Annotated in this window: 78 protein-coding genes, 1 tRNA gene and 2 other RNA genes (2 of these 81 running past the window's edge); 26 read left to right on the plus strand and 55 right to left on the minus strand. The window is 45.6% G+C overall.

What is annotated here, in order from left to right:
* The 13 genes from FO446_RS25535 to FO446_RS25600 form a co-directional block, all read right to left on the minus strand.
* Window positions 1–180 carry the start of an argininosuccinate lyase gene (locus tag FO446_RS25535; RefSeq protein ID WP_237899444.1) on the minus strand. Its footprint begins 1,347 nt before the window's first position, so 180 of the gene's 1,527 nt are visible here — the first part of the coding sequence; it begins with the start codon at window positions 178–180; its stop codon lies beyond the left edge, outside the window.
* Between the two features lie 51 nt (window positions 181–231).
* Entirely contained in the window at window positions 232–1,503 is a 1,272-nt protein-coding gene (locus FO446_RS25540) for an MFS transporter (protein WP_237899446.1), read from the minus strand.
* 91 nt (window positions 1,504–1,594) lie between these two features.
* Complete coding sequence (locus FO446_RS25545; protein ID WP_419466137.1) at window positions 1,595–2,494, minus strand: GHMP family kinase ATP-binding protein; 900 nt, start codon at window positions 2,492–2,494, stop codon at window positions 1,595–1,597.
* 39 nt (window positions 2,495–2,533) lie between these two features.
* Window positions 2,534–11,296: a non-ribosomal peptide synthetase gene (locus FO446_RS25550; protein WP_237899448.1), complete on the minus strand. Its 8,763-nt coding sequence runs from the start codon at window positions 11,294–11,296 to the stop codon at window positions 2,534–2,536.
* 18 nt (window positions 11,297–11,314) lie between these two features.
* Window positions 11,315–13,306, minus strand: a complete 1,992-nt coding sequence (locus FO446_RS25555) for a condensation domain-containing protein (protein ID WP_232774014.1) — start codon at window positions 13,304–13,306, stop codon at window positions 11,315–11,317.
* Between the two features lie 79 nt (window positions 13,307–13,385).
* The gene (locus FO446_RS25560) at window positions 13,386–22,928 is read right to left on the minus strand and encodes a non-ribosomal peptide synthetase (RefSeq protein ID WP_237899449.1); all 9,543 of its coding nucleotides are present in this window, start codon (window positions 22,926–22,928) and stop codon (window positions 13,386–13,388) included.
* A 10-nt stretch (window positions 22,929–22,938) separates the two neighbouring features.
* Entirely contained in the window at window positions 22,939–30,054 is a 7,116-nt protein-coding gene (locus FO446_RS25565; RefSeq protein WP_237899450.1) for an amino acid adenylation domain-containing protein, read from the minus strand.
* A gap of 903 nt (window positions 30,055–30,957) precedes the next feature.
* Window positions 30,958–35,922 carry an Ig-like domain-containing protein gene (locus FO446_RS25570; RefSeq protein ID WP_237899451.1) on the minus strand — a complete coding sequence of 1,655 codons (4,965 nt, stop codon included), beginning with the start codon at window positions 35,920–35,922 and terminating at the stop codon, window positions 30,958–30,960.
* A gap of 225 nt (window positions 35,923–36,147) precedes the next feature.
* A complete protein-coding gene (locus FO446_RS25575; protein WP_173611094.1) occupies window positions 36,148–36,675 on the minus strand; it encodes a hypothetical protein in 528 nt (175 codons plus the stop codon).
* Window positions 36,656–38,440: a sensor histidine kinase gene (locus FO446_RS25580; RefSeq protein WP_173611093.1), complete on the minus strand. Its 1,785-nt coding sequence runs from the start codon at window positions 38,438–38,440 to the stop codon at window positions 36,656–36,658. The genes FO446_RS25575 and FO446_RS25580 overlap by 20 nt, the downstream gene beginning before the upstream one ends.
* Window positions 38,437–39,117 carry a response regulator transcription factor gene (locus FO446_RS25585; RefSeq protein WP_172142293.1) on the minus strand — a complete coding sequence of 227 codons (681 nt, stop codon included), beginning with the start codon at window positions 39,115–39,117 and terminating at the stop codon, window positions 38,437–38,439. The genes FO446_RS25580 and FO446_RS25585 overlap by 4 nt, the downstream gene beginning before the upstream one ends.
* Window positions 39,118–39,427: 310 nt before the next feature.
* The gene (locus FO446_RS29050; RefSeq protein WP_173611092.1) at window positions 39,428–41,998 is read right to left on the minus strand and encodes a winged helix-turn-helix domain-containing protein; all 2,571 of its coding nucleotides are present in this window, start codon (window positions 41,996–41,998) and stop codon (window positions 39,428–39,430) included.
* Between the two features lie 242 nt (window positions 41,999–42,240).
* Window positions 42,241–43,359, minus strand: coding sequence for a hypothetical protein (locus FO446_RS25600; RefSeq protein ID WP_237899453.1), 1,119 nt, complete (start codon window positions 43,357–43,359; stop codon window positions 42,241–42,243).
* A 137-nt stretch (window positions 43,360–43,496) separates the two neighbouring features.
* Between FO446_RS25600 and FO446_RS25605 the strand changes: the two genes are divergently transcribed.
* Window positions 43,497–44,570, plus strand: a complete 1,074-nt coding sequence (locus FO446_RS25605) for an RDD family protein (RefSeq protein WP_237899455.1) — start codon at window positions 43,497–43,499, stop codon at window positions 44,568–44,570.
* Window positions 44,571–44,638: 68 nt separating this feature from the next.
* On the opposite strand, the gene FO446_RS25610 is transcribed toward FO446_RS25605, so the two are convergent.
* From FO446_RS25610 to brnQ, 4 genes are all read right to left on the minus strand, one after another.
* Window positions 44,639–46,945 carry a S9 family peptidase gene (locus FO446_RS25610; protein WP_237899456.1) on the minus strand — a complete coding sequence of 769 codons (2,307 nt, stop codon included), beginning with the start codon at window positions 46,943–46,945 and terminating at the stop codon, window positions 44,639–44,641.
* A gap of 202 nt (window positions 46,946–47,147) precedes the next feature.
* On the minus strand, window positions 47,148–48,740 hold the full coding sequence (locus FO446_RS25615; RefSeq protein ID WP_237899457.1) for a sensor domain-containing diguanylate cyclase: 1,593 nt from the start codon (window positions 48,738–48,740) through the stop codon (window positions 47,148–47,150).
* Between the two features lie 167 nt (window positions 48,741–48,907).
* On the minus strand, window positions 48,908–49,570 hold the full coding sequence (locus tag FO446_RS25620; protein WP_419466138.1) for a 2OG-Fe(II) oxygenase: 663 nt from the start codon (window positions 49,568–49,570) through the stop codon (window positions 48,908–48,910).
* A 188-nt stretch (window positions 49,571–49,758) separates the two neighbouring features.
* Window positions 49,759–51,105 (minus strand): branched-chain amino acid transport system II carrier protein, encoded by a 1,347-nt coding sequence (brnQ, locus tag FO446_RS25625; protein ID WP_173611087.1) that lies wholly within the window; start codon window positions 51,103–51,105, stop codon window positions 49,759–49,761.
* Window positions 51,106–51,831: 726 nt separating this feature from the next.
* Between brnQ and FO446_RS25630 the strand changes: the two genes are divergently transcribed.
* The 3 genes from FO446_RS25630 (at window position 51,832) to FO446_RS25640 (ending at window position 54,532) form a co-directional block, all read left to right on the plus strand.
* Complete coding sequence (locus FO446_RS25630) at window positions 51,832–53,310, plus strand: hypothetical protein (protein WP_173611086.1); 1,479 nt, start codon at window positions 51,832–51,834, stop codon at window positions 53,308–53,310.
* A gap of 185 nt (window positions 53,311–53,495) precedes the next feature.
* Window positions 53,496–53,912 (plus strand): DUF6220 domain-containing protein, encoded by a 417-nt coding sequence (locus FO446_RS25635; RefSeq protein WP_237899459.1) that lies wholly within the window; start codon window positions 53,496–53,498, stop codon window positions 53,910–53,912.
* Complete coding sequence (locus FO446_RS25640; RefSeq protein ID WP_237899460.1) at window positions 53,909–54,532, plus strand: DUF2306 domain-containing protein; 624 nt, start codon at window positions 53,909–53,911, stop codon at window positions 54,530–54,532. The genes FO446_RS25635 and FO446_RS25640 overlap by 4 nt, the downstream gene beginning before the upstream one ends.
* A gap of 148 nt (window positions 54,533–54,680) precedes the next feature.
* On the opposite strand, the gene FO446_RS25645 is transcribed toward FO446_RS25640, so the two are convergent.
* The 8 genes from FO446_RS25645 to FO446_RS25680 all read right to left on the minus strand — a co-directional run bounded on the left by FO446_RS25645 (window position 54,681) and on the right by FO446_RS25680 (window position 65,343).
* On the minus strand, window positions 54,681–55,325 hold the full coding sequence (locus FO446_RS25645; protein WP_237899461.1) for a hypothetical protein: 645 nt from the start codon (window positions 55,323–55,325) through the stop codon (window positions 54,681–54,683).
* Window positions 55,326–55,518: 193 nt separating this feature from the next.
* Window positions 55,519–55,843: a transfer-messenger RNA gene (ssrA, locus tag FO446_RS25650) on the minus strand.
* Window positions 55,826–56,872 carry a GmrSD restriction endonuclease domain-containing protein gene (locus FO446_RS25655; protein ID WP_237899462.1) on the minus strand — a complete coding sequence of 349 codons (1,047 nt, stop codon included), beginning with the start codon at window positions 56,870–56,872 and terminating at the stop codon, window positions 55,826–55,828. Before FO446_RS25655 ends, ssrA (FO446_RS25650) begins: the two co-directional genes overlap by 18 nt.
* Window positions 56,872–57,507: a hypothetical protein gene (locus FO446_RS25660; protein ID WP_237899463.1), complete on the minus strand. Its 636-nt coding sequence runs from the start codon at window positions 57,505–57,507 to the stop codon at window positions 56,872–56,874. The genes FO446_RS25655 and FO446_RS25660 overlap by 1 nt, the downstream gene beginning before the upstream one ends.
* A gap of 282 nt (window positions 57,508–57,789) precedes the next feature.
* The gene (locus FO446_RS25665) at window positions 57,790–60,987 is read right to left on the minus strand and encodes a type I restriction endonuclease subunit R (protein ID WP_237901094.1); all 3,198 of its coding nucleotides are present in this window, start codon (window positions 60,985–60,987) and stop codon (window positions 57,790–57,792) included.
* 5 nt (window positions 60,988–60,992) lie between these two features.
* On the minus strand, window positions 60,993–62,201 hold the full coding sequence (locus FO446_RS25670) for a restriction endonuclease subunit S (RefSeq protein ID WP_237899465.1): 1,209 nt from the start codon (window positions 62,199–62,201) through the stop codon (window positions 60,993–60,995).
* Window positions 62,198–64,312 (minus strand): class I SAM-dependent DNA methyltransferase, encoded by a 2,115-nt coding sequence (locus FO446_RS25675; protein WP_237899466.1) that lies wholly within the window; start codon window positions 64,310–64,312, stop codon window positions 62,198–62,200. Before FO446_RS25675 ends, FO446_RS25670 begins: the two co-directional genes overlap by 4 nt.
* 44 nt (window positions 64,313–64,356) lie before the next feature.
* On the minus strand, window positions 64,357–65,343 hold the full coding sequence (locus FO446_RS25680) for a restriction endonuclease (RefSeq protein ID WP_237899467.1): 987 nt from the start codon (window positions 65,341–65,343) through the stop codon (window positions 64,357–64,359).
* A gap of 669 nt (window positions 65,344–66,012) precedes the next feature.
* On the opposite strand from FO446_RS25680, the gene FO446_RS25685 reads away from it, so the two are divergent.
* From FO446_RS25685 to FO446_RS25710, 7 genes are all read left to right on the plus strand, one after another.
* The gene (locus tag FO446_RS25685; RefSeq protein ID WP_237899468.1) at window positions 66,013–66,135 is read left to right on the plus strand and encodes an antirestriction protein ArdA; all 123 of its coding nucleotides are present in this window, start codon (window positions 66,013–66,015) and stop codon (window positions 66,133–66,135) included.
* Between the two features lie 2 nt (window positions 66,136–66,137).
* The gene (locus FO446_RS25690) at window positions 66,138–66,338 is read left to right on the plus strand and encodes a hypothetical protein (RefSeq protein WP_237899469.1); all 201 of its coding nucleotides are present in this window, start codon (window positions 66,138–66,140) and stop codon (window positions 66,336–66,338) included.
* The gene (locus tag FO446_RS25695; RefSeq protein ID WP_237899470.1) at window positions 66,335–66,505 is read left to right on the plus strand and encodes an antirestriction protein ArdA; all 171 of its coding nucleotides are present in this window, start codon (window positions 66,335–66,337) and stop codon (window positions 66,503–66,505) included. The genes FO446_RS25690 and FO446_RS25695 overlap by 4 nt, the downstream gene beginning before the upstream one ends.
* Window positions 66,506–66,648: 143 nt before the next feature.
* A complete protein-coding gene (locus FO446_RS25700; protein WP_237899471.1) occupies window positions 66,649–66,936 on the plus strand; it encodes a hypothetical protein in 288 nt (95 codons plus the stop codon).
* Window positions 66,937–67,150: 214 nt separating this feature from the next.
* Window positions 67,151–67,285 (plus strand): hypothetical protein, encoded by a 135-nt coding sequence (locus tag FO446_RS28980; RefSeq protein WP_269137318.1) that lies wholly within the window; start codon window positions 67,151–67,153, stop codon window positions 67,283–67,285.
* 154 nt (window positions 67,286–67,439) lie between these two features.
* Complete coding sequence (gene radC / locus FO446_RS25705) at window positions 67,440–68,054, plus strand: RadC family protein (RefSeq protein ID WP_237899472.1); 615 nt, start codon at window positions 67,440–67,442, stop codon at window positions 68,052–68,054.
* Window positions 68,055–68,073: 19 nt separating this feature from the next.
* Window positions 68,074–68,232: a hypothetical protein gene (locus FO446_RS25710; protein ID WP_237899474.1), complete on the plus strand. Its 159-nt coding sequence runs from the start codon at window positions 68,074–68,076 to the stop codon at window positions 68,230–68,232.
* Window positions 68,233–68,569: 337 nt separating this feature from the next.
* Here the strand turns inward: FO446_RS25710 and ssrA (FO446_RS25715) are convergent.
* The 4 genes from ssrA (FO446_RS25715) to secG all read right to left on the minus strand — a co-directional run bounded on the left by ssrA (FO446_RS25715) (window position 68,570) and on the right by secG (window position 72,602).
* Window positions 68,570–68,925: a transfer-messenger RNA gene (ssrA, locus tag FO446_RS25715) on the minus strand.
* A gap of 159 nt (window positions 68,926–69,084) precedes the next feature.
* The gene (smpB, locus tag FO446_RS25720) at window positions 69,085–69,558 is read right to left on the minus strand and encodes an SsrA-binding protein SmpB (RefSeq protein ID WP_016740379.1); all 474 of its coding nucleotides are present in this window, start codon (window positions 69,556–69,558) and stop codon (window positions 69,085–69,087) included.
* Window positions 69,559–69,706: 148 nt separating this feature from the next.
* Window positions 69,707–72,217 (minus strand): ribonuclease R, encoded by a 2,511-nt coding sequence (rnr, locus tag FO446_RS25725; protein ID WP_237899477.1) that lies wholly within the window; start codon window positions 72,215–72,217, stop codon window positions 69,707–69,709.
* 142 nt (window positions 72,218–72,359) lie between these two features.
* A complete protein-coding gene (gene secG, locus FO446_RS25730) occupies window positions 72,360–72,602 on the minus strand; it encodes a preprotein translocase subunit SecG (RefSeq protein ID WP_007728789.1) in 243 nt (80 codons plus the stop codon).
* A 281-nt stretch (window positions 72,603–72,883) separates the two neighbouring features.
* Here secG and FO446_RS25735 point away from each other — a divergent pair, with 281 nt between their 5' ends.
* The 5 genes from FO446_RS25735 to FO446_RS25755 all read left to right on the plus strand — a co-directional run bounded on the left by FO446_RS25735 (window position 72,884) and on the right by FO446_RS25755 (window position 76,733).
* Window positions 72,884–73,279 (plus strand): YqzM family protein, encoded by a 396-nt coding sequence (locus FO446_RS25735; protein ID WP_047069673.1) that lies wholly within the window; start codon window positions 72,884–72,886, stop codon window positions 73,277–73,279.
* A gap of 81 nt (window positions 73,280–73,360) precedes the next feature.
* Window positions 73,361–74,113, plus strand: a complete 753-nt coding sequence (locus tag FO446_RS25740) for an ABC transporter ATP-binding protein (RefSeq protein ID WP_237899478.1) — start codon at window positions 73,361–73,363, stop codon at window positions 74,111–74,113.
* The gene (locus FO446_RS25745) at window positions 74,110–74,874 is read left to right on the plus strand and encodes an ABC transporter permease (RefSeq protein WP_237899479.1); all 765 of its coding nucleotides are present in this window, start codon (window positions 74,110–74,112) and stop codon (window positions 74,872–74,874) included. The genes FO446_RS25740 and FO446_RS25745 overlap by 4 nt, the downstream gene beginning before the upstream one ends.
* A 106-nt stretch (window positions 74,875–74,980) precedes the next feature.
* A complete protein-coding gene (locus tag FO446_RS25750; RefSeq protein ID WP_221868257.1) occupies window positions 74,981–75,505 on the plus strand; it encodes an RNA polymerase sigma factor in 525 nt (174 codons plus the stop codon).
* Window positions 75,495–76,733: a YjgB family protein gene (locus tag FO446_RS25755; protein WP_237899480.1), complete on the plus strand. Its 1,239-nt coding sequence runs from the start codon at window positions 75,495–75,497 to the stop codon at window positions 76,731–76,733. The genes FO446_RS25750 and FO446_RS25755 overlap by 11 nt, the downstream gene beginning before the upstream one ends.
* A gap of 43 nt (window positions 76,734–76,776) precedes the next feature.
* Here the strand turns inward: FO446_RS25755 and FO446_RS25760 are convergent, their stop codons facing one another.
* The gene (locus FO446_RS25760) at window positions 76,777–77,787 is read right to left on the minus strand and encodes an ABC transporter substrate-binding protein (protein WP_237899481.1); all 1,011 of its coding nucleotides are present in this window, start codon (window positions 77,785–77,787) and stop codon (window positions 76,777–76,779) included.
* Window positions 77,788–77,970: 183 nt separating this feature from the next.
* On the opposite strand from FO446_RS25760, the gene FO446_RS25765 reads away from it, so the two are divergent.
* The 3 genes from FO446_RS25765 to FO446_RS25775 all read left to right on the plus strand — a co-directional run bounded on the left by FO446_RS25765 (window position 77,971) and on the right by FO446_RS25775 (window position 81,411).
* Complete coding sequence (locus tag FO446_RS25765) at window positions 77,971–78,978, plus strand: FecCD family ABC transporter permease (RefSeq protein ID WP_232774033.1); 1,008 nt, start codon at window positions 77,971–77,973, stop codon at window positions 78,976–78,978.
* Window positions 78,978–80,015, plus strand: coding sequence for a FecCD family ABC transporter permease (locus tag FO446_RS25770; protein WP_221868256.1), 1,038 nt, complete (start codon window positions 78,978–78,980; stop codon window positions 80,013–80,015). The genes FO446_RS25765 and FO446_RS25770 overlap by 1 nt, the downstream gene beginning before the upstream one ends.
* A 568-nt stretch (window positions 80,016–80,583) precedes the next feature.
* Entirely contained in the window at window positions 80,584–81,411 is an 828-nt protein-coding gene (locus FO446_RS25775) for an ABC transporter ATP-binding protein (protein ID WP_173611035.1), read from the plus strand.
* Between the two features lie 78 nt (window positions 81,412–81,489).
* On the opposite strand, the gene FO446_RS25780 is transcribed toward FO446_RS25775, so the two are convergent.
* Window positions 81,490–81,900, minus strand: a complete 411-nt coding sequence (locus FO446_RS25780) for a MerR family transcriptional regulator (protein ID WP_237899482.1) — start codon at window positions 81,898–81,900, stop codon at window positions 81,490–81,492.
* Between the two features lie 112 nt (window positions 81,901–82,012).
* Between FO446_RS25780 and FO446_RS25785 the strand changes: the two genes are divergently transcribed.
* Entirely contained in the window at window positions 82,013–82,777 is a 765-nt protein-coding gene (locus tag FO446_RS25785) for an SDR family NAD(P)-dependent oxidoreductase (protein WP_221868254.1), read from the plus strand.
* Between the two features lie 84 nt (window positions 82,778–82,861).
* On the opposite strand, the gene eno is transcribed toward FO446_RS25785, so the two are convergent.
* The 9 genes from eno to rpoN all read right to left on the minus strand — a co-directional run bounded on the left by eno (window position 82,862) and on the right by rpoN (window position 93,105).
* Entirely contained in the window at window positions 82,862–84,148 is a 1,287-nt protein-coding gene (eno, locus tag FO446_RS25790) for a phosphopyruvate hydratase (protein WP_237899483.1), read from the minus strand.
* A gap of 87 nt (window positions 84,149–84,235) precedes the next feature.
* Complete coding sequence (gpmI, locus tag FO446_RS25795; RefSeq protein WP_237899484.1) at window positions 84,236–85,777, minus strand: 2,3-bisphosphoglycerate-independent phosphoglycerate mutase; 1,542 nt, start codon at window positions 85,775–85,777, stop codon at window positions 84,236–84,238.
* A gap of 12 nt (window positions 85,778–85,789) precedes the next feature.
* The gene (gene tpiA, locus FO446_RS25800; RefSeq protein WP_173611031.1) at window positions 85,790–86,548 is read right to left on the minus strand and encodes a triose-phosphate isomerase; all 759 of its coding nucleotides are present in this window, start codon (window positions 86,546–86,548) and stop codon (window positions 85,790–85,792) included.
* A 21-nt stretch (window positions 86,549–86,569) separates the two neighbouring features.
* Window positions 86,570–87,754 (minus strand): phosphoglycerate kinase, encoded by a 1,185-nt coding sequence (locus tag FO446_RS25805; protein ID WP_173611030.1) that lies wholly within the window; start codon window positions 87,752–87,754, stop codon window positions 86,570–86,572.
* Between the two features lie 98 nt (window positions 87,755–87,852).
* Entirely contained in the window at window positions 87,853–88,857 is a 1,005-nt protein-coding gene (gap, locus tag FO446_RS25810) for a type I glyceraldehyde-3-phosphate dehydrogenase (protein WP_106783570.1), read from the minus strand.
* 19 nt (window positions 88,858–88,876) lie between these two features.
* Complete coding sequence (locus FO446_RS25815; protein ID WP_221868253.1) at window positions 88,877–90,241, minus strand: Na+/H+ antiporter NhaC family protein; 1,365 nt, start codon at window positions 90,239–90,241, stop codon at window positions 88,877–88,879.
* 18 nt (window positions 90,242–90,259) lie between these two features.
* Window positions 90,260–91,285 carry a sugar-binding transcriptional regulator gene (locus FO446_RS25820; protein WP_237899486.1) on the minus strand — a complete coding sequence of 342 codons (1,026 nt, stop codon included), beginning with the start codon at window positions 91,283–91,285 and terminating at the stop codon, window positions 90,260–90,262.
* Window positions 91,286–91,453: 168 nt separating this feature from the next.
* Window positions 91,454–91,732: a glutaredoxin family protein gene (locus tag FO446_RS25825; RefSeq protein ID WP_237899487.1), complete on the minus strand. Its 279-nt coding sequence runs from the start codon at window positions 91,730–91,732 to the stop codon at window positions 91,454–91,456.
* A complete protein-coding gene (rpoN, locus tag FO446_RS25830; protein ID WP_173611026.1) occupies window positions 91,732–93,105 on the minus strand; it encodes an RNA polymerase factor sigma-54 in 1,374 nt (457 codons plus the stop codon). The genes FO446_RS25825 and rpoN overlap by 1 nt, the downstream gene beginning before the upstream one ends.
* Window positions 93,106–93,347: 242 nt before the next feature.
* Here rpoN and FO446_RS25835 point away from each other — a divergent pair.
* Window positions 93,348–93,422: transfer RNA gene (locus FO446_RS25835), tRNA-Arg, on the plus strand.
* A 112-nt stretch (window positions 93,423–93,534) separates the two neighbouring features.
* Here FO446_RS25835 and FO446_RS25840 read toward each other — a convergent pair.
* The 4 genes from FO446_RS25840 to FO446_RS25855 all read right to left on the minus strand — a co-directional run bounded on the left by FO446_RS25840 (window position 93,535) and on the right by FO446_RS25855 (window position 96,993).
* Window positions 93,535–94,017 carry a hypothetical protein gene (locus FO446_RS25840; RefSeq protein WP_173611025.1) on the minus strand — a complete coding sequence of 161 codons (483 nt, stop codon included), beginning with the start codon at window positions 94,015–94,017 and terminating at the stop codon, window positions 93,535–93,537.
* 42 nt (window positions 94,018–94,059) lie between these two features.
* The gene (locus FO446_RS25845) at window positions 94,060–94,551 is read right to left on the minus strand and encodes a hypothetical protein (RefSeq protein ID WP_173611024.1); all 492 of its coding nucleotides are present in this window, start codon (window positions 94,549–94,551) and stop codon (window positions 94,060–94,062) included.
* A 392-nt stretch (window positions 94,552–94,943) separates the two neighbouring features.
* Window positions 94,944–95,984 (minus strand): FecCD family ABC transporter permease, encoded by a 1,041-nt coding sequence (locus FO446_RS25850; RefSeq protein ID WP_237899488.1) that lies wholly within the window; start codon window positions 95,982–95,984, stop codon window positions 94,944–94,946.
* Entirely contained in the window at window positions 95,977–96,993 is a 1,017-nt protein-coding gene (locus tag FO446_RS25855) for a FecCD family ABC transporter permease (protein WP_237899489.1), read from the minus strand. The genes FO446_RS25850 and FO446_RS25855 overlap by 8 nt, the downstream gene beginning before the upstream one ends.
* A gap of 266 nt (window positions 96,994–97,259) precedes the next feature.
* Here FO446_RS25855 and FO446_RS25860 point away from each other — a divergent pair, with 266 nt between their 5' ends.
* Window positions 97,260–98,270 carry an ABC transporter substrate-binding protein gene (locus FO446_RS25860; RefSeq protein ID WP_237899490.1) on the plus strand — a complete coding sequence of 337 codons (1,011 nt, stop codon included), beginning with the start codon at window positions 97,260–97,262 and terminating at the stop codon, window positions 98,268–98,270.
* 75 nt (window positions 98,271–98,345) lie between these two features.
* Here the strand turns inward: FO446_RS25860 and FO446_RS25865 are convergent, their stop codons facing one another.
* Entirely contained in the window at window positions 98,346–98,504 is a 159-nt protein-coding gene (locus FO446_RS25865) for a hypothetical protein (protein WP_173611020.1), read from the minus strand.
* A gap of 194 nt (window positions 98,505–98,698) precedes the next feature.
* Between FO446_RS25865 and FO446_RS25870 the strand changes: the two genes are divergently transcribed.
* Window positions 98,699–100,567 (plus strand): PAS domain-containing sensor histidine kinase, encoded by a 1,869-nt coding sequence (locus tag FO446_RS25870; RefSeq protein ID WP_173611019.1) that lies wholly within the window; start codon window positions 98,699–98,701, stop codon window positions 100,565–100,567.
* Between the two features lie 35 nt (window positions 100,568–100,602).
* Window positions 100,603–100,737 (plus strand): DUF4023 domain-containing protein, encoded by a 135-nt coding sequence (locus FO446_RS25875; protein ID WP_173611018.1) that lies wholly within the window; start codon window positions 100,603–100,605, stop codon window positions 100,735–100,737.
* 252 nt (window positions 100,738–100,989) lie between these two features.
* On the opposite strand, the gene FO446_RS25880 is transcribed toward FO446_RS25875, so the two are convergent.
* Window positions 100,990–102,225, minus strand: coding sequence for a branched-chain amino acid ABC transporter substrate-binding protein (locus FO446_RS25880; RefSeq protein WP_232774036.1), 1,236 nt, complete (start codon window positions 102,223–102,225; stop codon window positions 100,990–100,992).
* Window positions 102,226–102,443: 218 nt separating this feature from the next.
* Window positions 102,444–102,911, minus strand: a complete 468-nt coding sequence (locus tag FO446_RS25885; protein WP_173611016.1) for a copper amine oxidase N-terminal domain-containing protein — start codon at window positions 102,909–102,911, stop codon at window positions 102,444–102,446.
* A gap of 214 nt (window positions 102,912–103,125) precedes the next feature.
* Between FO446_RS25885 and FO446_RS25890 the strand changes: the two genes are divergently transcribed.
* Entirely contained in the window at window positions 103,126–103,347 is a 222-nt protein-coding gene (locus FO446_RS25890; RefSeq protein WP_026043328.1) for a hypothetical protein, read from the plus strand.
* Window positions 103,348–103,478: 131 nt separating this feature from the next.
* The gene (gene clpP / locus FO446_RS25895) at window positions 103,479–104,081 is read left to right on the plus strand and encodes an ATP-dependent Clp endopeptidase proteolytic subunit ClpP (protein ID WP_007720441.1); all 603 of its coding nucleotides are present in this window, start codon (window positions 103,479–103,481) and stop codon (window positions 104,079–104,081) included.
* Between the two features lie 114 nt (window positions 104,082–104,195).
* Here clpP and FO446_RS25900 read toward each other — a convergent pair whose 3' ends face one another.
* From FO446_RS25900 to FO446_RS25935, 8 genes are all read right to left on the minus strand, one after another.
* Window positions 104,196–104,381, minus strand: coding sequence for an H-type small acid-soluble spore protein (locus tag FO446_RS25900; protein ID WP_088909644.1), 186 nt, complete (start codon window positions 104,379–104,381; stop codon window positions 104,196–104,198).
* 16 nt (window positions 104,382–104,397) lie between these two features.
* Complete coding sequence (locus FO446_RS25905) at window positions 104,398–104,580, minus strand: hypothetical protein (RefSeq protein WP_173611015.1); 183 nt, start codon at window positions 104,578–104,580, stop codon at window positions 104,398–104,400.
* Between the two features lie 130 nt (window positions 104,581–104,710).
* The gene (locus tag FO446_RS25910) at window positions 104,711–104,968 is read right to left on the minus strand and encodes an HPr family phosphocarrier protein (protein WP_048034964.1); all 258 of its coding nucleotides are present in this window, start codon (window positions 104,966–104,968) and stop codon (window positions 104,711–104,713) included.
* Between the two features lie 49 nt (window positions 104,969–105,017).
* Window positions 105,018–105,965 carry a DNA-binding protein WhiA gene (gene whiA / locus FO446_RS25915; RefSeq protein ID WP_173611014.1) on the minus strand — a complete coding sequence of 316 codons (948 nt, stop codon included), beginning with the start codon at window positions 105,963–105,965 and terminating at the stop codon, window positions 105,018–105,020.
* An 8-nt stretch (window positions 105,966–105,973) separates the two neighbouring features.
* Window positions 105,974–106,984: a gluconeogenesis factor YvcK family protein gene (locus FO446_RS25920; protein WP_173611013.1), complete on the minus strand. Its 1,011-nt coding sequence runs from the start codon at window positions 106,982–106,984 to the stop codon at window positions 105,974–105,976.
* A 78-nt stretch (window positions 106,985–107,062) separates the two neighbouring features.
* The gene (gene rapZ, locus FO446_RS25925) at window positions 107,063–107,944 is read right to left on the minus strand and encodes an RNase adapter RapZ (RefSeq protein ID WP_173611012.1); all 882 of its coding nucleotides are present in this window, start codon (window positions 107,942–107,944) and stop codon (window positions 107,063–107,065) included.
* Window positions 107,945–108,179: 235 nt separating this feature from the next.
* Window positions 108,180–109,139, minus strand: a complete 960-nt coding sequence (trxB, locus tag FO446_RS25930; protein ID WP_173611011.1) for a thioredoxin-disulfide reductase — start codon at window positions 109,137–109,139, stop codon at window positions 108,180–108,182.
* A 64-nt stretch (window positions 109,140–109,203) separates the two neighbouring features.
* Window positions 109,204–109,486: the final stretch of a tetratricopeptide repeat protein gene (locus FO446_RS25935; protein ID WP_173611010.1), read on the minus strand. 1,361 nt of this gene lie beyond the right edge of the window; 283 of the gene's 1,644 nt are visible here — the last part of the coding sequence; its start codon lies beyond the right edge, outside the window; it ends in the stop codon at window positions 109,204–109,206.

A 109,486-nucleotide genomic window follows, 5' to 3' on the forward strand; every position in this document is an offset into this window, starting at 1 on the left:
CAAAGCGTCTTGTCGTGTAATCAAGCCCATCCTGACGTATTCCAACAGCATAGCGAATTCAATTTGAATATACCCAGGCAGCAAATGATCGACTTCATACTTGAACTGTGGTTCCAATACTTCATCATGCAAGAGGCGGCTTGGTGTCGAAGCTATACGGCCCGTTAATTTTACACTCATGCAAAAATACACCTCGCTTCCGACTGAGTAACGATTCAACCAGGAGTTGCACTAAAGAGAGATTCCTCCTGATTTTTGTTCCACATATTCGTAGCTTTGTTCTTTTTTCATTCTCAAGTGTGGATTCATCAACATGAGAACCACAATAAGAAGTCCCGCTCCGCCAATAATTCCAAATATCGTAAAGATGGAAACAAGACCAGTAGTCAGACCTACCAGAAAGACCGAAACAGGCATAGCGCACTGAACCATTACACTAATCAAGCTCGATGCTCTTCCCAAGACTTCTTTGGGCACCATCAAGGTGATCAACGTGCCCATTTTGATATTCACAAATGCAGAGCCTATTCCATTCACAAATACACAAATAACTTGCCAAACAAGCGGAATGCCAAACGCAAACACTCCGATTCCGATACTAAACAGACTAATGCCGCAGCAAATGTAAATAATCGCATCATATCGATTCAAATAATTAATACATAGCGACCCAAGCATAATCCCGATAAAAAAGCTGATCTCGAGCATGGCCAATTCGGTAACATTGGTTACAACCAGTGGCAGCAAGATCGTTTCTGGAGCCGTCAAAAAATTGAGGATGGTAAAATAAATCATGCAGTTTCGCAAAAAATCATGCTTCGTAATCGCATGGATTCCATCCTTCAAATCCGTCATGATCATCTTGGCTGTAAACTCACTGACAGTAGAAACGACAAGCTCCCTCTCGTTAATCCATAAAATAATCAGTGCACCTAACAAATAGGTGACGACATTCAAAATAAAAGCATATTCCATCCCAACCGCGATCAACCCCGCTGCCAATGCAGGAGCCGCCAAGCTGACAATCGTTTGAATCATCTGCGATAAACTTTGGGCTTGCGTCATATGTTGTTCGGGAACCAGCGTCCGTATTGCTACCGTGAGTGCTGGCCGAAAGAAGGCACTGACTGTGGTCAGCAAAACGGCGATGATGATCAGTGCAGCAGGATGTAGCCTATCAAACAAAAACAACAGGACGATGCATAAAATGAGCGCAGCTCTCAATAAATGCGAGACGACCATGATCCTCTTTTTATTTCCCCGGTCAACAAAAACGCCCGCGAATAATCCGAATAGGATCAATGGAATGGTTTCCGCTGCCAATAAAACTGACATTAACAAAGGACTTTCCGTCAAAACCTTCATTAGCCAAATAAGCGCTAATCGATACACGCCATCTCCCATATTCGAGACAAATTGCGAAAAGATTAAATAGCGATAACTTTTCAAGCTCAGTAACGCCCGAAAAGATACCTTTTCATTAACGCTTACTGGCTGTTCCATCTCGATAATCCACTCCCAGTACGAACGGAATCAATTTTGGGGGGAAGATGACTTCCGTGCATGCCAGAAGCCATCTCTTGAATCTGCTCCTCTACGTGTGATACACGTGCACTTCTTTATTCAATTCACTTAAGCATCTATACCCTAGTTCGAGCTTTTGATAGAAGTCAGGTCCTTCTTTCAACAATAAAATGCCGAGGCTGGTCCCACTATGCGCCACAACCGTACCTAACCCTCCAATTTTCTCGTTGATCTCCATGACTTCCGGCAACAGTTTCTTGGGTAGAATTTTTTGATTCAAGATCGCACTTCTGGACGACACGGCACCTATCGTGTGGACATCTCTTTCTCTGATCGCTTTCGTGATTTTTTGTAACAACACGCTGTACTCTATCTTTTCTTCTTCGGTATATGGCTTCGTTCGTTTATTGAACTCAACCGTATCGATGGTTCCTCCCTCATCAATACTTAGAATGCATAATGCCGGCAGTTCCCCGATGTACTCTCGCAATCTGACTTCTTTATGGTAGTAAGAAACGGAACCCTCATACATTACGCCATCCGTCGGCTCAATACTCAACAAAAACCACTCTAGTAAGGAAGGCTCGATGTTTATATGGAAGCAATTCCCAATAGCTCGGGAGGCAGCCACCAAATCTGCTGATGAGCTTGCCAAGCCTTTTCCAACCGGAAGTTCAGAGTTGATCTCCAAAATTCCACCTGCCGGCAATCCGTAGTGCTGAATGATTTTTTCGACCAACCTTTTAGACTTTTGCTTGGAGCGTGGCACGACGACGATCTCCTGCAAGGTTGGAATCGAATAAAAAGTAGCGTAGGATGCATTTTTGATAGGCAAAGTAACCAGAAAATCCCGATTATTTTCTTCGAGAATCCCCTGCAGAAGTTCTCCAAAAGTACCGACAGATACACCGATTCCTACGTCATTCGTATTAGGAAAACGACTAATGGAACTAGTCTTTATCATGCTCATAGCGGCCCCCCGTTTACACGAATATGATATGGTGCTGATTTACATGATGATCACTTCCGCAGGACGATAGCGTTTCATGAAGTAATCGAAAAATTCAATTTTGTTGAATTGACTTTTATTTGTACTAACAAAGACTCCCATTTGTTTTTCTGGCAGGAACCACATAAATGAGTGAAAGCCTATGACCTCGCCTGCCTTCGCCAAAACATTCTCATGCACGTATTCCGGATGGAATTTTACTGTAAATCCATACCCTGTAGACGTCCCTTTTGGATGAGGGACTGACTTACTGGAGAACATTTTTTCTATCGAAGCTGCCTCTAAAATGTTTTCTTTGCCATCAGCACCTCCACTTAAGAGAGCCAGCATCAATGTAGCGATATCATTCCCCGTGGAGAGCATGCTGCCGTCTGGTGAGATTGCAGGGCTAAAATCGTACTTTTGCACCGCCTGATTTTCCTGATCATAGCCTGTTGCCATTTTCGCCTCTAATTCGGGTTGTAGTAGAAAACTGCTGTTTGTCATTTCGAGAGGCGCAAAGAAATTCTCACTCGCATAGCGATCAAAGGAAACGCCCGTAACTCTTTCCACAAGATAGCCCGCCAGCATAAAGGCAAAATTCTCGTTCCCAAAATGTTCGCCAGGTTTGTCTACCACGGTTGGCATATAACGGTGAATATACTCTCGTAACGTTAGGGAGTCACGCCCGCCAAAATTATAGCTTTGGTCATTTCCCGCATCTGGCGAGTCAAACCCTGTTGTGTAGCTGAGTAAATGTTCTACCGTTAGTGGTCCCTCCACTCTTCTCGGTATTTCAATATCGAGGTATTGCTGAACATCCTCGTTCCAGCCAATCAGCCCTTGCTCCACTAGCTTCATAATGGCAGCGACTGTTACGAGTTTGGAAATCGAACCTACCCTGACTACGGTATCATCTGCACTCATGGGCACTTTCTCTGATAGATTGGCGTAACCGTAAGCTTTCTTTACTTTTACTTGACCGTGTTGGACTACCACCGCAATTACACCAGGAAGATCATTCATCGTAGAAGAGTCGAAAAATCCGTCTACCACTGCTTCGAAATCTACCCATTCTCCAGCAATTTCGTGGTCAGGACTGTTGCGCAATTTCAGCATGCAGTGCTGGATGACTTCCCTTAGACTATCCTGGAGGCATGCAGTAAGTCGTTCGATGGTTTCCGTCTTATACTGTGCCTCACTGTAAGCGACCATAAAGTGAAAGCTTCCATTCAACACTACGCACTCAATGTCAATCTTGCATTCCCGAGACTGCTCCTGACTCATGGAATCTCCGCCTGAGAATGTGGACAATTGAATGTCGTCATCCTTTTCTTTCCGATCCATATCAAATTGTCCCAAATAATTAAAACTGACATCAGGTTTTACATTCAAGGTGGTACTTGGTAATTTTGCAGACAAATATTTCAAAACGCCGTAGTGAATCCCTTTATGCGGTATTCGTCGTATATCTTTTTTGATTTTCGGAATGATAGCTGACGGATTCATTTCGTTCCCGACGTCTACCATTACTGGATATTCACTCGTGAACCATCCCACTGTGCGGTTAATGTTCAGATCTGGCAGAATCGATTCCCTGCCATGCCCTTCCATATTCAAGGTGACGCTATCGATATTTGCCCATTTTTTGAAGGCCATTCCAATAGCAGCCAACAATAGTTCATCGATTTCCGTCTGATAGGCACGATTGGCTTGTTTTAGCAACTCCTCAGTTTGCTGCTGATCCATCGTGACCGTTTTGGTCCTGGTTGTTTTCCGAAGCGGTTTTTGCTCATCGTAATCCGTTGGCAACGTTTGAGCATCCCTCTCCTCGATTCGATTCCAATATTCACGCTCTTGTTCGAGTCTTTCGCTATTGGCATACTCGTTCAATTGTTGCGCCCACAATTGGAAGGAATCACTTTTTAAAGGCAAACGAATCTCTTCGTTACGAAGGAGCTGCCCATAAGCTGTTTTGAAATCATCGATTAAAATGCGCCATGATACCCCGTCTACGACTAAATGGTGAATAGCAATCAGCAAGTGATCGCCATCCGGGCATCGGAATAACCCCAGCCTCATTAATGGGCCATCAAAAATGTGAAGCCTCGATTGAATTTCACTGCATTTCAAGTCCATCGCTTGTTCGATCTCAGACCCGTTCTTGTTTTGATAGTCCCAAATCTCCAGACTATACATGCCGCTAGTGTTGACGCCTCGATTGTAAGCTTCATAGCCGGTATTGGTCTCGCGGAAAATCATTCGCAGTGCATCATGGTGCTGTACGAGCTTATCGATGACTTTGCGAACCATCCCCTCGTCAAACCGCTCTTTGCGGTACAATACAAAAGATTGGTTATAGTGATGGAGATGCTGACTGTGTTCTTGCATCAACCAATGCTGAATCGGTGTCAGTGGTACAACGCCTTCCATATCCTTCTGGTCAATTTTCCGATTCATTGGTTTCAGTTTTGTACTCAGTTCTGCGATCGTTGGATATTTGAAAAGATCCCGAATTTCCATCTTGTATCCCAAAGCTGCTAATTGCGAGGATACTTGAATGGATTTGATAGAGTCGCCACCGAGCTCAAAGAAATGATCCAAGGTCCCAATCTTTTTCTCGTGTAAAACGTCTTGCCACACAGCTACCAATATGTTCTCGGTGTCCGTTTTGGGCTCCACATATTCCATTTCACTCTGCAATACGATGTTGATATCCACTAGCGCTTTTCGATCAATCTTTCCATTCGGCGTTACTGGTATTTCCTCTAGCTGAACAAAATGGGATGGGACCATAAATGCCGGTAACGACTTCCGCAACGATTCTCTCAATACGTTCGATTCCACCGAATCTGCCGCTACATAGAATGCAACCAGTCTTTTTTGACCGGATTCATCCACTCTGGCGATAACGACCGCGTCGCGAATATTGGCCATTTTTCGTAATTCCGCTTCGATTTCTTCCAGTTCGATTCGATTCCCACGTATTTTCACCTGATTATCCAATCGGCTTAAAAATTCAATATCTCCACTGGGGAGCCATCGAGCCATATCCCCTGTCTTATACATGTTTTCACCGATACAAAACGGATTGGGAACGAATCTTTCATTCGTCAACTCTGGCTGCTTGAAATATCCTTTTCCTACTCCCACTCCTCCAATATACAGTTCTCCTGGGACACCCACAGGCTGCACCTGAAGATTGGCGTCCAGAATGTACATCTTCACCCCTGGCAAAGGCTTGCCAATCGGCAATAATTTGTAATCTTGCTGGTCTACTCTTTCATAATAGGAGGAATCAATGGTAGCCTCCGTCACTCCATAGCTGTTCAAGATTCTCATGGTGCTTCCGTATCGATCGACAAGCTTGTGAAAGGCATGTAATGGGCATTGATCCGAACCAAGAATCAATATTTTCATAAAGTCTATGTTGAGCCCATTTTCATTGAGATAGTCCATGAAAGGAAGCACCAGGACAGGGGTCGATTCAAACAGATTAATCTCATGCTTTTCCATCAGGTGGTAAAGGCGCTCCAAATCCACTCTCGCATCCTTTGGACAAATAACCAGCTTCCCACCGTTTAACAGACATCTTATATAATCACCAGTAAACACATCAAAAGAAAAACTTGCCCATTGCAAACTCCTGACGGGGAATTCATCCAGCCTGTATTCTTGTTTCCATGCCTGCGCTAGCGAATGCAGCTGCCGGTGTTCAATCATGACTCCCTTTGGCGTTCCCGTAGTTCCTGATGTATAAATCACATAAGCAAGGTGATCAAGCTGAACAGGTAACCCCAGATTCGTATTCTCCTGATGATAGGACTCTTCATCGTCAAACATGATCATTTTTTTGTCAGCATTCACTTTATGGCGTACCGACTGATGCAGTAACAAAACGTCTGCTCCCGAATGCTCCAGCATGTACCGTATGCGTTCTTCGGGATAATCAGGGTCAATCGGGACGTAGGCTCCACCCGCTTTCACAATCGCCAAAACGCCAACGATCATCTCCATGGACCGTTCTGCGATGATCCCCACCAATTGATTTGCACGGACGCCCTCAGCTACCAATGTCCTCGCGAGCTGATTCACCCGTTTATTCAGTTCTGAATAAGACAGTTCTTGCTCTTCAAAAGCGAGAGCAATTCGATCCGGGTTTTTCTCCACTTGTTCTTCGAATAGCTCGATGATCGTTTTATGCTCATCCCCATTGGTAAAAAGAACTTCCTTATAAGCTGAAATCATTGCCTGTTTTTCTTCCACTGACAATAATTCGATATGTTTGAAATGAATATCTGGTTGATTGGCTACCTGTTCGATGATGTTGCCCAAATATCCGAGCATCCGCTGAACCGTTTCTGGCTTAAATAAATCCGTGCGATATTCGACAGTCAGACCAGCGCCATGTTCCAGATCCATGCATACGAGCGATAAATCAAAATTCGTCATGGAATTATAGGATTCAACGGCTGTCATTTCCAAACCGCTTATTATATTTTCCTCTTCTACCTTCTCTATATATTGGAACATAAAAGAAAAAATAGGATTGCGGCTGACATCTCTTTCCGGGTTAATTTTTTCGACCAATTTATCGAATGGATAGTCATGATGCATGTAAGACTCCAGTGCTTGCTGTCTCCAAACGTGCAACGCCTCGATAAAGGTATGCTCCTGATTGACTTCCAGTCTCAACGGGAGTGTGTTAATAAAAAATCCAATGACCTGCTCAATATCCATGTGATTCCGGCCGGCCTCTGGAGTACCGATGATGATATCCTGTTGATTGGTCAGCTTGGACAACCAAATGCTTATTGTTGATAAAATCACCATAAACATGGAGGCATCATGCTGCTGCGCAATCTCTCGCATCCGGCTAAACGTTTTTTCCGAAATCGGATAAGATTCTATTGCCGAAAAATACGTTTGTACAGGCTGACGCTGAAAATCCGTCGGCAAGTCCAATACGGGAATCTCTTTTTCGAACGTCTTCAGCCAATATGCTTCTGATTCTCCCAGCTCTCCATGATGAATCGAATGATTTTGCCAGACTGCGTAATCTTTATACTGGATGTTCAATTCCGGCAATACGGGCTCTATTCCTTGATGCACGGATTCGTAGATGGTGCCCAAATCCTTCATCAATATCCCCCATGACCATTGATCACTGATCATGTGATGCATGTTCATTAGCAATACGTATTTTTCTTCCGCAGCCTTGCATAACTTCACACGAAACAATGTATCCCTGTCAAAATCAAAGCTGGTTTCCGTCTCTTTTTGGATAATCAAATCAATCGCTTCTTGCTTCGCCGCTTCGGACTCCTTGGAAAGATCGACAAATGCATAGGTGAAGTCATTGCCCGGCAACACCTGTTGTACGGGACGCCCGTCTTTTAAAAGGAACTTTGTTCGCAACACTTCATGTCTTTTCACCAGCAACCCGAAGGCCTGATGCAGAATACGCTCCTTTAACGGTCCCGTAATATAATAGATCGTCGGCATATTATAAGCGGTGTTCTCAGGCTCTAGCTGCTGAATGAAAAACAGTCTCCTCTGCGCATGTGACACCGGGTAATACGCTTGCTCTGTTGCCTTGGGTATCGTTGATCGATCCTGTTGTGTATGGAGCTTACCTGTGGACAGCGTCGCCTCGGTATGAAACAGGCAGGATAATTCGCGAATGGTTCGATGCTCGAATAAGTCCTTGATGGTAACTTCTATGCCCATCTCTCTTTTCATGCGCAAGCGAACCTGAATGGTTTTCATGGAGTGCCCGCCAAGCTGGAAAAAGTCATCGTCGATCCCGATGTCCTCTACGTTTAACACAGTACGCCAGATAGCTGCCAAGCTTCGTTCCAGCTCATTGCGCGGAGCAATGAATGCTCCCGGCTTCTTTTGAACCACGTCTGTCTCTGGCAATGCTTTTTTGTCTACTTTTCCGTTGCGATTTAGTGGCATCGCATCCAGAATGACGATTCGCTCTGGAATCATATACTCCGGCAAGAACGTTCCAAGATAGGCTTGCAGCTCCTGTTCACTCTGCTGTTCATGCATGACGACATAGCAAACAATTCGGTTCTGCCCATGTTCATCTTCTCGTGTTACCGCTACACACTGCCTCACCAGCGTGTGACGTAAAAGGGCGTTTTCTATCTCGCCAAGCTCGATGCGATATCCGCGTACTTTTACCTGAAAATCAGCACGCGTAACAAATACGAGTCTCCCATTTGGCAAATAACGTCCCAAATCGCCTGTCTTATATAACCGTTCTGTTCTGCCCCGCAAAAATGGATTTTCTGAAAAAGCTAGCTCCGTGCGTTCAGCATCATGGAGATACCCCCGCCCTACACCCGTTCCAGAAATGTAGATTTCCCCGACACAACCAACCGGAACGGGGCGCATCCATTTGTCCAGCACATAGTGCTTCATATTGGCGATCGAGCTTCCCAAGGCCACATAAGGATAATCATCATGCGCATACGAACGATCCATGATTTCATGCATCGTATCATCCGAACACTCCGTAGCTCCATACGTATTTACTACGATCACATCGGGATACAGGTCTTGCCACTTTCTGCACAGTGTTACTGGCAATCCCTCACCGGTCGAGATCATGTATTGCAATTGAGGCAAAGCATGCTGTTCCTGTGGAAGAGTCAGGGCAGCATTGTGCAATGCTTCAATCATCGCTGGTACCATCTGAATCACGGTGACACCGTCTCGATTCAAGGCTTGGAGCAATGCATCCGGATCAGCAGCCGTCTCGTTGTCGTAAATCACAAGCTTTCCACCTGCCATCAAGGGAGCGAGGAACTGCCACACCGATATATCAAAGCAATGGGAGGCATTCTGCACTACGATGCTGTCTGAATTCAGTCCAAGGACATCCATTTTGGCGTAAAGATGATTCAACATGCCGCTATGCTCGATCATTGCCCCTTTTGGCATACCCGTGGAGCCTGAGGTAAAAAAGACGTTTGCCAAATCAGCATGCGCATTGATGATGTCTGGATTCGATGTATCCGACGCTTGCAAAGAAGAGATGTCCGCGCTTGACCCGTCCCCTTTATTCAGGCAAAACACGACTGGCTTGTGCTCCACTCTGTCTGCCAAGGTCATGCTGCGCGATTGGAAACGCGACTCGGTCAGTAGGACCTTCGCCTTGCTGTTATCAACAATCGTAAGGAGCCGTTGGTCGGGATGAGCCGTATCAAGCGGGACATAGGCCCCTCCTGCTTTTAGCACAGCTAGAATGCCAATCAGCATGTCGATGCTTCTCTCTGCAAATAGGCAAGCAAGATCATTTCGGTCAAATCCTTGTATTCTGAGCCAATGCGCCAATCGGTTCGAACCCTCATTCAATTCCCGGTAGGTGATGGATTGCTTCCGATCGATAGCAGCAATAGCGTCAGGATTGCGCTTGACCTGCTCTTCTATCACTTGCTGGGCAAATTGCTCCATGCTGCGATTCGACTTCGCAAAATTGCCCATTACCTTTGTCATGAGCTCTTGTTCTTCATCCGTCACGATGTCCAGATCGCTGATGCTCTTGTCTACCTCTCGGCAAATCTGCTCGAGCATATGGATGTAATGGGACTGCAGTCGTTCCAGATCGCTCTTGGAAGACGCATTCTCATGGAACAAATGTATCTTCATCAGCTGCCCGACCGTTACAACTATCTCCACTCTTTGGAGACCACCGCGATAAATCATGGCAGATTCCTGATAATCTTCTGCACTATTCCGTATGGTTAGTGTCGTTCCAAATATAGGATCAGCTTCCCGCACACCTGCATAGTTACGGATCATGTCTAGTGTAGCCATATCATGTTGCTGTAGTTGTTCCCAGCTTTCCTGGACTTCCTTTACGACATCACGCACTTTTTGATTCGCATGCACGGTCAGGAAGACAGGCAAGCTATGAGCCAGTGGCCCAATAATGGTATTCGCCTCTTTCCATGTTTCGGGTCTGCCAGAGACGGTAACGCCTATGACCAGCCTGTCCTCGCCACTGTACATATTCTCCAAGAGGAACCAAGCCGCCTGAAAGATTGCCTCTATGGATACTCGCTGCTCGAATGCCATCCTTTTGATGGACGTGGTTAACGCTTCGGAAAGAACAGCGTCGCAACTGATCGGAAGACTTGCTTCCTTCTGTGCCCCTTGTACCGGAACAAACAGAGGCGCGCTTTCATAGCCCTCGAATTTCTTTGTCCAAAAGCTTTTGACTTTGGAGCCATCTTGGCTTGACTCCCAAGCAATGTACTCTTTGAATGAGGCCCGCTGGTCAACAGATGACTGAGTACCCCGTACCCGTTTCAGCCATTCCGCTACAAGTAGCTCACGACTGGCATCGTCCATACATAATGCATGATGGGTCCAGATAAGGACGGATTGATTGGCGTCCATCTGCAAAATCGATACCCGGATTAATGGCCCCTCCTCATACAAAATGGGCTCCTGATGGGATGCAAGCGTTGAGAGATATACTTGCTCTTGCTTTTCAGGAGATAATTCCCGTACATCCTGCCAATCAATCGGTAGGGGGAGCTCCTTCAATACGACTTGTACCTGTTTGTTTTTGAGCTGGCGGAAAACCGTTCGCATCACCGGCGTCTGGCTGACTAATTCCTTCCACGTTTCTTGAACGCTTTCCAGTTCGAGACGGTGCTCGATGAGATAGCGCATGGTTGTCATCTTGTCAGGGCGTAATAATTGCTTTTGCACCATGGAAAGCTCTATGACTTCTTGTACGTTCTCTTTTGTTAAATGCTTCAAGCCAGTGCACCTCTTTCGCTACAGAAATAATTGTTCAAAATCATCACTGGTCAGGAATTGACTGTTCAGATGACTGACAATCTCGCGGATTCTTTGATGCGGCTCGGCTGTCACATTTTCCAACAAGTATTCATATTGGGTGCAAATCCGTTGCACAGTCTCTCTCTTGAATACATTCGCATGATAGGTAATGGCACCATTTATGTGATCGATAGTTTCATGGATGCGGAATTGAAAATCAATCGTGGAGGGATAGTCGTTGTCACTCATTTCAAATAAGAGTTGGGGCTCATGAGGTATAGGAAAGGACACTTGATGATAATGGGCTTCTTTTAACTTGCTTTGTACTTGCAAAACCAAATCGCCAAATAGTGGATTGCCTGACAGATCCGCTCGTAAAAGCAAGGCGCTTGGGACATCCTCGCACTCGTCCCACCCCGCACGAAATGCCAAAGCCAAATCCTCCTTCTCGGTTTCTGCATACAAAAGTACGAGAAATGCGGTCATGAATATCGCATAGGAAGACGTATCCCAAGCTTCAACCAGTTGAGAGATCCCATTCTTCTGCAAGCATGGCCATTCAAACGTTTCTTGCTCGAACTTTATGGAGGCGGTAGAGAACGGGGTGACGTCCTCCGGCAATATCTTGAGGGAAGGCAAACCATATACAGGGATGGTTTCGCAATCATTTTTCAAAAGAGACAGACTGGTGCGTTCAAAGTCGGCAATCCATTTGGCAATGGTTTCTTCCTCCAAAATATCCGCATTGTATTCGAATCCTGCCAATATGTCATGATGGTTGTCCTTTTCAACGACCAAGCATAAATCATACTGGGATACATCTTTGCCAATCGGATAGGTGCTTACGGTAAGACCATTGCTATCAAACGTATTTTGGGCATTTCCCAGCATAATGGCTGCATTTTGCTTAATCGCTTTTTGATGGACGAAAGCCGTTGAAAAAAAGGACGCATATTTTTTATCGCGCTCATATTGCAACTCAGCTGCAATCAAAGAAATGGGATAGTTTTGATACTGTGAACATATAGACAACTCTTCATGTATTAGCTTGGCCAACTCACGAAGCGAGCTGTTCTTTGGAATTTTGATTCGCAGGGGAAGCATCACCATACACGGTCCCATGATCGTATGAAACTCTCTTTTCGGTCTGCCGTACCTCGGTACGCCAACAATGATGTCGTCTTGCCCAGCTATCCGATAAAGAAAAGCACTAAAAAGAGATAAATAAATGACATCTGTAGGGTATTGATTCTGTTTATGATAAGCAATCAACTCATCCCGGAGTTCGCGGGTAAACGTAAAGAATGATATCCCCCCTTTAAATGAAGGGGTACCAGGACGTTTTTTATCTGCCGGTACTTCTAACCTCTCAAGAGTCCCGCCCAATTTCTTTTTCCAAAAATCTCTCGCAGCTTCGCCTTCTTGGCTGTCTATGTAATTCTGTTCCCACTCCACAAAGTCTGCGTATTGGTGTATTTGTGGTTGCAACTCGTGATCATTGCCCGTTATCAGTAGTTGGTAGATCATCGTAAATTCATCGAGCGTGAGCGAGACACTCCACCCATCAAAGCAGATATGGTGAAACTTGAAGCTTAAAATACTGCCGCTTTCTTTATAATCCAGCAATCTGCAACTGAATAACGGCCCCTCTTCTAGCGTAAAAGGTTTGCTGAATTCCTGATGAAAATACTCTCTAATCCTCGTGTCGTCCCAGGTAGCGGAAGACACATGTTCAAAATCCAATACGGGCTCGCTATATACTTTTTGAATGGGCTCGTCTTCCAAAACAAAAATGGAACGATAGATTTCGTGGCGTTTCACGATCTCATAAAGAGCACGGATTGTAACCGATACATCCAATCGACTTTCGAATTGGAACAGATACTGCTCCTGATAATAAGGACTCATTGGATAGACCAAATCGTGTAGATAGTAATCTTTTTGAGCCTCAGACAGAGGGATGGTTTTGACAAAAGTTTTATCCATCATTCGTAATCTCCCCGATACGCAGTTGCGTAATGGTTGGGCATGCGGCTCTCACCAGCATGCCCCAACAGCCATCATCTAGTTAGCTGAAAAGTTCATTGAAATCATATTCTTCAACCAGGTTTATTTGAGACAAGCGCTGCATTGGATTGTCGATCATTTGGCAGATGACATGCTTTAGCTGATCCAGTAACGTATCCATGGCATTCTCGCTGAATGCTTCCGTGTTGTAATGTGCCGTTAACGTCAGTTGGTCTTGACGCGTGGACAAAAATAACATCATATCCAATTGATCATCTTGAACGAAGTGACTGCCTTCGTACGTTTGGATAATCGCTTCATCCAGAAAACGACGTAACGGACATTCCGTAAAGGTAATTTCAGCTGATTCAGGCGGATTGCTCGATACGTGTTGTCCAATAAAAACAATGGAATACAAATTCTTCTTATCGCCTGTGGCAGTATGTTGATCCTCTACGACCAAATTGTACGGATACTCTTGATTCTCGTACGCACCATATGCGGTTTCTCTTGTTTTGTTCATCATTTCCAGTACGGTCGGGTTGCCAGACAAGTCTGTACGCATGGCGACCGGATTGATTAGCGGACCAATAATTCCTTCAAGGTCCGTCTGCGTACGGCCAGATAAGGTCGATCCGACAGTAATGATTGTTTGATCCGTGAGAAGTGACAGCCAAATGTTGATCGCCGCAAGCAAGCTCGTATAGACGGTACCACCAGCCATTCGGGTCAATTCTAAAAGCGATTGGCCCGTCTCTTGCTCAATGGGAAGCGAGGCTACATTTGAAATTCGGTTGCCGTGTGTAAACGACTGTGTCTCTCGCGGTATGAACGGCGCATCTACATTTTGTTGCAGCTGTTTTAACCAATAGTCCCGTTGTCGGTTCAGTTCTCCATTTTGCAAGCGTGTTTGTTGCCACAAGGTGTAATCCATATAATCCAATGGTTTGGAAAACTCCTTTTGCACGCCGCTCTCTACTTGTTGATACATGTCCGCGAGATCATTGATAAACACATCTAACGACCAGCCATCAAATCCAATATGATGAGCACTCAAGATGAGGAAATGCTTCGACGGTGTCATTCGGTACAAAGTCATCCGGAAGAAAGACTCTCTTGAAAAATCGAATGGCTTGTACAGGGCGGATTGCAAATCGGTTTTGATGCGCTGCTCGCCTTCCGTCACAGATAATGCAGACAAATCTACAAACGCATTCTCCACCTCAAGGTCGTCATGCACTTTTTGATACAATTGCCCTTCGTTTTCTATAATCGTCGTGCGCATGATCCTGTGACGTTCAAACATGAGGGCCATAGCCCTGTGCATAGAATGACTGTCAACGGGACCCGCTACTTCAAAGAGGTAAACACCTCCTACTGCTTCTTGGTCACTGAATTTTGCATGGAACCATTGTCTTCTCTGCCCGTGGGATACTTCGAATAAGGAGACATCTGTCTGATTTTCCACTCGCGACACTTCATGGATGCGTGTATTCGTCTCGCTGCCTTGCTTGATCTCAGATATACGGGCAGCAATCGCTTCAATGGTTGGAAACTCAAATATCGTGCGCAATGGAATGTCCATCCCAAAAACGGTCCGCATGCGGGAAATGACTTGCGTAGCCAATAAGGAATGTCCACCTCTATCAAAGAATGAGTCTTTGATCGAAATCTGATTCACCTGCAATATATCGCACCAGATGCAGTGGATAAGCTCCTCAGGTATCGTGCGTGGCCCGATGATCGAGAAATCGCTTGATTTAACCGATGGTAACTCCAGTCTATTTCGGTCAATTTTCCCACTCGTCGTTTTGGGAATGCTGTCCAACCTCATGAAATAAGTTGGAATCATATAAGCAGGCAAGTGCTCCTTCAGGAATGCCCGCCATTCGTTTACATCCCCGTCCCCCACGATATATGCGGCCAATTCGGTAGCTGACCTGTCGTTTTTAACAGAAATAACGGCTGCTTCACGAATGGACGGATGCCTGCTTAATGTGGATTCAATTTCACCCAATTCCACCCGCATGCCTCTAATCTTGATTTGATTATCTTGTCTGCCTACGAATTTAATGTTGCCCGAAGGCAGGAAGTATCCCTTGTCGCCGGTTCGATATATTCTTTCTCCTGGTACAAACGGATTCTCCATAAATACTTCCTGGGTTTTCTCGCTATTATGCAGATAGCCTCTGGCCAATCCAAGGCCACCAATATAAAGGTCGCCAATGACGCCAATTGGGACAGCCTTCATATTGTGGTCAAGCACATAAACTCTGTTGTTATCAATCGGCTTGCCTACACTCACACAATCCTTTTCCAGCGCGTCCATTGGCGAGCATGTGTAAATGGTGGAGTCAATCGATACTTCTGTGGCCCCCCACGTATTATGGAGTTTGGCATTGAGCTTTTTAAAGAACCTGCCTACTGTTTCGGGTAAGAGCGCCTCACCACTGGAGATGACATTTTTTAATTTGTGCAAGTTGGCTGCATCCTCCGGGGTAAGGGCGTCCACAAACATATTGAGCATGCTCGGTACAAATTGAATGCACGCAACCTGATAGTGAATGGCAGCCTGGATAATCGCCTCAGGGTCCCGATGCAGCCATGGTTCCAAGAGTGATATCCGTCCCCCTACAGACAATGGCCAAAAAAACTCAACAGCTGCATCATCAAATGTTAAGGTTGTTTTTTGCAGAACAGACTCACCCTGCTCCAAGCCATGTTGTCGCTGCATCCATAACATGCGATTTACCCAACCAAAGTGGAGGTTTTCCACGCCTTTCGGGTTACCCGTCGAACCTGACGTGTAATAAATCGAAACCAAATCTGTCGGTTTTACGGTTTGCTCCGGCAATCCCTCTGGCATGCTTGCTATTTTGTCTTTTTCCGCATGAGAATCTATACATCTGACATGAGTGGCTTGTCCAAACAGGTGCATGAACTCCGGCTCAGATAGACATATGTTGGTTTGGGAGCTTTCCAACAGTTTCGCCATCCTCGCTTGCGGCATCTCTGTATCCAGAGGGAGAAATGCTCCGCCAGCCTTTACGATGCCGAGGATCGAGATGACAAGCTCAATAGAGCGATTCATACAGATCCCGACAGGCGTATTGGGTCCAACACCCAGCATCATCAAGTAGTGCGCCAACTGGTTAGAACGTCTATCCAATTCTCGATAGGTTATTGTTTCACTCCCGTATTCTGCTGCGATGAGTTCTGGTGTCTTTTTTGCTTGTTCGATAAACAAATCATGCAGGCATGTATTCTCCGGAATGGCGACTGCTGTATCATTCCACTCCACGAGAATTTTGTGACGTTCCTCCTCGCTCAACAATTCGAGCAAAGCCATCGGCACGTCCGGTGCGTTCACAAGCTCTTGCAACCAATTCGCGAAGTGGTCTGTCATTTTTTCAATCGTGGATGGATCAAATAAATCCGTGTTGTAGATCATGTTCATTACGAGACCGTCCTCAGACTCACCCATGGATAACTGAAGATCAAATTTCGCCACATTGATCTGAACCGGCATTTTCTCTAATTGACCACTGGACGAATGATAGACATCCGCTTTCATTTCTGCCCAAGTGAACACCGTCTGAAATACCGGGGAGTAGCTGGTATTGCGTTCCAGTTGTAGTATTTCGACGATTTTTTCAAACGGGACATCCTGGTACTCCTGTGCCTGTAGCGCTTTTTCTTTTACTTGGGAAAGCAATTGCTTGAACGTTGGATTATCTTGGAGGTTCGCCCGGTAGACGAGCGTATTGACGAAAAAGCCAATCAAGCCTTCGATTTCCTTTACATTTCGGTTCGCTATGGGGCTGCCCACCAAAATATCAGTTTGTCCGGTATATCTGGATAAAAAGCCTTGGTAAGCGGCCAACAGGGTCATAAATAAAGTGGTATTCTCTTGCCGACTGAACGCTTTCAGCTTTTCAAGCAGTTCAGTTGCCAGCACCATCTTGTGCATATTTCCGGCATAGGTTTGAATGCTTGGTCTTGGTCGATCGATTGGCAACTGCAAGACAGGAAGCTCCCCTGACAACTCCGCTTTCCAATAGTCGAGTTGTTGCCCCATCACCTCATCCGTCAGCCATTCGCGCTGCCATACCGCGAAATCTGCGTATTGAATCGGCAATTCTGCCAGTTCCGCACGTACCCCGCTCTCTGCTTCCTCGTAAAAGGCCAGCCATTCTTCCGATAAGATATCCTCTGACCAACCATCAGTTATGACGTGATGCATCGTGCACAGCAAAAGGAACTGATCCTCCTCAACGACGATTAACTTGGCTTGAATCAAAGGTCCCCGCTGTAGATCAAACCTTCTGTCTGTTTCCTGCATGATAAAGTCGTGAATTTGCACTTCTTTTTCGGCGGCAGATCGATCTCGTAGATCAATCACGGGCAATGTTCGATACACATGCGGTTCAATGATCTGAAAAGGTTGGCCCCCTTCATTCGCAAACACAGTGCGCAAGATGTCATGGCGTTGAAGAAGCGCATTCCACCCTTTCTCCAGTGCATGCACATTCCACTGCCCAGTTAAGCGCCACATGTGTGGAACGTTGTACGCCGTACTCTCCGGCTCTAATTGATGCAAAAACCATAGACGCTGCTGGGCATGCGATAACGGCAACTTTTCCCGATACGAGGCTTTCACAATAGCTGGTGTCCGTTCTCTTTTGCCATCCCGGCCCAACTCCATGATTTTGGCACCCAGGCTTGCGATTGTCGGGCATTCAAACAAGATGCGCAACGGGATAGACAACTGGAATGCTTCCTGCAAGCGGGATATGACCTGCGTCGCTAGCAACGAGTGTCCGCCCAAATCGAAAAAGGAATCGTGGATGCTCAATCGTTCCGTTTCCGTTTTTAAAACTTCACGCCAAATCTCCGCGATCCGCTTCTCCGTATCCGTACGTGGTGCGACAAACTCATCCTTCGTCGTACGCATTTCTGGCAACGGCAATGCTTGACGGTCCACCTTCCCGTTAGCTGTAAGTGGGAAAACGTCCATTTTCACAAAATAGGTAGGGACCATGAAAGACGGCAATTGTTCACTCGCATACCGCTTCCATTCATCGACCTCCCCGTCTCCCGCGAGATAAGCAATCAGCCGTTTATCATCCGCTCCATATTCATGTACAAGGACGACGGCGTCTCTTACGCCCTCATGCTGACTGAGGACAGCTACAATCTCACCGAGCTCGATCCGGTTTCCTCTTATTTTTACTTGATTATCTTTTCGCCCGATAAACTCGATTCCTCGCCCCGGCACATATTTCACCAGGTCGCCCGTCCTGTATAATCTCGCTTCGGGGTCCTTTTGAAATGGGTGTGGAATAAATTTCTCTTGGTTCATCTCTGGTCGATTCCAGTATCCGATAGCTAGTCCCTTGCCTCCCACATATAATTCGCCCACAAGACCAACAGGAACGAGCTTTTGCTTATCGTTTAGGATAAAGACCTCGGTATCATTGATGGGTCGACCAATCGGAACAGAATGTTGAATCTCGCTCTTTTGTGTAATGTGATAAAAGCAAGTAAATGTCGTGTTTTCTGTCGGGCCATACCCGTTAATCACCAAAGTATCTGGTAACATATCCAAGGCACGTTTCGCATGCTTGGCAGACACGATGTCGCCGCCCGTCAGCAATTGACGCACTCCCCTTAAGTCTTCAATCCGGTAATCGATCATTTGATGAAAAACACCTGCGGTTAGCCATAGCGTACTGATTTTCTCGTCACGCAGCACCTGTCCCAACTCTTCCAGAGACAGACTGTGATATGGATAAATCACCAATTTCGCGCCATTTAGCAAGCTCCCCCAGATTTCGAAGGTCGCCGCATCAAAGGAGATCGAGGCGAGTTGCAGCATGGTTTCTTCCGGTGTGAGTGATACATAAGAAGCATGCTTCGTAAGCCGGATGACCCCTCGATGCGGGATGAGCACCCCTTTCGGATTTCCTGTCGAACCGGATGTATACATCAAATAGGCAAGGCTTTCCGAAGTCATACTCTCGCCCAGATTTGCATCTGATTCCTTGCTGATCTTGCTAGCGTCCAGATCGGGACAAACGATTTTCAATCCGTCCGGCAGTCTGGGCACCAAGCTTTCTTGTGTCAGCACAATCGAAATACTTGCATCTTGCAGCATATAAAGCAATCGTTGATCAGGGTAGGCAGGGTCGAGGGGAACATAGGCACCGCCTGCCTTTAAAATAGCGATCATACTGATGATCATTTCAAACGAGCGATCCATGTACAAGCCTACTCGGCTATCTGCTCCAACCCCGCGCGATTTTAAATAATGCGCCAATTGATTCGCTCTGCTGTTAAGCTCTCTATAGGATAGGCTATTGCCTTTGTATACGAATGCAGTGGCGTCAGGATGAAGCTCGACTTGTTCTTCAAATATTGTAGGGATGGAATCTTGCGTGGAGACGGTAGCCTCCGTCTGATTCCATTCCAGCAAGAGTTTGTGACGTTCTTCCTCGCTCAACAATTCCAGCAAGGCCATCGGCACATCTGGTGCGTTTACAAGCTCTTGCAACCAATGCCCGAAGCGGTCTGCCATTTTTTCAATCGTGGATGGATCAAATAAATCCGTGTTGTAGATCATGTTCATCACAAGGCCAGCCTCGGACTCACCCATGGATAACTGAAGATCAAATTTCGCCACATTGATCTGAACCGGCATTTTTTCTAATTGTCCACCGGACGTACGATAAACATCCGCTCCCATTTCTGCCCATGTGAATACCGTCTGAAATACCGGAGAGTAGCTCGTATTGCGTTCCAGTTGCAGCATTTCTACAATTTTTTCAAACGGGACATCCTGGTACTCCTGTGCTAGAAGCGCTTTTTCTTTTACTTGGGCAAGCAATTGCTTAAACGTTGGATTGTCTTGGAGGTTTGCCCGGTAGACGAGCGTATTGACGAAAAAACCAATCAAGCCTTCGATTTCCGTTACATTTCGGTTTGCTATCGGGCTACCTACCAAAATATCAGTTTGTCCGGTATATCTGGATAAAAAGCCTTGGTAAGCGGCTAGCAGGGTCATGAATAAAGTCGTATTCTCTTGCCGACTGAGCGCTTTCAGATTCTCAAGCAGTTCGGATGCCAGCACAATCTTATGCATACTTCCGGCATAAGTTTGCATGCTTGGTCTTGGTCGATCGATCGGCAAATGCAAGACAGGAAGCTCCCCGGACAACTCCGCTTTCCAATAATCCAGTTGTTGGCCCATTACCTCATCCGTCAGCCATTCGCGCTGCCATACGGCGAAATCCGCATATTGAATCGGCAATTCTGGCAGCTCCGCACGTGTTCCACTTTCTGCTTCCTCGTAAAAGGCCAGCCATTCTTCCAATAAGATATCCTCTGACCAGCCATCCGTAATGATATGATGCATCGTGCACAGCAAAAGGAACTGATCCTCTTCAACGACGATTAATTTGGCTTGAATCAAAGGTCCTTGTTGTAGATCAAACCTTTTGTCTGCTTCCTGTTCGATATAGTCGTGGATTTGCTCTTCTTTTTCGTCAGCAGATCGATCTCGTAGATCAATCACGGGCAACGTTCGATACACATGGGGTTCAATGACCTGGAAAGGTTGCCCCCCTTCATTCGAAAACACAGTGCGTAAGATGTCATGGCGTTGAAGTAACGCATTCCATCCCGTTTCCAGCGCATGCACATCCCATTTTCCTGTTAAACGCCACATGTGAGGGACATTATAAGCCGTACTCTCCGGTTCCAATTGATGCAAAAACCATAGACGCTGCTGGGCATGCGATAACGGCAGCTTGTCTCGATGAGAGACTCTAGCAATAACTGGTATCCATTCTCTTTTGCCATCCCGGTCAAGCTCCGTAATTTTGGCATCCAGGCCTGCGATCGTCGGGCAATCAAACAAGATGCGCAACGGGACAGACAGTTGGAAGGCATCCTGCAAGCGGGATATGACCTGCGTCGCAAGCAGCGAATGTCCGCCCAAATCGAAAAAAGAGTCATGGATGCTAAGGCGCTCCACCTTTAAAATTTCACGCCAAATCTCTGCGATCCGCTTCTCTGTATCCGTACGTGGCGCGACAAACTCATCCTTCGTCGTACGCATTTCAGGCAACGGCAATGCTTGACGGTCTACCTTCCCGTTGGCTGTAAGCGGAAAAGCGTCCATTTTCACAAAATAGGAAGGGACCATGAAAGGCGGCAATTGTTCACTCGCATACCGCTTCCATTCTTCGACATCCCCGTCCCCGGTGATATAAGCAATCAGCCGTTTATCATCCGCTCCATATTCATGTACAAGGACGACAGCGTCTCTTACGCCCTCATGCTGACTGAGGACAGCTACAATCTCCCCGAGCTCAATCCGGTTTCCTCTTATTTTTACTTGATTATCTTTTCGCCCGATAAATTCGATTCCTCGCCCCGGCACATATTTCACCAGGTCGCCCGTCCTGTATAACCGAGCCTCGGGGTCTTGTTGAAAGGGATGCGGAATAAATTTCTCTTGATTCAACTCCGGCCGATTCCAGTACCCGAAAGCGAGTCCCTTTCCCCCCACATATAATTCGCCCACAAGACCAACAGGAACGAGCTTTTGCTTATCGTTCAGGATAAAGACCTCGGTATCATTGATGGGTCGACCGATCGGAACGGAATGTTGAATCTCGCTCTTCTGTGTAATGTGATAAAAGCAAGTAAATGTCGTGTTTTCTGTCGGACCATATCCATTAATCACCAGTGTATCCGGTAACATGTCCAAGGCTCGTTGCGCATGCTTGGCAGACACGATGTCGCCGCCCGTCAGCAATTGACGCACTCCCCTTAAGTCTTCAATCCGGTAATCGATCATTTGATGAAAAACACCTGCGGTTAGCCATAGCGTACTGATTTTCTCGTCACGCAGCACCTGTCCCAACTCTTCCAGAGACAGACTGTGATATGGATAAATCACCAATTTCGCGCCATTTAGCAAGCTCCCCCAGATTTCGAAGGTCGCCGCATCAAAGGAGATCGAGGCGAGTTGCAGCATGGTTTCGTCCGATGTGAGGGTTACGTAAGAAGCATGCTTCGTAAGTCGAATCACCCCTCGATGCGGGATGAGCACCCCTTTCGGATTTCCTGTCGAACCGGATGTATACATCAAATAGGCTAGGCTTTCCGAATTCGTGCTCTCTCTTACATTCGCATCTGATTCCTTGCTGATCTTGCTAGCGTCCAGATCGGGACAAACGATTTTCAATCCGTCCGGCAGTCTGGGCACCAAGCTTTCTTGTGTCAGCACAATCGAAATGCTTGCATCTTGCAGCATATAAAGCAATCGTTGCTCGGGGTAGGCAGGGTCAAGCGGGACATAGGCCCCGCCTGCCTTTAAAATAGCGATCATACTGATGATCATTTCAAACGAGCGATCCATGTACAAGCCTACTCGGCTATCTGCTCCAACCCCGCACGATTTTAAATAATGCGCCAATTGATTCGCTCTGCTGTTAAGCTCCTTGTAGGTAAGGGTTGCATCTTTGTATACCAATGCAATGGCATCAGGATGAAGTTCCACTTGTTCTTCCAATAATGCGGTAATGGAATCTTGCATACAGCACCTCCTAATGATTACTCCACATTTCCAGCAGTTGCTTTTCTTCCTCTTCTGAAATCAGTCGCAAGCCTTCTATAGACTCCTCAGGATATGCCATCACTTGTTCGAGCCAATTCACAAAATGTCCGATCATTCGTTCTATGCTGGACGGATGAAATAAGTCCGTATTGTAGCCAAATGAAATCGTCAACGAGTGCTCTGAATTCACTTCTATGGAAATGGACAAATCAAATTTGGCAACCTTGATGGTGCTTTTCACTGGTTCAATTTTTCGGTTTGGCCATTGCTTTACGCTCCTCAGGTGGGTCTGCATTGTAAAAATCGTTTGAAAGACAGGAGAGTAACTTGCATTTCGCTCCGGCTGAAGGACCTCTACTATTTTTTCAAAGGGCACATCCTGATTTTCTTGCCCGCGCAACGTTTTTTCTTTGACTTGGGCCACCAATTGCCTGAAGCTTGGATTGTCTTCAACGTTCACTCTGTAAACCAGCGTGTTTACAAAGCACCCGATTACCCCTTCCATTTCTTTTCGAGTGCGATTCGCGACCGGGCTTCCTACCAAAATGTCTGTTTGTCCGGTATAGCGAGAGAGAAAGCCCTGATAGGCAGCCAGCAATGTCATGAACAGAGAAGCACCCTCTTGTTTGCTGAAAGCTTTTAGTTTTTCTAGTAATGAAGGGGCCAAATCGATATGCTGCATGTCCCCTGCATATGTTTGAATGGCTGGTCGTGGACGATCGAATGGCAACTGAAGCACCGTAAGCTCATCTGCAAGTTCCTTTTCCCAATACACCACTTGCTCTTTCATCGTCTCATCCGATAACCATTGTCTTTGCCATACTGCAAAGTCTCCGTATTGAATGGATAGCGGTGGCAGATTGGCAGGTGTTCCGCTGATTGCTTCTTCATAAAACGCCATCCACTCGTCCAGCAAGATATCCTCTGACCAGCCATCGAACACAATATGGTGGACCGTACAAAGCAGTATATACTCCGATTCATCCTGCTTAATCAGCTCGGCTTCAATCAACGGCCCTTGACTCAAGGCAAATACGCGATCAGCACTCCGTTGAATATAATGCTGGACCTGCTTCTCTCTTTCATCCGCAGATAGACTGCTTACATCCACGACAGGCAGTGCTCTTGGTTGATGCGGCTTAACGAGCTGTACAGGGACGCCATTTTGTTTTGCGAATACGGTACGAAGCATTTCATGACGTTCAATCAATTGGTTCAATCCTTTTTCTAAGCCGGCAACATCCCATGAACCGCTTAAGCGCCATACATAGGGAATGTTATAGACGTTGCTTCCGGGCTCCAGTTGGTCAAAAAACCACAACCGGTGCTGCGCAAAAGATAACGGGATCGGTTCCGTTCTATCCACTTGCACGAGAGCAGGCAATTGAACCATTTTCTCGCCTTGACGCAATTCGGTTAGCCGCTTCGCCAAGCCCTCAATGGTCGGGCAATCAAAGATCGCTCGGAGGGGTAAATGTTGACCAAACACCGCTCGTATTCGCGATACAACCTGTGTTGCCAACAGGGAATGCCCGCCCAATTCAAAGAACGAATCATATACCCCAATTGGGTTTACTTTTAAAATTTCACTCCAGATGAGTGCGAGCAATTCTTCCGTTGAGTTTCGCGGCGCAGTGTAGTGATGGTTTACAACATGGACCTCAGGCAGTGGCAATGCTTTACGATCCAATTTGCCACTCGATGTAAGCGGCATTTCCTCCACCCGTACAAAATAAGAAGGAATCATATAAGGCGGTAATTGTTTTTGTAAATGGCTTTTTAATGTCTCGATCTCTGATGCCCCACTGAAATAAGCGATTAATCGTTTATCCCCCGGCTCATATTCATGGGCAATGATGGCAACTTCTCCTGCCCCCTGCTGCTTCCTCATAACCGCTTCGATTTCACCTAATTCAATCCGATAACCGCGAATTTTCACTTGATTATCCATACGCCCGATGTACTCAATATTGCCGTCTGGCATCCACCGCGCGTAGTCACCTGTCTTGTATAGCCTTTCAGATCGATTACCAAAAGGATTCGGGACAAAACGTTCAACTGTTAACTCGGGCCTTCCGATATACCCTCTTGCAAGTCCAATGCCCCCAATAACCAATTCGCCCATCACGCCTATTGGTTGCAGGTCGCCTTCCTTATTGAGGATATACGCTTGAATATTATCCATAGGCTTACCGATGGGGATTACCTTGCTATCGGCCTGGCAATCATAGTAGGTCACTTCAATTGTCGTTTCCGTAGGACCATACAGATTAATAAGCGTCGTATGGTTCCGTTGCCCGATTAATCGATGAAAGCGTTGAACCTGTTCCGTACTCAGAGCTTCCCCGGTTGTATAAACTCGCTGTAAAGTTTTGATTTCCTCTGCGCAATCAACGTTTTCCAAATGATCTAAAAAGATGCTGAGCATAGAAGGAACAAAATGAATATAGGTTACTTGGTGCTGGGCTACTGTTTTGACGATAAGCTCCGGATCTTTCTCTGTATGGGGAGCGAGGAAACATAGTTTGCTGCCAGTGAAAAACCATAGGACTAATTCCGTTACGGAAACATCAAAACAATAGGGCGTTTTTTGCAAGATGGTGTCATGCTCGTTCATAGGGTAGCGATGGACCATCCAGTTCATCCGATTGACAACCGAGCAATGTTCGATCATGACTCCTTTTGGTGCTCCCGTCGAACCTGAGGTATAGATGACGTACGCCAAATTTTTCGAATGGGCAACCGACTCAAGATTATCGCATTCTACATCCTGATCTGGCCTATTCTCTTCCAATAACAGGACAGGTCCATTGAAATCAATCGCTGTCTTGAATTTCTCCTGCATGACGACGACCTTCGTATCGCTATCCCGGAGAATGTAGGACAGCCTTTCTTTCGGAGCCGCTGTGTCCATCGGCATATACGCTCCACCCGCTTTTAGAATGGCAAGAATACCAATCATCATGTCGGGAGAACGCTCACTCATTAACCCTACTAATGTATCCGGCTTCACTCCTAGATTTCGCAATTTGCTTGCCAGGAAGTTTGCCCGGTTGTTTATTTGCCTGTAGGTCCATTGTTCGTTGCCGAATACAACCGCCATTCTCTCTGGCGTCCGTGCAGCTTGCTCCTCGAAGATTTGATGGAGCGTTTTCTGATCCTCAAACGCAACTTCCGTATCATTCCACTCTTGGAGGATTTGATTCTGCTCAGAAGCGGTCAGCATAGGCATGGAATGCAGCGTCCGGTCACTGTGCGTAAGAACGCTTTTCAGCAATTCAATATAATGCGCAAACATGCGGCGCATGGTAGATTCGTCATACAAATCCGTATTGTATTCCCAGTCAAGGCTGATACTTCCGTATTCATCCTTTGTTAAAAGGGAAGAAGAGAGCTCCTCGTGATTCGTCACCACGACGTTGATATCGAATTTGGCCGATCCGTTGCTAATGCCTTCGGTGAGTTGAATATTCAGATTGGATACAGGCAAATGAGTGACTTTTGCATCCTGGAAACTAAACATGACTTGGAATAGAGGGTTGCGACTTTGATCACGCTTCAGTTTCAACGCATCGACTACTTGATCAAAAGGAATCTCTTGATTCTCGTACGCTTCCAAGGCTGACCTCTTCACGTCTTGCAATACATCCCGGAACGTCATAGTGTCGGTAAATTGCTGACGGATCACAATATTGTTAACAAACATCCCGATCAATTCTTCCGTGTCTTTCCAACGCCGATTCGCGATACCCGAACCTACAATAATGTCTTCTTGGCTGGAATAACGATGGAGCAAGGTTTGAAACGCAGCCATCATGACCATAAAGAGGGTCGTGTTTGTTTTCATGCAGTAATCACGCAGTTGAAGATACAGCTCTTCCGGTATTAATTGGGTGAACATATTCCCGTTAAAGGTTTGATTGACTGGTCGTGGCCGATCAGTGGGCAGTTCCAGAACCCCATTGGCTCCTTCCAGTAGATTCTTCCAGTACGTTAGCTGCTTGTTTTCCTTGCCGCGCTTAAACAGCTCATTTTGCCATACGCAATAGTCTGCAAATTGAATCGGCAATTCAGCCAATGGGGACGGTTTATTTTCAAGATAGGCACTGTACAGCGTAAACAGCTCTTTTAAAAATTTGCGGAATGACCATCCATCATGAATCAGATGATGCTCCACAAACAAAATGACAGATTCCCACTCAGAAATCTTGTAAACAATCCAGCGCGCCAATGGTAGCTGCGAGATATCAATCGGCTTTTTGATCTCCATTTGAATCAGTCTTTGAACTTTTGCAGCACGATCACTCTCAGGTAAGTGCGAAACATCGATAACAGGCAATTCCACATCGAATGGTTCATAGATCACCTGATACGGTTGTCCATTTTTCTCATGAAAAACGGTTCGGAATATTTCATGTCTGCGCACAATCTCCGTAAAACACTTATTGAGAATAGGGAGCTCCAGCCTCCCACGCACTTTCATTGTGGCTTGAAAAATATAAGCCAAGTTATTGGAACTTAACTGCTCTAAAAACCACACTCTTTCTTGCGAATAAGAAAGCGGCAATTCTCGATCTCGTGATACCCTTTTGATGGCAGGGAATGCATCCACTGCATTTACCTCATCTGCGTTAGCTATGATCGGTACGATGCTCCGAATCGTCGGATAGGCAAACAGAGCAGACAACGGAATCTCTTTCTTGAAAAGAGCACGGATTCTCGCAATCATTTGAGTCCCCAACAACGAATGTCCACCTAATTCAAAGAAATGATCCTCGACTCCAATCTCATCGTATCCGAACAAATCCTTCCAAATATCCAAGAGCTTCGTTTCCCATTCAGTTTCCGGTTTTACATATTCCGTCGAAACATGCGGGCGACTATTGCCTACCTCTGGCAGTGATTTACGATCAATTTTTCCGCTGGGTGTAAGCGGGAAAACATCCATTTTCACAAAATACGCTGGAACCATGAACTCTGGAAGCTGAGCTTTCAGATAATCACGCCATTCTGTTATCGTTCCAGACCCGACCACATAAGCGATCAGCTTGTTATTTTCATAGGCGTCTTTTTTCGCCACAATGATTGCTTGTTCCACAGTCGAATGATTGCCTAACGTAACTTCAATTTCCTCCAGCTCAATTCTGTACCCTCTCACTTTTACCTGGCTGTCATTTCGCCCGATATACTCCAAGTTTCCGTCGGCCAAGTACCGAACCAAGTCTCCCGTTCGATACAAACGCGAGTCTGATCCTGGACAAAACGGGTTGGAAATGAAGCGTTCCTTTGTCAATTCAGGGCGGTTCAAGTAACCTCTTGCTACGCCTGATCCGCCGACATACAGTTCTCCAGCAACTCCGACAGGTTGAATTTGCAAACGGTCGTTCAACACGTATAACTGTGTATTCGCATTCGGTTTTCCAATGGGTATTTGCGTGTGCTTATCATCTGAATGGCATGGGAAGCTGGCCACCTCGACTGTCGTCTCAGTCGGCCCATACGTGTTGTATAAGCTTGTACCATAAGGAATCGTCAATAGATCGATACTTTTCGCAACAACATGAGGCGGAAGCACTTCCCCTCCAACTGTGACGTATTTCAAAGAGGATAATGCAGAAGAAGAACCCTGATTTTCTATATAATCCAATACGGCTTTCAACATTGACGGAACAAACTCAAGATGGGTAATTCGATGCGTCTCGACTGCTTTCACAAGCAAGGCGGGGTCCTTCTCATCGCTACTCGGGAGAATGTACAGGCTAGCACCTTTTAACATCCACCAAAAGAGTTCCCAAACAGAAGCATCAAAGGAAACAGACGTTTTTTGCAAAAGCCTGTCCGTATGTAAAAGAGGACTGCGACTCTCCAGCGTTTGAAGAAAATTCATAACGGAATGATGCTCAATCATTACCCCCTTGGGATTTCCTGTCGAACCGGAGGTATAGATGACATAAGCAAGATTGTGGCCGGTTACTTCAATTGCAGGGGGCTCCGTGCTTTCATTCGACAAATTTTCGCAATAATCCAACAATTTTACCCCTTTTATTCCGTCAGGCACTTTTGTTGCGGACGCTTCATCCACAATCACTACTTGTAAAGCTGCATCTTCCATAACATAGTGGAGTCTTTGAACAGGATAAGCAGGATCGATCGGTACATAAGCGCCTCCTGCTTTCAACACACCTAATATGCTCACGATCATTTCTATGGAACGCTCTTGGCATATCCCCACCAATCCTTCAGTCGTTACCCCAATCTTCCGGAGGTAATTCGCTAGTTGATTTGAGCGGATATCCAATTCCCTATAAGTCATCTTCTCTTGCTTAAAAACGAGCGCGATGGCATCGGGATTGCGATTGGCCTGGAAACTAAAGGCAGTCATGATTGTATCAGGAACATTCGTGGGTTCGTCATTCCTGCACCAGTCGTCTACCAATTCTCTCTCTTGGGATTTGGCTATCAGTCTCAACAAATCGATAGGCGTTTCGACATCAGTGATTGCTTGTTCAATCCAGTTGCAAAAGTTCTCGATCATTCGTCGTATTGTTTGTTGTGTAAACAAGAAGGAATTATATGTGAATGTTATGCGCATGCCCTCGGCCTCTTCGACATCAACACGCAGCTCTACATTTGCTATTTGGGAGTCGACAAAAAGTCTGTTATCCTTATCCCCGGCTTTTCCCACTCTTAAAAAGGTATGAAATAATTTCGTAGTTTCGGAGTTGCTAGCAGGCTCCTCCTCCAACACATTATCTTTGACCTCGTTCAACAGCTGCTTAAAATTCGACGTTCCACCAACAATTACTCGACTTGTAAAAAAGGCAGAGCTATCACCTGCTATCGTACCAATCCGAATGTCGTTTTGCCCCGTATATCTGTAAAGATAGCTATAGTATGCAGCTAAGAGTAGTGTAAACATGTCAGTCTCTTCTTGCATGCAAAGTAATCTTGCTTGTTCCCCCACCGTTTTTGACAAGTCAATCGATTGCGTCTCTTCCGCATAACGAGCATTATTCAGTCTCGGGACATCAAACGGAAGCTGTAGCAATGGAGCCTCTTCTGCCAATTCTGAAAGCCAATGCTTCACATGATCTTTCATGGTCATGATTATCCTCCCTTTTTGAGCTTGATAATGAAGGGGGAACCCTCTAAAATGGTGAAGTTCCTCACCCGCTCTGCTTGATCAGACTTTAAAAATGGATATTGGTCGGTAAGCCTCCCCCTCCTTTACAAAGTAGGCGTTGACTCAGCGAATCGTCCATGATAAAGACCGGACACCCGATTCGTTAAGGTGAAGCAAGTAAGCAGCGTCAAAAAAGGTCAGAATAGTTGACCAAACAAACATGTTGTTTCCTAATTTTATTGGGCATGTTCAAAGCGGCTACAAACGAGATGTGAACGGGAAGGTAAGTGAATCGAATTGCTATGAATTCGTGAAAAAGTGGAGTAGTGTTTGGAATACTGTTGAGTATGAAACACCTATGCAGGACAGTATTGCAATTGAATGGTAAATTGTTCCTTCGAATCGTGGAAAGGTAGCTTCAGATTCTACTAGGAAGAGGGAATTTTTAGAACAATTACCTAATCAAAGTATAAAATGTAATAGATTACCAATTAGGTACATTATACCATATCTGAATTTTATGTCAAATCATAGCGTATCCATTGGTTTATTATAAAACAAAAATAGACATGTTTACCTTCTCGGGTAGTCTGGTGTAGAAATTCATCGATACCTGAGAAGGCTGAACATGTCTATTTTTCCATTAACCTTGAAAAAGGGTATACCCTCCTACTACTATCGAGACTGCAAATAATATACCAAAGTACCACTTCGTAAATCGAAGACTGAACCACGAGCCTTCCCACCATAAGATCCCGAAAAAAATTGCCCCAATCAGGATGCTACTTGCAAAAGCAATGAGTGCATTTTCCATCTTTCTTCACCTTTTAAAACAGAATGGAAAAGGGGCTGCCCTCCACGGTAGATCGAACAGCCCCTTTTTATTTACCTGACTGTAATGTGAATCGTAATGGTCTCGCCGCCGTATTCCACTGTAATGGTTGTTTTACCAGATTCCAGTGCGGTCACGACACCATTTTCTACAGTCACAATCTCAGGATCTTCCACTGTCCATTCGGCATCCTTGGTGACGATCTCCTCGTATCTATTTTCATAGACCGCATACAGGACAATCTCTCCAGTATTGTCTGCCTCCAAGCCCAGCGAAGAGCGCGATACTCGCAAATCTTTCACTTTCTTTTCCTCTACGACGAGCACACGATTGGTTACCTTTTTACCGCCGTATTTCGCAGTAATGACAGCCTTCCCTTCAGCCAGCGCTGTCACTTTTCCCTCTTTTGTTACCTCGATGACCTCTTCGTCGCTAGAGGACCAAGTTGCTTTCCCTGTCACCTCTTCGGTGTTCTTGTCATTGAAGACGGCTGTCAGCGTTAGCTGCTTCTCTTCATCGATCTCCAGCACCAAATCCTTGAAGGAGGTCGTCAACGAACGAATCGTTTTCGTAGAAACCGTCACCGGAATCTCCAGCTCCTCGCCCATATAGCGAACGATAACGATGTCTTCTCCCTCTTCTTTGCCTGCCGTAATGCGACCCTGCTTGACGGTAACCAACCCGTTTTCCGTGTCGTACTCAACATTTTTGTCTCGCGTGATGTCCTTGCGTTTTTTGCCTTCTACCTTATAAACTCGTAAGGTTGTGGTTACTCTCGGCTTAATCCAGAAGGACGGTTCGTTTGTTTCCAACTGGAAGGTGGGTATTTCCTTAACGGTTACTTCCACCGAAGCGGTTTTGTTCCCGTCTACGGTCGTCACTGTAATCGTCGCAGTTCCAGGAGCTACTGCCTTGATCTTACCATCCTCATCTACCTCGACGATCTCAGAGTCGCTGCTTTCCCACTTGACCCGTTTGTTGGTGGCATTCGTTGGTTTTACTGTGGCTCGAAGGCTTTCTGTATCGCCAACACGCAATGTTAACTGCTCTTCCTCCAGCTCAACTCCGGTGACCGGCTCTCCTGTTGGTGGATTCGGCACATTTGGCACGTATAGCTCAATGGAATCATCCAGTTCAACGGTGTTTCCTGCCTGGTCGCGAAGCTGGATCAGAACCTTTTTCATCCCATTGCCATACGGCAAGTTCCACGGTACCGTTCCCGTCACTTTTTCCCAGCTGCTCCACTTGCCTTGGTCATTGGAGATACGCATCTCGACATCTCCCAAATTGTCCGAAGCAGTAACATGCAGTCTCACGCTGGTGGAGCTGGTTAGACGATCATCATTGTTGATGACGAACGTTCCTGTTGGTGCTGTTTTATCCAAAGTAAACGTGATCTTGATTTCGTTACCGGAAGCATCTACAACCAGTAGTTCATGCTTACCTTCACTTGTTACCCGGTCGCCACTTGCAAACGGAGCACCGTTCAACGTCGCGGTTCCTTCGTTGAATGTGATTGTTACGTCATCTTTGTAAATACCTTTGTCCTCGACTCCAGTAACAACAGGCGCATCTGCATCCAGCTCGATCGTATCGGAAACGGTTGTAATGTGCCCTGCCCTGTCTGTAATCTGCATCTCGACAGTCTTGGTTCCATCACCGGACTTCAACTGCCATGCTTTGGTCGCAGTTACTGCCTCCCAATCGCTCCAGTCGTTGTCACCATTTGCGAAGCGGATTTGTACATCACTGGTACTGTCGTTCGCTGTGATAGCGAGCGTAACATCACGAGACTTGGTGGAATTGTCTCCGTTATTGATCGTGATAGATCCAGTAGGCGCCAACACATCCAGTACAATCGTATCACTTAGCTTTGTGACGTTCCCCGCTTTGTCCCGCAGCTTGACATAAACCGTTTTGGTACCGTTTATGCTGCCATCAGCCAGCTTCCATGCTTTTGACTCTGCAAAACGCTCCCACGTACCCGAATTGTCATCGGCGTTAGAGATCGCCATTTCAATGTCGTTCGTATTGCCTGACGCAGTGAGTTGCAGTGTAACGTCTTCTGTTTTCGCAAATTCGGCTCCGTTATCAATGCTGAGCGTTCCAGCCGGTGGTGTTTTATCCAGCGTGAAACGAATCGTCGTGCGATTTTGCGCATCATCTGTGACGACCAACTCATACGATCCTTCCGCAGTGACGACCGAACCGCTCGTAAACGGATTGCCGTTCAGTAATGCTGTTCCCTCGCTGAAGGTAATCGTTACGTCGCTCGCATAGACACCGTCCTGGGCGACTCCTGTGACGACTGGTCCAGTGGAATCCAGCGTGATTTGCTTTTGAAGGGCCACTTGGTTTCCTGCCGGATCTCTCAGCTCGAGATAGACCGTTTTGGTTCCATCACCACCGCTTAGTTCCCATGGAACGTCGCCTTTTGTCGGCGCTGTTTTCCAATCGCTCCACGTCAGGTTGTCATTCGACAAGCGCATTTCCACACCATGAGTATCAGCCGACTCCACACTCAACGTAACCTTGCTCGTGTTGGTATACGATTGACCTTGATTGATCTCAAAAGCCCCCGTAGGGCTGGTCATATCGAGTGTGATCTCATCGGTAAAGCTGGCTATATTCCCTGCTTTGTCCTTTACTTCCATGGAAACCGACTTGGTTCCGTCCCCCGTCAGCAAGTTCCACGCCTTTGTTGTGGTCAGCGTTTCCCAAGCAGTCCAATTGGCTGGATCGCTCGTATCATGGGAAAAGCGCATCTGTAGTTCATTGCTGAAATCGGTAACGGCAATTTGTAATGTGGTTGTAAGTGTATTGGTATAATCGGCGTCACCATTGATCTTGAGACTGCCCGACGGCTTCGTTTGATCAATCGAAAATGCAAGCATTGCTGTATTGCCCGCTTCATCCGTGACAATCAGCGTATAAGCGCCATCGTCATTGACGATTTCTCCGTCAGCTATCGTCTTTCCGTTCAAGGTCGCCTTTCCTTCGTTGAAGCTGATCGTCACACTCTGATTGTACAGCTTGTTGTTCTCTACCCCTGTGACTACAGGCGCAACCGTATCGAGTGTAATTGTTGTCTGTAAATCATGAGTGTTGCCAGCTTCGTCGATCAACTGTAGATAGACCGTTTTCTGTCCATCCCCATTTGTTAGCTTCCAAGACTTGGCGGTCGCCACATCCTCTAGCGCACTCCAGCTGATGTTATCGTTGGACAGCTTCATTTTCACCCTGCTGGAAACGTCAGTGGCATCGATTTGCAAAATGACATCTTGGTTATTCGTATGAGTGGCTCCGTTATTGATCGCAAGTGTTCCAGTCGGCGCGGTTTTATCCAGGGTAAAGGTTACCGTAGTCGTATTCCCCGCTGTATCCGTCACTACCAGCGTATACTTGCCCTCCACACTCACCTTTGTGCCGCTGACAAAAGGAGCACCATTCAATGTTGCTGTGCCGTCGTCGAAGACAGGTGTGACATCTGCCGTGTAGAAGCTGCCATTCGCTACCCCTGTCACAACAGGTGGCGTTTTGTCCAACACGATGGTACCAGATGTATAATACATATTCCCTGCACCATCACGGAACTTCGCGTAGACCGTTTTTTGCCCATCTCCGCTAGCCAAGTTCCATTCCAGCTTGTTGTTGACAGGAACAGGTATCCAGCTACCTGTAAAGCTGTTATCATTCGACAACATCACTTCTACAGGGCCGTTCGCATCACTTCCCTGAATGGTAAGCTCCACCTTTTCTGATGAAGTGGCTACGTTCCCATTATTGATCTCGATAGTCCCTGCCGGAGGTGTTATATCCAGCACAATGCTATCCTGCGCTTTCAGGACAGTTCCTGTTCCGTCACGCAGCTCCATGAAGATCGTTTTGGTCCCTTCGTTTGTCGTAAAGGTCCACATTACAGGTGTCGCAAACGACTTCCATTCGCTCCAAGGACCGCCTTCCACGTTCGTCAAACGATATTCGGGCTGGGCTGCGTCAGGATCATCATGGGCCATGGTGAGCGTCACATTTGGTGAATTCGTAAACGCAGCACCACCATTGATGGTAACCGTTGCTGTCGTTGGTGGTTCATCTACATCCGTCACTTGGATGTTCATCACCTTGGTGAATATATTGCCAGCCGAGTCTGTTGCGGTGATCGGTACAGCGTAAGTCGAGCTCGTTTCAAAATCAAACGTTTCTGTCGCCTTCAGTTGATTTCCGTCAACAGTAAATGGCACCGTAGGGTTTTGAATATGGAACGAAGCGGTGTCTCCTTGATCAGGATCTACTGCCGAAAGCGTACCAACTACCGCTCCTATTTGATTGTTTTCGGGAATCGAATTGGACGATAAGAGGATATCGGTTGGTGGAGTGTTAAGAGCATACGTGATTTCTAGCTGTGAAGCATAGCTAACATTTCTTTTGTCGTAGAAAATGATTTGAGGCTGATACAAGACAGGAACAGGTGGTGCTGTTTGTCTTCCTCTTAAAACAAAGGTAGCTTTTTTGTCTGGAATATTACTCATGACAAAGCTGGTTACATCAAACGATTTCCACCCTGTGAAATTAGTAGGAATAAACTCATTTGTTATGATTCTTTCCTGATACGAAGGTAGCACAGTCGCAAAATCATCGTTCCAATTGTCATCAAACGAGCCCCATAGATCAATGAAAGGCATATCTCCGCCTGTTGCTTCTACCTTATGCACATAAATTTTCAGAACAGCAGACTGAATTTTCCTCTCACTTTTCACGCCGCTCAGGTCAAAACGTAGAGCAGCATTCGCAGCCCCATAATCCCCACCAGAGTCTCGCGCATAGCCGACGATCAGCGTATTGGGAACACCCTGATAATCCAAGCCATCAGGATAGGCACCAAACGCATCCACGAACTTGTCTGCCTCTACTCCAATCTCTAGAAGTTCCGCTGCGTTGGCTTTTTCTTGAATAAGCATAGGTTGGACAATTGCAAACAGCAAAGTAAATACCAACAAACGAGCCATCATTCTTTTCATCAATAACGTTGTCCTCCTTCCTTCTTCATTTCAACTCCCCCTACTGTCGACACATTCCCCCAGCAAAACATCTGGGTGAAACAAAAATATGGTAACAACAGTCTTTTGCAAAAAATACTAACTAAAGTTATGTCTTTTCGTGATTGATTTTTTTCAATAAAAAAACCCACCGTACTGTTGCAAACAAAAAGAACCCCAAAAAATGGGGTTCCAATTTAGCGGGCGTTATTTAAGGATTAGCTCCTTCTCCCATGTCTTTTTATTGCCTTGCTCATTTTGAAAGACCAAGATCAATTTCCCCTTTTCCCCTTTCAACTCATCCTTGTAAAAGAAACCGGTGAACTGTCCATTGCCACTGATGTAAAAGCCATTCCCACCAGAGATACCTTCTGTGTCGTTTTTGATCGCTTGCTCTGTAGTGCTTACGATGTCAGTTTTCTCAGACTTCCACTGCATGCTAGCTAACGAATAGCCGGCAGGAAGCTTTTCAATAAAGAAATCGAAGCTATTCCCCTCGATGGGTTTCGGTTCCTGGTCGACCACGACGAGAATTTCTTTTTCCTGCTGTTCTGCGGCAATGTCTTGTGCAACTTTCTCCGGTTGTTTCTCCGTGTTTTCTTTGTTTTCCTGAGGAACTTGCTGCGGCACTTGACCAGTCGATTCTGAAGGAACCGGTGTGCCACAAGCACTAGTAACGAGTGATAGAACCAATACAGCCAGTAAGTTTTTCATATTATTCTTTTTCAAATTCATTGTCATTTCCACCTTTGTTTTCATTTTCAACCAACGTGAAGGAAAAAGCGACTCCATTCACGGTATTTTCCGCATCATAATCACTACCATGCAGATCGAGGATGTGTTTACAGATCGCTAATCCGAGACCCGTGCCGCCAGTTTTCCGCCAGCGAGAGCTATCTACTCGATAAAATTGCTCCCATATCCGCGTTAGTTGGTCGTCTGGGATGTGCGCTCCTTCATTTTCGATTCGAAACCGGATGCACTCCCGCTCGCGAACCCCGGTAATTCGAATCTCACTTGATGGATTGGCGTGCCGGACCGCATTGCCGAGCAAATTCACAATCACTTGCTCGATACGTCTTGGATCTGCCCATACGTTGATCTCTTCAGGTAAGGCGAGCCGTAGTCGTACCTGCTTGTTTGCCAGCTGTAGTTGAAAGGAAGCGGCTACGCGATCTATTATTTCCGATACGGGAAAAGATTGTCTACGAAGCAAAATGGCTTTGGCTTCGAATTTGGACAACTCCAGCATATCCATAATGAGCTCGTTCATCTTGTCGACTTCGCTTAAAATGACGTCCATGTATCGCTCCCGCTTTTCATGTGCGACATCATCTTTTAATCCTTCCGCAAAGCCCTTCACAATGCCAAGCGGGGTCTTGAGTTCATGAGAGATGTTTGCAATCAATTCTTTGCGAAGCTGCTCCATTTTTTCCTTATGCTCTAAATCCTCGCGAAGAGTGACATTGGCACTTTTCAGATCTTTTAATGTCTGATCCAGCTTACCCGCTAACGTATTCAGATGGCGAGAGAGCTCACCGAATTCATCCCGCGAATGAATCGAAGCAAGTTCTGTGAAGTCCAGATTAGCCATACGTGAAGCGGAATGACTCAACGTAACTAATGGTTGCGTGATGATCTTCGAAAAGACAAAGGACAGCAGCAGTAAGATGACGAGGATGACTGGCGTCGCGTATAGGGAATAGCTGGTCAGCATACTTACCGCATCGCTCACTGGTTGCAACGTCGTCACCGCCAGTATATAATTCGCCCCGCCCTGATCGGAGAATCGATGAATCACGATGGCATAGTTTACACCACTCCACGGATCAGTCCACTTCCGCTGGATGAATGATCCGCTTTTCATCTGTGTAATCTCGTCGGATTGCTGCGTCAGCCATGGTCCGATTTGATCAGCTACGAGAGAATCCTGATAAAAAGGGTTATGTGCCCGCTGCTGACTAGGCAGCATGAGTTCAGAAATAACTGCCGTAACCCGGGTTAGTCCATTTTCGGTCACATTTGTGGATGGACTTTGCCTCGCAATCCGTATCGGCTTCATGATCGTATTCTTCTCATCCATATAGATTCCGTCGATGGTAATCGTGTCTCCAACATGGAGTCCTTCAGGAAGATCGGTGCTTTTCATTTCTTTTAGCGGTAAGGTAATCACTTGATTTTTATTTGCTACTTTCATTTCCAGAAAATAGGGGTCGAGATTCAATTGCCTGAGCTGCTCATCTACGATCGCGATGCTGGCATCTGTGCGATTCATCAATGTACCCACCAGCTTATCCAGCTTGTGCTTGTCGGGAGGGAGTTTGGCGTACTCATCTGGGAAAGATGCCATTGCTTGCGAGAGCTCGCTTACTTTCGCATTTAGATAAAAGCGCTCAAAGAAAAATTTTTCCCCTATCAATATCAAAGCGTAGAGCAAAAAGACAAAAACAAAAGTGGCGGCAAATAATTTTGTCACAACGTTTAGTCGAACTCGTTTCATCGCTTTGCCTCAAACTTATATCCAAAACGGATCATCGTCTGAATCAGATGCTGCTCTGTATCCAACTTGGCCCGCAGTTTTTTCACATGGGTATCAACGGTGCGATGGTCGCCAAAGTAGTCCATCCCCCAAACCCCATTCAATATGCTATCTCGGGACAAGACCGTCCCTTCATGCTTGATGAAGAACAGAAGCAGCTCATACTCTTTTGGTGTCAATGAAACCGGGACGCCGGCAATCGTGACAGTGTGAGCTCGTTTGTTTACCGTCAATGCTCCAAACTGAGCGATATCATCTCCCCTCCCGATGCTCCCCTCTGCTCTTTTCATCAGAGCTTTGGCACGGGCCACTAATACTTTTGGGCTAAACGGTTTGGTGACATATTCGTCTGCGCCAAGCTCAAAACCCATCAACTGGTCATCGTCGTCTACTCTTGCTGTAATGATCATGATGGGAATGTCGGATTGTTGGCGGATTTTTCTGCACACCGACCAGCCATCCATCTCGGGCATCATGATATCTAACACAACTAAATCGACAGAGTGCAGAGCGAAAAGCTCCATCGCCATTTTACCGTGCTGCGCTTCGTACACTTCCCAAGCTTCTTTTTTAAAATAATCCGATACAAATTCACGTATGAGCTCGTCGTCCTCTACGAGTAACACTTTCCGTTTCATTTCCGCACTCCTTACTCATGGTTGTGCATTTATTGCATAGATTACCAATTTATCGTGAAACATACGAATCCGTTTCTCACCGTCACCATTCCATGACCGCCAACCTTGGTTTTACAAGATGAGTATAGATGGCTGATGTGACCGTTGTGTGTACATGAGATGGATTTCCAAAGAAAACAAATGACTTAGGCCACTGAAAACATACAAAACGAGCCTTAGAATTGATTCTATAGACTCGTTTTTCTTTCGTTATTTTGTTGATCTTGAAAGAGTGGACTTTTTCAGTGGCCTCCGTATCGGCGGGGGGATTCTAATGGTCGAGCTCACTTTCTCTTAATCTGACGATTGCTTGTGCACGATTTTTTACCTGGAGCTTGCTAAAAATCTGATGCACATGCCCTTTTACCGTCCCTAGTGTGAGATGCAGCTTGTCCGCAATCTCCGAGTTGGACAACCCTTCACCAATCAGTGCCAGTACTTCCGATTCTCTTTCCGTCAATTTTTCCAAGGAAGGGGATACCCGGATTTGAATATCAAGCGTAGGAAATTCCTTCTCCACGCTTTTGAGCAGCATCGAAAGATAAACCATCTCTTGCTTGGATACGTTTTTGCTTTTATAGAGCGAGTAAAGCATTTTGGCAACACCGGGACCTTCATCCAAAAAAGTGCGGACATAGCCTTCTGGCGCGGCTAACGTCACCGCCATGCGCATACACTCTATCGCTTCATGCTGCTGTTTTTGGATCATGTAAGCTTGACTGAGCAGAAGAAAGGCTTCAATCCGACTCCCGAGCCGATCCTTTATTTCCGCCTCGTGCTTTAAGCTGGTTAGCAGCATGATGGCTGCACTGTCGTTTTTTAAATAGATGTATACCCGGGCCAACGTCATTCTCTCAAATTCATGCCGGGAAGCGATAATATCTACATTCATTTTGGTATAGGGCTCGGCCCATTTTTCTATTTCTTCCCGTCGATTTTCTTCGATCCATAATCGGACGCGGAACGTTTCTACAAAAGCCATCCAATGAGGAGGCGCATCATGCTGGCGGCATAGCGAAGTGATTTCCTCCATGGCTAGCCACATCTCCTGGCTACGATGCTCTGCTTTTCTCCATCGAGCCAAAGTCAGATAAACCGGTACCAATACACCAAAGTTCAAAGAGATTGTGCCTAATTGTATCGCACGCGGTACGAAATATTTCAGCTGCTCAAAATCATTTTGCTCATAATAAAGCTCACCCAAAACAATAGAACCATAGGCCAATATACCAAGACCACTGTGCTTCCAGATCGCCCTTAGTTTTGGATAGTATTCATTCACGTTGGACAAATACCCGCTCAAGGCCACACGACTGCGCAGGACGTATGGCTCATCCGAATTCAGTTCAATGCCGACGATGAAGTAGCGGCTGAATTTGGGCTTCATGTGAACCGATTCTTCCATATATTTGAGGGAAAGGTCTACATTTCCCCGCATCACTTCGATATAACCCCGAAGCACACACATTTCTACTCGGCAGTCGTCATAGCTCCCATGATTCATCCGTGTTGCTTCGTCAGCCAATTGAAGGAGGATTTCCGCCTGATCAATTTCATTGGACACAGCATGCAGCCAGGCAAAAGCAATGCACAGCTCGGGGTTGCTTTCCAACCAGGACGCATCAAAGTATTTCATCCATCTGCGCAGTGTAATATTTTCGTACTGTTTCAACATCCACGGCGCATGTGTGACGATTAAACGGCTCGCCCGGTTCCAATCTTTTCCGAGAAACGCATGCTCAGTCGCCTCCATGATCCACCCGTGACTTTCAAACCAACAGCTTGCAGAGATATGTAGGGCAGGAAGCAGTTCGTTATATGTTTTCCTTACGTGGGAAAGCAGAAGTTCTGCGAACAAATGGTGATAACGATACCACTCATTTACGCCATCAAGTGCGATAACAAATGAATTCGTCCTCTCCAGCATACGAAGGATGTCGTGAGCGTCCGGCTCTCCGGTAACGGCTGCACATAGATCTCCTGTCAGACGCGGCAGTATGGACGTTTTCAACAAAAACATCTGCACCTTTTCTGGAAGTCTTTTCAATACTTCTTCCGTCAAATAGTCCCCGACATACTTGTCATTACCGGAAAATTGATGAATGACCTTTGATGCTTCTGGTTTTCCTTGCATAGACAAGGCTGCTAACTGCAAACCGGCCACCCATCCCTCCGTTCGTTTGCTCAGCAAGCCAATGGCTTGTTCTGACAAACTCAGACCCAGTTGCTCGCGGAATAAGCGCCGGCACTCCTCCTCATTGAACCGAAGAGTGTCTGAGCCCAGTTGCTTCAACTGTTTCCGGACACGTAGACGGTGTAGGGCAAAAGGAGGTTCCTCCCGCGTAATCAGGACGACATGCATATACAAGGAAGCATGCTGGATCAGTGTCTGCAATCCTTCATGGATGGAAGGCTCCTTTATGAGGTGGTAATCGTCCAATACCAGATAAAAGTCACGATCAAACCCCGCAATTTCCTCGAGCAGCACAGACATCAACTGCTCAGCAGAAGCCGTGTACTGTGGGTGAAGCACCGAGGAAGATTCTTTGCCCGAGCCTTCCTGTGCCATATCAATTGCTCTGGCAAAATATCGCCAAAAGCGCACGGGATCATTATCTGATTCATCCAGGGAGATCCAACCGGTCGGTTTGCCGGAATTTTGCGTCCATTGACTGACTGCTGTCGTTTTACCGAAGCCGGCTGGTGCGCACACGAGAATCAATCTTGCGGCGCCCGCTTCATCGATTTCTTTCAATATCTGACGCCGAAGTAACAAGTCCGAACCATACTTCGGAACATGAAGTTTGGTTGCAATAAGTGGACTGTACGTTAATAAATCCATACGCATCTCCTGCCTAGAAGTAAAATGACATTCATGAAGGAAACATGGAAAGTAGCCTTTCTATCGATGACCGGAAGCGCGATGAGGTTGGCTAACGGGGGAAAAAGAGATCATATTATGATAGGAAATATTGCTCAGATTAAAGATACAGCAAAGTGATCCCTGCGTGGGTATTTTTTTTATGAACGTTGCATCCAAACAGAGAAAAACCCAACTATCGCAGATGTCGGGTTTCCTTTGCGTCATCTAATCATTCTGTTGATTCGTCTGGCTTCTATCGCGACTTTTTTACTGTACAGCCTTTTATCCTGTTTGAGTTGCAGCACCTTGGCACACTGGTGCGCCTTTCTCAAAACATTACTGCTGTAGTTGTTTGTCGATTTCAACATCTGATCAGCCCAGCGGTACGCTTCTCTAGCCAAAGTCTCGTTACTATCCTTTGCCTTCAAGCTGATATCCAACAAGGTCTCGCTCAAGCTTCTGCCCAAACCGGCACTCCTCCAGGAAGAAAAGAGTTTGAGCTCTGGTTCGCACTGCTTGACGCTCGCAAAAGCCTGGACCCAATCCTGCTTGAGCAAATGGATTTCGGCCATTTTTAGCCAAAGGAATACCTTGTTAAACGAATCTTTCTGTTCCGGGAGATCTTGTATGAGATAGTGAAGTGCCTTGTCGTACTCTTCCAATTGTTTTGCCTGATGATACAGCAGAGAATAATTCTTTTTGTCAGAGCCGAGCTGCTCCTCTAGCTTCTCCAGTAATTTTCTGGCTTCTGCCATGTTACCGAAATCGCAGGCTCTGTCCATTAATGTAATCAAGGACTCATCCTCGAGATTGGCTGGGTAATTCCTCGCCTTGGATTGAAACCATCGCTCCATATGTTCAGGCGTATACATCGTTGCCAGCTCCTCTCTCTTATCCTGAAAGAAAGAGCTGGTTCGGCACAGATCGTTCTCTTCGATATACGCGATCGCCTCTTCAATCCCCGCCGAAATGATATACTCGGTATCAAAACCATAGTAGGTATCAAAATTGCTTAATTTTGCCCGTTCAAAAAGTGGGATATGGGTAACATCCTTGCATTTCGCCAACAAAAAAGCAACGATGTCCATCGATTCATAAAATCCCTGATACGGATGAGACTTATGCATCTCAATCTCTTGGCTCATCAAATAGTACAGGAGCTCCTTGTCTGCTTCCGTCACAGTCTGATCGTATTGAAGCTGAACGATCAAGGCGTATCTTTTCAGCCCGTTTTTGTCATAACCGTATGCATCCTTACATTTGCTGTATGCAAAAGAGCCCCAGAGGTCTTTGGCATGTTTGATCAATGGCAATTGCTCGGGTATTTGGTTGATTTCCATATGCGATTCTCCTCTCCCTTGAATGGGATAGCCACACCTTGCTCATCTTTTTCCATTCTAACCGTCAACAATTGACAATACAATTTTCAAAATGGTTAAATGTAACATGTTTACATTTCTTCAGGAGGTGCACAAAATTGGAGCAACAACCACCATCATCATCGGTACCGACAGAGTTTTCTCCTCTCGCCCAGCAAGAGCCACAAAAAAACATGGGAGATTTATCGAAATCGTATGACAGGGCGACGATTTTTTTCACGAGATGGGGAGCCCATGTTCTTGATTATATTCTTCTCGCTTGTTTTCTAACCGGCTTTCTCTCGCTTGGGGTTTCCATCACCAAAGACGCCAACAGTCTCTATTTCTTCATCCTAGCCGCCATTATCCTATGTTCTTATTATGTACTGTTAGAAGGACTTACCGGATATACGATCGGAAAATTTACATTCCGCATCATTGCTGTCAATGAGGAAGGACGGCCACCGGGGTTATGGAAATCATTTATCCGTTCCCTCATTCGCCTATTCGAAGCAAATGTATTTCTTCTAGGCGGGTTGCCGGCCGGTATCTGTGTGTTGGCTTCCGACAAAAGACAACGGTTAGGCGATCTGGCAGCGAATACATACGTCGTGAAAGTGAAGGATCTGAACAACGTCAGCAAAAAGCAAACAACCGTACTCGCTGTTGTCTTTTCCATCGTAGCCGTTTTATCCATCATTGGCATGATTTTTGGGATAATCAGTCTCGCATCAAGAACGCCTTCCGAAGAAATTTTCTTTAGCAAGGATAAAAAGTTTCAAATAACAGCCCCTTCGGATTGGAGCAAGGATTCATCCCTTCACGATGAAGCAGATATAGAAATCTCAAATCGTTTTAGCGAAAAGTATGTATTGGTCCTGTCAGAATCGAAACAGGATTTAGATAGTTCATTCACACTTCAAGATTATGCCCAAGCCATTGAAGCGAACCTTCAAGAGGCAGTAGAAAATGTATCCATTGATAAACAGATTCGTACGGTCGTCGACAATCAGGTGGCCACCCAATTCAATGCCAAAGGCGAAGTAGACGGCATTAAGGTCGCTTATATTGTGACATTGGTCGAAACGCCTACGCATTTTCATCAAATCATGGCTTGGACAGAAGAAAAAAGGTTCGAGTCCCTCAAGCAAGAACTGCAAAAGGTCAGTGCAAGTTTTCGCGAGGTAAAATAGCGACAGAACACAGAAGCCACCTTCATCAGGTGGCTTCTTCCCGGTAATCAGAAAACATTTTTCAGTTATTATTCCTCACTGGCCTTTTTGTTGGCTACTTGATTCCCCCATGGAGGTTCTGCTCTCATCAAGTGCCGTACAAAATACTCCCATTTTCTGCGAATAAAGTACGGTTCCAAAGAAAATCCGTGATGTCGGTTGGGCAAAATCAACATGTCAAAATCTTTATCCGCTTTAATCAATGCATCCGCCATCCGAATTGTTTGGGAAGGATGCACATTTTCATCCATATCCCCACTCACCAACAAGAGCTTTCCTACCAGATTCGCTGCTAGACGAGCATTGTCTTGATCTCTGTACAAGACTGGATCATACAGCCCTTGATAACGTTCTGCCCATGCTGCTATATACAGCCGTTGATCATGATTCCCACTCGCGGAAACAGCAACCTTGTAACAGTCAGGAAATGAGAGCATGGCCCTTGTCGAAGCGTAACCTCCCCCTGACGATCCCCAGATACCTACCCGGTCAACATCCACAAATGGGTAGCGCTCTGCCAATTCCCTAACCGCTGTTACATGGTCAAGTAAGCCTCCTGCTTCCTCCAATTTTCCGTCTGAGATGTCATGGAACGCTTTCGAACGATAAGGTGTTCCCATTCCATCCAGGATCAATACGACAAAGCCCAATTGCGCCAATGATTGCCCACCCCCCAGCGGATCATGGCTTCGGCCGGGATCGAGTGCGAAAGCTTTTGGTGTATTGATGATCTGTGGTCCCCCGTAAATGTAATCGACAACCGGATATTTGCGGGAAGGATCAAACGGGAACGGGCGCAGCATCACCCCATAAAGATCGGTAACGCCGTCTCGTGCTTTGACGGTTATCCTTTCAGGAAATTGGTACCCCATCTCGAGCAGCATTTCCACATCAGCGTACTCCAATTCGCGAATCAAGCTACCATCTACCGAACGGAGGACAGTAACAGGCGGTAAATCAACTCGCGAAAACGTATCGACGAAATACTTCATAGTGGGAGAAAACACAACATCATGCTCTGCATCCTCTGGCGTCAGCAACGACAGACCAGTTCCATCCAGGCGAACACGATACAGATGTTGATAGTAAGGATCGCGCCCCTCTTCTAGCCCTCCTCCGGTGATATACACCCATCCCTGCTGCTCGTCCACTGCCATCAGCCTACGTACCGTCCAGGGACCCGATGTGATCGGATTGCGAATCTTTCCCGTTTTGCCATCACAATGGTAGAGGTGGCTCCATCCATCACGCTCTGAATGCCAGATGAATGAACCGTCGGCCAATAATCGAATATTCGGATTGGAAGCTCCGAGATTATGCAGGTCTTGGTTCAAAAACGTATCGCTTTCTTCCCGCAGTAACGTGCAAACCTCACCGGAGCAAGCATCCGCTACGGAAAAATCGACAGAGCGGGCATCACGGGACATCCGGGTGATATAGATCTGTTTACTGTCGGATGACCATCCAGCCATTTGCATCCCCGGAGTGAGGGGTGAGACTGGACATGCCAGTAAAGGCTCGCTTTCAATCCGGACTGTGGTTCGCCTTTCCAGATGACAGATGACCAGCTCAGCCAAAGGTACGTGTTGATCGCCAACGAGTGGATAACGGTACGAGTGCAGTACCGGTCTGACTTCTTCCCCTTTCGGAGCAGATTGGATCAGGTGCATCTCGCGCACCTTTCTTTGGTCAAGACGGTGGGTCAGCAGCATCTTGGAATCGGGTGACCAAATCACTACTGGAGGAGACTTAATGCCATTCAATCGCTCCGCCACTGTCGAGAGCCGACATTCAGGTTGGGTTCCGTAATCATAGTAAGCCTTGCCGTCATGGGTTAGCCTGATACGCCTTCCGGTTTCGAGTGAACGAACATACAAGTTGTGATCATATACGAACGCCACCCATTTTCCATCTGGAGACGGCAGCTCATCCATCGACGGCTTTTTAAAATGATGTAAGGGCTTGCAGTTGTATTCCTGTAAATCACAGCTCCAAACAGTACCGCCCACCTCAAACTGGAATGCCGATCCACTCTGGGTAAACATAAGTTCCCCAAGTGGCAATGTTTCTGCATCATACGTTTTGCCTGCACTATCTGACAAACAGACAGCTAGTCGTTCGTGGTCGAATGCTGGCTGACTCGTATTCTGTTCAGCATCTACGATCACATATTGCCTCCCAGTACCCTTTTCCAGACGTATTTCACGGATGTACCAGAACTGACTCCCGCTAATCCACCGCGGCCTGACAAAAGCATTGAATACGGCGTCGTAATAATTGGTGGGATGCAAGCGTTTTGCCCTCTCATACTGTTCCCATGTGACAACATTCTCCATGTCAATCCCCCTCTTTCAAAGTGAGATACAAGAATCATGTGCTTCACATTTTTGAACAAAATTTTTCCTTATTTATCCATTTGCTACATGCATATGTAAAAAGCGAGATAATATATCTCCGAATTTGCTTTTTTAGCACCTGACACGTGATTTATTTTCAAAAAGAAAGAGGCGATCTCTCGCCTCTTCGCTCTAACATAGATTACTCCGCTTCCGCTATCATCGTTTGATTTCTACCTGATCTCTTCGCCTTGTACATAGCCTCGTCTGCTACATGTAGCAGATCTTCAGCAGTAACAGCATGAGAAGGATAGTGCGCAATGCCTAGTGACACGGTTAGCCGCTGTCCGATTGGGTTTGTACTTGTTTCTAAGGCTTGACGTATTCGTTCGGCCACCTGATAGGCCTCCTCCAAGCCAGCATGGGAAACAAGGACAACAAATTCCTCACCCCCAAAGCGACAGCTGACATCGTCAGGCCGAATTGAGGAAGAAATGATTTTCGCAAAATGCCTCAATACTTCATCTCCAGCCGGATGGCCATATGTGTCATTAATAGCTTTAAATCGATCAAGGTCCATCATCATAATAGAAAAAGGGATTTGCTCCGCCATCCATTTTTGCATGGTTTCCTCGAGCGTCCTTCGGTTCGTTAGCCCTGTCAAAGGATCTGTTCGAGCATCATGGGCCAATTGCTCCGTCTGCTTTTTGATATCGCTCAAGGCAAAGTGAATGGCACGAGATAACAGCTCGGCCTCCCGATTCCAATGCTGGCTACCCTCAGAGAGTTCCACCTCTTCTCTCCCGGCCTTACTCACAAGATTGGCCAAGGATACGAAAGGTTTCGCCACTTTGCGGGCAAGCCCGATCACAACTAACATTAATAATAAAAAGGGAGGCAACGTATACAACAACACGGATTGAATATCACGATTTAATTGTTCTTGAACAACACTGATAGGTGACACGACAACGACACCCCAGTCATTCGCCGGAACCTTTACGTACGCGGCTAATACCGTCTGTCCCCTCAAGTTGACGATCTGTTCATAGCCGCTTTTCCCTTGAATCAGCTTGCGTACGGCTGGATTGGCACTGATATCCTCTCCGATCCGGTTTGGATCACGGTGGAACAACAAATGCCCATCAGATCCTACGATGTAAAAAGAGGAACCTAGTTCGTCTGTTGGATTACTTCCAAAGATCGTATTCAAAATGTTATCCTCGTGAAGATAAATCGTTCCCCCGATAACCCCCCGGTAAATCCCATCTTTATCAAATATGGGTTCGCTCATCAATACAATGAGTCGCTTCGTACTTGATGTTACGTAAGGCTTGGAAATGTATGGCTTTTTTAAAGCTAATGCCGTTTTCGCCGTTTCCGTTTTAACATAGCTTCCTACTGTACCAATAGATCCGGGAGACACACTTTGAACACGCCCCGTTTCATCTACCACGGTAACCGAATTAAAATAGTTGTTTGTACGACGGATCAACTCAAGCTTGGAATATACCTCATCCGCATTCATCTCGTTCCGATTGGAAAAGATGCTTGCCGAATACTGTAAGCTACTGCGCATGGATTTAATCAAAGCATCTAGGGTATGACTCATTTTGATTGCACTCGTATGATTTAAGGTCAAAGTCGTGTTAATCAGTGCCTGTTTTTTGGATTGATAGAATGAGATAAGGAGGATGGTGACAGTCAAGACAACGGATAAAGAGACTAGTCCTGTTAAAAGTGTCACTAGACTAATCTTTTTCGGGCGGTTTGCTCTTTTTAGTAAGACAGGCATTGGATGCCCCCTTGTATTTGGCATATAGCTGTTAGGCAATAAATAAAAAATAGTCTAACACTTGATAATATTACTTTCAAGTATACAAGAAAGTTCAAGCAACGATCTTGGCTTGGGGACATAAAAAATCCACCTTTGTCAGGTGGTGGTTTGTATTACAACATTATCTAGGAGACCCGAAAGCTTTGTCTTCTCATCCACATCGTTGCAACCCACTTTTCCCCATGGATCACTTGTGCACCTGCATGCAAAGTGAATTCGTTTAATTCTTGATTCCTGTAAAAATATTCAAAGTAGACCGCCATGCCTTTGGTTGGGAAAACAGATAAATGAAGCAAAGGGAACACCGTTTCACCGCCTTGCTCCACATCATTCAAATACATCACGAGCGTACTAATGCGATTGTTCGTACTTGCGCGACTCGTTTCTGCAAAGAAATCATGATGAGGTTTATATTCCTGGCCAGGGGTATATCGTAGAACTTGCAAACCATCGCCATGCTCAATCGGAATGTTCATGATTTGAGAGATTCGCTTCTCGATCCTTGTAATCGTCTCCGTCTGCTCGCAGAACACCCCGCTGCTCGTCCGAATAGAATTGACTGAACGATCTTCGCCTATTTTTGAGCGTTGCAATCGTTCTCGAGAATGTTCGATTAGCTCATCGCATTCGTGATCACTAAGCACATTTCCTAACACGGCAACCAGCGGTTCCTCATATTTGGCAAGAATTCGAATCTCTCGATCTTCTGTCTTGATCCTATTTCCGGTATGGTCAAATATCGTCCTTTCTTTCCCTGTCGTGTGCCCTATCATCCCTATGCACCCCATATATATGACATCCGTCGCAAAAAATAGAATACCATAAAATGGGTAAATCCAATCAACAAACTTTTGAAAAGCACAAACATTTTTAACTATAGAAAAAGCACCTTCATTATGAACAAAACCCGTCTCCTATATGGGAAGGGACGGGTTTCTAAATACTCTGGCTAAGTAGCATCTGTGAAAAGCTATTCTCATGCCTCTTTTTGTTTTTGAACGTGGTACAAATTCTTCCGGAAAACACTGATCATGTATCCGCAAACCCCACCTATTAGAGAAGGCAGCACCCAGCCCAAACCTACGTCATACATTGGAAGGTACTGAGTAAAAAAATGATGGGCAAAACTGTTTTCGAGTCCAGCAGCCTTTAAGCCATCAAACAGACTAATCAGAAAAGTCAAAAGTAAACTTCCTTGATACACTTCTGGCCGGCCCTTGAATGCTTTGTGCAGAAACGTCATGAAGAGTAACGAGATCGCAATCGGATACATCGTCATTAAGATCGGAACGGAAACCTTAATGAGTTGCGTTAATCCAATATTGGCAACGAGTGTACTGAAAACAGACAAAATAACCGCGAATTTTTTGTAAGAGATCTTTGGAAACAAGGAATGAAAAAACGAAGAGCAGGCTGTAATAAGCCCAACGCTTGTAGTCAAGCATGCCACTGTAATCATTAATCCCAATAAAATGGCACCATAAGAACCAAAGTAGTAATTCGAAACTTTCGCCAAAACCTCAGCGCCATTTTCTAAGTGGCCCAACTTTTCTACACTAGAGGCACCCATAAAGGAAAGTGCGGTATAGAAAAGAGCGAGAAGTAAACCGGCTATCATTGTTGCTTTAGCACACGTAGCCAAAACTTGTTTTTTGGCAGTAACCCCTTTTTCTTTAATCGCATTCACAATGATCATTCCAAAAACAAAAGCGACAAGCGCATCCAATGTTAAATACCCTTCTTGAAAACCCTTGAAAAATACATGGGATGTGTAATCTGCTTGCGGGGCTTGAAGGGCTCCAATTGGATAAAGAATAGCCGTTACTGCAATAATTCCGATAAATGTTAATTTAATCGGAGTTAAGATTTTTCCGACTACATGGATAATTTTCATAGGATTGAGTGATAAGAAGCAGGCAATTGTGAAAAACACGATGGTAAATAGAATCAGCGGTGCCGAACCTGCCTGTTCTGATAGGAACGGCTTTATCCCAATATCAAACGATACATTGCCAGATCTAGGTATCGCAAAAAACGGACCGATTGCTAGATACAGAACAACGGTGAATACCATTCCGAATACGGGATGCACGCGACTGGCTAAGGAGCGCAAGTCGTCTACTCCCGAATAAACAAAGGCTGTGATTGCTAGCAAAGGCAACCCAACCCCTGTAACCAAAAAACCTGCATTGGCTATCCATACATTTGTTCCTGCTAATTGGCCAAGCATTGGTGGAAAAATTAAATTACCCGCTCCAAAAAACAAAGCAAATAACATGAATCCGATCGTAACTACAAAAGAAACTGGTGCTTTCTGTGACACAACAATCCTCCTAATTATTCTCTATCTCTCATTCTTACATGCTCATGCAGATGGCTGCTAACCCAACCCTCATTTATTCATTCTGATACTATACTCCAAATAAACATTCTTTTCAAACACATGATAACCCAAAGCACCGCTCGCAAGAGAAAGACACTCCGAGTTGTCAAAAAACCAAATTTACATCCCTGATACAGTTTACTACAAGCACCCATATATCGCATCTGGAAGTACCTTCCCTAGAAAGCACCAAAAACTTTAAAAACATTTCAGAAAATATTTATTTTTCTTAACTTGAAATACATTGGCAATTTTCCTTATAATTACATTCAAACCTATTAGTTCCATCACTCTGGAAAGGAGGTGTAAACACATGAAAAAAGTCGTAAAAGTAGCAGTAAACAAGAATAAACAAGTGCAAGAAATGAAAGCGTTGAAATGGCGCGTAGTTGTTGATGTTTGCTTGTAAGAGAGCCAAAAGGCATGCATGCTTTCCATAAAATGATAAAAGTTAGGAAGGACGGGATTGCCCATGAAAAAGGTAGTGAAAGCACAACTTTCTAACAATCAAAACGTTCAAGAAATGAAATTGCTTTTCCATCCAATTATGACACTTGCGTGTAAAAAGTAATCAATTGTTCAAGAGCACCTCGTGTGCTCTTGAATTTTTTGTAGAAAGTTCTCGCTTTCCATGCAGTAAGCAAACATGACGGGATGGTGCAGATAATGAGTCAAGCGCATTTGTTGGAAAGATATCATCAGTTGAGAGAGCTTGCCGAGGACGCAGATGCATGGCTAGAATCAGAGATCGGTTCCGATCTTTGGGTGGATGGAATTAACGTATTTTTAACGGTATCAACAGAGGATTTTGTTGAGGGACTTGAGCGATTCGAGGGTAATTACGGATTTAAGAACGATGGAATTGTAAGCACTATACGTCAATTTCAACATTATTGTAGAGATGCATCTGCGGAAGGTGAATTCCCTTTATACCAGGCTCTAGCAGTTGGGATGACCTGGTTGAGCTTACAGCCTCAAATAAACGGCGGCTATTTCAACTTGCCCGTTCAAATTACCAATCACTCCATCGCTTTGTTGTTAAGCCCAACCTATTTAGCTGTTTGGGCACATAGTTACAATGAGGGGATTGGATTATACTTAGATTTACATTCGACGCTACCCACATTATTCCGACCGGAGCATGGACGGATTTATCAAAATGCAGGATCGTATTTGGAGGGAACGCACATCAAGTTTCCTTTTCAAAATTACTTCCACGAAATTGCTCATATCCTCTTCTTCCATGACGTCTATCAACGTGTGCTAGGGAGCGTAGATGAATGTAGAAGCTACTGGACACATATCGAGGCATGCATTTACGGACTTGAGGAACAAGTGCTCGCTGAAATGATGGAAGTCCAACCAGATTTGCATGCCATCGATGATGGATTCGGAAGCAGTAAAGGTTTCGAGGAATTTATCTCTTATCGCTTTGGAATTCTTGGTGCTCAAGAAGATAGGGCTATACCAAAAGACACGGTTCGAACGTACATCAAAAGAAGTATGCAATTAGGCGAAGCTGATGAAAACATCCCTGATAATGAGGTAAAAGCGAGGATTCTTGCTAGTCATAAACTAGATGAGGAACGATTAGAAGAGCTCGATACTCACTGCAAGTCATTTGCTACGGCATTGCAGGTACATAGCTTGTGGGGAATCAAAAGCTATCGACGAAACTCGATTCCAGCGTTTCGTGAAGTGGTAGAGTTACTCTCTCCTGATGCGTACTGTCTGCAAAAACTCGAAGAATCTATGCGGCCAGATTCATGGGGGACATTAGAGGATCTGTTATCAAAAAATCCGTTCGATGAGATATGCTCGCAGACGAGGGAAAAGAATATTCAAGTTTGGAACTGGCGTGATACCCTGTCTCGTTTGGCAGAAATGCGCGGATATTTGGCAAGCACCGATGAATCTGGTCACGGTGAGACCAATCAAGAGCTATTTCAGATAGCAAATCGTTTAGCTAGAGTCATTCACGAGGAGAAACAAAAAGAGGGCCCGGCAGAGCAGCATGAAAGCCAGTACGCGGACATGAAACGAGAAATTAGCGAAGCATTAAACCGATTACCTAACGTGGAAGTACGCGACCATTTGCACAATCTTCTTTCCAAACCCTATTACTTTGTATTAGAGCCCAATTAATAGCTGACGATGAGTCAAAGACCGGCGATATTTCCTATGCTGGTCTTTGTTTTTTTATGTAACGTATACATATCCCGCGATGGCATTCAGATTTTATCCTTTTTTTAGAAATCGTTTAGGGTTTGTTTTGAACTTGCGTTTAGGATGGGGGTAAGACAAATGATTCAGATGGGAGCGGTTTTTGCATGCTTGAGATGAATAAAAAGATCCCCCTTCCCCCTCCTCGTGTGAAAATAGTGAGGTACATGTTTCTTGTCCTCGCATGGGTGTTTTTTGCTTTCCTTATTGTTCAGGTATCACTGGCAGGTCTTGGGCTGTTCGTCAACGGAGAACATTGGGAAATGCATAGAACCTTGGCTCAATATTTTGCACTGCTTCCAGTCGGCATGTTGGTTCTCTCTTTCCTTGGAAAGTTGCCCGTACATCTACGTTGGATTTGTCTCGGATTATACCTTATGATCGTTGCCCAGTTCCTTACCGTTATTTATTCCTCTCACTTAGGACTCCTCTCTGCGCTTCACCCGGTTATTGCCTTGTTTCTCTTCTGGGGCTCTCTCACCACATTAAAACATGCTCATAATGTAGGGAGGAAGAAGGCATGAGACTCCCAAAAATTTGGTGGGTATTATTTCTTGTATCTCTAGTGGTTATCGTTCCATTTATGTTTCCTTATTTAACCTTTGATTCTGCAAACAGTCGAATCACGATTATTCCCGGCACTGTTCAGTATCCTTTATTAGTTGCTCATATCGTGTCTGCTTTCATTGCTCTTCTCACTGGCTTTTTCCAGTTTGTCGATCGAATTCGCCTGAAGAACCCAAGGATACATCGTTTTCTTGGGAGAGTTTATGTGTACAGTGTGTTTATCAGCGGATTCCTCTCTTTAGCGAGTATCTTTTATGCAGAAAATTTCATGAAGGCAGCGAGCTTCCTGATTTTATCTTTGGCTTGGCTGTTCACTTGCTGGAAAGGGTACCGTACCGCCATCAACAGGCAATATGAGGAACACCGAAAATGGATGATTCGCAGTTTTGGAATGACACTGGTTGCCGTAAGCGCGCGTCTGTTGGTGCCAGTATTACTCCTTCTGTATTTTATACTGCACGGTTTTTCTCTTCCGCATGGGATGGAAACGGTCATTGCAGAGGTATTGAATGTAAACATTTGGGCTGGGCTTATTCTTAATTTTGTTATTGTGGAGTGGGTTATATTGAAGAAATAGGCTGTCTTCGTCACGCCACATGAGCTTGGAGTGGTAGAGCAAAGAAGGACTGTCTCGATCGTTGAATCGGGACAGTCCTTTTTGTAGATCGGTATTCGTCAGACACGGCTTTTCACCCAGGAATCAGCAAACTAACGAGGAAAGTAACCTAGAAGTAAGAGTTTCGATGCAGACTGCGTTTGCTTTTTTCTAGTGTCTTGATCAGCAAATATTTTTGTACGCCCTTGGATTTGGCAATGGCCAGTTGACCGTATTGTTCTGCTTCTGCCATGTTTCCTTGGTGATAGGCCACTTCAGCATTGAGTAACAACTGGTAGATATGGTTTTTGATCGCGGAGCGGTGTTGGATGTAGGCATCTTGGTTGTTTTTTAGTAATGCTAAATGTGCGGAGTAATAGTGACGATGCTCGATTGAATCAATCTTGCCGAGTGCTTTTTCTACTAGATCGTAGTTGTTGCGATGGAGTTCTACCACTACGGTGATGTAGGCGCGAAGTTTATCGGATGTGATTTTTGCTAGTTCTTTCTCGGCTTCCGCCTCGTTGTCGTGTAGATAGGCGTACAAGAAACGGTAGTAGGGTTGTTTTGAATGTTTGACGTAGTGTTCAACTGTTCTCATGTTGGTGCTGAATTTGAAAATATAGAGGTCTTTGCTGATGAGAAGGACGAAAGCGATTATGAAAAAGGTGATCCATACGATTGGGGTAGGTTCTATGTCTAGGAAGGAGAATGTTAAGCCACCTGCGGCTCCGAGGAGGATCATGGTTAGTAGGTTTCGTAGAGTGGAAGACATGGTGGTGGTGCTCCTTTGGTTTTGAGATTATTCTTTTAGTTTAGCATAAGAGAGAGACCCTGCACCCAAAAATTGGGCGAGGAGTCTTTAGTGGGGTTTATGGAACGCTTCTCATAGCTGTCCAAAGTTTCTCACATCAATGCGCCCAGACACAAAAAAACCACCCTAATCAGGTGGCTTCACTTTATGTATTTGGTGGAGGCGGGGGGATTCGAACCCCCGTCCGAAAACAGCGATACATGAGCATCTCCGAGCGCAGTCACTCATTTAAATTTCGGTACCGGATTCGCGGAGTGACGCGCTGACCCGTTACCTAGCCTGATTGATCTTCTTCCTTCGGCTCCAGGCGGAAGCCTCCGGCGTATCCCACTAAAGTTGAGCGCTAGTCATGCCACATGGGCGATGGAATGGTAGCGCCTCACTGGTTATTAGTATAACTTTTGTCATAAACTTAACCTATTATTTTTTAGTCCAATTTCTATTCTAATTAAGTTTTCCGATTAAGCAGTGATCTCCCCACACAAGATCATTCTAAGCGTTTCGAATCGTCTATAACGTTTGATCTTTGTGTTTGTACCCTCTAAACTTGCACCTTTATAATCTAAAATTGCTTGTATATATTCCTCTGATATTCGAGAATTTTCAAGTTCGTCATCTGATATTTTATAGTACTCGCAAAAAGTGTTGAAATTATATATTTCCGTTTTAGAAATGTCTCTACCATTGGTTATAAACCAATACGCTAAAGTGAATAAAGTAAAGAGATGTACCTTACTTCTTGCAAACATACTATTGATTGATAAGAATTGATCAACAACTGCCAGCATTTTATTAAACATTAAATAATCATCTTCAAGTTCATCATATGAATCGTTAAATGTATCATATACATTATTTATCAAGGACTGTGTTTCCGACTGAAACCCCAGTCTTAAAAATATTAGGATACTACTACAAAACTCTACATCTCTCATCCTTCTGACATCATTCTTCGAAAACACATCATATTTAGACCAAAAATCTAGGTTTGCTAGATCCTCTGAAAGCTTCAAGAAAAGACCATTAAAATCTGCTTTACGCAACTCCTGTGGGTTTAGTGAATAACTAGTACTGTTCATTCTTAAAAAAATTCGCTTAATCGACTCAATATCAACATCAGATATTAATCTAACCACCAATTGATATTGCCAAATTGTTAACTTATCCGTATCCGCAAGTTCTTCAAAAGTGCTATTAGCATATGAGCAATCTGTAAATTCTAGCCATTTAGGATTAAGTCTAAACGTTGAATCTGAAATATAATCAAAGATTGCTCTAAGGCGTTGTTGACCATCAATTATTTCATATTTAATAATCCCGTCTTTTTTTGTTTCCCAAAGATAAATCTCAGGTATAGGATTACCTATTAATAACGTCTCTATTAAACGAATTTTATCTTTTTGCAACCATACATCTCTTCTTTGATAGTTTGGGTTAATAGTTAATTTGTCCTCTTGATAAAGATTCCAAAGATCATATACTGAGAAATTATTTAAAGTGATTCTCATTATTTTATTTCTCCCCGTAATATTTTATCTTTCACTTTGTTTATTGAGCCAATTTGATAGTTTTTTAGTCCGTCCCATGATTCATACAATCTAAAATTAACTTCATGTAGGATCTTAAAAGAAGTTTGGAAATCCTTTGTTAGAGAATTGATATTTGCATTCCAATCTTTAATTTCTGGATTATAATTAGGTGGGATCACGTCAGTAATCATAAACTTACGGAATACAGCACTCGTTACATATTGATACTCATTAAAATTCTTACCAATTTTACCTCGATTACGCACTATTTCTAAGAGAACATCCCAGAAAATTTTAAAGCGTCGATCACAAATTACGGCTATATCTACATCGGAAGCCTCTATTTCTCCATCGTCAAACTCGCGAAATCCTACAAATGAATTTTCTTTATAGCTAAACCCTATTTTCGCACTCCCTACAATACAGATATTGTTAAAGTGTATATTCAACCGATTAGCAATTAATCTCTTTAAGTCATCATAATACAACGAACAATGTTCTGGGGGTATTTTAAGGATGTTACGAAAGTACCAGACATCATTGCCAAGAACAATGTTATTATATATTGTCTCATTTGACTGTTCTTCAAAGTATTGCTTTGGATCAAAAGTCATTTAACAATTCACCCAGACCATTTGTATTTTATTTATTCTTAATTAGTGTGATAATGCTACTCGTAAAGTTTAATTTTAAGCTTGTCACATTTTTATTTATTCGTTCCAAAACACAATTCGATACTATACGCAATACTTAATTAATGGCATCGCAAATTGTAGTCTGTTCATCTTGATTCCTGCTCAACGATAAAATTATTTCATATTAACAGATTAAACTAAGCTAAATCGTACCCACTAATTTTATGAATCCTCTCTGTTCACTTTCTATTTAAGTTAAGTTTATGAAGATACTGCATATATGGGCGAGGGTAAAGTTGGATAAGCATAGAAAATATGCTGAAACACCCGATGACTGACTTCTACAACTTCTTCGTCACTAAAATTATCTACGGGTAATCCGGTTGTATCATCCCAAAGGAAGTCACGGATTACACTAAATACTGCATCCCGAGTTGATTCTTTCTCTTTCCAATGCTCCGTTTTCAATTTACCTTCCTTTAACATCTGCAACAATTGCACGGCTACTTGTTTAATTCTGTCTATTTCTTTTTTATTTAGATCTGGTTTCTTAAGCAGGTCAAAAATGGCTAGACTCTCCACATCCAAACCCTCGCGTACTGCTCGACTTTCTTCTTCACCAAGTTCTTGTACCAGTTTCAACAAAGCCTCGAACGTCTTCTCAATCGTACTACGGTCTTTTTCTCGGTTGTACTCTTCAACAATCTTCTCATAATGTTGCTGAAAGTTTGTACGGAGTGGATTCTGCTTTAGAAGGCGAGCTAATCGGTCTTCAATTGCATTCTTTAGATTTTGAACAGTTGTATTCTTCGTAGGGCTTTTTTCAAACTCCTTGCGTAGGCGTTCAAAATCGATGTCAGCGATATTGTATGGTGTACTTTCTTCTTTGACTTGTGCTGGAGCAGTAACAATTGCTTCGTCTACAATTTCATGTAGTTGCTGAATAATATCACTAATATCTGCTTGCTGACGATCTTTTTCTAAACTCCGGTAAATAATGTTTATTGCATCGTAGTCCCTGCGATAATCGTTTACCCTCTGATCATTAAGGCAAGCTTTAAATTTCTTAAACACCGCACGGCACATGATTTCAAAACGCTTTCGTGTCTCATCATTTTGGTTCACGACATCTTTTGCCGTCATAATCGCCGCGTTCCGTTCAAAGCCAGTTTTCTGAATGATGTCATCTAGTGAGGCCCCACCTTCTTCTAAGAAAGCATGGACAAAAGCAATTGCTTCGTGCAAATCAGGTATCAACTCAGTTGCTGGTTTTGTAGGATCAACATCTCCACCTGTAAAATCACGTCCACTATCTCCTTGACCTGCATAAGTCGCTAATGCTTGTCGTAGGTTTTTGAAAATACCACAGTAGTCAACAATCATTCCGTTATTTTTACCTTCACTCACACGGTTTGCACGAGCGATCGTCTGCATTAGTGTATGCGCCTTCAACGGTTTGTCGAGATAAAGCGTGGATAAACTTGGAACATCAAATCCTGTAAGCCACATAGCACATACAATAGCCACACGGAATGGGTGCTCCGCTTTTTTGAAAGCAGACTCAAGGTCGATGCGTTCACCGTTACTATTAACGAATCCCTCTTTAATCATTTTACGGTGTGGTTTAATGTCCAAATCCCATTTTTGAAACTTGGCTACTTCGCCTTGCTCTTCACTCACTACGACTGCCATCTGGGTTTCCTTCATCCAATTGACTTGTCGTTGCCGATAAACCAAGTCTTGCTCATCCACGCTGTTTTGCAAATCACTTTCCAATTTCTGTGATCGTTCTTGCCAGTATCTTTGAATATAATTGTACATTCGAACACATGTAATTTTATCGATACACACCAGAATCGCTTTACCCGTTTCCCATGTAGTGGAGTAATGATCCACAAAGTCTTTGGCTATCTGCTCAAGACGTTTTTCTGCGGTGATGATATGATAATCTCGTTTCAATTCGTTTTCTAATCGTTGCTCAACGTCAACATCTTCTAATTCGAGTTGTTCCAGCTTTTCAGCTATCCGCTCATTTAATTCATTCGTAGTGATTCCAAGTTTTTCTCCGCGTGCATCGTAATAAAGTGGGACGGTTGCCTTGTCTTCTACGGCCCTTTGGAAATCATAAGTAGAGATATAATCACCAAATGTCTGACGGGTGATTTCGTCATTACTAAACAAAGGTGTACCAGTAAATCCAATGTAGCTAGCGTTAGGCAATGCGTTACGTCTATTCAATGACAATCTTCCGTACTGAGTTCGATGTGCCTCGTCACTAATTACAATGATGTCGTCTCGAGTTGAATAAGGTTGGCTGGGGTCAACGTCTTGGTTAAATTTCTGAATGAGAGTAAAAATGTAGGGTTTATGTTGAGTAAATAGAGTTCTCAAATTCTCTCCCGAAGAAGCCCTACATGGATCGCGATCGCTGACGAGTCCACAACCGGCAAAACTCTTATAAATCTGCGAATCAAGGTCTTCTCGGTCGGTACAAATTATAAAAGTGAAGTTCCCACCCAGTTTACGGTGTACTTTTCTAGTAAAAAAGATAATGGAGTAGCTCTTACCAGATCCTTGTGTATGCCAATACACCCCTAGTTTTCCTTGGCGTTCATGACGTTCGGTAATGGAGTTTACCGCTCGATTTACGCCAAGAAACTGATGGTTTTGAGCAAGAATTTTAACGGTACCCCCTGAGGACTCATCAAACAGGATAAAGTTTTCAAACAAGTCCATGAAGCTGTCCTTGTCACAAATACCTTTCAGGAGCGTTTCCATGTCTACTACTCCCTTTTCCTCTTCCGCAAGGCGCTTCCATTCATGAAAATGCTCATATCGGCTAGACAGGGATCCCACTTTGGCTTCGATCCCATTTCCCAGCACAATAAACGCATTGTGGTGAAACAAATGTGGTACCGTGTCTTTGTAGTCGCTCAAGTTTTGTTCGTAAGCAATACGAATGTCTCGATTAACATTCTTTAGTTCCATAAACAATAAGGGGATGCCATTAACAAAGCCAACTATATCCGCACGGCGTGTATAGATATCCCCTTTTATCCAAAACTCACGGACGCATAAAAAATGATTGCTAGTCGCTTTTTTAAAATCGAATACTTTCAGCCGTTCCTTTTGGAGTACCTGGTTACTGTCGTGATACGTAACCAGTACACCATCTTTCAAAAGAGAATATTTTTCACGATTAATAGTGAGCATATTTTGACTCGTACTATATTCCTTGATCTGTCTTACTGCATCCTCATATGCAGAGAAAGGTAATCCAGGGTTAAGTTCCTCTAACTTGTCCTGAAGGTAACGAACAAGAACAATTTCTTTTGGTGAGGTTCTTCCCAGTAAACTATCTTTACCATAAGTTTCGGAGATAGCATTTACACTCTCCCAGCCAAGTACATTTTGCATGTACTCGGCCGTGGTTACTTGTACGAGAGTATCTTCGTTCATACGGGTCACAATTGGATCTCTCCTTTCATCAGACGTGGAAGTAGGAGGTCGCGGGCTTCAATTAATATGTCATTCTGCCTTTGTAAATTTGCAAGTGATTCAAAGCAGTTTCTAGCAACCTCATTAAATTGCTCTAATAATGGGTTAGGTGGTAATACAAGTTGGAACTCGTTAAAGCAACTGATTTGAACGCGTTGCCGCCCTGAAGAACCGATCATACTCTTAATAGCATGTTCCCGAAAATCATAGGTTCGGGCTAAGCAATACACAAAATAAGAACTTACTCTAATTCCTCTTAGAACAATAAACTCTGTTGAACCACAGGCTACTTCTTCTTGCTGAAGAAAATTAACGTAAGCAGTTTTCCCATTCTCTAAGCAAGGAGTGATTCGAGCAAAAAGAGTATCACCATTACGAAATTTCCCCGAAGTAGGCTTGTCTCGATTCTCAACCTCCCTTAAATTGATCGTCATACCCGTTTCCGAGAGACTGGACATAGGAACATACCGAATTTCTTTTCCTTTTTCCACACGTTCTGCTGGGTTTATTTCAATAATTTCAGGCACAAACACTCTTCTCCATCCAATTGGAACTCCATCAATGATTTTCACATGCTCATGCCCGGGAAATCGTAAATCGACAAACCATTCCTTGTAGAGCAATCGGACTGACTCTTCCAAGAGAGCTATACGACGTTTGTTGTTTTCAATCAAGTAATCATAGGGAGAAAGAACTTCAATTATTTGTCTCTGTATGCTTCGTTCAGGGATAGGGACTGAGATTTGAGAAAGAACCTTTTGATTTAAATTGGATATATTTGTCCCACTTCCTAGTAATGATAATCTCTTGCGAAACTCAGACGATCTAAAAAAATACGCGTAAAATTTAGCCTCAACCTCAATAGATAAGCGAGCACGGATACAAAAGGCAGAAAACGATAAGTTTGCAGGTGGGTCTTCCACAAGTAATGAGCGGCCAACTAGATCCCTATTACCATTACTCCTTACGAAAAGAATATCACCATTTTGTAAAAATGAATCATCATTGACTCCTACCGCACTAATCTCTCCAAGAGAACTATAATCTGGAACAAATCGATCTCCAAAATCTTTTACGTTTATCATTAGGAGACCTGTTCCTTCATTTTCTTTTGTATAATTTAGTCCATTTCTGAATTCTGCAATTTGGCCAAGCATAATTTCCTTCCAAGTCATACTCCAAGCTCCTTAAAATTCTGCATAATCTTGGTTGCTAACTCTATTGCCTCAGCATTTAGTCCTTCTAACTCAACATGTATGTCTCGTAGGGCTTCTTCAAAATCAAAGTCTTCATCCACTTTTTCAGGTGCCACACCGACATATCGTCCTGGTGTAAGGCTCCACTCGTTCGCTTCCAGTTCTTCTTTTCCAACCAGTTTAACAAGTCCCTCTACATCTCGATACACGCCATCTGGGAAACGTTGAGTCAGCCATAATGCTTGTTTATGAAAGTAACGCACTTTTTTTAGTTGCTCAACTAATTCCTGACAAGCAACATCTGCTTCTTTCCGAGCCTTTGTTATATCACGACCAACCCATAATTTGCTATCTTTAGCATTTAAATCGTTCTCGCAGATTTCAATCACACGGTTAGTTAATTTATAGAGCATGTCAGCATGTTTCACGAGATCGCGACTCTGATCAGACAGCGAAATGAGGCACTCTGTTTTGTCCTTAAGAACAGAATTACTCTTTGCGCAATTCTCCCACACTGCTCGTTCCTTATCTAGTTTCATGCGGTAATCTTCTACATTATTTGAAAAGACCTGCAATCCATCTTTGAGCTCGTGAAATTCTGCGAACTTTAATTTTTCTTCCTGAACCGTTTGAAGAAAAGGTTGTAAGACTAATTGTAGATTTTTAATTTTATCTATATAGCCTTTTAACAAGTTACTGTTTTGTTCACTATCATCTACTCGATTAAAACAATCTTCAGCCTCATTAAATGTCTGTACTAGATATCTTTCTACTAATTTAGAAAATCTCTCGTTTTCTCCTCGATATAACCAGACAATTGATAGTAGATTTTCCAATTGTTCCGGGCTAAAGTCGTAAATTTTGCGGGTTACTTTACGGTAGATATTACGTGCATCCAGCATCAATACTTTATCTTTTTGATTCTCTGGTTTTGCACGATTAAGGAACCATAACTCACACGGAACAGATCGTGTGTAAAAGAAATTGGAGCGAATGGCTACCATGATATCGACCGATCCTGTTTCAATAAGTTTACGGCGGACAATTGCCTCATCACGACCAGAACTGGAAGCCTGCGACGACATAACAAAGCCAGCTCGCCCATTTTCATTCAGGTAACTATAGAAATAGCTGATCCATAAGTAGTTTCCGTTTGAGACCTTGCCACTTTTATTGATACCTGGGAGTCCAAAAGGTAATCTGGGATCTTGTTTTATCTTATCCGCGTCTACCTCATCAACGTTAAAGGGCGGATTAGCCATCACAAAATCAATGTTACCTCTTACTCCCATTGGGTCTTCATAGTAGGTTATTGCTTTTTGTATATTTCCTTCCAATCCGTGAACTGCTAGATTCATCTTAGCCAATCGAATGGTAGTCGGGTTCTTTTCCATTCCATAAAACGTAAGCCGCTCTGCCGGGTTTTCCTGTAAACGCTCGACAAAATGGGCGCTTTGCACAAACATCCCCCCGGATCCACATGCCGGGTCGAGTATTGTACCATTTTTCGGCTCAAGAACGTTTGCAATAAACGATACTAATGAAACAGGTGTAAAGAACTCTCCACCATCATGTGCCTTTTGGTCTGCAAATTGGGTAAGAAAGTATTCATAAATACGTCCAAAAATGTCTCCCGTTGCCCGTTTCAATTCTTCAGGATTGAGTGTACGTAAAAGTTGGCCTAAAACTTCGTTATCCAATTCCTGATATTCTGATTTAGGTAATACGCCTCGCAGTGTCTCGTAATCCTCTTCAATTGATTCCATCGCTTCGATAATTGCCTTTGCTCTATCCTCACTGTCAGGAAGTGCAACTAGATTATCAAATTGTGCCTTTTCTCTTAAAAAGATTGAGCCTTTTTGCGAGAAGTCTTCTTTCGTCAACTCACGTGTTTTTCCACCGCGTTTAGGCAAATTCACTATAATTTCATCTTTTACAGATAAATATCTGCTGTAGGCATGCCGCAAGAAGATTAGACCCATTACGGGCATAAAGTATTCATTACTGGCATAGTTGGAGTTTGCCCTAAGTGTATCTGCCGCCCCCCACAGCTTTTTCTCAATCGCTTCGATGTTCTCTAATTGTGCCATATATCTTTTCCTCCATGTTTAAATCAACGTTGTATTAAAATCATTTACATCGGTATATATATCCGTCTAAGTGGCAACAAAGCCTTCTTCGCTACGGTCATTTTCTCATACCACTCACTAACTAGCTCAACCAATTCCGTTAGATCAAGTAGTTTAACTCCATTTTGTTGTGCGACAGATTTTGCTGATGGGGTAAATCCACCTGTAGAAACAAAGAGACTGCTTGCTCCAATTGGGTTTGCTCCTAGAAGCTGTTGTATTTCAGGGCCACCTGCGGAAGTTTTGCGATGTTTTACTTGTACTTTAATGATTGGCTTTTCGAAACCGAAAGCATCACGATGAGCAATGATATCGACACCGCCATCGGGACCTTTAGGACTAATCCGCACCTGATAACCCATTGCCTCTAATAGTCCACCAACCAAGTCTTGCATTTGCCAGGCATCAATCTTATCTATAGCGTCTTCAAGCATTGTCATCGCTTGCTGGATAAACTCTTCCTTATCTGCACCCGTGTCATTTTCATCTTGTGTAGTTGGTACCGGTGTATATCCTTGTCCCTGCAATAAACTATCAAATTCTTGCGCCCAACCGTCAACTCGAAACACTGTTGAAATACCACCGAGTGTGTTTTTTGCTCCTTGAGAAAGATCATCGCGTGAAATTCGTTTTTGTTCCCATTGAACCCCGATTACGTTTGGATAGTAATCACTAATAATAGCCGGATTGTGAGAAAATGGTTGGGTTACCGTGCCAATCAGGTATTCTCGTGTCTCTTTTGAGTATGTAATGATCTTGTCTCCCTTTTGTATTTCCCTGCTAAATTTCCACACTTGACTGGCCCACTGAATTCTGGTTCCAGGCTTTTCGTTTGTAAACACTGCATGAGCCTTCTCTACCAGTTTATCTCTGGTTTGATAAGACAAAGGATTCCCCAGTTTACTCCAGCCGATTGATACGACATTTTCCCCTAACCATTCCGGTATTAATTCATTACTATCTCCCGCTCGTACCATCCACCATTTGGTCATGTATCTTTCCTCCTATGTAGTAGAAACGGAACCAGAACTACATCAGTTATCATCTACCTGTCTTTCTCTCGATTGAAAATATACCTACCAAAACGTCGCCGCATGAAATGCCTATTAAAGTTGTATTGGGCTAAGTTTTTATCTTTTGTATCTTTTGTCGAGGAGTCCCTATTCAAACACTTGCCCAAAGCGTTACTAAACATAATTAAATTATACAATAATACTCTCGACCTATCTTGATTGAAATCTACTTATATTTACCAAGAATATTACATGATTGTAACACTGGAATGTATTTATCCACTATTTTTTTACATATCCTGCCTAACGGCGAAACTGCAATTATCTACAAAACTAATAGAGACAAGAAAGTTGAACAAATTTTTGCTCAGTTCCACAATACAGAATACAAGGGGGGTACCAGCCGTTTCATGCCCTACCCGGTTCCCATATGGACTGTGATCTACTGCTCGCCAGTAGGTTACAGTCCTTTTTTGTTTTACTTGATGACTATGTCAGCAAGCAGAGAAGATGAAAAGGTTCCATCACTGAAAGGAGGTGATTCAAATCATCCGGGCGTTGTTGATTCCAAAGGCTACCCGGAGAACAGATAGTTTGTTGCCATATATGTGTAGTGAACAAAATCTTGCAGAATGGAGGAAACATGAAATGGAAGTAAAGCTCTTTGTAGCCAATCTGGCAAAGTACAACGAAGGAAAACTGGTCGGACTGGTTAAACCTGCCGATGAATCCGGAAGAACTGATGGAAAGATTGCAACACGTTTTGGGTGAGGATGAAGAATACGCGAATCCACGATTACGAAGTTCCCTTTCATATCAGTGAGTATGAGAACGCTTTTGAAATTAATGATACCGCCCTTTTCTTGGCCCGGTACGACAGCAAGATTGTGATTGCCCTCTCTGAATGCTTGGTCAACCTACAGGAAGTTGTGTGGTTGTTGGAGTATGGTGAATACAGTGTGTTTTCGACGTGAACAACCTTTGGGATGTCGCTGAGGAAATGGTAGATGAAGGCTACTTCGGCCCCATTCCCCTTTCAATCAGTTGCTATCTCGATTATAAAAAGATTGCTAGAGATTTGCAGATGAACGGATGGTACATGCATTATACGTTAAGGGTTGCGGTTCGTCCTTACATCTGATGAGGATTATTTCTCCCTCCTCTACATGAATCAATATCACTGTTACCTCTGCCTGCTGTATTAAAGCGGGTTATTTGTGTTGCCATTCCTATGAACGTAGCAAGTTACGAGATTTTTTAACAAGGAAAGAAGGTGGTCTACCAATGAAGGAATTATTAAACATGCTGGAATTGAAACAGGCGGAATTGCTGGTACGCGAAAGGATGCTACGCAACAGCGACACTAGCCATCCAGTCAATGCACATAATCTTGAACAAGTTCGTAATCGAGTCAAGTCTTTGCAAATTCAGATAGACATGATTGACGTTCTGCGATCCGTTGAGAATGAGTTCAGTAAAAGAGAAAGGACTGATTCAAGTGCAACAAAACAAACTGAAGCTGTTGAACGACACTCTTCAAATATTGTTGAACCGTTTGGCTCTCAACGATGATATTCATATTCAGATAGCTGGATACGTCTTGCAGTCGGATATTGTCCGCTACAGGAAGTTTGATTGCGATCCTGCTATCAGCCAAGTAGTACCCGTACAATCACTTTCATCAACATTGAAAAATCGACAGCAAACCTAGATGACTCATCTGCATGCAAACCACACGCAGATGGGTCATTTTTTCATTTCAGCCATTGAAGGGAGGTGAAGATCAATGCGTAGAAAAGTGGACTTGTACGAACAACGAAACTGGCTGTTGGCGGCATTGCGCCATTTGAGAGGAATCAAGCAGATGCGTCCTGATTGGGGACGGTTATATGCGCTACCCTTTCACGACTGGTTCTCATAGAAATGCAGATTGAACAGATGGAAAAACAAAAAGAGGGCGTGACCACAAAGGTGCACACCCAAATAAAAAACGGTTAATTGCAGTTTATCGTGTTCCATCCATCGGCACAAGGAGGGTATTTCGCCCTCCTTATTTCATTTTATGGAGGTAATGTATGACCGATAAATATACCGCTCAACCAACTCTAACGACCGTTCTCTCTCAGCTTATAAACGTGAAACCGGAAAGAAGAATCATCCAAGACCTGATAGCTCGCTTCCCTACCCTCCCTGACCTGCTAGACGCAACAGAAGACGAGTTGAAGGCCATTTCCGGTATCGGGGTGGTCAAGACCCAGCAAATCATTTCTGCGTTAGATATGGCACGCTCCATATGCTTACGAGCGACCTTCCCATCAATTGTCCGATCTGCAAGAGACATATTTGAGCATCTCAGGGTAGAAATGCAGTATCTCCCCAAAGAGCATTTTGTGGTCGTTGGACTGGATAACAAAATACGGACTCTTTTCTGGGAGGTAGTCGCAGTCGGATCATTGGATGCGGCAATCATCCATCCACGAGAAGCGTTCCGTCCCGTGTTGAATAGGAACTCAGATGCAGTGATCTTTGTTCACAATCATCCCTCTGGCGATCCAACCCCATCCAAAGAGGACATCGAAATAACCAAAAGACTACGACAGGCAGGAGAAATTCTGGATGTCCGGGTTATCGATCACATTATCGTTGGGTTCGAGACATATTGCTCTTTAGCCGAACAAGGGCATCTATAACATACAGGAGGCCAAAGCTATGATAAATCAACCCTTCACGAGCAAACCGCATCATCAACATATCCTGAAAGAAACACAGCTAGTCGATGCCTTTCACACACTGATGACGCAGGTTTCCCATCCTCAACAAGCTTACTACGCTTTCCGACGAGGATATCCAACGTATCGCAGGCAGTAACGCCACTGCAACGAAACATTTGCGGGCTACGTTACATCTTGCTCATCTCCTTGCCGTTCCGCAAAAACGACAGCATGTTACTGTTCGTCATCCTAGAGATATTGTCCAGTATTGCAGAGACAACATTGCGAATTTCGGCGAGAGAACCACGTTCCTGATCGGGTTAAATACCAAGAACATGATCCTCACCGACTCGAATAACATCAGATTTAGCACGCTATACATTGAACCCCTAACAAAAAGCCTTGATATGACGAGCTTCCCAAACCGCAATGAATAGCGAGCCTTCCCCACAAACGAAAAAAGCCACCTCTACAGGTGACATCACTGATATGTAAGGTGGAGGCGGGGGGATTCGAACCCCCGTCCGAAAACAGCGATACATGAGCATCTCCGAGCGCAGTCACTCATTTAAATTTCGGTACCGGATTCGCGGAGTGACGCGCTGACCCGTTACCTAGCCTGATTGATCTTCTTCCTTCGGCTCCAGGCGGAAGCCTCCGGCGTATCCCACTAAAGTTGAGCGCTAGTCATGCCACATGGGCGATGGAATGGTAGCGCCTCACTGGTTATTAAGCAGCGAGAGAAAGTTGTTTGTTGCCAGTTAATGGCGTTCCGCGTTGTTGACGAGGTCCGCAGCCCCCCGGCTCGCTTCTCATGCTCTACCATCCCCGTCGAATCCAGAACGCCCCCCAGGTAGGTGAGAAAAAGTCTAGGTGAAGAGCCATTAAATCCGCACCTAGACTGAATGATTACTAACAGTGTATTGGCTTGTTGTTGCTTATTAAATATAGCATAGGCAACACCCAAAACTCAACGTTGATTGCTGCCAAGCCTGCCAGTGCAATCCAATCAACCTTTTTGGCGTTCGCGCAGAGCACGCTCGATATCACGCGCAGACTCTTTTTTCTTGAGGTCTTCACGCTTGTCGTAGTTCTTTTTCCCTTTGACAAGTGCGAGCTCGACCTTGGCCCAACCGCCCTTCAAATAAATGCTGAGCGGGACCAGCGAGTACCCTCTTTCGCGAATCAGACCATTGAGCTTGAGGATTTCCAAGCGGCGCATCAGCAGCTTGCGAGTCCGCTCTGGCTCATGGTTAAAACGATTTCCCTGCTCGTACGGACTAATATGCACATTGTACAGTAGCAATTCGCCATTCTGCACACGAGCGAAGCTGTCTTTGAGCTGGACACGCGCTGCACGCACGGACTTGATCTCCGTACCGGTCAGCTCAATGCCTGCCTCGTATACTTGCTCGATGTGGTAATCGTGGCGCGCTTTTCGGTTTTGGGCGATTGTCTTGGTTCCGGCCTTATCTTTTGACATGGAGATCACCTCACTTGTACGTACTGCGTTTCGTACCAGTTAGTCTAGCAAATTTTGCCCATTGTGGCAAGTCATTTACCCGGTAAATAGCCAACCCCGAAAAGGGAAACGGATCGTTCCGCGTACTTTTCGGGGTTTAAACAACTGTTTAACGGCGTTTCCGTTTCGCCTGACTGGCTACATTTTTGCGGTTCTTTTTCTTCGACTTGACGAGATCTTCCCAGAATCCCTTCTGGCGTTTCGCTGGGGTATCTCCTTCTCCTGCACCGATTGGCAGCACTTCTTCACCGCTCGATGCTTTGCCCGATCCAGCACGGCGAGGAGGTTTGTTCCCTTCCGTTTTGCGGCGATCCTTGTATTTTTGACGGATTTCCGCCGGATGCTTTTTGTCCTTTTGACGATCCGGTTTGCCTGGACGATCTGGACGGCCTGTACGTGAACGATCTTGTTTGCCACGTGTGGGCTTACGATCTCCACCTCGACCATCTATTACGCGAGGCGTACGCTCACGGCTGCCGCGGAATCCAGCCTTCGGCATCCCGACGATTTCGAAGTCGATGGTGCGTTCATCCACGTTTACATTGGCTACACGTACCTCGACGACATCCCCGATCCGATACTGCTTGCCTGTACGCTCACCAACCAGCGCAAACATTTTCTCATGGTAATGATAGTAGTCGTCGGTCAAAAAGCTGACGTGCACCAAGCCTTCAATCGTGTTAGGCAGCTCGACGAAAATCCCAAACGAAGTGACGCTGGAGATGACGCCTTCGAATTCTTCTCCCACTCGCTCAAGCATGAACTCCGCTTTTTTCAGATCGTCTGTTTCACGCTCGGCATCGACAGCCAACCGTTCACGTTGTGACGCATGCTCCGCGATTACTGGCATTTGCTCTGCCCAGTACCCCAGACGTTTTTCTGATATTTGATCCCCCAGCTCGATCCATTCGCGAATGCGACGGTGGACGATTAAGTCGGGATAACGGCGAATCGGCGAAGTGAAATGGGTATAAAACTCCGTAGACAAGCCGTAATGCCCCAGACTTTCCGCGTCGTAGCGCGCTTGCTTCATGGAACGCAGCATGACGGTGCTGATAATAATTTCTTCCGGTGTTCCCTTTACCTCTTCCAGCAATTGCTGCAACGCACGTGGATGGACAGAATTGCCTTTCCCGCGGATTGAGTAGCCAAAATTCGTGATGAACTCCATGAAGGCCATGAGCTTTTCAGCATTCGGGTCTTCGTGAATCCGGTACATGAACGGCTGCTTCATCCAGTGGAAATGCTCGGCCACTGTTTCGTTGGCAGCGAGCATAAACTCCTCGATGATCTGCTCCGCAATCGATCGCGTACGGAAGCCGATTTCTGTAGGGGTTCCCTCTTCATCGACGTAAATTTTCGCTTCACGGAAATCGAAGTCAATGGCGCCGCGCTGCATCCGTTTTTTACGCAGCTTCAAGGCCAGCTCTTTCATATCCTCAAACATCGGGACGAGTCTGCTGTACTTCTCAATCAAAGCTTCGTCCTTGTCTTCCAAAATACTGCGTACATCTGCATACGTCATGCGCTCATCTGTACGAATTACACTCAAAAAGATGTCGTACTTGACGGTGTTTCCGTTCGCATCCATCTCCATATCGCAGGAAATCGTCAATCGGTCTACCTGCGGATTGAGACTGCATATGCCGTTGGACAAGCGATGTGGCAGCATCGGGATCACGCGGTCAACTAAGTAGACACTGGTACCGCGACGATACGCCTCATTGTCCAGCTGGGACTTTTCACGAACATAGTAGCTGACGTCAGCGATATGCACGCCGAGTCTCAGGTTTCCATTTGGCAGCCTCTCCAGGGAAACGGCATCGTCCAAGTCTTTGGCATCTGCACCGTCGATCGTAACCATCATCCGCTCACGCAAGTCACGACGACCGCTGATCTCCTCCTCGGAAATCTCATCTGGTGCAGCCTCAGCCTCTGCTAACACGTCATCTGGAAAAGCTTCTGGCAAGTTGAACTTGCGGATGATCGACAGAATATCGACGCCCGGATCGTTCTTATGGCCGAGAATCTCGACGACCTCACCCTCAGGATTCACTCGCCCCTCTGGGTAACGAACGATGTTGACGACTACCTTGTGACCATCTACAGCACCGTTATAGGCTTCTTTTGGGATAAAAATATCCTTGCCGAGCCGCTTTTCGTCGGGAATGACAAACGCGTAATACGTCTCGTCCTTGAACGTCCCTACGACCTGCTTCATTCCCCGCTCGACGATGCGAATAATTTGTCCTTCCAGACGATTGCCGCCTGCTTCCTTTTCCACACGGACCAATACGGTATCCCCATGCAGCGCACCGTTCATATCATTCGCATGAACGTATACGTCCTCCGCGCCCTGTGTTTCCGGGATCACAAATCCGAAGCCCTTCGGATGACTTTGCAGACGTCCACGCACCAGATTCATTTTTTCAGGCACACCATACCGATTCGCTCTGGTGCGGATCACCTCTCCGCTCGCTTCCAGTGCATTCAGTGTTTTCACAAGCTCCTTGAACGTGGCAGAATCCTTGATTCCAAATGCTTCTTCCAGTTCCCTCACCGTCATCGGGTGGTATGCTTGCTCTCGCATAAACGCGAGTATTTTTTCTTGATCTTCCATTCACAAACCTCCTTTTTCGCGTGGCATTCCCGCGTTTCTCCATGACCATCCTATTATGTAGTATTCACCGTTCCCGCATATCGCAATCGGAATAGAGAAAAAGACAGCAAGTTGCACTCGCTGTCTTTCGGCCGTTCGTCTATTACGCTCCTGATTTCAAGAAATACCCGAGCAAAATCGCAAAAATCATGAAGCCAACCGCAAATACAACGGTCAGTTTCCCTAAAAGTGCGTCAATCCCGCGGGCTTTTTGTTTGCCCATCAGTTGCTCTGCGCCGCCACCAATCGCTCCGGAAAGGCCGGCACTTTTTCCCGATTGCAGCAACACGACGATAATTAAGCCAATACTTGCGATCACAAGTAAAATTTTCGCAGCCAATGCCATTTTCATTCACCTCAAAACGTATTTCCAAGGCGGAAAAAACCAATACAACAACTTTATCACACTTGTCTGGTAACAGCAACCCGCTATCCCTTCCATTATAAGAGAAATTCTTTCAAATAATATTGACCGTTATAAGGTAGAATAAGAGCAACGTGTTTTTACGAAAAAATGGCAAATTGTGTACTTTCTTTGTCTTGTTGGGTAGTCGCCTTGATATTGTCAAACTTTTGCCGTAAAATTACCATGAAACTTTATAATTTGCTTTGGGAGGTCTTTGTCAGATGGCTGGGTCCAACAAAAAAGACATGAATCAAAACGATGTAATTGATTCCGCGAAGGCCTTTTTTACTTCGTTTGGTATCTTGTTTCTTGTTTTTCTCATTGCACTTGTAGGATCAATCATTTTCCCACCAAAACATGGCGAAGAAGCAAATGGTGGCGGCGCACCAACTGCACAAATTGACGCTGCTGCTGTATTTAAACAAAATTGCGCTTCCTGTCATGGTCAAAATCTCGAAGGCATTGCAGGTCCAAACCTGACAAAAATTGGAGCGACGCTTAGCGCTGACGACATTGCTAAAATCATCAAAGAAGGTAAAGGCGGCATGCCCCCTGGAATGCTGAAGAAACAACCAGAAATTCAAGCGGTTTCACAGTGGCTGTCGGAGAAGAAATAAGTACATAGATAGCCTGTAAGAAAGAAACACCGAAGACTTTTCCTCTTCGGTGTTTTCCGCGTTAATGGGGAGGCTTTTCATATGATCATCAAGATTGAAGCTTTGGGGAAACAAATCCACTCCCCTGCACGTACATGGTTGTTCCGTGACGTAAACACTAGCATTATGGAGCCTACGATTATTGGCATTCTGGGGAAATCAGGTCAGGGAAAAAGCACCTTGCTTCGTATTTTGGGTCGTCTTTTGCAACCTGACGCCGGTACGGTTTTCCTGGAGAAGAAAGAAATGACACTGTGGGACGCGAAAGCTTGGCGAATGAAAATCAGTTATGTGGCTCAGCAGGCCGTTATGCTGCCAGGCAGCGTGGAAGACAATCTGCGGACAGTAAGTACCCTGCATCAGCGTCCTTTTGATAAGAAGCTCGCCTCAGCCTTGATGGAACAGTTATATATGGAAGAGATTGATTGGTCAAAACCGGCCGCTCAACTCTCCGGCGGTGAAAAACAACGGCTCGCTCTCGTTCGTAGCCTGATGCTTCAGCCATCTGTCCTGCTGCTGGATGAGGTTACCGCTTCACTCGATACGAAGAGCAAGCAGGCTGCTGAACGGCTCCTCGTCGATTTGCACCACCAAACGGGCACGACCTTAATTTGGGTCACGCATGATTTAGAAGAAGCACGAGTCGCTTGCAAGCGCATTTGGTTTATGGCCAACCACCAGCTCGCAGAAGACGCTGAATCTGAAGCGTTTTTCCACTCGCCCCAATCCGAGGAAGCTCGTGAATTTTTGCAAGATGGGAATGTCCACGCTGCCCTCAGTGAGGTGCAGCGATGACGCATACGCTTACGGATTCATACATGTGGCTACTCTTTGCCTATGCATTTGTTTTCATTGCCCTCCTGCTTTCCGTTTGGCAGAAGCTCGGCTTGGAAAAGGATATTTTGATTGGCACCATCCGCTCTACCGTTCAATTGCTCGGGATCGGCTACGTCCTACATTTTGTCTTTGCTGCCGATAGTGTCTGGTTTATATTATTGATCATTCTCATGATGATCTTGGTCGCTTCGTGGAACGCTGCCAGCAGAGCCAAGCATTTATCGGGGATCTTTTGGCGGATCTCTATATCACTTGCATTAACAGAGGTCATCACTATGGGACTGTTGGTTGTACTCGGGCTTGTATCTCCTACGCCGCAGTACCTCATCCCGATGAGCGGCATGATTATTGGCAGCTCCATGATCGTCATGAGCCTTTTTCTCACGCATATGAACAGAGAAGTAGAAGCCTCTCGCGGGGACATCGAAACTCTGCTTTGTCTGGGAGCGACTACACGCCAAGCCGTGCATGTGGTGCTGAAGCGAGCCGTCAAAGCGAGCATGATCCCCACCTTTGACACGATGAAAACAATCGGACTCGTCCAATTGCCAGGGATGATGACCGGAATGATCGTCGCGGGTGCCAGTCCCATCGAGGCCGTTCGCTACCAAATCCTCATTATGCTCAGCTTTAGCTCCTCAGCGGCCATTTCGGCGGTTCTGATCAGCATGCTCAGCTATCAGCTCTGGTTTACACGGGATTCCATGCTCCACCCTTAAATACAAGCACTGTCGGACACAGCTTCCGGCAGTTTTTTTGTTTTTGTAATGAAATGCACCCTGAGTCGTCAAATTACATGTAGAACGTACAAAAGGTGGTTCAGCTATGGACAAAAACGGTTTAATGGAGCAATGGTTCCTACGCTATGGCGATGATATTTACAAATTTCTTATTTACTACACAGGAACCCGCGATGTGGAAGACCTCGTTCAGGATGTCTTTTTAAAAGCGCTTCGGTCTCTGGATGCATTCGAAGGCAGATCGCAACCGAAAACATGGCTATTGACGATTGCCAGAAATACCGCCATCGATCATAAACGAAAGCAACGTCTGCGTAATTGGCTGCCAGACAAATGGCTGGCGAATGTAGAGACTGAAGAAAAAACACCGGAGGAAATTTTGCACGTACATGAGGAGCAGCAAGCACTTTACCATGCAATCCGAGAAGTAAAACCCGCATTTCGTGAGGTGCTCATTTTACGTGGGGTCAAGGGACTGTCCTCCAAGGAGACGGCTGAAATACTGGGGTGGTCCGAAAACAAAGTAAACGTGACATTGCACCGTGCCATGAAAGCTGTCAGAGAAATACTTGAACGTGAGAAAAAGGAGATGATTGGCGATGCGATCTAATTCAGACCATGACTTACTATCGAAATTGAAAGGAATGCCGGATATGAAAATGAACGGAGAACAAAAGCACGAGATCGTTTCTGCAATTCGCCAAACAAATGTGAGCAAATCTGGAAGGACAGCTTCCTTACGTGGTTTCGCTACGATTGGCAAGGGATTGGCCCTCTGCTCCGTACTTGCTGTGACCGTCTGGCTGGGTGCCTCACTCCTTGCGAACCAACAACAGAGTACATTGCCAGATACCGTTGCACCTATTGCTCCTGGCTCTCCTACCGCTTCTCCGGGACCCGGTCCAAACAACAGCGTGACAACACAGCCTATTCCGCAGTCAGAGGAACTCTTGTCACAAATTCGTTCAAATGCAAAAAAAGGCAGAGTCATCTCCCTTCCTTTCGTTCTGGAAAAAACGATAGATGAAGTAGAAAAGGGCTGGGGAAAGCCTGAGAAAACCTACTCAGCAAATGGACTGATCTACTCTGCCTACCCGAAAAAAGAAGTCGTGTTTGGCTACAACAAAGGCATGCAGCTCGTAGACATGCACAGGACAGATTCACGCTTGCAGCAAATCAGCTTGTCTGCCGTCGAAAAGAGCTGGGGAAAACCGAGCCGTATCAGCGAGTTTGGCGATCATACAATTTATACCTATGATGTGACGAGTGAATATCAGGTCAAGCTGATCTTCCAAGGCACGAAAAGCACGAGCAAAGAAGACTTGATTCTTGTGGAATACCAACTGTACTACCCGCAAGGAAACAAAAATCTGATGCTTTATGGGAATAATGCCGAATTGTTGCAAAGCGTGCGTGATCTCGCCGGGAAAGGCCAAATCATCGGCAGTCAGTATCGTTTAGAAAAAGATGTATTCGATGACGCAGAAAAACAGTTGGGCAAACCGGATGTCGTCTCCTTCGTCAATGGCATCACATACAATACGTACCGGGATCTCAACCTAGTCTTCGCCTTTAACAAAGGAATGCAAATCGTTGATATTCGTTCCTATGACCCACGCCTGCAAGCAATTACACTTGCCGAGGTGCGTGAAACACTTGGGGAGCCAGCTAGCAAAACCACAACGGGCGGCCAAACCATCTACACCTACAAGGTAACCCCTGATTACGAATTGAAATTTATTTTCTCAGGCATCATGACCGATGACCCAAACACTATCTTCATCGATCACGTAAACATTTACTACCCACGAGGAACATTCAACAACATGGCGGGATAACCACACAAAAAAAAGACGGGAGCATCAGTCCCGTCTTTTTTCATTATTTACCGATGATGTAGCCTTCCAGCTCATCCAGTACTTTATTCGCTGCGATTACGCCACCGGAAGTATTCCAGATGGTGTCATCCACTTTGATTGCTTTGCCCGCTTTCACGACGTTCAGGTTTTTCCAGAGTGAATCGTTTGTCCACTCTTGCTCCAGCTTGGATGCCTCGCCCTTGCCTGTTTCGTACGTAAAGTAGAACATGATGTCGCCATCCATTTCCGGAATGCGCTCTTTGGTTACTTCTGCTGCGAAATCGTCTTTGTCTTGGGCAGCTGGACGTGCCAGGCCAAGGTCTTTGAAAATCGCACCAGTGAAGGTGTTTTTGTAGTAGATGCGAACTTTGCCAGGCATGAAACGTACAACAGATACTTTTGTGTTCAGCTTGTCGCCCGCTTTTGCTTTAAACTCTTCTACGCGTTTGTTCCAATCAGCGAGGATTTTTTCACCCTCAGCCTTTTTGTTTACTGCTTCCGCGAACAAAGAGAAGTTTTCTTTCCAGTCGCCGCGTGGCTCTTCCACGAATACGGTTGGAGCAATTGCAGTCAATTGTTGATAAATTTTTTCATGACGGAATTTCATACCCAGAATCAAGTCAGGTTTCAGTGCCGCAATTGCTTCCAGGTTAGGTTGTCCTTCTGTACCTACGGATTTTGTACCCTCAAGGAAAGACTTGGTGAAATCGTAGAATTGTGTTGGATCATTAGCTGCACCTACAGCCCCTACCGGCTTCACACCGAGAGCCATCAGAGTTTCAGTACCTTGGTTAGTCAACATGACGATGCGTTCTGGCGTACCTTTAATGGTTGTTTCGCCCATCGCGTGTTTCACTGTGTAGCTTTGGCCGGAACCCTCGGAATTGCCTGTTGCTTGGTCAGCAGGCTTTTGTTCTGCCGGCTTTTGTTCGCTTGCTTGCGGAGTTCCACAACCGGTAACAACCAGTAAGAGCGCCATTAAGACAGCAAAAAAAGCTTTACCGCCTACGGTCCGATATGTACGAGAAAACATGATGAAAGGACCCCTTTCCCTTTTCTATAATGAGAATTCATATCAATGACAGAGTCTATCCTACTCCCCTGCTTGTCAAAAGTCAATCACAAAATGATAATGACTATCAACGTCATTGACACTTCCTTTATGTAGCTCTACACTTAACTATGAAACCATCTAAGAAATAAGGATGTAGCCATCATGAATACTTTTTTAGCTAGCAACTTTCGTAAAATTCTGGGACTGGTATTCGCCCTTCTCCTTCTGACTTACCTCAGTTATGCCAGCCTCATCTTTGGCGTCATTGACACGAGCTGGCAAACTGCGATTGATGCCTATACGAATTTTAACGGCTCCAATGAACACATCGTCATTAAAGAAGTGCGAGTACCGCGTGTGCTCAATGCGCTTACGGTCGGTTTTTGCCTCGGTTTGGCCGGAACGCTGCTTCAATCCTTGACGAGAAACCCTGTTGCAGATGTTGAACTGTTCGGTCTTAATGCAGGTGCTTCTCTTTTTGTTGTGTTCGCCGTTACATTTGTCGGGATCAGCTCCTTGACCCAATTTACATGGATTTCCTTTTTAGGGGCCGCTGTAGCAGGTTTGATCGTTTACATGCTCGGTTCATTCGGCAGAGATGGACTTTCGCCTGTGAAGCTGGTCTTAGCGGGTGCAGCTATCACCGCCTTGGCTTCTTCGATCCGACACGGCATGATGGTCCTGAATGAAAAGGCTACGGACGAGGTGCTTTTCTGGCTGGCAGGGTCAGTCGGAGGCAGAAAGCTGGAGTACTTAGCCACTGTCTTTCCTTATATGGTCATCGCCTGGATCGCTGCTTTTGTCCTCGCACGTCCGATTCAAACGTTGTTGATGGGTGATGACGTAGCAAAAGGTCTCGGACAACGCACATTATTGGTCAAATTCAGTGTTGGAATCGTCATTGTTCTCTTATCCGGTTGCGCAGTTGCTGTTGCTGGACCTATTGGTTTTGTCGGTTTGGTCACTCCACATCTGGCCCGCTATCTCGTCGGAATCGATACACGCTGGGTACTTTTGTACAGCGGTCTGCTTGGTTCCATCCTGCTGCTGTTAGCAGACATCGGCGCTCGCTATATTGCAATGCCTGTTGAGGTTCCTATTGGAGTAATGACAGCCCTGATCGGGATTCCGTTCTTCATCTATGTCGCACGCAAGGGGCTGGATAAATAATGAAAGACTACCTGTCTCTTCGCATCGGCAAGCGCTTTTCATCGTTTCAGCTACATAAAAGGACGATCTTGTTTTCGCTACTCTCCTTGCTGGTCGTCATCGCAGTAGCGGTTGTCAGTCTCGGAATGGGTGAAATGAAAATCGCCTCGCTCGATGTGGTAAAAGTTTTGTTGGGAATCGGTTCAGAAGAGAATGCTTTGATTGTGGAGCAATTTCGACTGCCTCGCATCGTCATTGCCATTCTGGTAGGTGCTGCACTTGCCGTCGCTGGTGCCATCATGCAGGGGCTCGTCCGCAACCCGTTGGCTTCCCCGGATATTCTTGGGGTATCGGGTGGAGCATCTGTTTTTGCAGTCGGCTTTTTGATCTTGTTTGAAACAGTGAGCATTAAGTGGCTTCCTCCCATCGCTTTTTTGGGGGCAACATTGACGACATTCCTGTTGTACGCCCTCTCTTGGAAAAAAGGCGTCACACCGCTTCGTCTCGTCATGATCGGTGTGGGAATCAAAATCGCAGCGGGTGCCATCGTCACCATGCTGATCATGTTCAGTCCGTTTTTGCTGCAAAATAAGGCATTACTCTGGCTGACTGGTAGCATCTACGGCGTTGACTGGAACGATGTATTCATGATTTTGCCGTGGGTCGTCGGACTGATTCTCGTAGCCGGCTTCCTTGCTAGACGCGTGAACATTCAACAGCTCGGCGATGATCTGGCAACGAGTCTCGGCAGTTCCTTGCAATTGGATCGTTTCCTCCTACTGATGATTTGCGCGGCATTGACGGGAACAGCCGTCTCTGTTGGAGGAGATATCAGCTTTGTGGCTTTGCTGGCCCCACACATTGCCAAACAAATGATTGGTCCGTCCTTTGGCGGTGCCATGACACTCTCGGCTTTCTTGGGTGCCATTATCGTATTGCTTGCGGATTTGATTGCACGCATGGCTTTTTCACCAATCGAAGTGCCTGTAGGAGTATTCACCTCTGCCATCGGCGCTCCGTTTTTCATCTACTTGCTGTACAAAAACCGAAATCGCTAGGAAAGAACTTAGTCCCGCTGTAGTGGTGGGGAGGAAACAGGAGAAAACGCTCAGATTCTTGTCCCACCCGCTGAGGGATTCACTGCCCGACTCCATGCAAAAAGCGAAACCGCGTCCAAAGTTGTTCTTTCAGGATGTTTTTCAGAGGTGGACGCTTAAGAGCGTGTTTCACTTTTTGCATGGAGTCTCGGTCGGTGTACCAAAGATCTTCGCTGTTTTCTCCTGTTTCCTCTACGAGCTTTCCATGTTAGTCCGATTTTAAAAGCCTTAAAAGAATGTAGAGCATATTCCGTTACTCCAGAGAAGAATATTTCCAGACGTAGCGACTTGTGGAGTCCTACCGAGCGGAGAAGGGATTCGCGGGCAAAAGAAACGCAACCGTGCCCATACGACGAAGCGGCTACCGCTTTTGCGTTTCCCCGCGAATCCCTTCGGAGCGGACAGTACACACTTCCAGTGGGACGGAGCCTGGAGCCTAGACTGGAAATATTCTTCTCCCCACCAGAGCCACATGCGGCCCTGAAATTATTTTTTTACTTCCTATGCGTTTGAAAGGAGTCCAGACCATATGCAAGCTTTGGAAACCCAACAGCTTACGTTATCGTACGGAGAACGCAACATCATTGAAGCATTAGACTTAAACATCCCGCGTGGAAAAATCACCGTTTTCATTGGAAGTAATGGCAGCGGCAAATCGACGTTGCTGCGCTCTCTGGCACGTTTACTCAAACCAAAGGAAGGCGCCATCCTGCTGGAAGGAGAATCGATCGCGAAACGCTCTACCAAAGAGGTAGCCAAACGTCTTGCCATCCTTCCTCAAGGCCCATCTGCACCAGAAGGTTTGACGATTCTGCAATTGGTCAAACAAGGACGCTATCCTTATCAAAACTGGCTACAGCAATGGTCAGAAGAAGACGAGCAGATGGTCAACAAAGCATTGGCAGCTACTCAACTCACGGATATGGCTAACCGTGCCGTCGACAGTCTCTCTGGCGGCCAACGTCAGCGCGCCTGGATTGCGATGACGCTCGCCCAAGGAACCGAAACCATTTTGCTGGATGAGCCTACGACTTATTTGGATATGTCGCATCAGATTGAGATTTTGGACCTGTTGTTTGAACTGAATCAAACGGAACAGCGCACCATCGTCATGGTTCTCCACGATCTGAATCTCGCTTGCCGCTATGCCCATCATATCGTTGCCGTTCACAATCAGACCGTCGTGGCAGAGGGGTCTCCGAACGAAGTGCTGACTACCGACCTTGTCCGTACGGTTTTCGATATGGATTGCCAAATTACGCAAGACCCCCTGTACGGAACTCCTATGTGCATCCCGTACAGTAAAAGCCGTCTGGGCACTGTGCAGACCGAACAAAAAGCATTCGCTATGTCATAAGCTCCAAACAATAAAAAGACTGTCCATCGAGTGGTATGGGCAGTCTTTTTTTCGTAAGCAAAAACGTCCTTCATGAAGCTAACGGGAAGGTTGCTGCAAAGCCAATGTCGCTTGCTCGTCCATTTTTTTAACCATTTCGGGATCTTCGTAGGTTGCTATCTTCGTATCGATGAGCGCAAGGTTTTTCTGGAATTCCTCGATTTGCTTTTCCACTTGTTCACGATGAGCGATTAGGAGTGTTTTTCTCTCCTCCAACTTTTGACTACCTTGCTTACACCAATCACTGTATTCTTTGATTTCTTTAATGGGCATACCGGTATTTTTGAGGCAGCAGATTAAGGCTATCCAATTGAGATCCAATTCGCTAAAGAGACGGTTGCCGTTTTTGTCTCTTGAGACAAAGGGTAGCAGGCCTTCTTTGTCATAGTAACGCAATGTATGAGCGGGTAGGCCGAATCGGTCAGCCACCTGCTTAATCGTGTAAAACATACTTTTCTCTCCCCCTTGACTTAAAGTAAACTTTAACCTTTATGCTCACTATAGATCACATGTTTACTACCATTCAAGTGGTCCAATCAAAACATAAAGGGGATAAATCGCTATGAAAAAAACTCAAAAGATCGTGCTGGTAACGGGTGGTAGTCGCGGGCTAGGGAGAAATTCAGCTATCGCGCTATCTCGAAAAGGATTTGATGTTATCCTGACGTATCATTCTCGCAAGGAAGAAGCGGAATTGGTAATCAAAGAAATTGAGGAGAATGGTCAAAAAGCTGCCGCCCTGCAACTTGATGCGGGTGACGTATCCACTTTTGAAAGGTTCGCATCCCGCCTTGCCGATGTACTGAAAGAAAAATGGAGTACAGAGCATTTCGATGTTCTGATTAACAACGCTGGTTTCGGAGTGAACGCTCCACTTTCGGCTACTACTGAGGAACAGTTTGACAGTTTGGTAAACGTGCACCTCAAAGGCGTATTTTTCTTAACACAGAAATTATTGCCCCGTATTTCTGATGATGGACGAATCATTAATATTTCGACTGGATTGACCCGGTTTGCCCTTGACGGCTATGGAGCATACGCCGCCATGAAAGGTGCCGTCGAAGTATTGACGAGATATATGGCAAAGGAATGGGGAAAACGGGGTATCCGGGTTAATACGATCGCCCCGGGAGCGATTGCTACGGACTTTCAGGGAGGGGCAGTACGGGATAATCAGGATATACATGACTTTATTGGCTCGCAAACAGCGTTAGGCCGTGTTGGGAGAGCTGATGATATTGGTGGTCTTGTCGCGTCATTGTGCACCGACGAAATGAGCTGGGTGAACGCGCAACGAATCGAGGCGTCCGGTGGCATGTTTCTTTAATCCTACAAAAAGAACAGCGGTAGTCCCGGACTTTTTTGCGTCCTGGACTACCGCGTGCTCTTTTTATCTATCAATCATACGAGCTTATTTCTTCAGGTTGTAGAATGCAGAACGACCGCCAAAACGAGCTGTATCAGCCAGTTCGTCTTCAATACGGAGCAATTGGTTGTACTTCGCTACGCGGTCCGTGCGGGAAGGTGCACCAGTCTTGATTTGACCTGCATTTGTAGCCACTGCGATATCAGAGATTGTAGAGTCTTCGGTTTCACCGGAACGGTGGGAAATCACCGCAGTATAACCAGCCAGCTTCGCCATTTCGATTGCTTCGAAGGTTTCTGTCAGCGTACCGATTTGGTTTACTTTTACCAGAATGGAGTTACCTGTAGAGGTCTCGATTCCGCGAGCCAGACGCTCGGTGTTGGTTACAAACAAGTCGTCACCAACCAGCTGAACTTTGCTGCCCAACTTGTCAGTCAGCGCTTTCCAGCCATCCCAATCGTCTTCAGAAAGACCGTCTTCGATGGAGATGATCGGGTATTTGTTTACGAGGTCTTCGTAGAACGCGATCATTTCTTCTGTTGTTTTCACAACGCCTTCGCCTTCGAAGTGGTATTTGCCATCTTTGAACATTTCTGTAGCTGCTACGTCCAGCGCGAGGAACACGTCTTTGCCTGGCTCATAGCCTGCTGCCTTGATCGCATCCAAAATGGTTGTGATCGCTTCTTCGTTGGATTTCAGGTTTGGAGCGAAACCGCCCTCATCTCCTACTGCTGTGCTCAGACCTTTTTCACCCAGTACCTTTTTCAGGGAGTGGAAAATTTCCGCACCTGTGCGCAGCGCTTCCTTGAAGGATGTAGCACCTACTGGCATGACCATGAATTCCTGAATGTCTACGGTGTTGTCTGCGTGCTTACCACCGTTCAGGATGTTCATCATAGGAACTGGCAACATTCTCGCGTTGAAGCCGCCGAGGTAGTTGTAGAGAGGAACGCCGAGAGATTCTGCAGCCGCACGTGCCACTGCCATAGACACGCCGAGAATCGCGTTTGCGCCCAGCTTGCCTTTGTTTGGCGTGCCGTCGAGCTGAATCATCGCCATATCAATGCCAACTTGATCCAGGGCATCCATGCCGATCAGTTCAGGAGCAATGATGTCATTCACGTTTTCTACGGCTTTCAGAACACCTTTACCCAAGTAACGGGATTTGTCACCGTCGCGAAGCTCCACTGCTTCATACGCACCTGTAGACGCACCAGATGGAACATCTGCGCGACCCATCGAGCCATCTTCGAGGTATACTTCTACTTCCACAGTTGGATTACCGCGGGAGTCCATAATTTCGCGTGCATAAATGTCAGTAATCATTGCCATTTCTCGTCCATCTCCTTTTTTCAAATGCACTTACAATCTATTTCGAGTTAAACGTCAAGCTACCTTTACAGTGTGTCCCAGTGAAGCCTATTTTGCAAGTAACGATTTGCCTGTCATTTCAACCGGTTGCGCTACCCCCAAAAGCTCCAGAAGCGTTGGCGACAAATCGGCCAAAATACCGTCTTCGCGCAGAACAGCCCCGTCTTTTGTCACGATTACAGGCACCGGATACGTACTGTGTGAAGTAATCGGGCGTCCCGCTTCATCCAGCATCAGATCCGCGTTTCCGTGGTCAGCTGTGATGACGGCTACGCCACCTTTTGCTATGATTGCATCGACGACTCGGCCCAAGCATGCATCCACTGTCTCGACTGCTTTGATCGTCGGCTCCATCATACCGGAATGACCAACCATGTCGCAGTTGGCAAAGTTCAGGATGATCGCGTCAAAATTGTCTGCCTCGATCTCAGCGACAACAGCGTCTGTCAGCTCTGGAGCACTCATCTCCGGCTGCAAGTCGTACGTCGCCACTTTTGGCGAAGGAATCAGGATACGCGTCTCACCTGGAAACTCCTTTTCACGCCCGCCACTGAAGAAGAACGTCACATGCGGGTATTTCTCCGTCTCGGCAATGCGCAGCTGCTTCAAGCCATGCTGGGAAAGCACCTCCCCCAATGTGTTATCCAGATTGGAAGGCTTGTAAGCGACATACCCGTTAACCGTCTCGGAAAAATGCGTCAGGCACACAAAATGCAGATCGCGCGGGCGCTTATCTCCGCGGTCAAATCCACGGAAATCTTCATTCGTGAATGCCTGCGACATTTGAATCGCACGATCCGGGCGGAAATTATAAAAAATAATCGAATCGCCGCTTTGAACGGTCGTCACTGGTTTTCCGTCTTCATCGAGAATCACGGTTGGCATGACGAATTCATCCATAATGGACTTTTCATAGGATTCCTTAACCGCCTGAATTGGATCACGATAAGCAGGAGCATCTGCGTACACCATGGCACGATACGCCTTCTCTACGCGCTCCCAGCGTTTGTCACGATCCATCGCATAGTAGCGACCTTGTACGGTAGCAATTCGGCCAACGCCGATCTCTGCAATTTTGGCTTGCAGTTGTTCGATATAACCCACTGCACTGTCAGGCGATACATCGCGGCCATCGAGAAAACCGTGGATGAACACATCCGTAAAGTCCTGCTTTTTCGCCAACTCGAGCATTGCAAACAGGTGGTCAATGTGACTGTGTACACCACCATCGGACAGAAGCCCGAACAGGTGGAGCTGTTTGCCGTTTTGCTTCGCGTGCCGGAAAGCAGCGATCAGCGTTTCGTTCTCAAAAAAAGCGCCTTCTTGAATCGACTTGGTAATGCGCGTCAAATCCTGATAAACAACACGCCCTGCCCCGATATTGAGATGGCCAACCTCGGAATTCCCCATCTGTCCTTCTGGCAGTCCCACAGCCAGCCCACTTGCCTCAAGGGTCGCATGAGGGTATTGGTTCCAGTAACGGTCAAAATTCGGCTTGTTGGCTTGTGCTACTGCGTTACCATACGTCTCGTTCCGCAGAGCAAAACCATCCACAATCAAAAGGGCAACCGGTTTTGGTCTTTGTGCCATTGCTTTCTCCTCCTATCGCGACGTAGCTCCTGCCACAAGCTGCAGGTAACTGTCCGCTACGAGACTCGCTCCACCAACCAATGCTCCGTCGATATCCGGCTGTGCCATGTAGCTTGCGATGTTTTCCGGCTTAACGCTTCCGCCGTATTGAATGCGCACTTTCTCGGCTGTCGCTTGTCCGAAGCGTTCACCGATTACGCTACGAATAATCGCAATCGTTTCATTGGCATCCTCTGCCGTGGAAGACTTGCCTGTGCCAATCGCCCAGATCGGCTCGTATGCAATAACCGTATCCGCCACTTGTGCAGCATCCACTCCGGCAAAAGCACCTTCAGTCTGCGTACGGACTACGTCAGCTGTCTCGCCCGCTTCCCGCTGCTCCAAACTCTCGCCTACGCACACAATCGGTACGAGACCTGCTGCTAATGCGGCTACAACCTTTTTGTTCACCGTCTCATCTGTTTCGTTGAAATATTGACGGCGCTCAGAGTGACCAAGGATCACGTACTCCACACCGATTTCTTTTAGCATGGACGCGCTGATTTCGCCTGTAAAAGCACCTTGCTCTTCAAAATGCATGTTTTGTGCGCCAATGGCAATATCCGTGCCCGCCAGCTCTTCTTTAAGTGCAGCCAACGCTGTAAAAGGTGCGCAAATGACTTTTTGTACTCCGGAAGTATTATTGCCAGCCTTGGCTTCCTGCGCAAACGCTCTTGCCTCGGCCATCGTCTTGAACATCTTCCAGTTCCCCGCGATAATTGGTGTTCGCATGCAAACTCCCCCTCTTCGCTCTTATTGGTTATCTGCCAACACAGCTACGCCTGGCAGTTCCTTGCCTTCCATGAATTCCAGGGACGCTCCGCCGCCTGTAGAAATGTGTGTCATCTGCTCAGCTACGCCTGCTTTTTCCACAGCTGCTACGGAATCACCGCCACCGATGATCGTCGTTCCGCTGCATGCTGCCATCGCCTTGGCTACACCAATCGTGCCGCCTGCAAAAGCATCCATTTCAAATACGCCCATCGGACCGTTCCATACAACCGTTTTCGAATCTACAATGACGCCGTGGTATTGTTCCACTGTTTTTGGACCGATATCGAGTGCCATCCAGCCCTCTGGAATCGCATCGATTGCCACGACCTGCTTTTCCGCATCTGCCGCAAAACGGTCAGCTACCACAACATCAACTGGCATCAGCAATTGAACGCCGCGCTCTTTTGCCTGATCCATCAATGTACGTGCGAGGTCCAGCTTGTCGTCTTCACACAGCGAAGCACCAATACCATAACCTTGTGCTTTGAGGAATGTATTCGCCATACCGCCGCCGATAATCAGGTGATCGACTTTGGTCAACAAATTTTCAATGACAGCAATTTTATCTTTTACTTTTGCACCGCCGACAATCGCTGTAAACGGACGCTCCGGATTGGACAAGGCTCCGCCCATAAAGCGAATTTCCTTTTCCATCAACAAGCCCGCAACTGCTGGTATGTACTCAGCGATTCCCGCTGTAGAAGCATGTGCCCGGTGAGCTGTTCCGAATGCATCATTGACAAACAGATCAGCCAAAGCCGCAAAGCTTTTTGCCAGTTCTGGATCGTTCTTTTCTTCTCCCGCATGGAAGCGTACGTTTTCCAACAGAATGACGTCGCCAGACTCCATCCGTTCTACTGCCGCTTCTACGTCAGCACCTTGGCAATCCTCCAGCTTACGCACGTCCTTGCCCAAGAGCGAGGACAGATGGGCTGCGACAGGAGTAAGACGCATCTCTTCCACTACTTGGCCTTTAGGACGACCAAAATGGCTCGCCAGGATTACTTTGGCTCCTGCCTCCATCATGAAACGGATGGTTGGTACAGCAGCACGAATGCGTGTATCGTCGGTGATTACCCCGTCCTGCATCGGCACGTTAAAGTCAACACGGCAGAATACGCGCTTGCCTGCCAGCTCAACATCGCGGATAGATTTCTTGTTCATGAACGATCCTCCCAAATCATTGGCTTTTTATTCGGAAAAAAGATATGGGAAAAGGGAGATTGCTCTCCCTTTTTTCCACAACAGTTCTATTTTACGTGTTAGAAGCCGCGCTGTGCAACATAATGACACAAGTCTACGACACGATTGGAGTAACCCCACTCGTTATCGTACCAGGAAACGACTTTCACCATGTTTCCTTCGAGTACCATTGTAGACAAAGCATCGATTGTGGAGGATGCAGGGTTTCCATTGTAATCAGAGGATACGAGCGGCTCTTCGGAGTAGCCGAGAATGCCTTTGAGTGGGCCTTCTGCCGCTTCTTTCAGGGCGTTGTTGATTTCTTCAACAGTTGCGTCTGCCTTCAACTCAACTACCAGGTCCACTACGGATACGTTTGGAGTTGGTACGCGCATCGCGAAACCGTTCAGCTTGCCTTTCAGCTCAGGCAGTACGAGCGCTACCGCTTTTGCCGCTCCTGTAGAGGTTGGAATGATGTTCTCCGCAGCTGCACGGGCACGGCGCAAATCTTTGTGCGGCAGGTCGAGAATTTGTTGGTCGTTGGTGTAAGAGTGAACGGTTGTCATCAAACCGCGTACGATGCCGAATTTGTCGTTCAGAACTTTTGCGAATGGCGCCAAGCAGTTTGTTGTGCAGGACGCGTTGGAGATCACTGTGTGTTGTGCCGGATCGTACTTGTCTTCGTTTACACCGATTACGACTGTAATGTCTTCATTTGTTGCTGGAGCGGAGATGATGACTTTTTTCGCGCCACCTTCCAGGTGCTTCGCTGCATCTTCGCGCTTTGTAAAGCGTCCAGTCGATTCCACTACGATTTCAACACCGTAATCTGCCCACTTCAGTTGAGCTGGATCGCGCTCTGCCAATACCTTGATTTCTTTGCCGTCAACGATGAGCGTGTTTTCGGAAGCTTCAACGCTCACGTTTAGAACACCATGAACAGAGTCATATTTCAAAAGGTGTGCCAGTGTGTGTGCATCTGTCAGGTCATTGACCGCCACGATTTCTACATTCGGATTGTTCAGTGCTGCACGAAATACGTTGCGACCAATACGACCAAATCCGTTAATACCTACTTTTACCATAATGTATACCTCCTGCTCATTAGCTAGCTTTATTCTTCATTGCGAGAAACCTGCCCTCTGGCGAAAACCAGCGGGTCGATAATATCGTAACAATCGGTAATAAGATTGGAAAAAACACAAAGGGCAACGTCTGGATTGTCGAAACACTTAACGTGAGTGCCATCATCATCGATAGACCGTTCCACGGAATCAGTACAGGCATGACAACTGTGGAGTCAAGCATTGTCTTGCCCAACAGCTCGCGCCCTCCCTCCCATTGGGAGAACCGTCCGAGAAGAGTCGAACCGAGAACCAGAATCGGAATGGTTTGATTACAGCTGATGATAACCACCAACAACGACAATGCCGCTGCTTTCGCTACCAATACCGTCTTATTTTTTGTATGGCCCATCATTTTGTCTACGATGGGGGTTAATAAATTGGCTCTGTTCAAAATGCCGTTTAAAAAGCCTGCGAGAATGATTAACGCCAGGACACTGAAGATGGCGAACATCCCGCCCCCATGGACCAGTTGATCCAGCGGCGTTCCTGAATGAAGCTCAAATCCAACTAGCATCGATGTAAAAAACGTCTTCACATCCAAATTCCCATTGATCCCGACTAGAATCGCACTGGCTCCGATACCGAAAAACAATGCCTTCACCGCTTTTACTCTCAGTGCAAAAGAAGCAATTAACACCACGAGAGGCAGCATGAGCAGCCAATGTACAGAAAAATGACTGACCAACAGCTCTTGGTACATTTGAATGGTATCCGTCGAGTTCGCCTGAGGTCGAAATAGATCAAGGATCAGGAAAAGTAACGCGCAAATCGCTACCGTAAGCAAAGCAGGACGCCGTAATCTTCTTTCCTGCTCTTCTGTCAAACCGACATTGGAAAGCACCAGTAATCGACTGCTGGATATCGGCGAGAAACGCTCCCCCACCATCGCTCCAGAGATGAGCGCACCTCCTACGATCGCAGGTGATATCCCCGCTGCGTGTGCAATCCCCATCAGGGATAGCCCAATCGTACTCAGCGTACCGATTGATGTACCCAATAAATAACTGACGCCTGCGGTCAACAGAAAAGAAAGAACGAACAAATACTCGACATTCACAATCGATAATCCGTAGTAAATGATGGCGGGAATGGTTCCTCCCATCATTAGTAGCGGAATCAAGAGTCCTACTAAAAACAGAATCGTAAGGACGGGCTTTGCCTTTTGGACACCTTCCCAGCCAAACATGAACTGCTGCTTCCACGGATAACCCAATCTTTTTACACTAACCAGTGTGACCAAGATCGCAAAAACAATCCCCCATGCGATCGGAAAACCGAGCGATAGGCTCAAAATGATTCCAGCGATCATTGCCAAGATGGGTGTTACCGATGTGATAGACATGCGACCGACTTCCTTCCGTTACAATCGTGCGGACAACAGCGTGTAAGCTGCTCCTTCGTCCGTAATGAGTACATTCTGACACGATTGCTTGGCAAAGGAAAGAATCGCTTTTGCCTTGCTTTCGCCCCCCGCAATGGAGAGCACAGTTTCTGCCTTGTGCACTTCCTCTAGCTGTAAACCAATTGTCGGCATTCTGTGGACCGTTTCTCCCGCTTCATTAAAGTAGTAGCCGAATGCTTCTGAAACAGCCCCTGTCTCCACTAATTCTGCGAGCTCTTCCTCCGAATAATTCCGCCTTTTCGCCATCGTGACGGCATCCCCGATTCCATGCAAAACGATTCGAGTCTCTCCCAAGAGCGATAGCACATCTTGTACCTGCGGCTCTTTGACCAATGTCTGCAAGGCTTCTGGATGAAGTCGATCCGGTACGTGAAGAAGCCGATAAGAAGCACCTGTTTTCGCTGCCATGGCGGAAGCGAGCGTATTCGCTTGCAGCTCTACGCGTTCTCCCAGTCCACCGCGAGCAGGGACAAACTGAACGTTTTTGAACGAAGCAGAAGGCGTCAAATGACTTGCTACACTGGCGATCGATGAACCACCTGTTACCGCTACAATGTCTCCTTCTTGCACGACCTGTTTGAGGACCCTTGCCCCTACCCGTCCAAGCTCTTCCTTTACCCAAGGCGATAGGTCTGCATTGCCCTGCACCACAATGACTTCTGCTATGCCCAGCTTTTTTTGCAGGCGCTCTGCCAAGTCAGTAAGGCCGAATAGCTCTCCGACGAGAGGTTCCATGTCGTCCAAGACTTGTTGTCCTTCTTCACTCAGGCTCATTCCCGCAGCCGTTACATGCAGGAGCCCCGTTTCTTTTAGCAGTTCCACTTCTGCCCGCAAAATACGTTCAGTGGTATCCATGGCTTGAGCTAGACCTCTTCTGCCAATCGGCTGCAAATGATAGATGGATCGGAGCAACATGTACCGCTGACGCAAAACCTGAATCAAGTCAGGCAACAATTTTTGTTGCAGTTCCAGTAAACGTCGCATTTTACCTTCTTCCTTGGTTAAAAGTTGTTTAATCGGGACGCTTTATGTCCCTGTATATACACTTTATGTCCCGATTGATACAAAAAAAAGATCACTTTCTACAACTTGAATGTATCATATTTAACCATATCTTGCAAGTTCCCCAAAGCCCCTATAAAAAAGTGCCACTCATGACCGAGCGGCACGTCTCTGTAATTCGTTTCGCAGTTCCTCGAGAGTCACTACATGTGTAATAGAACGAAATACGATCTCTCCATCTATCTCGACTACTGGTATGACGAACATCATTTCTTCATGCAAGACCGGATCACTTTCAATATCAACCACGCGCATCCGAAGGGGGAACTCCTCCTCCAGACTGCGGATGTAGAGCTCCACCTCGTCGCACAAATGACATTTATTTCGTCCATACAAGACAATTTCAAACGTTTTTTCATTCATTCTCATTAAAACCTCTTTCGTTTGGCCGACGATGGGATCAGCATTTCCTCCCGGTACTTGGCAACCGTGCGGCGGGAGATTTCAATCCCCTCTGTAAGCAGCATCTCACCCAGCTTTTGATCTGATAACGGAGACTTCCGATCTTCTTGCTCGATCAGTGCTTTGATTCTGCGCTTAACACTCTCAGAAGAGGTCGCTTCCCCGCTGGAAGTAGAGAGTGCTGACGTAAAGAAATACTTCAGCTCAAAGATTCCGCGCGGTGTCTGAACGTATTTATTGCTGGTTGCCCGACTGATCGTCGATTCGTGCAGGCCGACCCGCTCTGCAATTTCCTTTTGTGTCATGGGCTTTAAATAATGTATCCCCCGATCAAAAAACTCCCGTTGCATATCGAGGATGGCCTGTGTTACACGCATGAGCGTCAGGCGGCGCTGCTCCAGACTTTTTGCTAGCCACATGGCGGCATTCAGCTTATCGTGAATGAACTGCTTGGCTTCATCCTGACTTTTTTGCTGGCTCAGCATTTTTTCATAGAAGCTGTTGATTTTCAGCCGCGGTGCTGCGACATCATTGACCAATACTACATAATCATTCCCGACCTTCTCTACCGTCACATCTGGAATGACATATCTTGTCTCTACTGAAGAAAAGGCCGCCCCTGGACGCGGATTCAGCGTACGGATCAGGTCTGCCATCGCCTGTACCTCTTGAGGTGTACATCCGATTTTGTCTGCAATCCGCTGATAGCGATTGTCCGCCAAATCTTGCAGATGATTACGAACGACCTGCACGATCTTTTCATCATCGAGTGCCAAATGCTCCAGTTGCAGCAAGAGACATTCTTCCAGGCTGCGTGAAGCTACGCCTACTGGATCAAAATGCTGCAAAACGGACAACACGTCCTCAATCTCCAACATTTCAGCACCCAGGCGCGCACTCGCTTCCTCCAGTGTAATTTCCAAATACCCCTTCTCATCCAGATTCCCGATCAAAAAGAGAGCAATCTGTTTTTGCAGCGACGAGAATCCTTTTACATAGCCGAGTTGACGCTCCAAATGTTCGTACAGCGTCTCCGCACCTTGCTGGACGTAATCCAGCGGATTGTAAGTGCTTTCATTTTTCGACGAACCGTACTCACCTGTCGCGCGATTGCCTACAATTTCTTTCCAGTCAATCTCAGGAGCTGGTTTCTCTGCTTTTGCAGAAGCGACTTCTCCAGCCACTTCAAGGTCGAAAACAGGATTTTCATTGGCCTGATCCTGCAAATAGGAGATGAGATCAATAGCTGAATACTGCAATATGGTAATCGCTTGGCGTAATTCCGGCGTCATCACTAATTTCAGTGTTTGTTCTTGAAATAACCCCAATCCCATGTTCATGAAGCTCGCCTCCTTCGCACATGCTCATGCTGCTCGATGACTCTTTATTTTCATTATATTCGTTCTCTCATGCAATTTTCCTGCCAAATTGATGAAACAGAACACAAATAATGTCGAAAGATCTTCACCGTTGGACTTTTTCACTCTCGCTTACCATATCGCTAGTTTTTTCTGCTGAACTACTTTTTTTCGTTTGCATTGAGATTCTCGATGTTTTATAATAAAAGTTGTCGTCACAATATACGCCTGTAGCTCAGTGGATAGAGCAATGGTCTCCGGAACCATGTGCGGGGGTTCGATTCCCTTCAGGCGTACCATACTTTCAAACCAAAAGCGATCTCTTGAATTTCAAGAGGTTGCTTTTTTATGTTAAACCCTCATGGGAACAAAAAAACAGCCCAAATAAGGACTGTTTTTCTTGTGCTACATTTACTGGTTAAAGATCGCTTTGAAAGAATAAGGGATTGGTGCTATTGGGTTAGTTTCAAACATTGCATTTGGAGCCATCAGTTGAATGTAGTACTGACCCTCTTCAGGGATGTTCACTGAAAATGACGTATTACCTTTAATAACAACTCTATGCACTGTCTCTCCTGTTGACTTCCTCACCCAGATAGTAATCGATTCAGAACTTGTTGACTGTCTGCTGAATGCAAAATCAAACGTTCCTGGTTTTGCATAAAAATTGAAATAATCAACATCTTTATTATGATTAATCGCAGCTGTGTATGAAACATTCGAATTAATATATGGAGCGAATGAAACACTATCATTTGGTTCGTATGGATCGGTCACCGAAGCAGCAGCTTTTTGGGAAGACTTCATATTTTTAGCTGGTTCTGCTGCAAATGCGGAAGCAGATGCGGATAAAGCTACTGCGAGTGTCAACAAACTAACTACGACTTTTTTCATGAATAATACCTCCAGATATACTAGTAGAAATAGTCAGTGATCTTATTGATTAAAAATGGCTTTAAACGCATAAGGGACTGGTTTAATTGGTTTTGGGTTTTCTACCATAACACGCTTGTCAAATATGTAAATCGCATATGTTCCTTCTTTAGTGATATTAGTCGTAAAGTTAACATTTCCGTTTACAGCGAAAAAGTCCTGTGTTCCTGAACCAGGCTCATCAATTTTGTGTAGAATAACCCAAAATTGTCCTTTTTCCACAGTTAAGCTGTTAAGTAAAAATTTCAGTTCGCCTGGTTTTGCATAAAATTTAAAAATATCCTTATCTTCAACATGACCAATCTCTGCCGAATATGAAGTATTCGAGTTTATATAAGAAGCAAATGCAGGATCGTCATTTGGCTCATAAGGATCATTTGCCGCCGCAGCTTTTTGAGATGATTTCGAGATTTTTACAGGCTCTGCAGCCAGTACAGATACAGAGGCAGATAATACGAGTGACAGGCTCAATAGACTTGCTACGACTTTTTTCACGAATAAATCCCTCCAAAAGCTGTGATAGTAGGTACTATTATGTTTTACCATTTTATCTAAAAATTGTAAATATAAGTTTTGTAATTTTTTGTAATTATTTGATGACTTCGCTAGAATGAAGTCTATATTTATCGAATGATGACTGATATTATCGCTCTTTGCTTTTCTCCGTATACTAGGGGTTCCCATGAGCAAAACATCCATTAGCGATTAATCCCATCAGTTATCATAAATGTAATCTATACTAATCATTACCATATTTAAAGCGTATTGTAAATTCGAATCTTGTAATATTTTGTAATAAATTGACAGATAGTGAACACAAAAAACCCCTGAAGCATTCCTCTCCTTCAGGGTTCTCACTAAACTCTTGATAATCACTCTTCGATTCCCTACTGATGATTCCTCGTTTTATACAAAAGATAAACAAAAAACGGAGCTCCAATCGCTGCGGTAAAAATCCCTGCTGGCAAATCATGCGGTAAAAATACCGTTCTCCCAATTAAATCAGCCAAGACGACGAGCATCCCGCCCAAAACAGCGGAAGCCGTCAGCAAATAGCCATATGCAGAGCCTACTAGCCTACGAGCTATGTGTGGGGCCATCAACCCAATAAAACTGATTCCTCCTGCCACACCGACCGCAGCACCTGCCAATGCCACACTGATCGCAATCAAGAGCAAACGCTTCTTATCAATCGCTACACCAATGCCTTTGGCGATATCATCACCGAGCTCTTGGGCATTCAAATAACGGATTTGGAAAATCGTAGCGCCGAGAAACAATACGGTCCACGGAAGCAACGTTATCACATTTACCCAAGACATGCCATACACGGTTCCTGTCATCCACCCGAGTGCATTTGAGGCTTTATGGGTTTGGGTAATCACCATGAAAAAAATTGTTAATGCCCCCATGCCTGCTGAGATACATACCCCCACAAGTGCGAGACGAAAAGGGGAGACTCCCTCCTTCCACGCAGTGAGATACGTAAGCGTCGCGGTTAACAATCCACCGATCAAGGCCACCAATGGCATCCATTGTACACTCACATCTTTTGCGAAGGTGATAAATGCTACCGCTGCTGCCGTCGCTCCCGCTGTAGTCCCGATTAAATCAGGCGAAGCTAACGGATTTCGCACCAAGGACTGCAAGATGGCCCCCGATACTGCCAGGGAAGCCCCCACCATGACTGAAACGACAACGCGAGGCAATCGCCAATCGAGCACGATCAATTCATTCTGTTCACTGCCCGCTCCCATAAAAGCTTTGATGACATCCCACACCGGAATATGCAAGCTTCCTAAGCCAATACTCAATACAATCACAGCAGATAACAGGACAAATAGAATGAAATTAATTCCCAACGCCCGCTTATCTACATGAAAAGAAAGCGCTGGCTTTTTGGTCCGTATGACTACATATCTATGCATACGCTCTCCTCCTGACCAGCGGGATGATAAAAGCCACTCCGATCATGGCGGTTGCTACGCCTACCGGTACTTCCAAACGCATAGGCATCAATACAAGGCGTGAAAGCAAATCAGCGCAAACCAGAAAAGCTCCGCCGAAGACAATCGAATAGGGAATCAACCAGCGATGATCAAGGCCGACTAAAAAACGACAAAGATGCGGTATGATGATGCCTACAAATGCAATCGGTCCGGCGAGCGCGACACTCCCACCTGCCAAAAACACCACGATCAATATTGCTGTAGCTTTTACCAAGATAATCTTTTGGCCCAATCCAGTCGCTACATCGTCACCGAGTACCATCAAGTTTAACGAGCCGGTCAGTAGCATAGCGCCTAACCAGCCTACGAGCAAATAAGGAATGATCATAAAAAAATGATCAAGCTGTCTTCCCTCCACAGAACCAACTAACCAGTAAAAGGCCTCTGTCATCGTCTTTTCTTGCAGCAGCATAAACAGAGAAGTCACAGACGAAGCAAAAGCGGCAACCGCTGCACCCGAAAGTGTCAGCTTAATCGGAGTCATGCCTCCCCGCCCAGCGGAAGCCAACCCGTATACGAGCAGAGCCGTCCCCCCCGCTCCGATAAAGCCCGCCCACATCATCTGCGACACGGGAAATTGCGAGCCAAATACAGCAATCGTCGTCACTATGGCTGCTGCAGCTCCAGCGTTCACACCGATAAGAGATGGTGAAGCCAAAGGGTTGCGAGTCAACGCCTGCAACAAAACACCTGCCACAGCGAGGCTGCTCCCCACCGCTACCGCTGTCAGTGTACGCGGCATTCGGGAAGTCGTAATAATCAAGTGTTCCTCCGAACCTGAAAATTGAGTATATGCCTCTACTGCAGTAGTGAGCGAAAACCGATTAATTCCGAAAAGGATACTAGCTACCATCACGACTGCCAGGACGACGAGTCCTGCTATGAGTACAATAGTCTTTTGCAGTCGGCTGGACAAAATCACATTCACGCCTGGTCCCTTCTTTCCGTATGCATTCTACCTATTCTGTTTATTCGCCACCTATGTATGTAAGTTTCTCCCACTAATCAGTCTAAGCTTGAGGATAGGGCTAGTCAATGATATTGATTTTTATTATCGCTACTGGAAAATTTAGCACATAAATATCTATACTTTTCCTCTGATTCCAAAAAATATATTGACACATTGTCATATATGCATATACAGTAGTGAAGAAAAATGATAATCATTATCAGTTAAAAGGGGGATTTTCCATCATGCGCAAAACTTCCCTGCGTTTGATGCTCGGGGCTATGCTTTCCGCTGTCATGCTCGTAACAGGTTGCGGAGGACAGGCAACGCCTTCATCCGACTCATCTTCTTCTACACCAGCCGCGTCAACAAATACATCAGCACCGGCAGCGTCTGAAGAGAGAGAAGTAAAACACTTTATGGGGTCAACAAAAATAAAAGGGACTCCTCAACGTGTCATCACTCTCACCAGTGAAAGCACAGAGGCTGTTCTCGCGTTAGGGATTACGCCAGTTGGGGCTGTCATGAGTGGCCTTGGCAAATCTGGTGACCCATGGCATCCACATATTAAAGAAAAAATGAAGGATGCAGTTGAATTGGGTGATGAGAACCAACCAAACGTTGAGCTAATCGCCAGCCTGAAGCCAGATCTGATTCTGGGAACAAAAGGACGCCAAGGGCAAGAAAAAGTATACACTCAGCTTTCCGCGATTGCTCCAACCGTCTTCTCCGAGGATCTCGTAGGCAGATGGAAAATCAACTTTGCCCTTTACTCCGAAGCGTTGAATAAAAAAGCTGAAGGCGACAAGCTGATGGCTGATTTTGATAAGAAGATTGAGGATGCAAAAGGAAAACTGGGTGACAAGACGAAGATGAAAGTCTCTGTCGTTCGTTTCGTAGCTGGTAAAACTCGTCTCTACTTGAAAGACACTTTCTCTGGCGTTGTTCTGAGCCAGCTCGGTTTTGCTCGACCAGCCTCCCAAGACATCGATGAGTTCAAAAAAGACATTCCAAAAGAACTCATGGCTGAAATGGATGGCGACGTCATGTTTTACTGGATCGGCGATCATTCCGGTGATGGATCTGCCAATAAATACACAGAGGAATGGATGAAAGATCCGCTCTATCAAAAACTGAATGTCGCGAAAAACAATAAGGCATTCCAAGTTGACGAAGTGATCTGGAACGTAGGCGGCGGCATCCTTTCTGCTGAACTGCTTGTTGATGACATCGTAGAACGCTTCTCCAAACTGTAGGCTATTTACTTTCCGATACCGTCAAAAAAGCAGGAGTGGTTGAGATAACCACTCCTTTTCTTTTGCCTGCTGGCATTATTGATCGAGTTCCTTATTTCCAGCAGTATCCTTACTGGGCAGGATCGGATCTATTTGTTCAGGTTTACGCGAATAAGCTTTGTTTGTAACCAAAATCGTCGCACCGATGACGACGATAAAAATGAGCACCAACGCAACGATAAAACCCGTTGTCATGCATACACCCCCGACTTTTTTCTAACTCTCATTATAGCTGATTTCCATGCGAGTCAGAACCTTCATGCATGACCAATTCATTATAGAATAACAAACTATTCCAAATTTTGATAGGAAAATGGCTCCTATATCTCGAATAGTTACGACAATACTATCTCATTCAAATACTAGATAGATTATGCGGGGGAAATCTGATGAACAAGCTTAATACCCCTTTCTTATGGAAAAAGAAACGTTCAAAAAAGGAAATCACGCAAGTTTTGTTTCCCGATCAAATATTAAAAGCATTTTTCCACTTTACGACGGATGCCATCTCCATTAGTGATCTCGATAACAATATCGTCTTGGTGAATCATGCTTTTGAGCAATACTACGGTTGGTCCATGGAGGAGATTTACGCTTCACCGCTCTGCTTTATTCCAGAAGAGTACAAGAGCGAGACCAAACAGTTATTTGATGCAGTCAGGAGCATGGGTGTCTTACTAACGAATTATGAAACCATCAGGCAGCGAAAAGATGGCACGAAGATGGATGTCATTCTGTCGGCTGCTCCAATCAAAGACGAAACGGGAAAAATTATTGGTGCTTCCTGCATTACTCGTGACATTTCTGACCGCAAAAAAATTGAAGAGGCCTTGCGTCAAACTGAAGCCAAATATCGTCTTCTCATCGATCATACTCAGGATATCGTGACGATTTATGATTTATCCATGCGACGCATCTATGCATCTCCATCTATCGAGCAATTGGGATTTGTTCCAGCCGAGGTTACTTCCCCTAACAATCTGCAGCTCACACATCCAGAGGATATCCCTATGTTCCGGAACAAATTTCAAGAGATCATGGCAACGAAGCAACCCGTTCATTTCGAGACACGCTCTATGGATAGGAATGGAAACGAAGTCTCCTTTGAAACACGCGGTATCCCCATTTTAAGCGCGGTAGGAGACGTTCAAAACATCATGTTAGTCTCGCGAAATATCACAGAACGCAAATACTCAGAGGCCGCCTTGTTTAAAAGCGAGAATACGAACAAAATCATCTCAGAATACACAGATGATCTGATTCTGATTACGGACAAAAACGGGGATATCCTCTATCTCTCCCCTTCGCATTCACGCGTAATCGAAACGAGTGAACATTGCCGTCAGCTTACCTTTGCCGAGATTCATCCAGAAGATCGCAAAACTGTTATTGACCACTTTCATCATTTGCTGGCGACCAAAGAACCAAAGATATGCGAATTCCGTTTCCAGACGAAAAATAACAAATGGATCGTTCTCGAATCAAAGGGTGCCCCCATCCTGACGAAAACGGGAGATTGTGATGGCTTTATCATCGTATCGCGGGATATTACAGAACGGCGGCATAACGAGGAACTATTACGAAAGGCTGAGAAGCTGTCTGTGATTGGCGAGCTAGCTGCTGGAATCGCCCATGAGATTCGCAATCCGCTCACATCTTTGAAGGGCTTTATCCAATTTCTTTATCCGAGCATGAAAGATAACCAGCAATACGCCGATATCATGCTCTCTGAACTGGACCGGATCAATTTTATTGTGAGTGAATTGCTAGTCTTGGCAAAGCCACATAGCATTCAAATCAAGCCTCTTCCGCTCATCCCATTGCTGGAAAACGTGTTGGTACTTTTGAGGTCGGAAGCCAATTTGAAAAACATCGATTTCCGTACCGCATTTGCTTACCATCCGATCATTGCGGGAGAAGAAAACCAGCTCAAACAGGTCTTTATCAACATCATTAAAAATGCCATCGAAGCGATTGACGGACATGGTGAGATTCATATTGCCACCGCCTTAAAAGACAATCATCAAGTACTCATTACACTCACAGATACTGGCTGTGGAATCTCTGAAGAAATGATTCACAAGCTGGGCGCCCCCTTTTTCACGACAAAAGAAAACGGAACTGGCCTCGGCCTCATGATCAGCAGCAAAATCATGAAAGACCACAATGGCAGCTTGGAAATTAAAAGCAGGGAGCACGAAGGTACAGTGGTAGAAATAACACTGCCGATTGTACAGGGCCAAATTGGGTCATCCTAGAAGGGTGTACATCTCATCATCAGTGGAGGTGCCCTATGGATTTCTCCAAAATGAGCACGGGTGAGTTCGTGGCCAAAATTCGCGAATCCCAGGCGAAAAACCTGCGAAGCAGACAGCATCAGGGCTACGGTCATCCCGAAAAACGTTTGCCTAGCAAGCAAGGTATTTAACAAGCAAAAGCCCTCCCGTTGAGCTCCTTTGGCTAAAACGGGTGGGCTTTTGTCATTGTTATTGTGGATCCTGTTTATTCAGGTTACGATCTCTTTCGGACTTTTGCTTTTGGGTGCCCTGCGTCTTGCTGCTGTGTCCTTGATTGCCGCCATTCTTCGTATTTCGATTGTTTGACATCAGAATCCCTTCCTTTTCATTCTGGTATTCATGCCAAACGTAGTATGTCCCAAATGGCTTGTTCATAATGAAGATTACTTCGCTTCACCCATAAATACTTTCTTGCCGTCCTCATACTTGTACACGTATACGGAAGCAAAGTCGTTGTCGCCTTTTTCATTGAATGTTACGTTAACGAATTTGCCTTTGTAATCTTTGGTTTTGTGAACAGCTTCCAGCACTTGTTCACGAGTTGGCTTTTTGCCGCCGTTTGCTTTGATCGCTTCTTCCAAACCGTTCAGCATAACACCCATGGAGTCATAACCAAACGAAGTGAAGATCCCTACTTTGTTGCCAGTCGCGCTCTCGAAGTCTGTAATCCATTTCTTGCCGTCTTCGGTAGCACCAATATCGCCAACAGTAGAAGTAAAGACTACATTATTGGCATTTTCCGCACCAGCAATTTTCACCATGTCAGCGGAGTCATAGCCATCGCCACCCATGAAGACACCTTTGAATCCTTTTTCACGTGCTTGCTTCACGATGATTCCTGCATCAGAGTAGTATCCACCGAAGTAGATCATCTCTGGATTTTTCGCGAGGATTTGGGTGATAATCGCACTATAATCCTTCTCGCCTGCTGTTACCCCTTCATAGCCGAGAACTTGTACGCCGTCTTTTTCAAATTGCTTTTTCACTTCTTCCGCAAGACCTTGTCCATATGCAGCCTTGTCATGCATAACGAATGCTGTTTTTACATTCAACTGATTTTTGGCAAAAATAGCAGCCTTGGAGCCTTGTTGATCATCACGCGCACAAATGCGGTGTACGATCTTCTTGCCTTGCTCAGTCAAATCTGATCCCGTTGCGGAAGGAGATACCATCACGAGCTTCTCTTGCTCGTATTGCGCTGCTGCTGTGATGGAAGCACCTGTTGTAGCATGGCCAACTACTCCGACTACATCAGGATTGGAAATCAACATTTGTGCGACTGCTACCCCTTGTTTTGGGTCAGCTTGGTCGTCTTGCGCGGACAATTGAACGTCAAAGCCAAGTGCTTTGAATGCCTCTGCCTTTTCTTTCAATGCATATTCAGCACCAGCTTTTGCTGTGCTTCCGTAATCGGAGTACTGCCCAGACATCGGACCAACTACAGCAACGACGAGCTTCTCAGTAGCGCCACTTGCACCGCCCGTGCTTCCTCCGCTATTATTGCTTGGCTGTGGTGTCGCGCTTTGTCCACCAGTCCCCGTACCTCCGCCGCAGCCCGCGAGCAATGTGCTCAGAGCAAATGTTGCAGCCAGTATCGACAATGATTTCTGTTTTTTCATTGCAAAACATCCCCCTCTTTATTTATGAGCAAACTATGAATCACAATCTTATTGTAGGATATTTTAGAAAATTTGCAATAGAAATGATTAAAAGAAGAATCAATCAAAAAAACCTCTATCGCTGTCTGCTAATAGAGGCGTATACGCGTATTATTGAGGAAAATAGCCACTTCTACGCATAGAAGTGGCTATCTTGATGGGAAGTATCCCATTGATTATTAGGAATTAATTGGAATGCTCAGTTTGTAAGTGAGCGTTTTTGCATCGTATTCTACTTTTGCACCCAATTCTTGGGCAATGAATACGAGGGGCACGAGCACTGCTCCGGTCACTGGACGTGGCGGATTTGCTACACTGGTTTCTTTGCCGTTTTTATAAGCAAAGTTTTGGTTTTCGTACATACGCAGAGCGTACTTGTTGTCTTTGGCAACCAACAGAGATTTGGTCGTGCTATCCCATGCTGCACTACCACCCAAAGCAATCGCCAATGTGCTCGCATTTACATACGCAACACCATTTTCGGTAACGATTTCTTGTGGGAATGGGAACTCCTTGCCGTTTAGCTGAACTTTGATTTTTTGTTGCTGTACAGGAGCAGGAGCAGTTTGGGCGAAAGCAGCCGTTGCCGCTACACTTCCTGTTAGAAGAGCCGCTGTCAGCATCATTGTCGAAAACTTGCGAAGCATAATAAACACCCCTCAAATATCATGAAATGAATTCCAATTTTGTAAGGTTCGACACGAATCAACTTTTTCCTTCTTTTTTATCCCATACATTTCCTATGTAATTCTCTCGCCAAACATGACAAGACTAGGAAAAAAATAAATATCCCACGAACAAATGTTTTTGTGCACAACCTGTGCATAACATTGTGGATAACTTTCGAAAGTGAGGCTTGCCATGGCAGGGGAACGTTTTTTTCTCATCTATCAAGAGGCCAGTGACGAAGAATGCTTATTGACCATTGAACCATACAAAGATCAACAGGAGCTGGCGGAAGCCATCAATCAGCTGCAAGCCAAACAAGTCGATGAATATACGATCATCAAGGGAAAAAAGATGAAAGCCACGCTGAAACTCGCCGTCGATTTAACCGAGGCCGATGAGAATTCCAAGGAATGAATGTTTTCTTTTTCGAGTAGGTTTAGACAGAGGGAAATTGGCAAACATGGTAGTGAGGGAGCGCACTTATGTGTTTGACCTTCATTGACCTTTTGTGTATGATATTGTTACAAAGAGAGGAGGAAGACTAGATGCATATGAATTTAATTCCAACCGTCATTGAACAGACGAACCGCGGGGAACGTGCTTACGACATTTATTCCCGCCTGCTCAAAGACCGCATCATCTTTCTGGGAACCCCAATCAACGACACCGTAGCCAATATCGTTGTGGCACAGTTGTTGTTCCTTCAGGCGGAAGATCCGGAGAAAGACATTCACTTGTACATAAACAGCCCAGGCGGTTCTATTACTGCTGGTATGGCAATTTACGATACTATGCACTTCATCAAGCCTGATGTATCCACCATTTGTATCGGAATGGCTGCTTCCATGGGAGCATTCCTGCTGGCTGCTGGGGCAAAAGGCAAGCGCTTTGCTCTGCCAAACAGTGAAGTCATGATCCACCAACCATTGGGTGGTGCACAAGGACAAGCGAGCGACATTGAGATTGCCGCAAAACGTATTTTGAAGATGCGTGATCACCTGAACACCATCTTGGCTGAACGCACAGGACAGCCTTTGGAGCGCATCCAAAAGGATACCGATCGGGACAACTTCCTCTCTGCCGCTGAAGCAGTAGAGTACGGATTGATTGACAAGGTCATCACTTCCGAACCGTCTTCGAAAAAATAAGAGATAGGTAGTAAAAAAAGAAGCACTCGTGCCTGGATTTCAGGCCGAGTGTTTTTTGTATGCCGAGCAAACCCCAAGAGGCTTCCCCTTGGTTTGCTCGGCTTTTTTCATGGATCATTGTGATACTTCCATTAACTGACTGACATAGACTGTTCGGCTATGTCCTGGATTTTTTTCCTCATGCACACGTGCTGTTGACGTTTTTTCGTCTACAGCATCGATCCAAACGGCTTGTCCTTCGTACTCTACCTTGATGTGGTCGTCGGATTTCATGATGGCTTGTGCTCTCGTTACATTCATATGTGACTGACTCCCTCTATTGATCATCGTCAAGAGCTTGCTTGGCTGAAGTATCACCTGTCATCGTGTCTACAGTCGTTTCTTCAATCAGGCCATTTTGGTCGGAAACAACTCCGCCCCCCAGTCCCTCATTCACCATTCGATCAATGTCCATGTCATAACAATCGCGGCCTTCGTAACACTTATCACGGTTACTCATGTCTCATTTCCTCCTTCATGCAATCTACATAGGTTAGAAATGCCCTGCCCGAAGTGAATTGATACATTTTCATCAAGACGACCAACAAAAAAAGACACCTCCCTTTACGGGAAAAGTGTCTCTCGTGACTCTATTCTTCCTTGCTTACCAGATTCGTAAGGCTGGTGACTGCCTGGGAGGCATCCGGCCCTTCTGCCAAAATGGTAATTTCCGTTCCAGAGCTGATTGCGAGGCTCATGATACCCATGATGCTTTTCGCATTGACCTTCTTGTTGCCTTTTTCTACAAATACTTCCGATGCAAAACGGTTAGCTTCCTGTACGAAAAAGGCTGCTGGACGGGCTTGCAAACCGGTCTTTAACTGAACCACGACCTGCTGTTGAACCATGAATGGACCTCCTTACTTGTAGACTATTATCCTTTAGTATAACATGCATCTACATCGAAATATTTTGTTTTTCTCGTATTTTGTCAGCGATTTCGTTAATTTTTCGCAAGCGGTGGTTAATGCCCGATTTGCTTACTACTCCGCTTGGCACCATCTCGCCCAATTCTTTCAAATTGATGTCAGGATGAGCCACTCGAAGCTCCGCGACCTCTCGCAAACGTTTTGGCAAATTCTCCAATCCCATCTCTTGATCGATGAGCTGGATATTCTCCATTTGTCTAGTAGCTGCATTCACCGTTTTGTTTATGTTGGCGATTTCACAATTGTGTAAACGGTTTACGGAGTTCCGCATGTCCTTTACGATTCGGACGTCCTCAAAATACAGAAGCGCCTGATGAGCCCCTATCAAGCTCAAAAACTCTGTAATCTTTTCGCCTTCTTTAATATAGAGAACATACCCTTTTTTCCGCTCGATGCACTTGGCATTTAGTTTATATCGATTGGCGATTTTGGTCAACGCTTCGCAAAAATCCTGATAGGAAGTGAAAATCTCCAGATGATAGCTGGATGCCTCTGGATGATTCACAGATCCCCCCGCCAAAAAAGCCCCCCGCAAATAAGCAGCGCGGCAACAGGACTTCTTCACGATCTCAGGAGCGATTCCCGGGATAAACGACAGGCTTTGATCCATGATGCCCAAGTTTTGCAAGATCTCATTGGCCTTATTCGGAATACGCACAATGTAGACGTTGTTCTTTTTCAAACGCATTTTTTTGCGAACCAGCAATTCAGCGTGTATCTGAAACAACCTCTTGATTAACGTGTAAATGCGTCGGGCAATCGCCGCGTTCTCTGTCGTCACATCCAGCACCAGTCGTCCGGCTCCAAACTGCAGACTTCCATTCATTCGAATCAAGGCTGAGAGCTCTGCCTTGCTGCAGCAATCGGCACCCTCCGTCATGGTAAGTTCTTTTTTGGTATGCGCGGCGAATGACATCGACTTCACTACTCCTTCTCTATCTTCAGCACCTTCCGTCTTCGTTTGACGAGTGACACAACCTGCTTGCTGACAGCATGTGCATCATGACGTAGGTATCCATCCTCAAATGTGACTAACGGCTTCGCCACCACGTGGAGACCGAGTTGGCGCAATCGCTTTAGGTCACATCGGACGGGAGCTGCTCCTTTTTCCGCGTATTTGTCCAATACATGGGCAGGCAGCTCGGCTGAATTGACAATGATCGTATCCAGAAATGGTCTATCTACATGTTCATACATGACATTCACGTGCTTGGATGCAGAAAAACCGTCTGTCTCCCCCGGTTGTGTCATGACGTTACAAATGTAGATTTTCGGGGCTTGTGCGTGTGTAATCGCTTCAAATAGCCCGCGTACTAATAAATTGGGAAGGATGCTCGTGTACAAGCTGCCAGGCCCAATCAAAATGGCATCCGCGTCGGCAATCGCCATCAGGGCTTCGCTCAGAGGAACAGCGTCCTCTGGATCAAGAAACACCCGCTTGATTTCTTTGCCAGTCAACGGTATTTGGGATTCTCCGATTACGAGAGATCCATCTGTCATTTCCGCTTTCAACTGAATCGATTGCGTGGAAGCTGGCAATACATCTCCACGCACTGCCAAAACTCCGCTTAATGTTTTGACTGCGGTGACAAAATCTCCAGTGATTTCGTTCATCGCTGCAAGTAATAGATTTCCCAAATTATGCCCTGCTAATCCCGTGCCTGTGGAAAAACGATATTGCATGACTTTTTCCATCAACGGCTCTGTATCGGCCAGAGCAGTCAAGACGTTTCGAATGTCGCCAGGTGGAAGCATATCCATTTCTTCTCGCAAACGTCCAGAGCTTCCCCCATCGTCTGCTACCGTAACAATCGCTGTGATATGCACCGGCTCGTGCTTCAAACCGCGTAGAAGGACGGACAGACCCGTTCCTCCCCCAATAACGACTACCCGTAATGGCCTTGACTGTAGCCTCCCGACTCCCTTAGTAGGCATATGTCACCTCATTATTTCTAATACATATACCACAGGTGGCTTTTTATATACGCTTCAGTCTTTCCTGCCATCTTATGCTCATTTGTTCTTTTCCATGTCTCGATGACTGACACGGACAGAAAAATCTTTGCCAAAGGTTTCTCCCAAATGTTCTGCAATGGCGACCGAGCGATGCTTGCCACCGGTGCATCCGATTCCTATCACAAGTTGACTTTTTCCTTCCCGCTGGTAATGCGGCAGGGTGTACCCCAAAAAGTCCGTAAGCTTTTCTAAGAATTCTTTTGTGTCCTTGTGCTTCATCACATACTCTGCCACGTCTGGATCACATCCTGTTTTCGGACGCAATTCCTCCACATAATGCGGGTTGGGCAAAAAACGGACATCGAACATCAAGTCAGCGTCTATCGGTGCGCCGTATTTGAAACCAAACGATAATACATTAATCGTAAGTGGTGATCCTTGTTGACCGTATTGGTTGATGATTTTTTCTCGAAGCTGAACTGGCTTCATTTGACTCGTATCGATAATCTGATGCGCCCAGCCCTTCATTTCCTCCAACAAACGGCGCTCGGCGTGGATTCCTTCCAAAGGCGAACCGTTCGGAGAAAGCGGATGTCTACGGCGTGTTTCCTTATAGCGAGAAACCAATGTCTGATCGTTCGCATCCAGATAAAGGATATGGTAAGATAATCCATTCATTTGATTGAGGCTTTCCATGGTTACGGCTAGATTTTCAAAAAACTCACGCCCTCGCAAGTCAATCACCAATGCGACTCGCTCAATACTCCCACCAGACTGTTTAACCAACTCAGCAAATTTGGGAATCAGTACAGGGGGTAGGTTGTCTACACAAAAAAAGCCCAGGTCCTCCAAGCTTTGTACAGCAACTGTCTTTCCCGCACCTGACATTCCGGTAATAATCAGGAGATTCATGGCCTTGTCGTTTCCCAATTCCGTCACGCAACTCGCCTCCTACGATTCTGACAATAGCATACCATATTGTCGACCTTATTCGCACCTTTTTGAAACGCTTCCCCTGTTTTTCCAATGACGTCTTCTACAGGAGTACAAGCAAATTTAGAAAAAAAGATGCGTGACTGAATGCCAGCCACGCAACAATTGTTTATATAGATAAGGGGGTCAATTCATTGTCTATAGATTACTCTTGAATTATTTCACCCATGTTACAAGCAGGTTAAGAGATTGTGACATTTTGTTCCTTCAGCTTTTCATTTAGCTCTTCAACATAATGCTGAGCAGATTGAGCAGCGATCGAACCGTCTCCAGTAGCTGTCACGACTTGACGCAGCATTTTTTCGCGTACATCTCCTGCTGCAAAAACACCTTTTACTTTGGTGTTCATTTTTTCGTCTGTCAGTACGTAGCCTGCGTCGTTGGTGATGCCCAGTGGGCGCACGCTTGCAGTCAATGGGTCCATACCTACATAGATGAACACCCCATCTGCTGGATATTCTCTTTCTTCACCTGTTTTGGTGTTTTGCAAGAGAACCGCTTGTACTTTGCCTTCGCCACGGATCTCTTTTAGTTCTGTATCCCAGATTACTTCGATTTTTTCGTTATCGAAAGCGCGTTTTTGCAGGATTTTCTGTGCACGGAACTGATCACGACGGTGTACGATTGTCACTTTGGAAGCGAAGCGAGTAAGGAACACTGCCTCTTCTACTGCGGAGTCTCCCCCACCAACAACCACCAGCTCTTTATTGCGGAAAAATGCACCGTCGCATACCGCGCAGTAAGAAACGCCACGCCCGGACAATTCTTTTTCGCCTTGTACACCGAGCAAACGATGCTCTGCACCAGTTGCCACAATAACAGATTTGGTCAAGTATTCCTTGTCACCCGTGATAACGCGTTTGTACGGTTCTTCATCGCGGATTTCCTTGATCTCACCATATGCATACTCTGCACCGAATTGTTGTGCATGCTCAAACATTTTTGTAGAGAGATCAGGGCCAAGAATGGAAGTGAAACCTGGGTAGTTCTCGATATCTTCCGTGTTCGCCATTTGACCGCCTGGAATTCCTCTCTCCAGCATCAATGTGCTCATGTTCGCACGGGATGTATATACAGCAGCCGTCATTCCAGCAGGGCCAGCTCCGGCTATAATGACATCATAAATTTTTTGGTCGCTCATGCTTGTTGCCTCCTCATCTCACACAGTTCTGTTTCCTTATTTAAATTAATTATAAAGTAATAATCTATTTAAAATCAAGTGTCGACAAAACTTTGACGCACTTTGCCAAGGTTGCGGCAGAAATGCCATATTTTTGAGCTAGAAGGGCTTGTGACTGTTTTTCGTTCGTTATCGTTCCGTATACATATTCTAATGCTGCGACCCACGCTACTTCTTTTCGCACTTGTACCTGACTTTGGGCATGTTCATGATGCTTGCGCCATACATCAAGGCACCATTCTCCAGCCTCTTGCTTGCCCTGCGCGAGCAAATAATGGCTTATGCCTTCTTCTATACTGCTCTTTTGC

Source organism: Brevibacillus brevis (assembly GCF_022026395.1).
Taxonomy (GTDB): domain Bacteria; phylum Bacillota; class Bacilli; order Brevibacillales; family Brevibacillaceae; genus Brevibacillus.

Excerpts from the sequence above, each read along its gene's own strand:
- FO446_RS25630 (WP_173611086.1), top strand. The coding sequence starts at position 51,832 with ATGAGTCAAGCGCATTTGTTGGAAAGATATCATCAGTTGAGAGAGCTT.
- FO446_RS25690 (WP_237899469.1), top strand. The coding sequence starts at position 66,138 with ATGAAGAATACGCGAATCCACGATTACGAAGTTCCCTTTCATATCAGT.
- FO446_RS25750 (WP_221868257.1), top strand. The coding sequence starts at position 74,981 with ATGGACAAAAACGGTTTAATGGAGCAATGGTTCCTACGCTATGGCGAT.
- whiA (WP_173611014.1), bottom strand. The coding sequence starts at position 105,965 with ATGTCATTCGCCGCGCATACCAAAAAAGAACTTACCATGACGGAGGGT.
- FO446_RS25685 (WP_237899468.1), top strand. The coding sequence starts at position 66,013 with ATGGAAGTAAAGCTCTTTGTAGCCAATCTGGCAAAGTACAACGAAGGA.
- FO446_RS25700 (WP_237899471.1), top strand. The coding sequence starts at position 66,649 with ATGAAGGAATTATTAAACATGCTGGAATTGAAACAGGCGGAATTGCTG.
- FO446_RS25905 (WP_173611015.1), bottom strand. The coding sequence starts at position 104,580 with ATGAGTAACCGTGATAAGTGTTACGAAGGCCGCGATTGTTATGACATG.
- tpiA (WP_173611031.1), bottom strand. The coding sequence starts at position 86,548 with ATGCGAACACCAATTATCGCGGGGAACTGGAAGATGTTCAAGACGATG.
- FO446_RS25645 (WP_237899461.1), bottom strand. The coding sequence starts at position 55,325 with ATGTCTTCCACTCTACGAAACCTACTAACCATGATCCTCCTCGGAGCC.
- secG (WP_007728789.1), bottom strand. The coding sequence starts at position 72,602 with ATGGCATTGGCTGCGAAAATTTTACTTGTGATCGCAAGTATTGGCTTA.
- FO446_RS25765 (WP_232774033.1), top strand. The coding sequence starts at position 77,971 with ATGAATACTTTTTTAGCTAGCAACTTTCGTAAAATTCTGGGACTGGTA.
- FO446_RS25760 (WP_237899481.1), bottom strand. The coding sequence starts at position 77,787 with ATGTTTTCTCGTACATATCGGACCGTAGGCGGTAAAGCTTTTTTTGCT.
- FO446_RS25850 (WP_237899488.1), bottom strand. The coding sequence starts at position 95,984 with ATGCATAGATATGTAGTCATACGGACCAAAAAGCCAGCGCTTTCTTTT.
- gpmI (WP_237899484.1), bottom strand. The coding sequence starts at position 85,777 with ATGGCACAAAGACCAAAACCGGTTGCCCTTTTGATTGTGGATGGTTTT.
- FO446_RS25665 (WP_237901094.1), bottom strand. The coding sequence starts at position 60,987 with ATGAACGAAGATACTCTCGTACAAGTAACCACGGCCGAGTACATGCAA.
- FO446_RS25885 (WP_173611016.1), bottom strand. The coding sequence starts at position 102,911 with ATGCTTCGCAAGTTTTCGACAATGATGCTGACAGCGGCTCTTCTAACA.
- FO446_RS25910 (WP_048034964.1), bottom strand. The coding sequence starts at position 104,968 with ATGGTTCAACAGCAGGTCGTGGTTCAGTTAAAGACCGGTTTGCAAGCC.
- FO446_RS25755 (WP_237899480.1), top strand. The coding sequence starts at position 75,495 with ATGCGATCTAATTCAGACCATGACTTACTATCGAAATTGAAAGGAATG.
- FO446_RS25775 (WP_173611035.1), top strand. The coding sequence starts at position 80,584 with ATGCAAGCTTTGGAAACCCAACAGCTTACGTTATCGTACGGAGAACGC.
- FO446_RS25580 (WP_173611093.1), bottom strand. The coding sequence starts at position 38,440 with ATGAAACGAGTTCGACTAAACGTTGTGACAAAATTATTTGCCGCCACT.
- FO446_RS25900 (WP_088909644.1), bottom strand. The coding sequence starts at position 104,381 with ATGAATGTAACGAGAGCACAAGCCATCATGAAATCCGACGACCACATC.
- FO446_RS25815 (WP_221868253.1), bottom strand. The coding sequence starts at position 90,241 with ATGTCTATCACATCGGTAACACCCATCTTGGCAATGATCGCTGGAATC.
- FO446_RS25740 (WP_237899478.1), top strand. The coding sequence starts at position 73,361 with ATGATCATCAAGATTGAAGCTTTGGGGAAACAAATCCACTCCCCTGCA.
- FO446_RS25560 (WP_237899449.1), bottom strand. The coding sequence starts at position 22,928 with ATGCAAGATTCCATTACCGCATTATTGGAAGAACAAGTGGAACTTCAT.
- clpP (WP_007720441.1), top strand. The coding sequence starts at position 103,479 with ATGCATATGAATTTAATTCCAACCGTCATTGAACAGACGAACCGCGGG.
- FO446_RS25825 (WP_237899487.1), bottom strand. The coding sequence starts at position 91,732 with ATGAGAATGAATGAAAAAACGTTTGAAATTGTCTTGTATGGACGAAAT.
- FO446_RS25840 (WP_173611025.1), bottom strand. The coding sequence starts at position 94,017 with ATGAAAAAAGTCGTAGTTAGTTTGTTGACACTCGCAGTAGCTTTATCC.
- FO446_RS25660 (WP_237899463.1), bottom strand. The coding sequence starts at position 57,507 with ATGACTTTTGATCCAAAGCAATACTTTGAAGAACAGTCAAATGAGACA.
- FO446_RS25570 (WP_237899451.1), bottom strand. The coding sequence starts at position 35,922 with ATGAAAAGAATGATGGCTCGTTTGTTGGTATTTACTTTGCTGTTTGCA.
- gap (WP_106783570.1), bottom strand. The coding sequence starts at position 88,857 with ATGGTAAAAGTAGGTATTAACGGATTTGGTCGTATTGGTCGCAACGTA.
- FO446_RS25670 (WP_237899465.1), bottom strand. The coding sequence starts at position 62,201 with ATGACTTGGAAGGAAATTATGCTTGGCCAAATTGCAGAATTCAGAAAT.
- radC (WP_237899472.1), top strand. The coding sequence starts at position 67,440 with ATGACCGATAAATATACCGCTCAACCAACTCTAACGACCGTTCTCTCT.
- FO446_RS25600 (WP_237899453.1), bottom strand. The coding sequence starts at position 43,359 with ATGGAAATCAACCAAATACCCGAGCAATTGCCATTGATCAAACATGCC.
- FO446_RS25770 (WP_221868256.1), top strand. The coding sequence starts at position 78,978 with ATGAAAGACTACCTGTCTCTTCGCATCGGCAAGCGCTTTTCATCGTTT.
- FO446_RS25545 (WP_419466137.1), bottom strand. The coding sequence starts at position 2,494 with ATGAGCATGATAAAGACTAGTTCCATTAGTCGTTTTCCTAATACGAAT.
- rpoN (WP_173611026.1), bottom strand. The coding sequence starts at position 93,105 with ATGAACATGGGATTGGGGTTATTTCAAGAACAAACACTGAAATTAGTG.
- FO446_RS28980 (WP_269137318.1), top strand. The coding sequence starts at position 67,151 with ATGCGTAGAAAAGTGGACTTGTACGAACAACGAAACTGGCTGTTGGCG.
- FO446_RS25785 (WP_221868254.1), top strand. The coding sequence starts at position 82,013 with ATGAAAAAAACTCAAAAGATCGTGCTGGTAACGGGTGGTAGTCGCGGG.
- FO446_RS25675 (WP_237899466.1), bottom strand. The coding sequence starts at position 64,312 with ATGGCACAATTAGAGAACATCGAAGCGATTGAGAAAAAGCTGTGGGGG.
- FO446_RS25555 (WP_232774014.1), bottom strand. The coding sequence starts at position 13,306 with ATGATGGATAAAACTTTTGTCAAAACCATCCCTCTGTCTGAGGCTCAA.
- FO446_RS25620 (WP_419466138.1), bottom strand. The coding sequence starts at position 49,570 with ATGGGGTGCATAGGGATGATAGGGCACACGACAGGGAAAGAAAGGACG.
- trxB (WP_173611011.1), bottom strand. The coding sequence starts at position 109,139 with ATGAGCGACCAAAAAATTTATGATGTCATTATAGCCGGAGCTGGCCCT.
- FO446_RS25890 (WP_026043328.1), top strand. The coding sequence starts at position 103,126 with ATGGCAGGGGAACGTTTTTTTCTCATCTATCAAGAGGCCAGTGACGAA.
- FO446_RS25680 (WP_237899467.1), bottom strand. The coding sequence starts at position 65,343 with ATGACCAAATGGTGGATGGTACGAGCGGGAGATAGTAATGAATTAATA.
- smpB (WP_016740379.1), bottom strand. The coding sequence starts at position 69,558 with ATGTCAAAAGATAAGGCCGGAACCAAGACAATCGCCCAAAACCGAAAA.
- FO446_RS25880 (WP_232774036.1), bottom strand. The coding sequence starts at position 102,225 with ATGAAAAAACAGAAATCATTGTCGATACTGGCTGCAACATTTGCTCTG.
- eno (WP_237899483.1), bottom strand. The coding sequence starts at position 84,148 with ATGGCAATGATTACTGACATTTATGCACGCGAAATTATGGACTCCCGC.
- FO446_RS25540 (WP_237899446.1), bottom strand. The coding sequence starts at position 1,503 with ATGGAACAGCCAGTAAGCGTTAATGAAAAGGTATCTTTTCGGGCGTTA.
- FO446_RS25805 (WP_173611030.1), bottom strand. The coding sequence starts at position 87,754 with ATGAACAAGAAATCTATCCGCGATGTTGAGCTGGCAGGCAAGCGCGTA.
- FO446_RS25875 (WP_173611018.1), top strand. The coding sequence starts at position 100,603 with ATGGATTTCTCCAAAATGAGCACGGGTGAGTTCGTGGCCAAAATTCGC.
- FO446_RS25865 (WP_173611020.1), bottom strand. The coding sequence starts at position 98,504 with ATGACAACGGGTTTTATCGTTGCGTTGGTGCTCATTTTTATCGTCGTC.
- FO446_RS25565 (WP_237899450.1), bottom strand. The coding sequence starts at position 30,054 with ATGACCATGAAAGATCATGTGAAGCATTGGCTTTCAGAATTGGCAGAA.
- FO446_RS25860 (WP_237899490.1), top strand. The coding sequence starts at position 97,260 with ATGCGCAAAACTTCCCTGCGTTTGATGCTCGGGGCTATGCTTTCCGCT.
- FO446_RS25575 (WP_173611094.1), bottom strand. The coding sequence starts at position 36,675 with ATGAATTTGAAAAAGAATAATATGAAAAACTTACTGGCTGTATTGGTT.
- FO446_RS25610 (WP_237899456.1), bottom strand. The coding sequence starts at position 46,945 with ATGGAGAATGTTGTCACATGGGAACAGTATGAGAGGGCAAAACGCTTG.
- FO446_RS25585 (WP_172142293.1), bottom strand. The coding sequence starts at position 39,117 with ATGAAACGGAAAGTGTTACTCGTAGAGGACGACGAGCTCATACGTGAA.
- rnr (WP_237899477.1), bottom strand. The coding sequence starts at position 72,217 with ATGGAAGATCAAGAAAAAATACTCGCGTTTATGCGAGAGCAAGCATAC.
- FO446_RS25640 (WP_237899460.1), top strand. The coding sequence starts at position 53,909 with ATGAGACTCCCAAAAATTTGGTGGGTATTATTTCTTGTATCTCTAGTG.
- FO446_RS25710 (WP_237899474.1), top strand. The coding sequence starts at position 68,074 with ATGATAAATCAACCCTTCACGAGCAAACCGCATCATCAACATATCCTG.
- FO446_RS25745 (WP_237899479.1), top strand. The coding sequence starts at position 74,110 with ATGACGCATACGCTTACGGATTCATACATGTGGCTACTCTTTGCCTAT.
- FO446_RS25870 (WP_173611019.1), top strand. The coding sequence starts at position 98,699 with ATGAACAAGCTTAATACCCCTTTCTTATGGAAAAAGAAACGTTCAAAA.
- FO446_RS25655 (WP_237899462.1), bottom strand. The coding sequence starts at position 56,872 with ATGAGAATCACTTTAAATAATTTCTCAGTATATGATCTTTGGAATCTT.
- FO446_RS25735 (WP_047069673.1), top strand. The coding sequence starts at position 72,884 with ATGGCTGGGTCCAACAAAAAAGACATGAATCAAAACGATGTAATTGAT.
- FO446_RS25780 (WP_237899482.1), bottom strand. The coding sequence starts at position 81,900 with ATGTTTTACACGATTAAGCAGGTGGCTGACCGATTCGGCCTACCCGCT.
- FO446_RS29050 (WP_173611092.1), bottom strand. The coding sequence starts at position 41,998 with ATGGATTTATTAACGTACAGTCCACTTATTGCAACCAAACTTCATGTT.
- FO446_RS25615 (WP_237899457.1), bottom strand. The coding sequence starts at position 48,740 with ATGCCTGTCTTACTAAAAAGAGCAAACCGCCCGAAAAAGATTAGTCTA.
- FO446_RS25920 (WP_173611013.1), bottom strand. The coding sequence starts at position 106,984 with ATGCCTACTAAGGGAGTCGGGAGGCTACAGTCAAGGCCATTACGGGTA.
- FO446_RS25820 (WP_237899486.1), bottom strand. The coding sequence starts at position 91,285 with ATGCGACGTTTACTGGAACTGCAACAAAAATTGTTGCCTGACTTGATT.
- FO446_RS25635 (WP_237899459.1), top strand. The coding sequence starts at position 53,496 with ATGCTTGAGATGAATAAAAAGATCCCCCTTCCCCCTCCTCGTGTGAAA.